At 74.2% G+C, this 112432-nt stretch carries 112 protein-coding genes and 2 pseudogenes (2 of these 114 cut by a window edge); 47 read left to right on the top strand and 67 right to left on the bottom strand.

Annotated elements, in window-relative coordinates; translation table 11 throughout:
- Both ABZ881_RS06770 and ABZ881_RS06765 read left to right on the top strand, forming a co-directional pair.
- Positions 1-82, top strand: the 3' end of a protein-coding gene (locus ABZ881_RS06770; protein WP_344028217.1) for an amino-acid N-acetyltransferase. 452 nt of this gene lie to the left of the window's left edge; only the last 82 of its 534 coding nucleotides appear in the window; its start codon lies off the left edge, out of view; its stop codon occupies positions 80-82.
- Positions 83-113: 31 nt separating this feature from the next.
- Entirely contained in the window at positions 114-944 is an 831-nt protein-coding gene (locus tag ABZ881_RS06765; RefSeq protein ID WP_358482402.1) for a helix-turn-helix transcriptional regulator, read from the top strand.
- On the opposite strand, the gene ABZ881_RS06760 is transcribed toward ABZ881_RS06765, so the two are convergent.
- Positions 931-1806: a YceI family protein gene (locus ABZ881_RS06760; RefSeq protein WP_344028223.1), complete on the bottom strand. Its 876-nt coding sequence runs from the start codon at positions 1804-1806 to the stop codon at positions 931-933. The genes ABZ881_RS06765 and ABZ881_RS06760 overlap by 14 nt on opposite strands.
- A 179-nt stretch (positions 1807-1985) precedes the next feature.
- On the bottom strand, positions 1986-4553 hold the full coding sequence (locus tag ABZ881_RS06755) for a DNA translocase FtsK (protein WP_358482401.1): 2568 nt from the start codon (positions 4551-4553) through the stop codon (positions 1986-1988).
- Positions 4554-5214: 661 nt separating this feature from the next.
- Between ABZ881_RS06755 and ABZ881_RS06750 the strand changes: the two genes are divergently transcribed.
- Complete coding sequence (locus ABZ881_RS06750) at positions 5215-6144, top strand: hypothetical protein (protein WP_358482400.1); 930 nt, start codon at positions 5215-5217, stop codon at positions 6142-6144.
- On the opposite strand, the gene ABZ881_RS06745 is transcribed toward ABZ881_RS06750, so the two are convergent.
- The 4 genes from ABZ881_RS06745 to ABZ881_RS06730 all read right to left on the bottom strand — a co-directional run bounded on the left by ABZ881_RS06745 (position 6130) and on the right by ABZ881_RS06730 (position 10471).
- Positions 6130-6933 (bottom strand): alpha/beta fold hydrolase, encoded by an 804-nt coding sequence (locus ABZ881_RS06745; RefSeq protein WP_358482399.1) that lies wholly within the window; start codon positions 6931-6933, stop codon positions 6130-6132. The genes ABZ881_RS06750 and ABZ881_RS06745 overlap by 15 nt on opposite strands.
- Before the next feature lie 42 nt (positions 6934-6975).
- Positions 6976-8685, bottom strand: a complete 1710-nt coding sequence (locus ABZ881_RS06740; protein ID WP_358482569.1) for a ribonuclease J — start codon at positions 8683-8685, stop codon at positions 6976-6978.
- A 106-nt stretch (positions 8686-8791) separates the two neighbouring features.
- Complete coding sequence (gene dapA / locus ABZ881_RS06735; RefSeq protein ID WP_344028229.1) at positions 8792-9817, bottom strand: 4-hydroxy-tetrahydrodipicolinate synthase; 1026 nt, start codon at positions 9815-9817, stop codon at positions 8792-8794.
- Between the two features lie 27 nt (positions 9818-9844).
- Positions 9845-10471, bottom strand: a complete 627-nt coding sequence (locus ABZ881_RS06730; RefSeq protein ID WP_358482397.1) for a TIGR03085 family metal-binding protein — start codon at positions 10469-10471, stop codon at positions 9845-9847.
- A 226-nt stretch (positions 10472-10697) separates the two neighbouring features.
- Here ABZ881_RS06730 and ABZ881_RS06725 point away from each other — a divergent pair, with 226 nt between their 5' ends.
- Both ABZ881_RS06725 and ABZ881_RS06720 read left to right on the top strand, forming a co-directional pair.
- Positions 10698-12017: an MFS transporter gene (locus ABZ881_RS06725; RefSeq protein WP_358482396.1), complete on the top strand. Its 1320-nt coding sequence runs from the start codon at positions 10698-10700 to the stop codon at positions 12015-12017.
- A 169-nt stretch (positions 12018-12186) separates the two neighbouring features.
- A complete protein-coding gene (locus ABZ881_RS06720) occupies positions 12187-12912 on the top strand; it encodes a Crp/Fnr family transcriptional regulator (RefSeq protein WP_358482394.1) in 726 nt (241 codons plus the stop codon).
- Positions 12913-12921: 9 nt separating this feature from the next.
- Here ABZ881_RS06720 and thyX read toward each other — a convergent pair whose 3' ends face one another.
- Positions 12922-13686 carry an FAD-dependent thymidylate synthase gene (thyX, locus tag ABZ881_RS06715; protein ID WP_358482391.1) on the bottom strand — a complete coding sequence of 255 codons (765 nt, stop codon included), beginning with the start codon at positions 13684-13686 and terminating at the stop codon, positions 12922-12924.
- 89 nt (positions 13687-13775) lie between these two features.
- Between thyX and ABZ881_RS06710 the strand changes: the two genes are divergently transcribed.
- The 3 genes from ABZ881_RS06710 (at position 13776) to ABZ881_RS06700 (ending at position 17030) form a co-directional block, all read left to right on the top strand.
- A complete protein-coding gene (locus ABZ881_RS06710) occupies positions 13776-14306 on the top strand; it encodes a toxin-antitoxin system HicB family antitoxin (protein WP_358482390.1) in 531 nt (176 codons plus the stop codon).
- Entirely contained in the window at positions 14303-15289 is a 987-nt protein-coding gene (locus ABZ881_RS06705; protein WP_358482389.1) for a DUF4097 family beta strand repeat-containing protein, read from the top strand. Before ABZ881_RS06710 ends, ABZ881_RS06705 begins: the two co-directional genes overlap by 4 nt.
- A gap of 139 nt (positions 15290-15428) precedes the next feature.
- Positions 15429-17030: an AbgT family transporter gene (locus ABZ881_RS06700; protein ID WP_358482387.1), complete on the top strand. Its 1602-nt coding sequence runs from the start codon at positions 15429-15431 to the stop codon at positions 17028-17030.
- Here ABZ881_RS06700 and ABZ881_RS06695 read toward each other — a convergent pair whose 3' ends face one another.
- Positions 17031-18278 carry a crosslink repair DNA glycosylase YcaQ family protein gene (locus ABZ881_RS06695; RefSeq protein ID WP_358482386.1) on the bottom strand — a complete coding sequence of 416 codons (1248 nt, stop codon included), beginning with the start codon at positions 18276-18278 and terminating at the stop codon, positions 17031-17033. It lies immediately after the preceding gene.
- 283 nt (positions 18279-18561) lie between these two features.
- Positions 18562-19497 (bottom strand): intradiol ring-cleavage dioxygenase, encoded by a 936-nt coding sequence (locus ABZ881_RS06690; RefSeq protein ID WP_358482384.1) that lies wholly within the window; start codon positions 19495-19497, stop codon positions 18562-18564.
- Between the two features lie 84 nt (positions 19498-19581).
- Here ABZ881_RS06690 and ABZ881_RS06685 point away from each other — a divergent pair, with 84 nt between their 5' ends.
- Positions 19582-20127: a GNAT family N-acetyltransferase gene (locus ABZ881_RS06685; protein ID WP_358482383.1), complete on the top strand. Its 546-nt coding sequence runs from the start codon at positions 19582-19584 to the stop codon at positions 20125-20127.
- A gap of 34 nt (positions 20128-20161) precedes the next feature.
- Here the strand turns inward: ABZ881_RS06685 and dapB are convergent, their stop codons facing one another.
- Both dapB and ABZ881_RS06675 read right to left on the bottom strand, forming a co-directional pair.
- Positions 20162-20911: a 4-hydroxy-tetrahydrodipicolinate reductase gene (gene dapB, locus ABZ881_RS06680; RefSeq protein WP_358482381.1), complete on the bottom strand. Its 750-nt coding sequence runs from the start codon at positions 20909-20911 to the stop codon at positions 20162-20164.
- Between the two features lie 64 nt (positions 20912-20975).
- The gene (locus ABZ881_RS06675; RefSeq protein WP_358482380.1) at positions 20976-21455 is read right to left on the bottom strand and encodes a DUF456 domain-containing protein; all 480 of its coding nucleotides are present in this window, start codon (positions 21453-21455) and stop codon (positions 20976-20978) included.
- 224 nt (positions 21456-21679) lie between these two features.
- Between ABZ881_RS06675 and ABZ881_RS06670 the strand changes: the two genes are divergently transcribed.
- The 5 genes from ABZ881_RS06670 (at position 21680) to ABZ881_RS06650 (ending at position 29109) form a co-directional block, all read left to right on the top strand.
- Positions 21680-23359: an ABC transporter family substrate-binding protein gene (locus ABZ881_RS06670; protein WP_358482379.1), complete on the top strand. Its 1680-nt coding sequence runs from the start codon at positions 21680-21682 to the stop codon at positions 23357-23359.
- Between the two features lie 67 nt (positions 23360-23426).
- Entirely contained in the window at positions 23427-24410 is a 984-nt protein-coding gene (locus tag ABZ881_RS06665; protein WP_358482377.1) for an ABC transporter permease, read from the top strand.
- Between the two features lies 1 nt (position 24411).
- Positions 24412-25308, top strand: a complete 897-nt coding sequence (locus ABZ881_RS06660; RefSeq protein WP_358482375.1) for an ABC transporter permease — start codon at positions 24412-24414, stop codon at positions 25306-25308.
- Positions 25305-27398, top strand: coding sequence for an ABC transporter ATP-binding protein (locus tag ABZ881_RS06655; RefSeq protein ID WP_358482374.1), 2094 nt, complete (start codon positions 25305-25307; stop codon positions 27396-27398). The genes ABZ881_RS06660 and ABZ881_RS06655 overlap by 4 nt, the downstream gene beginning before the upstream one ends.
- Before the next feature lie 16 nt (positions 27399-27414).
- Entirely contained in the window at positions 27415-29109 is a 1695-nt protein-coding gene (locus ABZ881_RS06650) for an ABC transporter family substrate-binding protein (protein ID WP_358482372.1), read from the top strand.
- 34 nt (positions 29110-29143) lie between these two features.
- Here ABZ881_RS06650 and ABZ881_RS06645 read toward each other — a convergent pair whose 3' ends face one another.
- The 4 genes from ABZ881_RS06645 to ABZ881_RS06630 form a co-directional block, all read right to left on the bottom strand.
- Positions 29144-30454 (bottom strand): pitrilysin family protein, encoded by a 1311-nt coding sequence (locus tag ABZ881_RS06645; RefSeq protein WP_358482568.1) that lies wholly within the window; start codon positions 30452-30454, stop codon positions 29144-29146.
- Between the two features lie 70 nt (positions 30455-30524).
- Positions 30525-32834, bottom strand: coding sequence for a polyribonucleotide nucleotidyltransferase (locus ABZ881_RS06640; RefSeq protein ID WP_358482370.1), 2310 nt, complete (start codon positions 32832-32834; stop codon positions 30525-30527).
- A gap of 228 nt (positions 32835-33062) precedes the next feature.
- Positions 33063-33332 (bottom strand): 30S ribosomal protein S15, encoded by a 270-nt coding sequence (rpsO, locus tag ABZ881_RS06635; RefSeq protein WP_093337181.1) that lies wholly within the window; start codon positions 33330-33332, stop codon positions 33063-33065.
- Positions 33333-33489: 157 nt separating this feature from the next.
- On the bottom strand, positions 33490-34086 hold the full coding sequence (locus ABZ881_RS06630; protein ID WP_358482368.1) for a hypothetical protein: 597 nt from the start codon (positions 34084-34086) through the stop codon (positions 33490-33492).
- Between the two features lie 110 nt (positions 34087-34196).
- Between ABZ881_RS06630 and ABZ881_RS06625 the strand changes: the two genes are divergently transcribed.
- Entirely contained in the window at positions 34197-35201 is a 1005-nt protein-coding gene (locus ABZ881_RS06625) for an ABC transporter substrate-binding protein (protein WP_358482365.1), read from the top strand.
- A 3-nt stretch (positions 35202-35204) separates the two neighbouring features.
- On the opposite strand, the gene ABZ881_RS06620 is transcribed toward ABZ881_RS06625, so the two are convergent.
- The 5 genes from ABZ881_RS06620 to ABZ881_RS06600 all read right to left on the bottom strand — a co-directional run bounded on the left by ABZ881_RS06620 (position 35205) and on the right by ABZ881_RS06600 (position 38970).
- The gene (locus tag ABZ881_RS06620; RefSeq protein ID WP_358482363.1) at positions 35205-35726 is read right to left on the bottom strand and encodes a 2'-5' RNA ligase family protein; all 522 of its coding nucleotides are present in this window, start codon (positions 35724-35726) and stop codon (positions 35205-35207) included.
- 39 nt (positions 35727-35765) lie between these two features.
- Positions 35766-36299 (bottom strand): helix-turn-helix domain-containing protein, encoded by a 534-nt coding sequence (locus ABZ881_RS06615; RefSeq protein ID WP_358482361.1) that lies wholly within the window; start codon positions 36297-36299, stop codon positions 35766-35768.
- A gap of 88 nt (positions 36300-36387) precedes the next feature.
- Positions 36388-37350, bottom strand: a complete 963-nt coding sequence (locus ABZ881_RS06610; protein WP_358482360.1) for a bifunctional riboflavin kinase/FAD synthetase — start codon at positions 37348-37350, stop codon at positions 36388-36390.
- A 38-nt stretch (positions 37351-37388) separates the two neighbouring features.
- The gene (gene truB, locus ABZ881_RS06605) at positions 37389-38285 is read right to left on the bottom strand and encodes a tRNA pseudouridine(55) synthase TruB (RefSeq protein WP_358482358.1); all 897 of its coding nucleotides are present in this window, start codon (positions 38283-38285) and stop codon (positions 37389-37391) included.
- Positions 38286-38310: 25 nt separating this feature from the next.
- Entirely contained in the window at positions 38311-38970 is a 660-nt protein-coding gene (locus ABZ881_RS06600; protein ID WP_358482357.1) for a response regulator transcription factor, read from the bottom strand.
- Positions 38971-39086: 116 nt separating this feature from the next.
- On the opposite strand from ABZ881_RS06600, the gene ABZ881_RS06595 reads away from it, so the two are divergent.
- Complete coding sequence (locus ABZ881_RS06595) at positions 39087-40529, top strand: cation:dicarboxylase symporter family transporter (protein WP_358482354.1); 1443 nt, start codon at positions 39087-39089, stop codon at positions 40527-40529.
- Positions 40530-40599: 70 nt separating this feature from the next.
- Positions 40600-42291: an ATP-binding protein gene (locus tag ABZ881_RS06590; RefSeq protein ID WP_358482352.1), complete on the top strand. Its 1692-nt coding sequence runs from the start codon at positions 40600-40602 to the stop codon at positions 42289-42291.
- A 45-nt stretch (positions 42292-42336) separates the two neighbouring features.
- Here the strand turns inward: ABZ881_RS06590 and ABZ881_RS06585 are convergent, their stop codons facing one another.
- The 9 genes from ABZ881_RS06585 to rimP all read right to left on the bottom strand — a co-directional run bounded on the left by ABZ881_RS06585 (position 42337) and on the right by rimP (position 51534).
- A complete protein-coding gene (locus ABZ881_RS06585; RefSeq protein WP_358482350.1) occupies positions 42337-43701 on the bottom strand; it encodes an MATE family efflux transporter in 1365 nt (454 codons plus the stop codon).
- Positions 43702-43704: 3 nt separating this feature from the next.
- Positions 43705-44334: a methyltransferase domain-containing protein gene (locus tag ABZ881_RS06580; RefSeq protein ID WP_344024662.1), complete on the bottom strand. Its 630-nt coding sequence runs from the start codon at positions 44332-44334 to the stop codon at positions 43705-43707.
- A 119-nt stretch (positions 44335-44453) separates the two neighbouring features.
- The gene (locus ABZ881_RS06575; protein ID WP_358482346.1) at positions 44454-45461 is read right to left on the bottom strand and encodes a DHH family phosphoesterase; all 1008 of its coding nucleotides are present in this window, start codon (positions 45459-45461) and stop codon (positions 44454-44456) included.
- A complete protein-coding gene (gene rbfA / locus ABZ881_RS06570) occupies positions 45458-45904 on the bottom strand; it encodes a 30S ribosome-binding factor RbfA (RefSeq protein WP_358482345.1) in 447 nt (148 codons plus the stop codon). The genes ABZ881_RS06575 and rbfA overlap by 4 nt, the downstream gene beginning before the upstream one ends.
- Positions 45905-46019: 115 nt before the next feature.
- Complete coding sequence (locus tag ABZ881_RS06565; protein WP_344024668.1) at positions 46020-46310, bottom strand: DUF503 domain-containing protein; 291 nt, start codon at positions 46308-46310, stop codon at positions 46020-46022.
- A 77-nt stretch (positions 46311-46387) separates the two neighbouring features.
- Positions 46388-49429 (bottom strand): translation initiation factor IF-2, encoded by a 3042-nt coding sequence (gene infB / locus ABZ881_RS06560; RefSeq protein ID WP_358482343.1) that lies wholly within the window; start codon positions 49427-49429, stop codon positions 46388-46390.
- Between the two features lie 97 nt (positions 49430-49526).
- On the bottom strand, positions 49527-49904 hold the full coding sequence (locus ABZ881_RS06555) for a YlxR family protein (protein WP_344024671.1): 378 nt from the start codon (positions 49902-49904) through the stop codon (positions 49527-49529).
- A gap of 29 nt (positions 49905-49933) precedes the next feature.
- Complete coding sequence (nusA, locus tag ABZ881_RS06550) at positions 49934-50974, bottom strand: transcription termination factor NusA (RefSeq protein ID WP_344024673.1); 1041 nt, start codon at positions 50972-50974, stop codon at positions 49934-49936.
- On the bottom strand, positions 50971-51534 hold the full coding sequence (gene rimP / locus ABZ881_RS06545; protein WP_358482340.1) for a ribosome maturation factor RimP: 564 nt from the start codon (positions 51532-51534) through the stop codon (positions 50971-50973). Before rimP ends, nusA begins: the two co-directional genes overlap by 4 nt.
- Before the next feature lie 275 nt (positions 51535-51809).
- Between rimP and ABZ881_RS06540 the strand changes: the two genes are divergently transcribed.
- Both ABZ881_RS06540 and ABZ881_RS06535 read left to right on the top strand, forming a co-directional pair.
- Entirely contained in the window at positions 51810-52292 is a 483-nt protein-coding gene (locus tag ABZ881_RS06540) for a hypothetical protein (protein WP_358482338.1), read from the top strand.
- Between the two features lie 85 nt (positions 52293-52377).
- Positions 52378-52860, top strand: a complete 483-nt coding sequence (locus tag ABZ881_RS06535; RefSeq protein ID WP_344024680.1) for a ferritin-like domain-containing protein — start codon at positions 52378-52380, stop codon at positions 52858-52860.
- Positions 52861-52906: 46 nt separating this feature from the next.
- On the opposite strand, the gene ABZ881_RS06530 is transcribed toward ABZ881_RS06535, so the two are convergent.
- On the bottom strand, positions 52907-53971 hold the full coding sequence (locus ABZ881_RS06530; protein ID WP_358482336.1) for an aminotransferase class V-fold PLP-dependent enzyme: 1065 nt from the start codon (positions 53969-53971) through the stop codon (positions 52907-52909).
- Positions 53972-54008: 37 nt separating this feature from the next.
- Between ABZ881_RS06530 and ABZ881_RS06525 the strand changes: the two genes are divergently transcribed.
- Positions 54009-54419, top strand: a complete 411-nt coding sequence (locus tag ABZ881_RS06525; protein WP_358482334.1) for a secondary thiamine-phosphate synthase enzyme YjbQ — start codon at positions 54009-54011, stop codon at positions 54417-54419.
- A 183-nt stretch (positions 54420-54602) separates the two neighbouring features.
- Positions 54603-55259, top strand: a complete 657-nt coding sequence (locus ABZ881_RS06520) for a hypothetical protein (RefSeq protein WP_358482332.1) — start codon at positions 54603-54605, stop codon at positions 55257-55259.
- 115 nt (positions 55260-55374) lie between these two features.
- Here ABZ881_RS06520 and ABZ881_RS06515 read toward each other — a convergent pair whose 3' ends face one another.
- Positions 55375-57120, bottom strand: a complete 1746-nt coding sequence (locus ABZ881_RS06515) for a proline--tRNA ligase (RefSeq protein WP_358482330.1) — start codon at positions 57118-57120, stop codon at positions 55375-55377.
- Between the two features lie 97 nt (positions 57121-57217).
- Between ABZ881_RS06515 and ABZ881_RS06510 the strand changes: the two genes are divergently transcribed.
- Positions 57218-57637, top strand: a complete 420-nt coding sequence (locus tag ABZ881_RS06510) for a PPOX class F420-dependent oxidoreductase (protein WP_358482329.1) — start codon at positions 57218-57220, stop codon at positions 57635-57637.
- Positions 57638-57651: 14 nt separating this feature from the next.
- Here the strand turns inward: ABZ881_RS06510 and ABZ881_RS06505 are convergent, their stop codons facing one another.
- The gene (locus tag ABZ881_RS06505; protein ID WP_358482327.1) at positions 57652-58782 is read right to left on the bottom strand and encodes a homoserine O-acetyltransferase; all 1131 of its coding nucleotides are present in this window, start codon (positions 58780-58782) and stop codon (positions 57652-57654) included.
- A gap of 13 nt (positions 58783-58795) precedes the next feature.
- The gene (locus tag ABZ881_RS06500; RefSeq protein WP_358482326.1) at positions 58796-60106 is read right to left on the bottom strand and encodes a bifunctional o-acetylhomoserine/o-acetylserine sulfhydrylase; all 1311 of its coding nucleotides are present in this window, start codon (positions 60104-60106) and stop codon (positions 58796-58798) included.
- 349 nt (positions 60107-60455) lie between these two features.
- Between ABZ881_RS06500 and yaaA the strand changes: the two genes are divergently transcribed.
- Complete coding sequence (yaaA, locus tag ABZ881_RS06495) at positions 60456-61205, top strand: peroxide stress protein YaaA (RefSeq protein WP_358482324.1); 750 nt, start codon at positions 60456-60458, stop codon at positions 61203-61205.
- A gap of 12 nt (positions 61206-61217) precedes the next feature.
- Here yaaA and ABZ881_RS06490 read toward each other — a convergent pair whose 3' ends face one another.
- Positions 61218-61688: a hypothetical protein gene (locus ABZ881_RS06490; RefSeq protein WP_344024697.1), complete on the bottom strand. Its 471-nt coding sequence runs from the start codon at positions 61686-61688 to the stop codon at positions 61218-61220.
- Positions 61689-62374: 686 nt separating this feature from the next.
- On the opposite strand from ABZ881_RS06490, the gene ABZ881_RS06485 reads away from it, so the two are divergent.
- Entirely contained in the window at positions 62375-63607 is a 1233-nt protein-coding gene (locus ABZ881_RS06485; RefSeq protein WP_358482566.1) for a DEAD/DEAH box helicase, read from the top strand.
- Positions 63608-63655: 48 nt separating this feature from the next.
- Here ABZ881_RS06485 and ABZ881_RS06480 read toward each other — a convergent pair whose 3' ends face one another.
- The 4 genes from ABZ881_RS06480 to ABZ881_RS06465 all read right to left on the bottom strand — a co-directional run bounded on the left by ABZ881_RS06480 (position 63656) and on the right by ABZ881_RS06465 (position 66561).
- Positions 63656-64099, bottom strand: a complete 444-nt coding sequence (locus ABZ881_RS06480) for a lipopolysaccharide assembly protein LapA domain-containing protein (protein WP_358482321.1) — start codon at positions 64097-64099, stop codon at positions 63656-63658.
- Positions 64100-64209: 110 nt separating this feature from the next.
- On the bottom strand, positions 64210-64914 hold the full coding sequence (locus ABZ881_RS06475; protein ID WP_358482320.1) for a FadR/GntR family transcriptional regulator: 705 nt from the start codon (positions 64912-64914) through the stop codon (positions 64210-64212).
- Between the two features lie 31 nt (positions 64915-64945).
- Positions 64946-65710 carry an SDR family oxidoreductase gene (locus ABZ881_RS06470; RefSeq protein ID WP_358482318.1) on the bottom strand — a complete coding sequence of 255 codons (765 nt, stop codon included), beginning with the start codon at positions 65708-65710 and terminating at the stop codon, positions 64946-64948.
- Positions 65707-66561: a fumarylacetoacetate hydrolase family protein gene (locus ABZ881_RS06465; protein WP_358482317.1), complete on the bottom strand. Its 855-nt coding sequence runs from the start codon at positions 66559-66561 to the stop codon at positions 65707-65709. The genes ABZ881_RS06470 and ABZ881_RS06465 overlap by 4 nt, the downstream gene beginning before the upstream one ends.
- Before the next feature lie 125 nt (positions 66562-66686).
- Here ABZ881_RS06465 and ABZ881_RS06460 point away from each other — a divergent pair.
- The 3 genes and pseudogenes from ABZ881_RS06460 to ABZ881_RS06450 form a co-directional block, all read left to right on the top strand.
- A pseudogene (locus tag ABZ881_RS06460) lies at positions 66687-66859 on the top strand (fuconate dehydratase); the annotation flags it as partial.
- A gap of 71 nt (positions 66860-66930) precedes the next feature.
- A pseudogene (locus tag ABZ881_RS06455) lies at positions 66931-67299 on the top strand (ABC transporter permease); the annotation flags it as partial.
- Positions 67300-67436: 137 nt separating this feature from the next.
- Complete coding sequence (locus tag ABZ881_RS06450; protein WP_358482315.1) at positions 67437-67910, top strand: substrate-binding domain-containing protein; 474 nt, start codon at positions 67437-67439, stop codon at positions 67908-67910.
- 49 nt (positions 67911-67959) lie between these two features.
- Here the strand turns inward: ABZ881_RS06450 and ABZ881_RS06445 are convergent, their stop codons facing one another.
- Entirely contained in the window at positions 67960-68427 is a 468-nt protein-coding gene (locus tag ABZ881_RS06445) for a GNAT family N-acetyltransferase (RefSeq protein WP_358482313.1), read from the bottom strand.
- A 53-nt stretch (positions 68428-68480) separates the two neighbouring features.
- On the opposite strand from ABZ881_RS06445, the gene ABZ881_RS06440 reads away from it, so the two are divergent.
- Positions 68481-69872, top strand: a complete 1392-nt coding sequence (locus ABZ881_RS06440; RefSeq protein ID WP_358482311.1) for a mycothione reductase — start codon at positions 68481-68483, stop codon at positions 69870-69872.
- 1 nt (position 69873) lies between these two features.
- Here ABZ881_RS06440 and ABZ881_RS06435 read toward each other — a convergent pair whose 3' ends face one another.
- Positions 69874-70683 (bottom strand): lysophospholipid acyltransferase family protein, encoded by an 810-nt coding sequence (locus ABZ881_RS06435; protein WP_358482308.1) that lies wholly within the window; start codon positions 70681-70683, stop codon positions 69874-69876.
- 340 nt (positions 70684-71023) lie between these two features.
- Here ABZ881_RS06435 and ABZ881_RS06430 point away from each other — a divergent pair, with 340 nt between their 5' ends.
- The 7 genes from ABZ881_RS06430 to ABZ881_RS06400 all read left to right on the top strand — a co-directional run bounded on the left by ABZ881_RS06430 (position 71024) and on the right by ABZ881_RS06400 (position 77866).
- Positions 71024-71755 (top strand): alpha/beta fold hydrolase, encoded by a 732-nt coding sequence (locus tag ABZ881_RS06430; protein ID WP_358482306.1) that lies wholly within the window; start codon positions 71024-71026, stop codon positions 71753-71755.
- Positions 71756-71789: 34 nt separating this feature from the next.
- A complete protein-coding gene (locus ABZ881_RS06425; RefSeq protein WP_358482305.1) occupies positions 71790-73070 on the top strand; it encodes an FAD-dependent oxidoreductase in 1281 nt (426 codons plus the stop codon).
- Positions 73067-73852 (top strand): DUF1365 domain-containing protein, encoded by a 786-nt coding sequence (locus ABZ881_RS06420; RefSeq protein WP_358482304.1) that lies wholly within the window; start codon positions 73067-73069, stop codon positions 73850-73852. The genes ABZ881_RS06425 and ABZ881_RS06420 overlap by 4 nt, the downstream gene beginning before the upstream one ends.
- A gap of 2 nt (positions 73853-73854) precedes the next feature.
- Positions 73855-75150: a cyclopropane-fatty-acyl-phospholipid synthase family protein gene (locus ABZ881_RS06415; RefSeq protein WP_358482564.1), complete on the top strand. Its 1296-nt coding sequence runs from the start codon at positions 73855-73857 to the stop codon at positions 75148-75150.
- Positions 75147-76508 (top strand): cyclopropane-fatty-acyl-phospholipid synthase family protein, encoded by a 1362-nt coding sequence (locus tag ABZ881_RS06410; RefSeq protein ID WP_358482303.1) that lies wholly within the window; start codon positions 75147-75149, stop codon positions 76506-76508. Before ABZ881_RS06415 ends, ABZ881_RS06410 begins: the two co-directional genes overlap by 4 nt.
- Positions 76505-77323, top strand: a complete 819-nt coding sequence (locus ABZ881_RS06405; protein ID WP_358482301.1) for a DUF1295 domain-containing protein — start codon at positions 76505-76507, stop codon at positions 77321-77323. Before ABZ881_RS06410 ends, ABZ881_RS06405 begins: the two co-directional genes overlap by 4 nt.
- Before the next feature lie 78 nt (positions 77324-77401).
- On the top strand, positions 77402-77866 hold the full coding sequence (locus ABZ881_RS06400) for a peroxiredoxin (RefSeq protein ID WP_344030272.1): 465 nt from the start codon (positions 77402-77404) through the stop codon (positions 77864-77866).
- Positions 77867-77937: 71 nt separating this feature from the next.
- Here ABZ881_RS06400 and map read toward each other — a convergent pair whose 3' ends face one another.
- The 9 genes from map to dxr form a co-directional block, all read right to left on the bottom strand.
- The gene (gene map, locus ABZ881_RS06395) at positions 77938-78795 is read right to left on the bottom strand and encodes a type I methionyl aminopeptidase (protein WP_344030269.1); all 858 of its coding nucleotides are present in this window, start codon (positions 78793-78795) and stop codon (positions 77938-77940) included.
- 75 nt (positions 78796-78870) lie between these two features.
- Entirely contained in the window at positions 78871-79257 is a 387-nt protein-coding gene (locus ABZ881_RS06390) for a DUF3054 domain-containing protein (protein WP_358482299.1), read from the bottom strand.
- A 104-nt stretch (positions 79258-79361) separates the two neighbouring features.
- Complete coding sequence (locus ABZ881_RS06385) at positions 79362-81200, bottom strand: penicillin-binding transpeptidase domain-containing protein (protein ID WP_358482298.1); 1839 nt, start codon at positions 81198-81200, stop codon at positions 79362-79364.
- A gap of 67 nt (positions 81201-81267) precedes the next feature.
- Complete coding sequence (locus ABZ881_RS06380) at positions 81268-82101, bottom strand: GNAT family N-acetyltransferase (protein ID WP_358482296.1); 834 nt, start codon at positions 82099-82101, stop codon at positions 81268-81270.
- Between the two features lie 29 nt (positions 82102-82130).
- Complete coding sequence (ispG, locus tag ABZ881_RS06375) at positions 82131-83288, bottom strand: flavodoxin-dependent (E)-4-hydroxy-3-methylbut-2-enyl-diphosphate synthase (RefSeq protein WP_358482295.1); 1158 nt, start codon at positions 83286-83288, stop codon at positions 82131-82133.
- A 67-nt stretch (positions 83289-83355) separates the two neighbouring features.
- On the bottom strand, positions 83356-84105 hold the full coding sequence (locus ABZ881_RS06370; RefSeq protein ID WP_358482293.1) for a DUF899 family protein: 750 nt from the start codon (positions 84103-84105) through the stop codon (positions 83356-83358).
- Between the two features lie 71 nt (positions 84106-84176).
- Entirely contained in the window at positions 84177-84665 is a 489-nt protein-coding gene (locus ABZ881_RS06365) for a hypothetical protein (protein ID WP_358482290.1), read from the bottom strand.
- Complete coding sequence (locus ABZ881_RS06360; RefSeq protein WP_358482289.1) at positions 84662-85978, bottom strand: site-2 protease family protein; 1317 nt, start codon at positions 85976-85978, stop codon at positions 84662-84664. Before ABZ881_RS06360 ends, ABZ881_RS06365 begins: the two co-directional genes overlap by 4 nt.
- Positions 85975-87120 (bottom strand): 1-deoxy-D-xylulose-5-phosphate reductoisomerase, encoded by a 1146-nt coding sequence (gene dxr / locus ABZ881_RS06355; protein WP_358482288.1) that lies wholly within the window; start codon positions 87118-87120, stop codon positions 85975-85977. The genes ABZ881_RS06360 and dxr overlap by 4 nt, the downstream gene beginning before the upstream one ends.
- 77 nt (positions 87121-87197) lie before the next feature.
- On the opposite strand from dxr, the gene ABZ881_RS06350 reads away from it, so the two are divergent.
- Genes ABZ881_RS06350 through ABZ881_RS06335 form a run of 4 tightly spaced genes read left to right on the top strand, consistent with a single transcriptional unit; the run spans position 87198 to position 88814 of the window.
- On the top strand, positions 87198-87458 hold the full coding sequence (locus tag ABZ881_RS06350) for a DUF2631 domain-containing protein (protein WP_344030240.1): 261 nt from the start codon (positions 87198-87200) through the stop codon (positions 87456-87458).
- Positions 87459-87465: 7 nt separating this feature from the next.
- Positions 87466-88437, top strand: a complete 972-nt coding sequence (gene ligD / locus ABZ881_RS06345; RefSeq protein ID WP_358482286.1) for a non-homologous end-joining DNA ligase — start codon at positions 87466-87468, stop codon at positions 88435-88437.
- A 9-nt stretch (positions 88438-88446) separates the two neighbouring features.
- Positions 88447-88605 (top strand): hypothetical protein, encoded by a 159-nt coding sequence (locus tag ABZ881_RS06340; protein WP_358482285.1) that lies wholly within the window; start codon positions 88447-88449, stop codon positions 88603-88605.
- A 29-nt stretch (positions 88606-88634) separates the two neighbouring features.
- On the top strand, positions 88635-88814 hold the full coding sequence (locus tag ABZ881_RS06335; protein WP_344030231.1) for a hypothetical protein: 180 nt from the start codon (positions 88635-88637) through the stop codon (positions 88812-88814).
- Here the strand turns inward: ABZ881_RS06335 and mug are convergent.
- Positions 88811-89410 (bottom strand): G/U mismatch-specific DNA glycosylase, encoded by a 600-nt coding sequence (gene mug, locus ABZ881_RS06330; RefSeq protein ID WP_358482284.1) that lies wholly within the window; start codon positions 89408-89410, stop codon positions 88811-88813. The genes ABZ881_RS06335 and mug overlap by 4 nt on opposite strands.
- Before the next feature lie 105 nt (positions 89411-89515).
- Between mug and ABZ881_RS06325 the strand changes: the two genes are divergently transcribed.
- Both ABZ881_RS06325 and ABZ881_RS06320 read left to right on the top strand, forming a co-directional pair.
- Positions 89516-90586, top strand: a complete 1071-nt coding sequence (locus ABZ881_RS06325) for an ATP-dependent DNA ligase (RefSeq protein ID WP_358482283.1) — start codon at positions 89516-89518, stop codon at positions 90584-90586.
- Positions 90587-90663: 77 nt separating this feature from the next.
- On the top strand, positions 90664-91533 hold the full coding sequence (locus ABZ881_RS06320; RefSeq protein WP_358482282.1) for a type IV toxin-antitoxin system AbiEi family antitoxin domain-containing protein: 870 nt from the start codon (positions 90664-90666) through the stop codon (positions 91531-91533).
- A 79-nt stretch (positions 91534-91612) separates the two neighbouring features.
- Here the strand turns inward: ABZ881_RS06320 and ABZ881_RS06315 are convergent, their stop codons facing one another.
- Entirely contained in the window at positions 91613-92593 is a 981-nt protein-coding gene (locus tag ABZ881_RS06315; protein WP_344030224.1) for a LacI family DNA-binding transcriptional regulator, read from the bottom strand.
- A 199-nt stretch (positions 92594-92792) separates the two neighbouring features.
- On the opposite strand from ABZ881_RS06315, the gene ABZ881_RS06310 reads away from it, so the two are divergent.
- From ABZ881_RS06310 to ABZ881_RS06295, 4 genes are all read left to right on the top strand, one after another.
- Positions 92793-94205 carry a sugar ABC transporter substrate-binding protein gene (locus ABZ881_RS06310; protein ID WP_358482280.1) on the top strand — a complete coding sequence of 471 codons (1413 nt, stop codon included), beginning with the start codon at positions 92793-92795 and terminating at the stop codon, positions 94203-94205.
- A gap of 110 nt (positions 94206-94315) precedes the next feature.
- Positions 94316-95173 carry a sugar ABC transporter permease gene (locus ABZ881_RS06305; protein ID WP_358482561.1) on the top strand — a complete coding sequence of 286 codons (858 nt, stop codon included), beginning with the start codon at positions 94316-94318 and terminating at the stop codon, positions 95171-95173.
- The gene (locus ABZ881_RS06300) at positions 95173-96054 is read left to right on the top strand and encodes a carbohydrate ABC transporter permease (protein WP_344030219.1); all 882 of its coding nucleotides are present in this window, start codon (positions 95173-95175) and stop codon (positions 96052-96054) included. The genes ABZ881_RS06305 and ABZ881_RS06300 overlap by 1 nt, the downstream gene beginning before the upstream one ends.
- A 30-nt stretch (positions 96055-96084) precedes the next feature.
- Positions 96085-97209, top strand: a complete 1125-nt coding sequence (locus ABZ881_RS06295; protein WP_344030216.1) for an ATP-binding cassette domain-containing protein — start codon at positions 96085-96087, stop codon at positions 97207-97209.
- A gap of 43 nt (positions 97210-97252) precedes the next feature.
- Here ABZ881_RS06295 and ABZ881_RS06290 read toward each other — a convergent pair whose 3' ends face one another.
- The 3 genes from ABZ881_RS06290 to ABZ881_RS06280 all read right to left on the bottom strand — a co-directional run bounded on the left by ABZ881_RS06290 (position 97253) and on the right by ABZ881_RS06280 (position 99667).
- Positions 97253-97876, bottom strand: a complete 624-nt coding sequence (locus tag ABZ881_RS06290; RefSeq protein ID WP_358482278.1) for a DUF1345 domain-containing protein — start codon at positions 97874-97876, stop codon at positions 97253-97255.
- A gap of 67 nt (positions 97877-97943) precedes the next feature.
- Entirely contained in the window at positions 97944-99056 is a 1113-nt protein-coding gene (gene rlmN, locus ABZ881_RS06285) for a 23S rRNA (adenine(2503)-C(2))-methyltransferase RlmN (protein WP_358482275.1), read from the bottom strand.
- A gap of 32 nt (positions 99057-99088) precedes the next feature.
- The gene (locus tag ABZ881_RS06280) at positions 99089-99667 is read right to left on the bottom strand and encodes a hypothetical protein (protein WP_358482273.1); all 579 of its coding nucleotides are present in this window, start codon (positions 99665-99667) and stop codon (positions 99089-99091) included.
- Between the two features lie 188 nt (positions 99668-99855).
- On the opposite strand from ABZ881_RS06280, the gene ABZ881_RS06275 reads away from it, so the two are divergent.
- The gene (locus tag ABZ881_RS06275) at positions 99856-100341 is read left to right on the top strand and encodes a Rieske (2Fe-2S) protein (RefSeq protein ID WP_358482271.1); all 486 of its coding nucleotides are present in this window, start codon (positions 99856-99858) and stop codon (positions 100339-100341) included.
- Positions 100342-100359: 18 nt separating this feature from the next.
- Here ABZ881_RS06275 and ABZ881_RS06270 read toward each other — a convergent pair whose 3' ends face one another.
- The 5 genes from ABZ881_RS06270 to rpsB form a co-directional block, all read right to left on the bottom strand.
- Complete coding sequence (locus tag ABZ881_RS06270) at positions 100360-101121, bottom strand: class I SAM-dependent methyltransferase (protein ID WP_358482270.1); 762 nt, start codon at positions 101119-101121, stop codon at positions 100360-100362.
- A complete protein-coding gene (locus tag ABZ881_RS06265; RefSeq protein ID WP_358482269.1) occupies positions 101118-102053 on the bottom strand; it encodes a phosphatidate cytidylyltransferase in 936 nt (311 codons plus the stop codon). The genes ABZ881_RS06270 and ABZ881_RS06265 overlap by 4 nt, the downstream gene beginning before the upstream one ends.
- Positions 102054-102059: 6 nt before the next feature.
- On the bottom strand, positions 102060-102617 hold the full coding sequence (gene frr / locus ABZ881_RS06260; RefSeq protein ID WP_344030195.1) for a ribosome recycling factor: 558 nt from the start codon (positions 102615-102617) through the stop codon (positions 102060-102062).
- 103 nt (positions 102618-102720) lie between these two features.
- The gene (gene tsf / locus ABZ881_RS06255; protein ID WP_344030193.1) at positions 102721-103536 is read right to left on the bottom strand and encodes a translation elongation factor Ts; all 816 of its coding nucleotides are present in this window, start codon (positions 103534-103536) and stop codon (positions 102721-102723) included.
- A 107-nt stretch (positions 103537-103643) separates the two neighbouring features.
- Complete coding sequence (rpsB, locus tag ABZ881_RS06250; RefSeq protein WP_358482267.1) at positions 103644-104528, bottom strand: 30S ribosomal protein S2; 885 nt, start codon at positions 104526-104528, stop codon at positions 103644-103646.
- An 830-nt stretch (positions 104529-105358) separates the two neighbouring features.
- Here rpsB and ABZ881_RS06245 point away from each other — a divergent pair.
- Positions 105359-105754, top strand: coding sequence for a M23 family metallopeptidase (locus tag ABZ881_RS06245; RefSeq protein WP_358482266.1), 396 nt, complete (start codon positions 105359-105361; stop codon positions 105752-105754).
- Between the two features lie 111 nt (positions 105755-105865).
- Here the strand turns inward: ABZ881_RS06245 and ABZ881_RS06240 are convergent, their stop codons facing one another.
- The 8 genes from ABZ881_RS06240 to lepB all read right to left on the bottom strand — a co-directional run.
- Positions 105866-106822 (bottom strand): FliA/WhiG family RNA polymerase sigma factor, encoded by a 957-nt coding sequence (locus tag ABZ881_RS06240; protein WP_358482264.1) that lies wholly within the window; start codon positions 106820-106822, stop codon positions 105866-105868.
- 142 nt (positions 106823-106964) lie between these two features.
- Positions 106965-107906 (bottom strand): tyrosine-type recombinase/integrase, encoded by a 942-nt coding sequence (locus ABZ881_RS06235; protein ID WP_358482262.1) that lies wholly within the window; start codon positions 107904-107906, stop codon positions 106965-106967.
- Positions 107907-107937: 31 nt separating this feature from the next.
- A complete protein-coding gene (gene dprA, locus ABZ881_RS06230; RefSeq protein WP_358482260.1) occupies positions 107938-109098 on the bottom strand; it encodes a DNA-processing protein DprA in 1161 nt (386 codons plus the stop codon).
- The gene (locus tag ABZ881_RS06225) at positions 109095-110609 is read right to left on the bottom strand and encodes a YifB family Mg chelatase-like AAA ATPase (RefSeq protein WP_358482259.1); all 1515 of its coding nucleotides are present in this window, start codon (positions 110607-110609) and stop codon (positions 109095-109097) included. The genes dprA and ABZ881_RS06225 overlap by 4 nt, the downstream gene beginning before the upstream one ends.
- Positions 110609-110974, bottom strand: a complete 366-nt coding sequence (locus ABZ881_RS06220) for a YraN family protein (protein WP_358482258.1) — start codon at positions 110972-110974, stop codon at positions 110609-110611. The genes ABZ881_RS06225 and ABZ881_RS06220 overlap by 1 nt, the downstream gene beginning before the upstream one ends.
- Positions 110975-111121: 147 nt before the next feature.
- Positions 111122-111445, bottom strand: a complete 324-nt coding sequence (locus tag ABZ881_RS06215) for a DUF2469 domain-containing protein (protein ID WP_085912401.1) — start codon at positions 111443-111445, stop codon at positions 111122-111124.
- Positions 111442-112236 carry a ribonuclease HII gene (locus tag ABZ881_RS06210; protein ID WP_358482559.1) on the bottom strand — a complete coding sequence of 265 codons (795 nt, stop codon included), beginning with the start codon at positions 112234-112236 and terminating at the stop codon, positions 111442-111444. The genes ABZ881_RS06215 and ABZ881_RS06210 overlap by 4 nt, the downstream gene beginning before the upstream one ends.
- Positions 112237-112325: 89 nt before the next feature.
- Positions 112326-112432, bottom strand: the end of a protein-coding gene (gene lepB, locus ABZ881_RS06205; RefSeq protein ID WP_358482256.1) for a signal peptidase I. It continues 2290 nt past the right edge of the window; only the last 107 of its 2397 coding nucleotides appear in the window; its start codon lies beyond the right edge, outside the window; the stop codon is at positions 112326-112328.

The raw sequence follows: 112432 nt of genomic DNA, 5'->3' as shown, positions 1-112432 counted from the left end.
CGCCGGCGTCGCCGAGTTCCTCGATCTCGCGCACGTCAAGCCGAACACCCTGGGCAACGTGCGGATGCTGCTGACCTTGTGAGCCCGCGCCGGCTCCGGCGACACTGGAGTGCATGGCGGAACGGGCCGGGGCCGGGCGGTGGCGCACCTCGGCCGCGTTGCGCCCGCTGGTCACAGAGATCTGGGCGTGGCGCACGGCGGCCGGCCCGCCCGGCACCCACCAGGGCGTCGCCGGCGGGCACCTGACCGTGATCCTCTGCGTCGACGGCGCCGTCGAGCTGCTGCGCAAGCCCGATCCCGGACGCGGGCCGGGCCGGTTCACCGCGTCCGCGGCCGGCCTGCACAGCGTGCCCGCGGTGATCGCCACCGGCGCCCCGCAGGCCGGGCTGCAGCTGGCGCTGACCTGGCGCGGCGCCCGCGCCCTGCTCGGCGTGCCCGCCGCGGAGCTGGCCGGCGACGTCGTGGACCTCGCCGACCTGTGGCCGGGCGTCGGGTCGCTGCTCGACCGGCTGCACGCGGTCCCGACCTGGGCCGGCCGGTGCGCCCTGCTCGACGAGCACCTGTGCCGGATCGCCGACCGGCGGACCGCCGGGTCCGGGCCGCCCGCCGAGATCGGCCGGGCCTGGGACCGGCTGGTCGCCACCGGCGGCACGGCCCGGGTCGCCGAGCTCGCCGCCGACGTCGGCTGGTCGCCCCGGCACCTCGGCGAGCGGCTGCGCCGCGAGACCGGTCTGGGCACCAAGACCGCGGCCCGGGTGATCCGCTTCGAACGGGCCTGCTCGCTGCTGCGCCGGGCCGACCGGCCCGCCCTCGCCGACGTCGCGGCCGTCTGCGGGTTCGCCGACCAGCAGCACCTGGCCCGGGAGTTCCGGGCGTTCGCCGGTACGACCGCCGGTGCCTGGCTGGCGGAGCATCCGGACGGGCTCGCGGTCAGCCCTGCCTGATCGCCTGCACGTCGAGCTCGATCTCGATCGTCGAGCCCACCACCGGCAGTCCCTTCGCGATCATCTGCTGCCAGTTCAGGGTGAAGTGCTCGCGGTGCAGCTGGGTGGTCGCCACCGCGCCGACCCGGTCGCCGTTCCACTCGGCCGAGCCGAGGAACGTGGTGTCCAGCGAGACGTCGCTGGTCAGGCCGTGCAGCGTGAGGTCGCCGTCGACGGTCCAACGGTTCCCGCCCCGCTGCACGAACCGCACGCTGGAGAAGCGCAGCTCCGGGAACCGGTCGACGTCGAGGAAGTCCGGCGAGCGCAGGTGGGTGTCCCGGGCCTCGACGTTGGTGTCCACGCTGGCCGCGTCGATGACGACGTCGACCGAGGACTCCTCGAACGGCTCGGCGATCCGGATCTGGCCGTGGAACCGGTTGAACCGGCCGTACACCTTGGACAGCCCGATGTGCCGGGCCACGAACCGGACCGAGCTGTGGTCGCTGTCGATCAGGAACACGCCGGCCGCCGGCGGGCGCAGCGCCGGATCCTCGCCGAGGACCATCGCGCCCATGTCGGCGTGCGAGCCCCAGGACACCTCGACGACGTCGGTCATCGGCTGGTAGCCGCCCGCCTCGACCCGGACCCGGTACCGGCCGGGCATCAGCGAGGCCGCGTAGCGGCCGAACGGGTCGGTCTCCAGGTGCGCGACGCGGCGGTCGCCGGCGTCGATCACCGAGACCTCGCTGCCGGGCAGCGCGCCGCCCTGGGCGTCCCGGACCTGGCCGGAGAGCACGCCGCCGGTGAGCGGGATCGGGACGAGCGCGTGCCGGTCGGTCGTTCCCCGAGCCGGACGACGACGGTCCTTCTTCCTCCAGAACACCGGAAGACCTCCTCCGCCCGTGCGGGCACCGATGACGTACGGGCCCCCGGAAGGCGGCCCGTCAGCCACTTTGACACGTTCGTGACCGTCCCGTTAACCACCTGCCGCGAAAGAGTGGTTACGCTTGGTATTCGTCACAGCACCGTCCGGCAGAAGATCGCCACGCTGCGTTCAACTCGTCACTCGTCGTCGTTGATCTCGGCACCGTCCGCCGTCCCGCCGCCGCGGATCAGGTACAGCGCGTTCTCCAGCTCGTCCGGCTTCACGAGCACGTCGCGGGCCTTCGACCCCTCGGAGGGGCCGACGATGTTGCGGGTCTCCAGCAGGTCCATCAGCCGGCCCGCCTTGGCGAAACCGACCCGCAGCTTGCGCTGCAGCATCGACGTCGAGCCGAACTGCGAGGTGACGATCAGCTCGGCCGCCTGCAGCAACAGGTCGAGATCGTCGCCGATGTCGGCGTCGATCTCCTTCGCCTCGCCGGCCTTCTGTGCGGTGACGCCCTCGGTGTAGCTCGGCTCCGCCTGCTCCTTGGTGAACGCGACGACCTTGGCGATCTCGTCGTCGTCGACGAAAGCGCCCTGCATCCGGACCGGCTTCCCGGCGCCCATCGGCAGGTAGAGCGAGTCGCCCATGCCGATCAGCTTCTCGGCGCCCGGCTGGTCCAGGATGACCCGCGAGTCGGTCAGCGACGACGTCGCGAACGCCAGCCGGGACGGCACGTTCGTCTTGATCAGGCCGGTGACCACGTCCACCGACGGCCGCTGGGTCGCCAGGATCAGGTGGATGCCGGCGGCGCGGGCCTTCTGGGTGATCCGGACGATCGCGTCCTCGACGTCGCGCGGCGCCGTCATCATGAGGTCGGCGAGCTCGTCGACGATGCACATGATGTAGGGGTAGGGCCGGTACACCCGCTCCGAGCCGGGCGGCGCGGTGATCTCGCCGGAGCGCACCTTGCGGTTGAAGTCGTCGACGTGCCGGACCCGGTTGGCCTGCATGTCCTGGTAGCGCTGCTCCATCTCCTCGACCAGCCAGGCGAGCGCGGCGGCCGCCTTCTTCGGCTGGGTGATGATGGGCGTGATCAGGTGCGGGATGCCCTCGTAGGGGGTCAGCTCGACCATCTTCGGGTCGATCAGGATCATCCGGACCTCGTCCGGCGTGGCCCGGCTGAGCAGCGACACCAGCATCGAGTTGACGAAGCTGGACTTGCCGGAGCCGGTCGAGCCCGCGACCAGCAGGTGCGGCATCTTCGCCAGGTTCGCCACCAGGTAGTGGCCCTCGATGTCCTTGCCGAGGCCGATGCCCATCGGGTGCTGCTCGTTGCGGGCGCTGGTGGACCGGAGCACGTCGCCGAGCCGGACCATCTCCCGGTCGGTGTTGGGCACCTCGATGCCGACCGCGGACTTGCCGGGGATCGGCGCCAGCAGCCGGACGTTGTCGTTGGCGACCGCGTAGGCCAGGTTGCGCTGCAGCTGGGTGATCTTCTCGACCTTCACCGCCGGGCCGAGCTCGATCTCGTAGCGGGTCACCGTCGGGCCGCGGGTGAAGCCGGTGACCTGGGCGTCGATGTTGAACTGGTCCAGCACGCCGGTGATCGCCTCGATCATGGCGTCGTTCGCGGAGCTGCGGGACTTCGGCGGCGGGCCCGCCTCCAGCACGTCCGCGGGCGGCAGCACGTACTCGGACTCGCCGACCGGCTCGCGGATCGCCATCGAGAGCTGCTCGCCCTCGGTCGGCGGCGCCTCCTCGGCGGGCGGGGTCTCCACGACGGGACGGCGCGGCGCCTTCTTCGCGGCCGGTGCCGGCGGGACGTCGGCGGGCGGGCCGGGCACGTCGGCGTCCACCGGGGTGGGTGCGTGCTCGCCGTCCTCGACCCGGAACGCGTCCGCCTCGCTGGCCTGCTGCCTGCGGCGGGCGGGCCGGCGGCGGGCCGGCTTCGCGCCGTCGAGGTCGGCCTCGGCGACGGCGTCGGCGACCGTGCGCGGCCTGCCCGCCCCGCCCTCCGCGGTCTCCCCGTCGGACTCCTCGTCCTCGGGCGGCAGCTGCCCGGTGAGCCTGCGGAACCGGTCGGGCAGCTCGCGGACCGGGATCCCGGTGACCAGCAGCAGCGCGTACAGGGTGAGCAGGACGAGCACCGGCACCGCCGTCCACACGGTCAGCCCGGCCTCCAGCGGGGTGCCCGCGACGTAGCCGATCGCGCCGCCGGCGCCGCGCCAGGCGTCCGGCTCGGCGGGCCCGCCGCGGGCCAGGTGCACCAGGCCGAGCACGCCGAGCGCGAGCAGCATGCTCCCGGCGACGATCCGGGGCCGGGCCTCCGGGTGCGCGGGCGTCGTCACGAGGACCACGCCGACCCCCAGCAGGATCAGCGGGAGCAGCACCGACGTGACACCGATGACGGCCTGCACGACGAAGGTGAACCAGTAGCCGACCGAGCCGCCGGCCTGCCACCACAGCCCGGCGGCGGCGATCACCGCGAGCACCAGCATCGCGAACCCGAGACCGTCCCGGCGGTGCGCCGGATCGATGTCGCGGGTGCGGCCGACGGCCCGCCCGGACGCACGGAAGGTCTTCGCCACGCCCCGGCCGACCGCGTCGATCGACCGGTCGATCAGGTCGGGGCCCTGGCGCCTGGCCGGGGCCCGGCGGGTGGCCGGCTTGCGGCGGGCGGACGAGCGCGAGCCGGACCGCCCCGAGCCACGGCCCGCAGCCGCTGCCGTGCTGGTCCTGCCCGTGCCGGTACGTCCTGCCATGTCACCCACGGTAGCCCGTCACGATGATCGAACCGGGGACCGACGCGGGGGTCCGGGCGTCCCGGCGACCAGGCACCCACCCTCGTGGGCTCCGTCGCCCGGGCGATGCGGCCCGGCTCCCGAGCGGAGTCTCCGGCGTCCGATGCGCGTCCGCGGGACCGGCCGGACGGCCGGCGGGTCGTGGAGCTGTTCCCGGCACCGGCAGCACCGTGGCCGAGGAGCGCACGCCAGGGCCGCCGGTAGCACCGAGCGACCGCACACCGTCCGAACTCCGGACCCTGCCGGCGCGCACCGGTTCCGATCGAGCTCCGCGACGAGGACGAGATGATCGGCGAGGTCGTCTCCGCGCGTCACCCACAGGGCGCCGACCAGCGGGGTGTCCGTCACCGTCCCGGTCCCGTCGCCGCCGGGGTGGTGGAATCGCCGTGCATCGCTGCCCCCTCGGGCACGGATCTCGCAGGCCGAGCTGGCGAACCTCGCCGGGTTCTCCCGTGAGTACGTTTCCCGATCCGAACGCCCCTCAGCCGGGCTGGCCTCGCACGAACTCGTGTCCGCGATCGACGTCGCGCTCGGGTGCGGTGGTGATCTCGTCGCCCTCCGGGCACGGCTGCACGCCGACCGGGTGGCACGCCGCCGCGCCCCGGCCGAGGGTACGGAAGGGGTGGCCGCCGATGTGGCGCCCAGAGGTGACCGGATCACCGACCCGGACACGGTCGAGCCAGGTTCGGCTGGCAGCGAGCTCATCGCGATCCAGCACGCTGCCCGGGTGACCCGGCCGGACCCGGCGTTGTCCGCGACGGTCGCCCTGGTCGGGCGCATCGATGCGGCGCTTGCCCGGTACCGATCGGGCGGCGACCGCCACCGGCTGCTCCGCTCCGGCGCGCTCGCCGCCGAGTACGCCGGTTTCGTGTGTCGAGATGCGGGCCTCGCCACCCGATGTCTCTTCTGGCACGACCGGGCGATGGAGTACGCACTGCGTGCCGGCGACGCGCCGATCCAGGCGTTCGTCCTGCTTCGGAAGTCTCAGGCAGCCTACGACCGGCGCGACGCCCATCGGCTGGCAGACCTCGCCCGTGCGGCAGAACGTATGGCGGGCGCCGCGACACCGTCGCTGAGGGCCGAGATCGTCCAGCAGCGGGCCCGCGGCGAGGCGATGCTGGGTGCCGACATCGACCGGGTCCGCAGCCTGCTCGACCGGGCGGCCCGTCTGCGGACGACCGAGCTGCACGCCCCGGACGTCGCGCCCGGGCAGGCGCTGTTCGACATCCAGGTCGCGCTGTGCTGGAGCGAGTCGGGACGGCCACGGCAGGCCGTACAACGCTTCCGCGAGGTCGACACACACGGCATGAGCACTCGGGACAGGGCCTACGTCTCGATCCTGTCGGCGCGGTCCCTGGCCCTGTCCGGAGAGCCCGACGAGGCGGCGGCGATCACGACGGCTGCGCTTCCGCCCGCTGCTGCAGCCGGCTCGCGCCGCAGCGTGCTCGAGGCGTGCGGTGTACTGACGGCGCTGAAGCCGTGGCGCTCACGGCAACCTGTGAGCGAGCTGGCCCGGGCCGTGCGCTCGGCGCGGGAGCTACTCGACCACTGACCAGGCCGCGATGCGCGCAGTGACCTCGGCCTGCCAGGACCGGGTCCTCGGATCCGCGTAGCCGGGGTCGTCGGGCGCGGCGATGCCGTGCTGGGCGCCGTCCAGCTCCACGAGTTCGTGCAGGCAGGTCAGGGTCCGGACCGCCCGGCGGGAGGACTCGATCAGGATGAACGTGTCGGCGGTGCCGTGCACGATCAGGGTCGGCACGGAGACCCTCGGCAGCTCCGCCCGGACGTCCCACCAGAAGACCTCGTTGAGCAGCGCCGGCCCGAGCCGGAAGGTCGGCGAATGCGCGAGGTAGCCGTTCTCCCGCAGCGACCTGGCGCCGACGTCACCGAGACGATCGGCATGCCACTCCGGCTTCTGGTCGACGAACCGGTCCTTGTAGTCGAGCAGCGGGTTGAGCAGGACCAGCCGGTCGACCCGGTCCGGCCGGCGAGCCGCGAACACGGCGCAGACACCGCCGGAGAAGCTCGCCCCCACCACCCCGACCCGGTCGACGGGCAACCGGCCGGCCAGTTCGTCCGCTGCCGCCGACACGTCGTTGCCCACCCCGGCGAGGGTGAGTTCCTCCGGCCGTCCGTCACTCTCCCCGTGGCCGCGGAGGTCGAACCGGAGCGAGGCCACCCCGGCCTCGCCCAGCCCGTCGGCGAGGCGGTCGAAGAACCCGGCCTCGTGCCGGTCCACCCCGCCGCCGTGCACGAGGACGACTCCCCGGCGCGCACCCGGCGGAGCCACCAGGTCCCCGACCAGCCGGGTCCCGTCGAGCGAACGGAAGGTGCGGTGCACGCCGTGCCGCCCTCCCCGCTCGCCGGACCCGGCCGGAACCACTCAGACCGCGATGACCGTCGGCACGATCATCGGCCGGCGCCGGTAGGTGTCGGCCACCCAGCGCCCGACGACCCGGCGCACACCCTGGGCGATCCGGTGCGGATCGGAGACGCCCTCGTTCTCCAGCCGGGAAAGCTCGTCCTCGACCAGCGGCTGGGCGGCGTCGAGTGCCTTGGGGTCGTCGGAGAACCCGCGGCCGGACAGCGTCGGGCGGGACAGCGCGCGCCCGGTCTTCTGGTCGATCGCGACGGTGATCGCGATGAACCCGCCCTCGCCGAGGGTGAGCCGGTCGCCCAGCGTCGTCTCGCCGATGTCGCCGACGGCGAGACCGTCGACGTAGACCTGGCCGACCTCGACCCGCCCGGTGATCGCCGCGCGGCCGTCCACCAGGTCGACGACGACGCCGTTCTCGGCGATCACCACCGACTCCTCGGGCACGCCGGTCTTCACCGCCAGCGCGGCGTTGGCGCGCAGGTGCCGCCACTCGCCGTGCACCGGCATCACGTTCGACGGGCGCACCGCGTTGTAGAGGAACAGCAGCTCGCCGGCCGGGGCGTGCCCGGAGACGTGCACCTTCGCGTTGCCCTGGTGGACGACGGTCGCGCCGAGCCGGGTCAGGCCGTTGATGACGCCGAACACCGCGGTCTCGTTGCCCGGGATCAGCGAGCTGGCCAGGATGATCGTGTCGTCCGGCCGGATCGTGATGCTGCGGTGGTCGCCGCGGGCCATCCGGGACAGCGCCGCGAGCGGCTCGCCCTGCGATCCGGTGGAGACGAGCACCAGCTTCTCGTCGGGCAGCCGCATGGCCTCGTCGATGTCGACGAGCAGGCCGTCCGGGATGTTGAGCAGCGAGTGCTCGTCGGCCAGCCCCATGTTGCGGACCATCGATCGGCCGGTCAGGCAGACCTTGCGGCCGTGCGCGTGCGCCGCGTCGAGCACCTGCTGGACGCGGTGCACGTGGCTGGCGAAGCAGGCCAGGATGATCCGGGACGGGGCCCGGCGCACCAGGTCGGCGATCACCGGCCCGATCTCGGCCTCCGGCGTCACGAAGCCCGGCACCTCGGCGTTGGTGGAGTCGACCAGGAACAGGTCGACGCCCTCCTCGCCGAGCCGGGAGAACCCGGCCAGGTCGGTCAGCCGCCCGTCCAGCGGGAGCTGGTCGAGCTTGATGTCGCCGGTGTGCAGCAGCAGCCCGGCGGGCGTCCGGATGGCGACCGCGATGGCGTCCGGGATGGAGTGGTTGACCGCGAAGTACTCGCAGTCCCAGTTGCCGTGCCGGATCCGGTCGCCCTCGGAGACCTCCCGCAGGTGCGGGGTCAGGCGGTGCTCCTTGCACTTGGCGGCGACCAGGGCGAGCGTGAACCGGGAGCCGACGACCGGCAGATCGGGCCGCAGCCGGAGCAGCCACGGGACGGCACCGATGTGGTCCTCGTGGCCGTGCGTCAGCACCAGGGCGTCGATGTCGTCGAGGCGGTCCTCGATGGCCCGGAAGTCGGGCAGGATCAGGTCGACGCCGGGCGAGTCGTCGGACGGGAACAGCACCCCGCAGTCGACGACGAGCAGCCGGCCCTCGTACTCGAAGACGGTCATGTTCCGGCCGACCTCGCCGATGCCGCCGAGGGCGAACGTGCGCAGGCCGCCCTTGGCCAGCGCCGGTGGCGCCGCGACCGGCAGCTCGGGCCGGTCGATCTTCTCGGGCGGGGCGCTCAGGGACCGCCCGGGGCGGTTCCGGCGGTCGTTGCGCTGGGGACTCACAGGGTTTCGTGCCTCACAGGATCGGGTGTGTACTCGGGTGACGTCTCGGGTCGGCGCCCACTCAGCGGTGGTACGCGACCTCGGCGCCGATGTCGGTGGCGGTGCGCCCGCCGAGTGCGCCGTGCCCCGGCTGGTAGGCCGTGCTGCCGGGCCGGGACTGCGGGTCGAGGGCGACGCCGGCGACGGCCAGGTCGCCGGCGATCGCGGCGACCTGCTCCTCGGTCGCCGGCGGCAGCGGGAGCCGGGTGTCGCCGACATCGATGCCGCGCAGCCGCAGCGCCGTCTTGGCGAACACCGCGCCGCCGACCCGGCCCATCGCGCGGATCACCGGGAGCATCGCGTAGTGCAGCGCGCGGGCCCGCTGGTGCTCGCCAGCGTGATAGGCGTCGATCATCGCGCGGAGCCGGTCGGCGACGACGTGCCCGATCACGCTGACGAACCCGACGCCGCCGACCGACAGCCACGGCAGGTTCACCGGGTCGTCGCCGGAGTAGTACGCCAGCGTGGTCGTGGCGAGCACCTCGGTGCCGACCCGCAGGTCGTTGCGGGCGTCCTTGACGGCCACGATACGCGGGTGCTGGGCGAGCCGCTGGAAGGTCTCGACGTCGATCCCGATCACGCTGCGCGGCGGGATGTCGTAGAGCATCACCGGCAGCTCGGAGGCGTCGGCGACGGCGGTGAAGTGCGCGAGCAGGCCCTCCTGCGGCGGCCGCGAGTAGTACGGCGTCACCACCAGCAGGCCGTGCGCGCCGGCCCGCTCGGCGCCGCGGGCCAGCTCGATCGAGTGCGCGGTGTCGTAGGTGCCCGCCCCGCTGACGATCGTCGCCCGGTCCCCCACCGCCGCGACGACGGCGCGAATCAGCTCGGACTTCTCCTTGTCCGACGTCGTCGGCCCCTCGCCGGTGGTGCCGTTGACGACCAGCCCATCGTTGCCGAGGTCCACCAGATGGGTGGCCAGCTCCTCGGCCTTCGCCAGGTCGAGCTCCCCGTCGGCGTCGAACGGCGTCACCATCGCGGTGAGGACCTCACCGAACGGGCGACGGGGCGGGTGCTGCCCCGCGGGGGTCGTCTGGGAAGCGGACTCCATGGGGGTTGACGGTACCGGGTTGCGGGCTCACATCCCGCGGGGCGCGGCCCGGTAGCTCTCGACGTCGGCCGGCAGTCCCTCCAACTCGATCCGGGCGGCGTCCCGGCCGAACGCGTGCAGCACCAGCTCGGCGGGCTCGCCGACCACCGTCACCAGGCCGTACCCGGTGGCGACGACCTGCTGGGCGCCCTCGGGACGGCGCAGCACGACGCCGACCGGGCTGCGCCGGAACAGCAGCCTCGACTGCGCGGCGAGCAGCGTCCACAGCTGGCCCTCCAGCTCGGGAGCGGCCGGGCGCGGCTCCCAGCCGGGCTCGCCGCGGCGCAGGTCCTCGTGGTGCACGAAGAACTCGGCGCCGTTGGCGATCTCGTCGACCTTGCCGACCCGGAACGGCGACCAGGCGGGCGGGCCCTTGCGCAGATCGTCGATCATGTTCGGCCAGGCCTCGCCCGCGTAGGCCGCCATCGCCCGGTCGGTGACCGAGGACAGGGCGGGCACCACGATGCCCGCGGCGTTCCACGGCTGCCGCTCCCGGACCAGCAGGTGGGTGAGCAGGTCGCGGGCGTTCCAGCCCTCGCAGAGGGTGGGGCGGTCCGGTCCGGATCGCTCGAACTCGGCGCAGATGGCGGCACGTTCGTCGGTCGCGAGGCTCACCGCACCCACCGTAGTCCGCGCCGGCCCCGGCCGCCGTCCGGCCGGGGCCGCGCGCCGAGCGGCGGACCAACGGCCGAACGGTCGACAGATGGATAGTCTGCCGACATGGTTTTGTAGCCAGTGATACAGATCGCGCCCGGGCAGGTCCGCATACTCCCCGCAACCCGAACGGCGGACGCCCGGCTCGTCCCGTGTCAGCCGGTCCCCAACGGAGAGGACCCCACCCGTGACACACGCTGCCACCTCACAGCCACCACCGAAGTCGATGCGCAAGATCGCGCTGGCCAGCATGACCGGCACGGTCATCGAGTTCTACGACTTCTTCATCTACGGCACGGCCGCGGCGCTGGTGTTCAACCAGGTCTTCTTCCCCGAGCTCGGGGCCGCCGCGGGCACCGCGCTGGCGCTCGCGACGTTCGGCGTCGCGTTCGTCGCCCGCCCGTTCGGCTCGATCCTGTTCGGGCACTTCGGCGACCGGCTCGGCCGCAAGGGCACGCTGGTCACGACGCTGCTGCTGATGGGCTTCTCGACGCTGGCCATCGGCCTGCTGCCGACCACCGGGATGATCGGCGTGCTGGCGCCGATCCTGCTGGTCGTGCTGCGCATCCTGCAGGGTCTGGCGGTCGGCGGCGAGTGGGCCGGGGCGACCCTGCTCACCGCCGAGAACGCGCCCACCAAGGCCCGCGGCAAGTACGCGCTCTACCCGCAGCTCGGCCCGTCGGTGGCGTTCGCGCTGGCGTCGGCCACCTTCCTGATCACCGCACTGACCATGAGCAACGAGTCCTTCGTCGCCTGGGGCTGGCGGATCCCGTTCATCGGGTCGGTGCTGCTGGTCGGCATCGGGCTCTACGTCCGGCTCGCGCTGGAGGAGACCTCCACCTTCAAGGAGTCCAAGTCCGCCACCACCGGCAGCAAGCTGCCGATCACCGAGGTGTTCACCAGCCGTCCGGCCGCGGTGTTCCTCGGCGCCGGCTCGACCACCGCGGTCTTCGCGTTCTTCTACATCGGCGTCACCTACCTGACCAGCTACGGCACCCAGCAGATCGGGCTCGACCGGCCGACCGTGCTGGCCATGGGCATCATCGGCGGCACCGTGTTCGCCCTGACGACGATCACCTCGGCGATCCTGTCCGACCGGGTCGGCAGGCGGAAGATGGTGGTGATCGGCAACGTCGCCTCGGTGGCCGCCGGGCTCATCGTCTTCCCGATCATCGACATCGGGACGGCGTGGTCGTTCGGGGTCGGCATCTCGATCGTGCTGGGCGTGGTCGGCATCGCCTACGGCCCGATCGGCGCCCAGCTGCCGGAGCTGTTCCCGACCCGCTTCCGCTACACCGGCGCCGGGATCGCCTACAACCTCGCCGGGGTGCTCGGCGGCGGCGTGGTGCCGCTGGTCGCGGCGGCCGTCGTGCCGCTCTACGGCAGCCTCGCGATCGGCCTGCTGCTGGCCTCGGTGTCGCTGCTGAGCCTGGGCTGCACGCTCGCACTCCCGCACACCGACGCCGACTCCTTCAGCAACCAGGACGCCAGCCTGACCCCGGCCTGACCCGTACCGGCGCACCCGCACGGCCCGTCACCCACTTCGGTGGGTAGCGGGCTGTGCCTCGGCTTCCCCCGCACTCGGGCACCCGGCTACCGTCCGGGCGATCGCGCGGGAGCGACAGCCGGTCGCACCCCGTCACGGACGGAGGTGGGGACGCGTGGCCGTGGATGCGGTGAGCAGTGCGGAGCCGCGGGCGCTGCCCGTGGATCCCGGCCCCGACGACCCGCCGGTGTCGCCGTTCCTCAGCGCGCCGATGACCGACCTGACCGAGCGGATCGCCGCCCTGGGCACCGCCCGCCGCTACGCCCGCGGCGAGCACGTCTACCGGCAGGGCGAGCTGTCCACCCGGTTCCATCTCGTGCTGTCCGGCCGGGTGCGGATCTACCTGCACCGGCCGGACGGCACCGAGCGCTCGCTGGCCTACGCCGAGACCGGCGCCACCCTCGGCGAGGCCGCCAGCGTCGACGGGCGCCCGCGGCATCTCGCTGCCACCTGCACCCAGCACTCGCAGATCGTCTCGGTCACCCGGGACGCGCTGCTCACCGCCGCCCGCACCGATCCGGAGCTGCTGCTGGAGATCACCCGGCGGATCGCCTACAAGCAGCGGGTGATGCAGCTGCACGTGCTGATCGAGGGGCTACCCGCCCGCGAGCGGGTGATCCTGCTGCTCGGGCACCTGGTCGAGGCCTACGGCGAGGTCGCGCTGGACACCGCCACCCGGCTGTCGATCCGGCCCGCCGTCGACGAGTTGGCCCTGCTGGTCGGGCTGACCAGGGTCACCATGAGCCGGGAGCTGTCCCGGCTGGTCGCCGAGGGGCTGGTCGGCAAGGAGGGCCGCGGGATCATCGTGCGGGACCTGCCGGACCTGCGGCGCCGGGTGCACGCGGTGCTGGCGTGACCGGGCCGGTCAGCCCTCGCTGACCAGCGGGCTGGACGCGATCTCGGTGCCGTCCTCGAGCTTCTGGATCTCGAAGTCGGCGAACACGTTGGCCACCTCGCGCTGCAGCTGGCGCAGGCACTCCACGGCGAGCTGACGGATCTCGACGTCGGCGTGCTCGGAGGCGCGCATCGCGATGAAGTGCCGCCAGGCGCGGTAGTTGCCGGTGACCACGATCCGGGTCTCGGTCGCGTTCGGCAGCACCGAGCGGGCGGCCTGCCGGGCCTGCTTGCGCCGCAGGGTCCCGTTCGGGACGTCGGCGAAGCGCTTCTCCAGGCCCTCCAGGAGCTTCTCGTAGGACTCCAGGGCGTTCGCCGACGCCTGCAGGAACAGCTCGTGCAGCTCCGGGTCGTCGGCGATGACGTCCGGCTCGACCATCGCGGCGTCCCGCTCCGGGACGTAGCGCTGGGACAGCTGCGAGTAGGAGAAGTGCCGGTGCCGGATCAGCTCGTGGGTGAGCGAACGGGAGATCCCGGTCAGGTAGAAGCTGACCGAGCCGTGCTCGAGCACGGAGAGGTGCCCGACCTCGAGGATGTGCCGGATGTAGCCGGCGTTGGTCGCGGTCCTCGGGTTCGGCTTGCTCCAGGACTGGTAGCAGGCCCGGCCGGCGAACTCGGCGAGTGCCTGGCCGCCGTCGGCGTCGGTGGACCACGGCACGTCCGCCGGCGGGAGGAACTCGGTCTTCGCCACCAGCTGCACGCTGAGCGGGACGGTCTGCGGCGCGGTCTCCGACATGTCCTGGAGGGTAACCACCGCCGCCCCGTGACGTCATCGGTGACAGCAACTCCTCGACACGACGTCACCCATGACGCCATAGTGGTGTCATGGACCTCACGCCGTACGTCGCGCAGCTGCGCGACGATCTCGCCGCCGCCGCGGCAGCGGGTGACGAGCAGACCCGCCGCACGGCGGCGCTGCTCGGCTCCGCGATCGAGCCCGCGGCCCGCCTGGCGATCATGAACGCGCTCTCCGACCTCGCCTCGGAGGCGACCGTCGCACTCGGCGACCGCCCCGTGGAGGTCCGGCTGCACGGGCGGGAGGTGCGGGTGTCGGTGTCCGGTGCACCGGACACCGCGCCGGACGCTCCGGCCGGGCCGGGTGCGCCGGGCGGGACCGGCCCGGAGGGCCCGGCCTCCTTCCCGTTCGCCGGCGACGCCGGTGACATCAGCCGGGTCACGCTGCGCATCGTCGAGCAGATCAAGGCGCAGGCCGAGCAGGCCGCGCAGTCGCAGGGCGTCTCGCTCAACACCTGGGTCTCCCAGGCGGTGCAGGGCGCGCTCGCCGGCGCCGAGGGCCGGGCCCGCGGGCGCGACCCGCGGGACGGCCGCAACCTCCGAGGATGGGTGCAGGGATGACCGACGAGCAGAACCTGACGGATCCGGACGCCGGCGACACCCGCCGCGAACGGTGGGACAGCGCGGGCCCGGCCGAGCTGGAGATCGGCATCGGTGGCGGGCGGGTCCGCGTCGACCTGGTCGAGGACGCGTCCGAGGTCACCGTCGAGGTCACCACGGACCGGGGCGCCGCGCCCTGGTCGGGCGGGCTCGGCGGGTTGCTCGACTGGATCGGCTCGTCGATGGGCGGGAACCCCCCGGCGGGCGGTGCCGGCTGGTCCGGCCGCGGGTTCGACCCGATCGTCGGTGCGCCGTGGGAGCGGTCCGGCGATCCGTCCGCCGACGCGCTCGCCGCCGTGACGATCGAGTGGTCCGACGCGGGCCGCCGGCTCGTGGTGCGCGGGCCGGAGGAACCGGCGCTGAGCGCGGTCCCGCTGATCGTGACGGTGTCCGCCCCGGTCGCGTCGCGACCCGCCGTGCGCACGGGCGCCGCGGACGTCGAGATCGACGGGCGGGCGTCCTGGGCAGCGGTGCGCACCGGCTCCGGCACCGCCCGGGTCGCCGAGGTGACCGGCGACACCGACATCACCACCGGCGCCGGCGGGATCGATCTCGGTTCGTGCGGCGGGCGGGCGCAGCTGCGCACCGGCAGCGGCGAGATCGAGGCCGGATCGATCGGCGGGCCGTCCCGGGCGCGCACCGGCAGCGGCGACATCCGGATCGGCGAGCTCACCGGGGACCTGGAGGTGCGCAGCGGCTCCGGCGACGTGGTGATCGCCGACACGGTGTCCGGCGACGTCCGGCTGAGCACCGGTTCGGGCAACGTGCGGGTCGGCGTGCACTCCGGCGTCGCCGCCGAGCTCGACCTGTCCACCGGGTCCGGGCGGGCGCGCAGCGAGCTGGAGGTGCACGACGGCGCGCCGGGCGAGCGGGCGGTCCGGCTCTCCGGGCGCACCGGCAGCGGGGACGTGCTGGTCACCCGGGCCGCGACGATCACCGCCTGATCCGGTGGGCACCTCCGGCACGGCACGATTGCGCGACGACAGATAACCTCCCCCACTCGACCGGACGGCCGACCTGGGGGGCCCGTTGAGCGCAACACAGCAGGAGACTCCGACCCGTCTCGCCCGGGCACTGGGCGTGGTGGAACGGGTCGGAAACCGGTTGCCGGACCCGGTCATCCTGTTCGTGGTGCTGGCCGTGCTGCTCGCCGGGCTGTCCGCGGTGCTGTCCGCGGCCGGGCTCAGCGCGCAGGTCCCCGGCCAGGACGAGATCACCCCGGTCCGCAGCCTGCTCACCGGTGAGGGGCTGCGGTTCGCGCTCACCGAGGCGGTCACCAACTTCGTCGAGTTCCCGCCGCTGGGGACGATCATCGCGGTGCTGCTGGGGATCGCGGTCGCCGACCGCAGCGGGCTGCTGCCGACGCTGCTGCGGGTGACCGTGCTGCGGGCGCCGCGGCGGCTCATCACGCCGGCCCTGATGTTCGCGGGCGTCTGCGGCTCGATCGCCTCCGACGCCGCCTACATCGTGCTGATCCCGCTGGGCGCCATGGTGTTCCGCACGGTCGGCCGCAGCCCCGCGGTCGGCGCGGTCGCGGCCTTCGTGTCGGTCGGGGCGGGCTACGACGCCAGCATCTTCGTCACCGCCACCGACGTCCTGCTCGCCGGGATCACCAACTCGGCGGCGGCGATCGTCGATCCGTCGATCCAGCTCACGGCGCTGTCGAACTACTGGTTCAACGCGGTCAGCGCGGTGCTGATCGCGCTGGCCGCGGCGGTGGTCGTCGACCGGGTCGTGGAGCCGTCGACGCGGCGCGGGAACCCGGCCGCGGCCGCCGACGACCTCTCCGGCTCCGGTACCGGTGCGGCGGGTGATCGCGGCGCGGACACCGGCCCCGGGAACTCCCCCGCCCACTCGTCCGGCCAGGACGGCGAGCCCGGCCGGCCCGTCGATCCCGATCTCGCCGCGCAGGAGGCCGAGGAGGCCCGCGCCGCCGAGGTGACCGCCGAGCAGCTGCGCGGGCTGCGCGACGCCGGCCTGACCCTGCTGGGGCTGCTCGCGTTCTACGCCGCGATCTGGTTCCCGGCCGGTTCGCCGCTGCGCGAGCCGGAGACCGGCACCCTGGTGCCGTCGCCGTTCCTCGACGGCATCGCGGTCGTGCTGCTGCTGACCTTCCTCATCGTCGGCATCGTCTACGGGATCCGGGTCGGGACCATCCGGACACCGGCCGACGTGCCCCGCCTGATGCGCGAGGGACTCACCGACATCGTGCCGATCCTGGTGCTGTTCTTCGTGATCGCCCAGTTCCTCGCCTGGTTCACCTGGAGCGGCATCGGCCAGTGGATCGCCGTGTCCGGGGCCGAGGTGCTCCGGTCGCTGGGCGCGCCGGCGCCGGTGCTGCTGTTCCTGACCGTCGTCATGGTGTTCGTGCTCGGGCTGGTGATCACCTCCGGGTCGGCGCAGTGGTCGCTGCTCGCCCCGGTGCTCGTCCCGATGCTGCTGCTGGTCGGGATCGAGGCCGACCAGACGATGGCGGCGTTCCGGATCGGCGACTCGGTGGCCAACTCGCTGACCCCGATGAGCCCCTACTTCGCCGTCGCGCTCGGCTTCCTGCAGCGCTACCGGCGCGACGCGGGCATCGGCACGCTGATCTCGATGACGCTGCCGATCTGCGCGGCGATGTTCGTCGTGTGGACGGCGCTGTTCCTGGTCTGGATCTCGCTCGGCATCCCGCTCGGGATCTGATCACCCGGCCCGCACGGCACCCCGCAGTGCACCGGCGAGGTTGCCCCGCTCCCCCACCTCGACGCCGTCGAGCCCGAGCCAGCAGGCCATCGCCGCCAGCTCGGCGGCGAGTTCGGCCGCGATCCGGGCCTGCGGGACGCCGGCCTCCGGCTCGGCGAACGCACCGGGCACGCGCAGCACCCCGGCGACCCGGTCGGCCTTGAGATCGACCCGGCCGACCAGCGCGCCGTCGAGCAGGAACGGGAAGACGTAGTAGCCGTACTCCCGCTTCGCCTCGGGCACGTAGATCTCGATCCGGTAGCGGAAGCCGAAGATCCGCTCGGCGCGGCCGCGCTCCCACACCAGCGGGTCGAACGGGCTCAGCAGCGCCCGGCCGGGGACGGTGCGCGGGACCGTCGCCGACGGGCTCCGGTAAGCCGGCTTCGCCCAGCCCCGGACCGCCACCGGCTCCAGCTCCCCCGCATCGACCAGCTCCGCGATCGCGGTGCGGGTGCGCTCCGGGCCCAGCCGGTAGTAGTCGCGCAGGTCGGTCTCGGTGCCGACGCCGAGCGCCGCGGCGGACTTCGCGACCAGCGCGCGGGCCGCATCGGCCGGATCCGGCGGCGGGGCGGCGATCACCTCCGCCGGGAGTACCCGCTCGGGCAGGTCGTAGCGGCGCTCGAAGTGCCGGCGGGTGCCGACGGCCAGCTCGCCGATCGCGAACAGGTACTCGCACACCTGCTTCACCTCGGACCGCTCCCACCAGGTGGCGCCGGGCGGGCGGGGCCGGACGTCACCGGCCCGCCCCTCCGGCGCGAGCGCCTTCTCGATCGCGCCGGCCCCGATCGGCCCGCACCCGGCGACCACGTCCCGGATGTCCGCGGCCAGCGACGGATGCCGCTCCAGCAGCGGCGCGTAGTGCTTCCACCAGCGGCGGGGAAGTGTCCGGTGGCCGAGCAGCGGCCAGTCGGCGACCGGGACCAGGCTCGCCTCGTGCGCCCACGTCTCGGCGAGCAGCCGGGGCCTGCGGGCCGACGGGGACCAGGCCGCGTCGTCGAGCAACGCGGACGGATAGTCGCCGAGCCTGCTGAACAGCGGCATGTAGTGCGAGCGCACCGCCACGTTCACCGAGTCCAGCTGCAGCAGCTTGATCCGCTCCAGCACCCGCTGCAGGTGCCGCCGGGTGACCGGCCCGGACGGCCGTGGGTCGGTGAACCCCTGGGCCGCGAGAAAGGTCCGCCGGGCCACGTCCGCCGAGATCGTCCGCACGGCGCCGATGCTGCCACGGCCCCCCGACAGTTCCGGCGCGGCCGCCGGGCAGGCGGTTCCGGCGCGGCCGCCCGACAATCGATGATCCTCTGTCCGGCACCGAGAGGGTCGCTGGGCGACCGTTCCGGTTCCCGATACGCGATCACCCGCGGGACCGGCCGGGGGCGGGCTCGACGCCGCACCCCGGGAGCGACGCCGCACCAGCTCGAAGTGGTGCGGGGACCGAGCCGGGGTGCGGCGACTGAGCCGGGTGCGGGGAACGCGCCGGAGGGGAGCGGGTGGATCAGTTCCGGGCCGGCGGGCCGCCCTGCCCGCCACCGGGCGGCGCACCACCCCCGCCCCCGCCCCCGCCGCCGGCCGGCGCCGACCCGCCGGACGGCTCGGTGCGGGTGTCCACCGGCGCGGTCAGCGCGACCGTGAAGCCGGTGGTCACGTCGCCGGTGACGGTCGCGAGCTGGGAGACGCCGCCGTCGTCGCCGAAGACGTTGTCGCTGTCCAGGGTGACCTGGGACAGCGTCCGCACGGACGACTCGTAGCCTGCGGTGGCGTAGACCGCGGTGCAGGTGTCCTCGGGCAGTGCGACCTGCGAGGTCGCGATCGCGTTCGCCGAGTCGGTGATCGACGCCTGGTCCGGGTAGACCTCGAAGTGGATGTGCGGCCAGCGCCCGGAGTAGCAGGCCGGGACGATGCTGGTGAACCGGACGAGCCCGTTCGCGTCGGCGATCTGGACGCCGCGCAGGTAGTTCTCGTCCTCCAGGCCGTCGGCGTACATCGAGTAGTTGCCGTCGCGGTCGCAGTGCCACACGTAGGCGGCGGTCCCGGCGAACGGGGTCCCGCCGTTCGCGAGATCGGTGATCGTCAGTTCCAGGGTCATCGGGACGCCCTGCGCGACCGCGCTGCCGGTGCCGAAGCTGGAGCGGATGTCGCTGCGGACGATCCCGCTGTCGGTGAGCGCGTTCGGCCCGTTGGAGCCGTCGCCCGGGTACGGGCCCGCGGTCTCGTCCGGGATCTCCCCCTCCGACGTCGTGGCCGCCGCGCTCGACGTCGTGCCGGACGAGCAGGCGGCCAGCCCGACCGTGACGGCGCCGAGGCCGAGCGCGGTGAGCATCCGGCGGCGGGACAGCAGGGTGCCGAGGTCGAAGCCGAGGCCCTGGTCGACCAGCTCGTCGTCGGGGCGGGGCAGCGGGCGGCCCTGGTAGCGGTTGCGTGGTTCGGTCACGGACACCAGGTTCGTCCGCCCGGCTGGGCGGGACCCCGGAACCCGCTGTGCGTCCGCTGTGTGTCCACAGGGTAGGCATGGACCATGGCCACCGCGACCGTCCGCCCCGCCACCGACGACGACGTCGACGCCATCGTGGGCATCCAGGACCGGACCTGGCGCACCGCGTACGCCGGGCTGCTGCCCGAGGAGGCGTTCGCGAGCCTCACCTCGGACGCGGCGCGGCAGCACTGGACGGACGCGGTGCACGCCGGCGACGACTTCCACCTGCTGGTCGCGCAGGAGGGCGGCGAGATCGTCGGGTTCGCCGCGGCCGCCCGCTATCCGGGCGCCGACGGGCTGTCGATCGCCGAGATCTCGACGTTGCTGGTCGAGCCGCGGTGGGGGCGCCGCGGGCACGGCGGGCGGCTGCTGGCCACCGCGGCGGCAGCACTGCGCGCCGCGGGCGAGGAGACCGGCCGGGCCTGGGTGCCGGAGCCCGATCCGGCCTCGCGCGGGTTCTACGCCCGCGCCGGCTGGCAGCCCGACGGCGCGGTCCGCACCCTGGACACCGGCAGCGGCACCCTGCGGGAGGTCCGCATGTCGGGCTCCCTGGACCTGCGGCTGATCGGCCTCGACGACGACAGCTGAGGACCCCCGGCCGGGCGCGAACGACCCGGGCCGGTCAGGCCAGGCCGAGCAGCGGTTCGAGCCCGATCGTCAGTCCGGGCCGGTCCCGCACCGCGCGCACGGCGAGCAGCACGCCGGGCATGAACGACGCCCGGTTCATCGAGTCGTGCCGCAGCGTCAGCACCTCGCCGTCGGTACCCAGGATGACCTCCTGGTGCGCGATCAGTCCGGGCATCCGGACGGCGTGCACGTGCACCCCGTCGACGACGGCGCCGCGGGCCCCGCCGGGATCGGTGGTGGTGGCGTCGGGGACCGGTCCGAGCCCGGCGTCGGCGCGCGCGGCGGCGACCACGGACGCGGTGCGCGCGGCGGTGCCGGACGGGGCGTCGACCTTGCCCGGGTGGTGCAGCTCGACGATCTCGGCGGAGTCGAAGAACCGCGCGGCCTGCGCGGCGAAGTGCATCATCAGCACCGCGCCGACGCCGAAGTTCGGGGCGACGAGCACGCTGCCCGAGCCGCGCTCGTCGAGCAGCGCGCGGACCTCGTCGAACCGGATCTCGTCGAACCCGCTGGTCCCGACGACGGGGGCGACCCCGCGGCCGAGGCACTCGCGGATGTTGTCCAGCGCCGCACCGGGGTGGGTGAAGTCGACGGCGACGTCGGCGCCGTCCAGCGCGGACAGGTCGTCGCCGGCGTCGAGGGCGGCCACCAGCTCGGTGTCCGGCGCCTGCTCCACCGCCCGGCAGACCTCGCTGCCCATCCGGCCCTTCGCGCCGAGCACCGCCACCCGGATCGTCCCGCTCACCAGCACACCCCGTTCCGCCGTCGTCGTGACCGGGCGAGTCTAGTGCCCGCCCGTCCGGCGCCGGTCAGCCCAGGACCAGGCCGCCGATCCACACGGCGGTCGCGAGCAGACCCGCGGCGACCTCGATCAGGATGCTCCACCCGACGGCGGCGAGCGCCTCGCGGGCCGACCGCCAGGCCGTCGCCGCGTCCGGCAGCCGGACCAGCTCGGCCAGCCACACCCCCAGCACGAAGCCGATGAACAGGCCGATCACCGGGATCGCGAAGAAGCCGACCACGCCGAGCACCAGACCGGCGAGCAGGGTGCGGGTCGGCACGCCGGACGCTTTGAGCCGCCGGCCCGGCAGCAGGTACTTCGCGACCTGCCCGAGCACCGTCACGACGACCGCGATGCCGAGCACCCACCAGCCGACGGCGTCGCCGCGCGGTACCGCCCACACGGCCACCCCGCCGACGATCAGGAGCGGGCCGGGGAGCACCGGGAGCACGATCCCGGCCAGCCCGACGGCGATCATCAACCCGGCCAGTACCGCGAGCCCCGTCATGGGCACAGCCTGCCAGACCAGCAGATCCCGCTCTGCGTGGTCGGCACGTCACGCAAAGATCATCACGACTGTGTAAAACACTGGAACAGCATCTGGCTGCGGGGCGGGCCCGGGTGTCAGCCTCTGGGCTCCCGGCCGATCCACCCCCGTCGTCGTGCCGGGATCGGTTGCGTCGCCGCACCCGGACTCCCCTGCCCTCATCCGGGGCCCCATGAAGGAGCACGATGTACAGATCCGCCCGCAGCGGGGCACTGACCGTGTCCGCCGCGGCCCTCACCCTGGTCCTCGCCGCCTGTGGGAGCGGTCAGGGGCTCGGGATCGGGACCGGTGCCGAGCTGTCCACCCGGCCGTCGTTCAACGAGCAGCCCTACGAGAACCTGCGCGACGGCGGCACCCTGCGCACCGCGGCCGGCGCCCTCAACCCGCAGTTCAACCTCTTCCACGCCAGCGCGACGAGCGAGACCCGGGACCTGTGGGAGTGGTACAACCCGCGGCTGATCACCTTCACCCCGACCGGCGAGGCCGTGGTCAACCCGGACTACCTCACCGACGCCACCGCCGAGCTGGTCGGCGGTTCGACCAGGGTCACCTACACGATCGACCCGCGAGCCGTGTTCAACGACGGCACGCCGATCGACTGGCGGGCGTTCGAGGCCACCTGGCGGGCGAACAACGGCTCCGACCCGGCCCGGACCTCGCGGTCGGTCGCCATCTTCGGCCGGATCGCCTCGATCACCCCCGGCGCCGACGACCGGCAGGCCGTCGTCACCTACGACGGAGTGAACGTGTGGTGGCAGGGCACCTTCACCACCCTGCTGCACCCGTCGGCGGCCGGGGTCGACACCTTCAACACCGGCTATGTGAACGACCCGCACCCGGAGTGGGGGGCGGGCCCCTACACGGTGGGGGCGAGCGACCTGCGGGCCGGGACCATCACCTTCGAGCGCAACCCGGCCTGGTGGGGACGCCCCGGCCGGCTCGACAGCCGCACGTTCACGGTGATGGAGCCCCAGGCGGCGGTGAACGCCTTCCGCAACGGCGAGCTGGACGCGACCCAGGTCGGTAACGCCGAGGCGCTCGCCCAGGCCGGGTCGGTGCCCGACGCCGAGATCCGGATCAGCGGCACGACCGCGGTCTCGCTTGTCACCCTGAACAGCGCTGCCCCGATGTTGAGCGATCCCGCCGTGCGGCGTTCGGTGCTGGAGGGCATCGACCGCGACCAGCTCGTCGAGATCGCCTTCCAGGGCATGGACTACACCGAGGAACTCCCCGGATCTCTGATCCTGCAGCCCTACCAGGCGGGCTACCGGGACAACCTGGCCGAGGTGCTGCAGTTCGACCCGGCGGCCGCCCGCTCCGGGCTGGACGCGGCGGGCTGGGCCCCCGGGCCGGACGGCATCCGAGTCTCCGGCGGGGAGCGCCTGACACTGTCCTTCGTCCAGTTCAGTGACACCCCGACCGGCCGAGCCTTCGGGATGGCGCTGACCGCGATGATGCGCGAGATCGGCGTCGAGCTGCAGGTCCGCCAGGTCCCGCCGACCGAGTACCCCGCCGTCCTCGCCGCACGCGACTTCGACGTCGTGATGAGCGGCCTGGCGGCGGAGAACCCCTACGGCATCGCGACGCTCTGCTCGCTGTACTGCTCGGACAGCTCGCTGAACAAGTCCGGTACCGGCAACTCCGGGCTGGACGCCGAGCTGCAGGCCGTCGGCGGGCTCCCCACCGCCGAGGAGCAGCTGACCGTGGCGAACGAGGTGGAGCGGGTCGCGCTCGCCAACTACGGCGTGCTGCCGCTCGGGTCCGGCCCGACCGCCTGGGCCACCCGGCCCGGCCTGGCCAACGTCGGTGCCTCACTGTTCGCCCGCCCGCTGCCCGAGACGGTCGGCTGGCAGACCGGCAGCTGACGTCACCCGGGCCCCGGCGACCGGCCGGTCGCCGGGGCCCGGGCACCACCACCAGAAAGGGAGCACCGTGCTCCGCTACATCCTGCGCCGGGGCGCGGGCTGGCTGGCGATGATCGTCGTCGCCACCAACCTGACCTACCTCCTGGCGAACGCCTTCCTCGATCCGCGGGCCAACTACCTCCAGCTCCGTCCACCGCGCTCCGACGAGGAGATCGCCCGGGCGCTGGCGCAGTACAACCTCGACCCGGGGACGCCGCTGGTGCAGCGCTGGTGGACCTGGCTCAGCGGGATCGTGACCCGCTGGGACTGGGGCGCCTCCCCGGTCGGCGACAGCGTCAACGAGCAGGTCGCGTTCCGGGTGGCGATGTCGGCACAGCTGGTGGCCGGGGCGCTGGTGCTGTCCATCCTGCTCGGGGTGGCGCTGGGCGTGTACTCGGCGCAGCGGCAGTACCGGGCCGGTGACCGGGTGGCCCAGCTCGTCTCGGTCATCACCCTGAACACCCCGGTCGCGGTGGCCGGCCTCGTCGTGGTCGGCGCCGCCATCTCGGTCAACCAGGCCCTCGGCACGACGCTGTTCTCGGTCGCCGGGGCGCAGACACCGGGGATCACCGGGTTCTGGCCGGTGCTCACCGACCGGATCCAGCACCTGGTGCTGCCGACGATCTCGCTGCTCGTCACCAGCTATGCCGCCTACCACATGCTGCAGCGCGCGATGCTGCTCGACGTCGTCGGCTCCGACTTCGTGCGCACCGCCCGGGCGAAGGGGCTCACCCGCGGGCAGGCGATCCGCCGGCACGGCCTGCGCAGCTCGCTGATCCCGGTCGCCACCCAGGTGGCGTTCGCCATCCCGGCGCTGTTCACCGGGGCGGTGCTCACCGAGAAGATCTTCGCCTGGCAGGGCATGGGCGACTACCTGGTCCGCACCATCGCCGAGAACGACGTGCACGGCGCCGTCGCGACGGCGGCGTTCGCCGCGCTGGCGACCGCGGTCGGCGCGGTGCTGGCCGACGTCGCCGTGGTCGCGCTCGACCCGAGGGTGCGGGTGAGCTGAGATGACCACGGTTCGCCAGGCACCGCGCCGCGGCCGGGCCGGCCTGCTGTGGCGCCGGTACCGGCGCAGCACCTCGGCCGTCACCGGGCTCGCGATCTTCGCGGCGCTCGTGCTGTTCACCCTGGTCGGGGACCTGTTCTCGCCCTACGACCACACCGACGTCGACTTCACCGCACTCACCAGCGGCCCGACCGCCGAGCACCCGTTCGGCACCACCGCGGGCGGGAACGACGTCTACGCCCAGGCCGTGCACGGTCTGCAGCGCTCGCTGCTGATCGCCGTCTCGGTGTCGCTGCTGACCACGGCGATCGCGGCGGTCGTCGGCTGCACGGCCGCCTACCTGGGCGGTGGCGGGACCTGGGGCCGCCGCGGCGAACGCGCCGTGCTCGGCGTCGTGCACTTCCTGATGGTGGTGCCCGCGTTCCTGATCCTGTCGCTGGCCTCGCAGTGGGGCTCCGGCGACTACCGGATCCTGATCCTGGCGCTGTCCGCGCTCGGCTGGATGACCGGCGCCCGGGTGGTGTGGACGGTCGCGACCGCGCTGCGCGAGCGCGAGTACGTGCAGGCCGCGCGGTTCATGGGCGTCGGCGGCCCGGCGATCGTGCTCCGCCATCTGATCCCGAACATCGGCTCGCTGCTGATCGTCAGCTTCACGATCACCGTCGTGACCGTCGTGCAGGCCGAGACGGCGCTGTCGTTCATCGGTTTCGGCGTGCAGGTCCCGGACGTCTCGCTGGGCACGATGCTCGCCGACGGCGCCTCCTCGATGACGACCGCGCCCTGGCTGCTCACCGTCCCCGCGACGCTGCTGGTGCTCACCACCGTCTCGCTGGCGCTGGTCGGCGACGGCCTGCGGGACGCACTCGACCCGACCTCGCAGGCCGGAGGCCGCGCATGAACCCGGTGCTGTCGGTCCGCGGCCTGCACGTCGCCTTCCCTTCCGAGGCCGGCCCGGTGCGGGCGGTCCGCGGCGTCGATCTCGATCTGCTGCCGGGCCGTACGCTCGGCATCGTCGGCGAGTCCGGCTCGGGCAAGTCGGTCACCTCGCTGGCCGTGATGGGCCTGCTGCCGGGCACCGCCACGGTGACCGGCTCGATCCGGCTGGACGGCCACGAGCTCGTCGGGCTCGACGACGACGCCCTGTCCCGGGTCCGCGGGCGCGACGTCGGCATGGTGTTCCAGGATCCGCTGTCCTCGCTCACCCCGATCTACACCGTCGGCGACCAGCTCGTCGAGGCGATGCGGATCCACCGCGACCTGTCCCGGTCGGCGGCCATGACACGGGCCGCCGAGCTGCTCGACCTGGTCGGCATCCCGGACCCGGGTCGGCGGGTCCGCTCCTTCCCGCACGAGTTCTCCGGCGGCATGCGGCAGCGCGTGATGATCGCGATGGCGATCGCGAACGAGCCGAAGCTGATCATCGCGGACGAGCCGACCACCGCGCTGGACGTCACCGTCCAGGCCCAGGTGCTCGACGTCCTCAAGCTCGCCCGGGACGAGACCGGCGCCGCCGTCGTGCTCATCACCCACGACCTGGGGGTGGTCGCCGGCACCGCCGACGACGTGCTGGTCATGTACGCCGGCCGCCCGGTCGAGACGGCGCCGGTGCAGGACCTGTTCGACGCGCCCCGGATGCCCTACACGCTGGGCCTGCTCGGCGCGGTACCGCGGGTCGACTCGGTGGACCGCAGGCCGCTCGTCCCGGTGCCGGGCAGCCCGCCGACCCCGGTGGCGCTGCCCGCCGGCTGCGCGTTCGCGGACCGCTGCCCGGTCGCCGTCGACGCCTGCCGGGGCGCCGAGCCGCCGCTGCTGCCGCTGCCCGGCTCCCCGGCGCACGCCGCCGCCTGCGTCCGCGCCGGCGAGATCGTCGACGGCGCGATCGGCGGTCGACCCGTCTTCGGGGTCCCGAAGACGCCCGCCGCCGGTCCGGACGACCGGGACCGGCGGGAGCCGGTGCTGTCGGTGCAGCACCTGCGCCGCAGCTACCCGCTGATGACCGGCTCGCTGATCCGGCGCCGGACCGGCACCGTGCACGCGGTGTCCGACGTGGACCTCGACATCCGGCGCGGCGAGACGCTCGGGCTGGTCGGCGAGTCCGGCTGTGGCAAGACGACGACGCTGCTGGAGCTGATGAACCTGCGGCCGCCGGAGGGCGGGCGGATCGAGATCGCCGGCACCGACGTCGCCACGGTGCGGCGCAGCGCGGACCGCGCCGCGCTGCGCCGGGAGATCCAGATCGTGTTCCAGGACCCGATGGGCGCGCTGGACCCGCGGATGACCGTCGCCCACATCCTCGCCGAGCCGCTGCGGGCCGCCGGACGGCCGGGCCGGGACCGGATCGCCGCCCGGGTGGACGAGCTGATGGCGATGGTCGGGCTCGATCCGGCGCACGCCGAGCGGTTCCCGGCGGCGTTCTCCGGCGGGCAGCGGCAGCGGATCGGCATCGCCAGGGCGCTGGCCTGCGAGCCGTCGCTGCTGGTGCTCGACGAGCCGGTGTCCGCGCTGGACGTGTCGGTGCAGGCCGGGGTACTGAACCTGCTCGCCGGGCTGCAGCGGGAGCTCGGACTGAGCTACCTGTTCGTCGCGCACGACCTGTCGGTGGTCCGCCACGTCGCCGACCGGGTCGCGGTGATGTACCTGGGCCGGATCGTCGAGTCCGGCTCGGTCGCGGAGGTGTTCGGGAACCCGCGGCACCCGTACACCCAGGCGCTGCTGTCCGCGGTCCCGGTGCCGGACCCGCGGGTCGAGCGCAGCCGCGAGCGGAGCGTACTGTCCGGGGACCTGCCGAGCCCGACCGGGGAGCCGGCCGGGTGCGCGTTCGTCGGCCGGTGCCCGCTGGCCCGCACCCTGTCCGGCGCCGAACTCGACCGCTGCCGGACCGAGATCCCGCTGCTCGCCACGAAGGACGACGCCGGCGGTGATCCCACCGGCGGCGTCCCCGCCGGCGGCGACCACCGCAACGCCTGTCACCACGCCGACGGCTCCTGACCCCCTGAGGAGAACCATGCCCGGACCCCTGCCCGGACCGAGACCCGGACCGATGCTGACCGCGGCGCTGTCCGCGCTCGCCCTGGTGCTGACCGCCTGCGGTGCCGGGGCCGGCACCGGTGAGGTCCGCACCGGGGCGGCGCTGTCGGCCGTCCCCGCGTTCAACGAACAGCCCTACGAGAACGTCCGCGACGGCGGCACGGTCACGCTGCCGCTGCGCTCCGACCTGAACCCGCAGTTCAACCGGCACCAGGGCGACGCGACGCTGGACACGCTGACCGTGTGGCGCTGGTACAACCCGGTGCTGGTCACCTTCACCCCGCAGGGCGAGCCGCGGTTCAATCCCGACTACCTGGTCTCCGCGGTCGACGAGCGGATCGGCGACGACACCCGGATCACCTACACGATCAACCCGCGGGCCGAGTTCAACGACGGCACGCCGATCGACTGGCGGGCCTTCGAGGCGACCTGGCGGGCCCGCAACGGCCGGGACGCCGCCTACATCGCCCAGTCCACCGACGGGTTCGACCGGATCGCCTCGGTCACCCGGGGCGCCGACGACCGGCAGGTCGTCGTCACCTTCGACGGCGTGCACACCTGGTGGCCCGGGCTGTTCACCGAGCTGGTGCATCCGGCGGCGGCCGCCGATCCGGCCGTGTTCAACCAGGGCTACCTGAACGAGCCGCATCCGGAGTGGGGCGCCGGGCCATACACGGTCGCCGCGCACGACCGACAGAACTCGACGATCACCTTCGAGCGCAACCCGGCGTGGTGGGGCCGCCCCGGGAAGCTGGACCGGGTCACCCTGATCCAGATGGAGCCGACGGCGAAGATCAACGCCTTCCGCAACGGCCAGCTCGACGCCACCGAGGCGGAGAGCGCCGACCTGCTCGCCCAGGCCCGGTCCGCGCCCGGCGCCGACGTCCGGATCAGCGCCCGGACGGCGTCGTTCCTGCTCACCGTGAACAGCGCGGCACCGCTGCTGGGCGACCCGGGCGTGCGCCGGGCGATCATGCAGGGCGTCGACCGCGGGCAGCTCGTGGACATCGCCTTCCAGGGGATGAACTACACCGAGGAGCCGCTCGGCTCGCTGATGCTCAAGCCCTACCAGGAGGGGTACCGGGACAACCTGTCCGCCGTCGTCGACGGCGGGCCGGAGGCCGCCGCAGCGGGCCTCGACGCGCTCGGCTGGGTCCCCGGCCCGGACGGGATCCGGGTCCAGGACGGCACCCCGCTGTCGATCACCTTCGTGCAGGTCGGCGACACCCCGGCCACCCGGGCCGCCACGGGGGCGCTGGTCGCCATGATGCGGGCGATCGGCGTCGAGCTGCAGGTCCGCCAGGTGCCGGCCGGGGACTTCCCCGCCGTCCTCGCGAACAAGGAGTTCGACCTGCTCCTGTCCGGGTTCTTCTCGCTGGACCCGTACGGGATCGCCGGCATCTGCCAGCTGTACTGCTCCACCTCGCAGCTCAACAACTCCGGCACCGGGACCCCGGAGCTCGACGCGCAGCTGCAGCGGGTCGCGACCCTGGCCACCCCCGCCGAGCAGTTCGCCGCCGCCAACGCCGCCGAGGAGCAGGCGCTGGCCGGCTACGGGCTGCTGCCGCTCTACGCCGGCCCGGAGACCTGGGTGACCCGGCCCGACCTGGCGAATGTCGGCGCGTCGCTGTTCCAGCGGCCGCTGCCGGAGACCATCGGCTGGACCGGCTGACCCGGTGGGTGGCCGCCGCCGCGGCGGCGGCCACTCACAGGTCGCGCAGCGACGCCGGCAGCGCGTCGACCTCGTCGAACGGCCCGACGACGGCCGCCGTGAGCGGCTGGTCGAGCAGTTCGGCGGCGGCCACGGCCACCTCGTCGGCGGTGACGGCGGCGATCCGGGCGAGGCTGTCCCCGACCGACCGCTGCCTGCCGTGGTCGAGCTCCGCGCGGCCCAGCCGGTTCATCCGGGACGCGGTGTCCTCGCAGCCCAGGACGAGCCCGCCGCGCAGCGAGCCCTTGGCCCGGGCCACCTCGGCGTCGGTCAGGCCGTCGGTGGCGACCTCGCCGAGCACGTCCCGCACCACGGCGACGACCTCGCCCAGCCGCTCGGGGGCGCATCCGGCGTACACCGAGAGGGCGCCCGCGTCGGCGTACCGGACGGTCGACGAGTACACCTGGTAGGCCAGTCCGCGCTGCTCACGCACCTGCTGGAACAGTCGCGAGGACAGTCCGCCGCCGAGCGCGGCGTTCAGCACGGCGAGCACCGGCCGGGTGTGCGCGTGCCGGCCCGCGGTCGGCACGCCGAGCATGACGTGCGCCTGCTCGGACTCGTCGGGCTGCAGACCGAGCGCGCCGGTCCGGGCCGGCCGCACCCCGGTCGAGGTGCGCGGCGGTACCGCGCGGGCGGTCGCCCGAGCCCGGCTCGCCGACGCCAGCGCGTCCCCGACGAGCTCGACGATCCGGTCGTGCTCCAGGTTCCCGGCGGCGGCGACCACCATCCGCGGGGTCGTGTACTCGCCCTGCCAGAACGTGTGCAGGGTGTCCCGGCTCATCGCCCGGATCGACTCCTCGGTGCCGATCACCGGGCGGCCGAGCGGATGGTCCCCGAACAGGGTCTGGTCGAACAGGTCGCCGAGCAGGTCCTCCGGGTCGTCGTCGCGCATCGAGATCTCCTCGAGCACGACGCCCCGTTCCAGCTCGACGTCGGTGTGCGCCAGCTCGGCGTCGGTGACGACGTCGGCCAGCAGGTCCACCGCCAGCGCGACGTCGGTGTCCAGCACGTGCGCGTAGTAGCAGGTGTGCTCCTTGGCGGTGAACGCGTTGAGCTCACCGCCGACCGCGTCCATCTCCTCGGCGATCCCGGCCGCGGTGCGCCGCCGGGTGCCCTTGAAGAGCAGGTGCTCCAGGAAGTGCGCGGCACCGGCCTGGGCCGGTGACTCGTCGACCGAGCCGATGCCGATCCAGATGCCGAGCGCCACCGAGCGGACGCCCGGCACCGACTCGGTCACCAGCCGGACCCCGCCGGGCAGCTCGCTGCGCCGCACGGTGTCCGGCGGCCCGCCGATGTCGGCGGGCACGCGGGCGGCGGCCCGGGAACCCTCGGGTCCCCGGGCCGCCGTCACGTCGCCGTTCGTCTCGGCCAACTGATCAGCTCTGGTCGGCCGTGGCCTCGGCCGGCTCGTCGGCCGGAGCCTCCGCGGGGGCGTCCGCCGCCGCAGCGCCCTCCTCCTGTACCGGCACCAGGCTGATCTTGCCCCGGTTGTCGATGTCGGTGACCTCGACGCGCAGCTTGTCGCCGACCTTGACGACGTCCTCGACCTTGCCGATCCGCTTCCCGTTGCCGAGCTTCGAGATGTGGACCAGGCCGTCCTTGCCGGGGACCAGCGAGACGAAGGCACCGAACGCGGCGGCCTTGACCACCGTGCCCAGGAACCGCTCGCCGACCTTCGGCAGCTGCGGGTTGGCGATCGCGTTGATCATGCCGATCGCCTCCTCCGCGGAGGGGCCGTCGTTCGCGCCGACGTAGATCGTGCCGTCGTCCTCGATCGAGATGTCCGCGCCGGTCTTCTCGGTGATCGAGTTGATCATCTTGCCCTTCGGGCCGATGACCTCGCCGATCTTGTCGACCGGGACCTTCACCGCGGTGACCCGCGGCGCGTACTTACTCATCTCGTCCGGGCCGTCGATGGCCTCGCCGATCACCTCGAGGATGGTCAGGCGGGCGTCGCGGGCCTGGCTCAGCGCGGCGGCCAGCACGGCGGACGGGATGCCGTCCAGCTTGGTGTCCAGCTGCAGCGCGGTGACGAAGTCCTTGGTGCCGGCGACCTTGAAGTCCATGTCGCCGAAGGCGTCCTCGGCACCGAGGATGTCGGTCAGCGCCACGTACTTGGTCTCGGACTGCCCGGCCGCGTTCTCGATCTCGTCGGAGACCAGGCCCATCGCGATGCCCGCGACCGGCGCCTTCAGCGGCACACCGGCGTTGAGCAGCGACATCGTCGACGCACAGACCGAGCCCATCGAGGTCGAGCCGTTCGAGCCGAGCGCCTCGGAGACCTGCCGGATCGCGTACGGGAACTCGTCGCGGTTGGGCAGGACCGGGAGCAGCGCCCGCTCGGCCAGCGCACCGTGGCCGATCTCGCGGCGCTTCGGGGAGCCGACCCGGCCGGTCTCACCGGTCGAGTACGGCGGGAAGTTGTAGTGGTGCAGGTAGCGCTTGCGCGTCTCCGGGCCCAGCTGGTCGATCTGCTGCTCCATCCGGAGCATGTTCAGCGTGGTGACGCCCATGATCTGGGTCTCGCCACGCTCGAACAGCGCCGAGCCGTGCGCCCGCGGGACGACTTCGACCTCGGCCGACAGCGGCCGGATGTCGGTCAGCCCGCGCCCGTCGATCCGGACCTGGTCGGTCAGGATCCGGCGGCGGATCAGCTTCTTGTTCAGCGCCCGGAAGGCGTTGCCCAGCTCGGATTCGCGCCCGGTGAAGCGCTCGCCCAGCTTGTCCAGCACCGACGCCTTGATCTCGTCGGTGCGGGTCTCCCGCTCCTGCTTGCCGGCGATGGTCAGCGCCTGCGCCAGCTCCTGCTCGACGGCCTCGGCGACCGCGTCGAAGGTGTCCGGCTGGTAGGCCGGGAACAGCGGGTAGTCGGCGGTCGGCTTGGCCGCGACGTCGGCCAGCTGCTGCTGGGCCACGCACAGGCTCCGGATGAACGGCTTCGCCGCCTCCAGGCCGTCCGCGACGACCTCCTCGGTCGGTGCGGTGGCACCACCGGCGATCAGCTCGATGGTCTGCTCGGTGGCCTCGGCCTCGACCATCATGATCGCGACGTCGGCCGAGTCACCCTCGCCGACCACGCGGCCGGCGACGACCATGTCGAACGCGGCCCGCTCGAGCTGCTCGTGGGTCGGGAAGGCGACCCACTGGGACGCCGGCGCAGCGTCGGTGCCGTCGCCCGCGATCAGCGCGACCCGCACGCCGCCGACCGGGCCGGAGAACGGCAGGCCGGCCAGCTGGGTGGACGCCGACGCGGCGTTGATCGCCACGACGTCGTAGGGGTCCTTCGGGTCGAGCGACATGACCGTCACGACGACCTGGATCTCGTTGCGCAGGCCGTCCACGAAGGACGGGCGCAGCGGGCGGTCGATCAGCCGGCAGGTCAGGATCGCGTCGGTGCCCGGGCGGCCCTCGCGGCGGAAGAACGAGCCGGGGATCCGGCCCGCGGCGTACATCCGCTCCTCGACGTCCACCGTCAGCGGGAAGAAGTCGAACTGGTCCTTCGGCCGCTTGGAGGCGGTCGTCGCGGACAGCAGCATGGTCTCGTCGTCCAGGTAGGCGACGACGGATCCGGCGGCCTGCCGGGCGAGCCGGCCGGTCTCGAACCGGACGGTGCGGGTGCCGTAGGCACCGTTGTCGATGACGGCGGTGCTCTCGTGCACGCCGTCCTCAGAGATGACGTCAGTCATACGGGGATGTCTCTCCTCGTCGTTGGGAGTGTGTCTCTGCTCCCCACCACCGACGACGCCCGGCTCGATCCCCTGCTGGGCCGGTCTTCGATCGAAGCCCCCGGCAACGCGTGTTCCCGGGAGCCACTACCGAGGACCGGCGGATGTCCGGTCGTCCCGCGGTGGGTGGGGTTTCAGTTGTGGAACGACCCGGCACCGGGGATCCGGTGCCGGGTCGTCGCTGCGGGTCTAGCGGCGCAGACCCAGCTTCTCGATCAGTGCGCGGTAGCGCGCGACGTCGACCGCACGCAGGTACTTGAGCAGCCGGCGACGACGACCGACCAGCAGCAGCAGGCCGCGCCGGCTGTGGTGGTCGTGCTTGTGCTGCTTCAGGTGCTCGGTCAGACCGATGATGCGCTGCGTCAGCAGCGCCACCTGGGCCTCGGGGGACCCGGTGTCGGTGGCGTGGGTGCCGTACTTCTCGAGCGTGCTCTTCTTCTCGGCCGTGGACAGGGCCACTACAACTCCTTCATCGTGTCGACGGTCCGTGTTGCCGTACCACCTCGGAACGGGTGGCAGGTAGTCGGTCGCGGCCGCCACGGACTGCAGCCGGACCCGGGTGAAACGGTACCAGCGCCCCACTTCCGGACCGTCGCCGACCCGCGGGGCGGGCGGCTCAGCGGGACAGCCGGGCGGCCAGGCCGTCCAGCACGATCGCCAGCTTGACCGGGTAGGCGCCGCGCGGCGCGGCGATCAGCCCGCGCATGCCCGGATCGTCCCGCCAGGCCCGGTCCTGCGCGGCCCGGTCGAGCCCCTCCAGCGCGGCCGCGGTGTCCAGCGCCAGGTCGGCCACCATGTCCAGCGCGACCAGCGCGTCCGCCGGGGCGAACCCGTGGCGTTCGAGATCCGCCCTGACCCGCCCGACCTCGGCGACCACCGCGGCCGGCGGCGCCGGCAGGCTCCTGATCAGCTCGGCCGCCCCCGGCCGGCGCCCGGCCAGCTCCCAGAAGGTGTCCCCCCAGGCGGTGAGCAGCTCCCGCCAGCCGATCCCGGCCCGGGGCCAGTCGGCCTCCCGGGCGAGCCGGTCGGCGGCCGCGGCGAGCAGGTCGTCCCGGTCGCGGACGTGCCCGTACAGCGTCGAGTGGTGCACGCCCAGGTGGGCGGCGACGGCGGTGAGCGTGAGCGAACCGGGCCCGACCTCCAGCGCCGCGACGGCGATGCGGTCCCGGTCGACGACCGCCGGCCTGCCGCGGCGACGCCCGGGAGGAGGCATGCCGCCATCGTCGCACGGCGGCCGGTTGACCTTCCGGCACATTTTCCCACAGACTGTGAATTAGCTGAGCCTCACCTCATCACCGGCTCCCCGAACCGAGGATCGGACCCATGCGCCCCCTCCCCCGCGCGGCCGCCGCGCTCGTCCTCCTGCTGCTCGCCGGGTGCTCGGGCGGGACCGTCGCCGCCGCGCCGGAACCCGCCGGCACCCGCACCGTCACCCACGAGCGCGGCACCGTCGAGGTCCCGGCCGACGCCCGGTCGGTCGTCGCGCTCGACGAGTACGCCGGGCTCAACCTGCTCACCGTCGGCGTCCGGCCGGCCGCCGTGTTCGGCGGCCTGTCCTCCGAGCTCGCCGCGACCGTCCTGGGCGACGCCGGGATCGCCGTCACCCCGGCCCCGACGATGATCACCAGCCCGGACCTGGAGGCGATCGCCGCCGCCGCGCCGGACGTCATCGTCCTGACCTCGCCCGGATCGCTGCTCGACACCACCTATCCGCAGCTGTCCGCCGTCGCACCGACCGTCGTGCTGCCGTTCGAGGGCGACTGGCGGGAACCGGTCCGGGTGGCCGGGGCCGCGTTCGGCGCCGAGGACCGGGCCGCGGCCGTGGTCGGCGTCCTGGAGGACCGGCTGGCCGCGCTGCGCGAGGTGACCGCGCGGCAGCCGCTGGAGCTGTCGGTGCTCGGCTCGTTCCAGGACATGCTCTACTCCCCGGCGCCGGCGAACCCGGGCTCCCGGCTGGTCGCCGACGCCGGGATCACCCGGCCGGAACCGGAGCTCGCGGCCGCCGCGGGGGCGTCGGCGTCGACCGTCCCGGTGTCCGCCGAGACCCTCCCCGGGCACGACGCGGACGTCGTCGTCGTGCTCGGCGGATCGATCTACGACGCCGACGCGGTCACCGGGCTGCCCACCTTCGCCGCGCTGACCGCGGCCCGGGCCGGGCGGACCACCATCGCGGTCGGCGAGATGTGGGCGGGCGGCACCGCGCTGGCGACCTGGTGGGTGCTCGACGACCTCACCGCGCTGACCGGCGGTGAGCTCGCGCTGGGCACCGTCGACGACGGCCCGGCCCGGGCGGCCGCGCTGCAGGTCGCGGCGGACACCGCGGGCTGATCCTCACCGGCCCAGCGGGACCCGGTGCACGGCGCGGTACACCGGGGCACCCGCCGGGGCACCGTGCGCCGGATCGCTGCGCACCAGCAGCACCTCGGTGGGTGTCCACCACGGCCCCGGGGCCGGGTCCGGGTCCGTCCGCTCCCCCGGCGGCGCGGCCCGCTCCGCGGTGCGGGAGCGGCGGGCCAGGGTCAGGTGCGCCCGGAACCCGGCCGGCCCGGCCCCGGCCCGGGCCGCCAGGTCGGCCAGGGCGCCTGCGGGCTGCACCCCCGCCCACAGCACGCCGGGGAAGCGGCCGGTCCCGGCGAGCCGCAGCCGCGGCGCCGGGGCGCCGGCCAGTGCCGTGTCGAGCGCACCGGCGAGCCGCGCCGGATCGTCCTCGCCGTGGAAGCAGAGCGTGACATGCCAGTCCTCCGGGGGCACCGGCCGCCATCCGCCCCCCGGCGGCCAGGGCCGCTGCGCCAGGGCCGCCCGGAGGTTCGCCACCACCGGGGCCGGCGGCCACAGCGCCGTGAACAACCGCATCGTCCCTCCAGGGTCGCCGTCCGCTGATCGTCGCACCGCTCAGCGCCGGGACGCGGCCCGGCGCAGCACCTCGGCCAGCTCCGGGAACGAGGTCGCCAGCTCTGCCGCCGCGGCGACCAGCCGGGCCGGGCTGCTCACCCCGCGCAGCGCGTCGTCCGGGTGCGGGGCCGCGTCCCGGCCCGGGGTGCGGGCCCGGGCCGGTGACGGCGACGGATCGGCGCCGCAGCGGCAGCCGGCGTCGGCACCCCACGGGGTGGCCGTGGACAGGACCCGGTCCAGCAGGCCGGCCACCTCGCCGGGCGGCACCGGCCCCCGGGAGACCCGCCGGTCCAGCGCCACCATCCGGCCCAGCACCGCCGGATCGCCGATCTTCACCCGACGCGCGCCGGACAGCTGGCTGAGCATCGCCGGGCTCAGCCCCAGCGCCGTCGCGAGCCGGGCCTGGGTGATCCCCAGTGCGGCCGTGAGCCGGTGCACCCGCTCCCCCAGCGGCTCACCGTAGAGCTCGCGCTGCCGGGCGCGGTTCTCCGCCAGCGGGTCGCGATCGGGCCGGTCGGCTGGCACGTCGTCCATGCCCCGATCCTCGGGCCGGAGCCGCCCCCGGCGGGGCGCTTCGGGCCGGGCAGGGGGTTTCCACTCAACGCACCCCCGGCGCGGTGGATCAGGCCGGTTCGTCGTCCGGGCCGAGCGCGCCGCCGGAGGCGGTGAGGATCGTCCGGGTGTCCGCGACGTCCTTGCCCATCTGCGCGATCAGCGGCTCGACGCCGTCGAATTGCTCCTGCCCGCGCAGCCGCTCGACGAACTCGACGCCGACCTCGTGCCCGTAGAAGTTCTCGTCGACGTCGAGCACGTAGGCCTCGACGGTGCGCACCCGGCCGGAGAACGTCGGGTTGGTGCCGACCGAGATCGCGGTCATCAGCCTGCGCTCGCCGATCCGGAACCAGCCGGCGTAGACGCCGTCCGCGGGGATCGCGGTGTGCGGCGGGCAGGCCACGTTGGCGGTCGGGAAGCCGAGGTCCCGGCCGCGCTTGTGGCCGTGCACGATCACCCCGTCCACCCGGTGCCAGCGGCCCAGCGCGTGCGCGGCGTCCCGGACCTCCCCGGCGTCGATGCAGGAGCGGATGTAGGTGGAGGAGAAGGTCACGTCGTTCTCCGAGATGAGGTCCAGCGCCTCGCAGGAGAAGCCGAACCGGCGGCCCAGCTCGGCCAGTGCCGTCACGTCGCCGGCCGCCCGGTAGCCGAAGGTGAAGTTGCTGCCGACGACGACGACGGCGGTGTGCAGCCGGTCGACCAGGATCTCGTGCACGAACCCGGCGGGCTCGGTCCGGGAGAGCTGCTCGGTGAACGGGATGACGCAGAACACGTCGGCGCCGCGCTCGGCGACCAGCTCCGCGCGCCGGTCCAGGGTGGACAGCCGCGCCGGATGGGTGCCCGGCCGGATCAGCTCCGCCGGGTGCGGGTCGAAGGTCACCACGACGGCCGGCAGGTCGCGCTCGCGGGCCCGCCGCACCGCGCGGTCGATCAGCTCACGGTGCCCGCGGTGCACCCCGTCGAACACGCCGATGGTGACGACGCACCGCCCCCAGCCGGGCGGAACGGCCTCCAGACCACGCCAGCGCTGCACGGCCGCGAGCCTACGGAACGGCTCCCCGGCCCCCGCGGTCAGCCCGCCGGTGCCAGCACCACGACCGGGCGGGCGGAGCTGCCGCGGTCGGCCATCAGGGCGAGCGCGGCGCCGTCCGGGCCGAACACGCCGTAGGTGCCGGGGATCCCGGCGGGCGGCAGCGACCGGCCGATGCGGACGTCGGTGGCGGCGGTGTCGTCGACGTCGACCCGGGGGAACGCCGTCGCGACCGCGGCCGCGAGGTCCAGCGACAGCCCGGGCGCGGCGGCCAGCTCGTCGACGGTGCGGGCGTGCTCCAGGGTGAAGGGCCCGACCCGGGTGCGGCGCAGCGCCGTCAGGTGCCCGCCGGTCCCGAGCGCGGCACCGAGGTCGCGGGCGAGCGCCCGGACGTAGGTGCCCGAGGAGCACTCGACGGCGACGTCGAGGTCCAGGAACGGCCCGTCCCGGCGGAGCGCCAGCAGGTCGAACGCCGACACGGTGACCGGCCGGGCCGGGATCACCACGGTCTCGCCGTCGCGTACCCGCTGGTAGGCCCGCTTGCCGTCGATCTTGACCGCGGACACCGCGCTCGGGACCTGCTCGATGTCCCCGGTCAGCCGCGCCATCCGCGCGCGGACCTCGTCCGCGTCGGCGTCGACCGCCACCGGTTCGCCCAGCGGGTCACCCTCCGCGTCGTCGGTGTCGGTGCCGAGGCCCAGCCGGACCGTCGCGGTGTAGGCCTTGGTGTCCAGCGACAGGTGGCCGAGCAGCTTGGTCGCCCGCTCGATCCCGACGACGAGCACGCCGGTCGCCATCGGGTCCAGGGTGCCGGCGTGCCCGACCTTGCGGGTGCCCATGATCCGGCGCAGCTTCCCGACGACGTCGTGGCTGGTGGGCCCGCGGTCCTTGTCGACGATCACGAGGCCGGGCGGCGGGGGCGGGACGCGGGGTGACACGGGCGACGATCGTAGGAGCAGGCGCTCAGCGCGCCAGCCGGTACCCGACCCCGCGGACGGTCAGCACCACGTCGCGCTCGCCGAGCTTGGACCGCAGCGACGCGACGTGCGCCTCCAGCGTGCGGGCCGCGGAGGCGTCGGCGATCCCCCAGACCTGCTCGAGCAGCTCGGTACGCGGCAGCACCGCGCCCTCCCGGCGGGCGAGCGCGGCGAGCAGGTCGAACTCCTTGCGGGTCAGCGCGATCTCGGCGCCGCCCGCGGTGACCGCGCGCCGGTCCAGGTCGACGATCACGTCGCCGACGGTCACGGTGGCCGCGACCGCCGCACCGGTGGCGCGGCGGAGCACGGCGTCGATCCGGGCCAGCAGCTCCTCGGTGGAGATCGGCTTCACCAGGTAGTCGTCGGCGCCGGAGCGCAGGCCCTGCACCCGGGCCGCGACGTCGCCGCGGCCGGTGATCGCCAGGATCGGCACCCGGGAGCGCTCCCGGATCTCCCGGCAGACGCCGAGACCGTCGCGGTCGGGCAGTCCCATGTCGAGCAGGACCACGTCCGGTTCCCGCTCGGCGACCGCGGCCAGCGCGGCCGTGCCGCTGCCGACCAGCTCGGTCGGGAACCCGTTCCGGACCAGGGTACGCCGCAGCGCATCGCCCAGGATCGGGTCGTCCTCGACCAGGAGCACGCGCACGTCACCAGCCTAACCGTGCTTCCTCAAGGGATCCTCAAACCCGGTACCCGTTCCGTTGCAGCGGCTCACGGTCGGCCCGCAGTGTTCTCGCACCGAACGCGTCGAGGAGGACGGACATGGCCGAGGTTGGCACTGCAGCCGGCTCACCCGGGCAGGGGGGCACCCCTACCCGCCGGAAGAAGAAGGTCTACACCCAGCTCTGGTTCTGGGTGATCATCGGTATCGCCGCGGGCATCGCGCTGGGCCTCGTCGCCCCGGACGCGGCGAAGCAGTTCAAGTGGCTCGCGGACACCTTCATCCAGATGATCAAGGTGATCGTCGGTCCGGTGATCTTCTGCACGGTCGTCGTGGGCATCGCCTCGCTCGGCAACCTGGCCCGGGCCGGCGGGCTGGCGCTGCGGGCGCTGGCCTACTTCCTGCTGATGACGGTGATCGCCCTGTCGATGGGCCTGATCGCCGCGAACCTCTTCCAGCCCGGCGCCGGTTTCGAGGCCGCGCCGACGCCGGAGCAGCTCGAACAGGCATCGGAGCAGTTCCAGACCGGCAGCTCGGAGTCCGGCGTCATCCCCTTCATCCAGGACTCGCTGCTCCCGCAGAGCTTCTTCGGCCCGTTCGTCGACAACTCGGTGCTCCAGGTGCTGGTGCTGGCGATCCTGACCGCCTGCGCCATCTCGTCGCTGAACGACGGCCTGCGCACCCGCCTGGTCGGCGGCATCGAGTCGATCGCCCAGGTCATCTTCGGCATCATCAAGATCATCATGTGGGCGGCGCCGGTCGCCGCGTTCGGCGGCATGGCCTACACGGTCGGCCAGTTCGGTTCGGCGTCGCTGGCCAACCTGGCGCTGCTGATGGCGGTCTTCTGGGGCACCTGCGCGGTGTTCGTCGTGGTGGTGCTGGGGATCGTGTCCCGGATCGCCGGGTTCAGCATCTTCAAGGTCATCCGGCTGGTGAAGGACGAGCTGCTGATCATCGTCGGCACCTCGTCGTCGGAGTCGGTGCTGCCGCGGCTGCTCACCAAGCTGCAGTCGGCGGGCGCGTCCAAGCAGACCGTCGGCATGGTCATCCCGACCGGCTACTCGTTCAACCTCGACGGCACCTGCATCTACCTGACCCTGGGTGCGCTGTTCATCATCCAGGCCGGCGGCGCGTCGCTGCCGATCGGCGTGCAGATCGGCCTGGCCGTGCTGATGGTGCTCACCTCGAAGGGCGCCGCCGGCGTCACCGGTGCCGGCCTGGTCACCCTGGCCGCGTCGCTGCAGGCGTTCGGCGGTGAGTTCTTCACCCCGGAGGCGATCGTCGTCGGGCTGGCCCTGATCGTCGGCATCGACCGCGTGATGTCCGAGGGCCGGGCGCTGACCAACTGCATCGGCAACGTCGTCGCGACCCTGGTCGTCGCCCGCTGGAACGGCGAGCTGGACCGCGAGCGGCTCACCGCGGTGCTCGACGACCCGACGCTGGTCGAGGCCGACATGGAGGCCGCGCACGGCAGCTCCCCGGCGCCGGTGGAGCCCACCGCCGGGGACGAGGAGCCCCGCGAGAAGGTCGGCGCGAACGCCTGACCCGGCGGCCCGCCTCCCCGTGACCGGCTCCCGGACCACCCTGCGACCCCCGCGGTGGCAGGGTGGTCCCGTGCTCCGGCCATCGCGTCCCTCCCTGCGCCGGTCCCGGCTGGTGCGACGGCTGTTCGTGCTGCAGGTGGTGACGGTGCTGCTGACCGTCGGGAGCCTCACCGCGCTCGGCGTCGTCGGGGCCCGGGAGCTGGAGCACGACGCCGCGGCCCGGCTCACCACGGCCACCGCGCTGAGCGTGGCCGCGGACCCGGAGGTCGTCGAGACGCTGCGGGCCGGCGGCGACGTGGACGCGCTGTCCGCGCGGCTGCAGCCGGTCGCCGAGCGGATCCGGATCGCGACCGGCACCAGCTTCATCGTCGTCATGTCCCCGGACGGCGTCCGGTACAGCCACTACGACCCGACCCGGATCGGCGGCCCCTACCAGGGCAACATCGCCCCGGCGCTGGCCGGGCGCACCGACACCGAGATCTACCCGGGCACCCTGGGCCCGTCGGTCCGCACCGTCACACCGGTCGTCATGGACGGACGGATCGCCGCCGTCGTCTCGGTGGGGGTGCTGCAGACCCGGATCTCCGATCTGGCGCTGCGCTGGCTGCCCGCGATCGTCGCCGCCGCCGGGACCGCCCTGCTGCTCGGGCTCGGGCTCGCCGCGCTGCTGGCCCGGCGGCTGCGCCGGCAGACCCTCGGCCTGGAACCCGAGGAGATCACCGCCGCCTACACCCATCACGAGGCGGTGCTGCACGCCGTCGGCGAAGGCCTGCTGGTCGTCGACGGCGACGGCCGGCTGGTCGTGGTGAACGCCGAGGCGCTGCGGCTGCTGGCCCCGGCGGGCCACCGCGACGCCGCCCCGGGGCGGCCGCTGTCCGGGCTCGGGATCGATCCCGCGGTACTGTCCGTGCTCCGGCGCGGGCTGCGGGAGAACCTGCACGACGCGACCGCGCTCGCCGGGGAGCGGATGCTGCTGGTCAACAGCAGGCACGCCGGTCCGGCCGCGGGCCCCGGCACCCGGGTGTTCACCTTGCGCGACCGCACCGAGCTCGCCGGGGTGCTGCGCGAGCGGGATCTCGCCCGGGACAAGGTCGCCGCGCTGTCCGGTCAGGCACACGAGTTCGCGAACCGGCTGCAGACCGTGCTCACCCTGATCGAGCTCGGCGACACCTCGGACGCCGCCGCCGCGGGTTCCGCGGCGCTCGACCGGACCCGCGGCCCCGGGGCACGGGTCACCGCCGAGGTCCACGACCCGGTGCTCGCCGCCCTGCTCGCCGACAAGGCCTGGCAGGCCGCCGAGTACGACGTCGCCTTCGAGGTCACCGACGCCTGCGATCCCGACGTGCTGCCCGACCAGCGGCTCCCGTTCGCCGCCGACGATCTCGTCTCGCTGGTCGGGAACCTCGTCGACAACGCCATCGAGGTGGTCGCCGAGCTCCCCCGCGACACCGAGCGCCGGGTCTCGGTCACCCTCCGCACCACCGGCGACGAGCTGCTCGCCGAGGTCGCCGACAGCGGTCCCGGAGTGCCCGAGGAGACCGCGAGCGAGCTGTTCACCTTCGGGTTCAGCACCCGCGCGACACCGGAGGGCCGGCCACGCGGGATCGGGCTCGCCCTGGTCGACCGGATCACCCGGCGGCTCGGGGGGACGGCCGCCGTCGGGACCCGGGACGACGGCAGCGGCGCCGTCTTCACCGTCCGGCTCCCGCTGGCGGGGCGGGCCTCGGCGCCCGGTCCCACGGGCTCACCCTCCGCGCACTGACCGCCGGGCTGCGCCCCGACCGGCCGCCCCGGGCCTCCGGTTCGCTCAGCCCCGCACCGCGCCCGGCACCGCCCACCGCCCCGACCAGGTCCGCCACCCCACCGCGACCAGCCGGATCACCATGAAGGCGGCGAGCCCGGTCCAGATCCCGACCAGCCCCCAGCCGAGGAGCAGCGACAGCCAGATCAGCGGCAGGAACCCGCCCAGCGCGGCGAGCAGCGTCGTCGTGCGCAGGAAGGCGGCGTCCCCGGCGCCGAGGAGCACGCCGTCGAGGGCGAAGACCACCCCGGCGATCGGCTGCAGCGCGGTGAAGTACCACCATGCCGCCGGGATCGTCGCGAGCACCAGCGGGTCGGTCGTGAACACCCCCGGCAGCACCGGGTAGAGCGCGGCGAACACGACCGCGAAGACACAGCCCAGCAGCAGCCCGTAGCGGGTCACCCGGGCGGCGACGGCGCGGGCCCGCACCGTGTCGGCGGCGGTCCGGGCGGCGCCGAGGGCGGATCCGACGAGCGCCTGGGCGGCGATCGCGACGGCGTCGAGCACCAGCGCCTGGAACACCCACAGCTGCAGCACGATCTGGTGCGCGGCGACCGATCCGGCCCCGAACCGGGCGGCCACCGCGGTCGCGGACAGGAAGCACGCCTGGAAGCCGAGCGAGCGGATCACCAGGTCGCGGCCCATCGTGGCCTGGGCGCGCAGCACCGCGGTGTCCGGGGCGAGCCGGACCGGATCGGACGCAGGCGCCCGGCGCCGCTCGACGGCCAGCGCCCGCAGGAAGAACGACGCCGACACGGTCTGTGCGACGACGTTCGCGACCGCCGAGCCCTCCAGCCCCCAGCCGTCCCAGTCCCCGGCGCCGTGCACCAGGAACGGGCACAGCATCGCGGACAGCGCGTTGCCGGCGATCACGTAGCGCATCGGGCGCACGGTGTCCTGCACACCGCGCATCCAGCCGTTCCCGGCGAGGGTGATCAGCACCATCGGTGCGCCGAACAGCGCGATCCGCAGCCAGCCTGCGGCCCCGTCGGCGATCTCGCCGCTGCCGGCGAGCGCCCGGGTGACCGGCTCGGCGACCAGCTGCCCGATCCCGATCACGAGCAGCCCGACGGCGACCGCCAGCCACGTCGCCTGCATCCCCTCGGTGACGGCGGCGGACCGGCGCCCGGCGCCGTAGAAGCGCGACGCGCGGGCCGTCGTCCCGTAGGACAGGAACGTCAGCTGGGTGGTGACCTGCGCGAACAGCACACCGGCGACGGCCAGGCCGGCCAGCGGGACCGCCCCGAGCCGGCCGACAACGGCGGTGTCGACGAGCAGGTACAGCGGCTCGGCGGCCAGCACCGGCAGCGCCGGGACGGCGAGCCGCAGGATGTCCCGCGCCCCGCCGGGGGTGCGGGTGCGTCCGGGCACCGGTCAGCGTCGGGGACGGCGGCAGAGGAAGCAGAACGCCGGTGGGACGTTGCGCCACACCGTCCGGGTCATCACGACCTCGTCGAACGTCTCGGTCAGGGTCGCCCGGAACCGGCGGGCCGAGGACATCGGCAGGGTGTGCGAGTAGGCGAAGGTGGTGAAGGCGCCGGTGTCGCCGATCACATCGACCACCTGGCCGAGGATCTCCCGCTGGCCCTCCCGGTCGAACAGCGACCAGGGCAGCCCGGAGATCACCGCGTCGACCCGCTCGATGCCGCGCTCGGCCAGCAGCTCCCCCAGCTTGCGGGCGTCACCGTTGATCACCTCGACGTCCGGGTGCCTGCGCTGCAGGTAGCCGGCCATGCCCGGGTCCAGTTCGACGGCCAGGTGCCGCCCCTCCGGGGACAGCCGGCGGGCCACCTCCCCGGTCACCGCCCCGGTGCCGGGACCCAGCTCGACGACGACGGGCCTGCCGTGCCCGGGCGCGACCCGGGCCAGCTTCTCGGACAGACGCCGCGAGCTCGGCCAGACGGCGCCGACGCGCACCGGGTTGCGGACCCATGCACCGAGGAACTCCCGCCACCCGCTGCTGTCTCCGTGGCCGTCCGGGGCCGGAACGGGCTGCGAACTCACACGAACCTCCTGAGGTGATCGGCGGACACGCTACGGCGCGCAGGGACCGCGCGCGGGACCGGCCCGGTTCCTACCGCGCCCGGATGGCGTACCGGTGCACGCCGGTGGGCAGGCGGTGGTCAGCCGGTCGCGCTCGCCAGCTCGGCGCGCAGCAGCGTGAGGAGCTCGTCGCGGGTGCCGCCCCGCTCGAACCCGGCCGCGGCCGGGTGCCCGCCGCCGCCGAGCGCGGTCGCGACCCGGGACAGGTCAGGGGAGCCGGTGCCGCGCAACGACACCGACCACATGTCCGGCTCGCTCTCGGTGAGCAGCGCGGCCACCCCGTCGCCCGCCGTCGCGAGCAGCTGCCCGACGACGGTGAGGGTCTGGTCCCGGAACCGGGTGGCGGTGTCGACGTCGACGGCCGCCCACACCAGCCCGGCACCGCCGGCGGCGGCGGGCTCCCGCCGGGCCCCGGCGAGCACCGCGGCCTGGGCGGCCAGCCAGCCGAAGGGCCGGGTCCCGGTGAGCTCGCGCATCAGCCCGCGCGGTTCGGCGCCGGCGTCGACCAGTTCCGCGCCGAGGCGCAGCGCCGCCGAGCCGCCCCAGCGGAACCCGCCGGTGTCGGTGTAGAGCCCGGCGAACAGCGCGCGGGCCAGCACCGGATCGAGCTCGGCGCCGAGCTCGCCGAGGACGGCCCGGACCAGCAGCACGGTGGCCGGCGCCGCCGGATCGACCAGGTGCCGCGTGGCGAAAGGGGTGAACGACGCGTGATGGTCGACCGCGAGGGACTCCCGGGCGGTGTCCAGCCGGCCGGCCAGGTCACCGAGCCGGTGCGCCGACGACACGTCGCAGGTCACCAGCAGGTCGGGCGCGGCGGGCGCACTCGTCGACGGGACGACCAGGCCGTCCGGGTCGAGGACGGCGAGGCTCGCCGACACCGGATCCGGCCCGCCGAAGGAGACGGTGGCCGGTATGCCCGCCCGGTGCAGCGCGGTGGCGAGCGCGATCGCGCTGCCCGCGGCGTCGGCGTCCGGCCGGACGTGCCCGACGACGAGCACGTCGCGGGCCGCCCGCAGCACCGCCGCGGCCCCGGCCGGGTCGACCGGGCCGGGACCGGGCAGCGACTGGTCCGATCCGGGCCCGTTCACTCCGACTCGGAGTCGCGCGGGGCCCGGTAGGGATCGGCGTCACCGGCCGGCGACGCCGACGCGGCCAGCCGGGCCACCTCGGCGTCCGAGGCGCGGGTGCGGGCCAGCAGCTCCTCCATCCGCCGGGCCTCGTCCGGGACCTGGTCCAGGACGAACGCGAGGCCGGGGGTGTGCCGGATCCCGGTCTGCTGGCCGACCCGGCTGCGCAGCACGCCGGTCGCGCTGTCCAGCGCGACCGCGGCACCCGCGGTGTCCGGTGCCTCGTCCAGCGACGCCCCCATCACGGTGTAGTAGACGGTCGCCTCCCGCAGGTCGCCGGTGACCCGGGTGTCGGTGATCGTGACCATCGACAGCCGCGGGTCCTTGACCTCGTGTTCCAGCGCCTCGGCGACGATCTGCGAGATCCGCTTGGCGAGCTTGCGTGCGCGCGCGTGGTCGACCATGTCGTGCTCCTTCCACCGGCATTTCCGCGGCAGAGTCTATGCGCGGCGGCCGGTCGGGTGGCGCGCGCGCAGCGTCGGTTCAGTCATCGGCCCGGTCGCAGGTTCGGTCATCGGCTCAGTCGTCCGGGCCGATCAGCCGGGTCCGGGCGGACAGCAGTTCGAGTTCGGGACGGCCCGCGACCAGCCGCTCGCAGCGCTCCAGCAGGGCCCGCGCGTGCGCCGGGTCGCCGGACACGCAGCTGACCCCGATCAGCGCCCTGCGGTACAGCTCCTGGTGGCCGGCCTCGGCGGCCGCCACCTCGAACCTGCGCAGCTCGGCCAGCAGCGGGCGCACCACCGACCGCTTCTGCTTCAGCGACCGGACGTCGCCGAGCAGCACGTCGCACTCCAGCGCGCCGACGTACATCGGACCTCCACGACGGGTGAACGGGAAACAGGCGGGGCGGCCGGTGAACACCGACCGCCCCGCCTGGCTGACCTGGGTCAGGCCCGCGGCTTCTCCCGCATCTCGAACGTCTCGATGACGTCGTCGACCTTGATGTCGGAGTAGCTGCCGAGCGTCAGACCGCACTCGTAGCCCTCACGGACCTCGACCACGTCGTCCTTGAACCGGCGCAACGAGGACACCGGGAGGTTCTCGTGGATCACCCGCGAGTCGCGCAGCAGGCGCGCCCGGGCGTTCCGGCGGATCTCCCCGGAGGTGACGAGGCAACCGGCGATCGTGCCGAACTTGGAGGACTTGAAGACCTCGCGGACCTCCGCACGGCCCAGCTCGACCTCCTCGTACTCCGGCTTCAGCATGCCCTTGAGGGCCGCCTCGATCTCGTCGATCGCCTGGTAGATCACCGAGTAGTAGCGGATCTCGACGCCCTCGCGGTTGGCCAGCTCGGTGGCCTTGCCCTCGGCACGGACGTTGAAGCCCATGACGATGACGTTGTCCGCGATGGCGAGGTTGATGTCGCCCTCGGTGATACCGCCGACGCCGCGGTGGATGACCCGCAGCTCGACCTCCTCACCCACGTCCAGCTTCATCAGGGCTTCCTCGAGCGCCTCGACGGTGCCCGAGTTGTCACCCTTGATGATCAGGTTGAGGGTGTTCGTCTCCTTCAGCGCGGCGTCCAGGTCCTCCAGGCTGACGCGCTTGCGACGGGACGCCAGCTCGGCGTTCCGCTCGCGGGCACGCCGCCGGTCGGCGATCTGGCGCGCCACCCGGTCCTCGTCGACGACGAGGAACGTGTCGCCCGCACCCGGGACCGACGTCAGGCCGATGACCTGCACCGGACGCGACGGGAGCGCCTCGGTCACGTCCGCGCCGTGCTCGTCGATCATCCGCCGGACCCGCCCGGAGGCGTCGCCCGCGACGACCGAGTCGCCGACCCGGAGCGTGCCGCGCTGGACCAGCACCGTGGCGACCGGGCCGCGGCCGCGGTCCAGGTGACCCTCGATGGTGACGCCCTGGGCGTCCATGTCGGGATTGGCCCGCAGGTCGAGCGCCGCGTCGGCGGTCAGCAGGATCGCCTCGAGCAGGGCCTCGATGTTGGTGCCCTGCTTCGCGGAGATGTCGACGAACATGGTGTCGCCGCCGTACTCCTCGGCCACCAGGTTGTACTCGGTGAGCTGCTGACGGATCTTGTCCGGGTTGGCGCCCTCGACGTCGATCTTGTTGACCGCGACCACGATCGGCAGGTCCGCCGCCTGGGCGTGGTTGATCGACTCGACGGTCTGCGGCATCACACCGTCGTCCGCCGCCACCACGATCACCGCGATGTCGGTGGACTTCGCACCACGGGCACGCATGGCGGTGAACGCCTCGTGACCCGGGGTGTCGATGAAGGTGATGAGCCGCTCCTCGCCCTCCAGCTCGGCCGGCACCTGGTACGCGCCGATGTGCTGGGTGATGCCGCCGGCCTCGCCCTCGCGGACGTTGGCCTTGCGGACCGTGTCCAGCAGGCGCGTCTTGCCGTGGTCGACGTGACCCATGACGGTGACCACCGGCGGCCGGGCCGCCAGAGCGTCCTCGTCGCCGAGGTCGCCGAACTCGATGTCGAACGACTCGAGCAGCTCGCGGTCCTCCTCCTCGGGGGACACGACCTGGACCCGGTAGTTCATCTCCTGGCCGAGCAGCTCCAGGACCTCGTCCGACACCGACGCCGTGGCGGTGACCATCTCGCCGAGGTGGAACAACACCTGTACCAGCGATGCCGGGTTGGCGTTGATCTTCTCGGCGAAGTCGGTCAGCGACGCACCGCGGGGCAGCCGGATCGTCTCGCCGTTGCCCTTGGGCAGGCGGACGCCGCCCACCGAGGGCGCGGCCATCGAGTCGAACTCCTGGCGCTTCTGCCGCTTCGACTTGCGACCCCGCCGGGCGGGACCGCCTGGACGGCCGAACGCACCCGCGGCACCGCCGCGGCCACGACCGCCGCCACCACCGGGACGGCCACGGAAGCCGCCACCGGGAGGGGGTCCACCGGGACCGCCGCCGCCGGGACGGAAGCCGCCACCGCCGCCGCCACCGGGACCGCCGCGACCGCCACCGGGGCCACCACGACCGCCGCCGGGACCGCCGGGGCCACCACGACCGCCGCCGGGGCCACCACGGCCACCGGCGCCGGGCCGGCCCGCGGCCGGACGCGCGGGCATCATGCCCGGGTTCGGACGGGGCGGCATGCTGTTCGGCGACGGACGCGGGCCGCCGGCACCGGGGGCACCGCCACCGGGACGCGGCGGACGCGGCGGGGCCTCACCGGAGCGTGCGGCCGGCGCGCTCGCGCCACCGCCGCCCTGCTGACCACCCTGCTGCGGCGCGGCCGGACGCGGGCCGGGCTTCGGCGAGCCCTGCCCGACACCGAACGGGTTGTTGCCGACCCGCGGCTGGCGCGGACCGGGCTTCGGCTGGCGGGCTCCGCCGTCGCCACCCTGGCGCGGACCGCCCTGGCCCTCGCCGGGACGACCGCCCTGCGGCGCCTGCCGGGGGCCGGGACGCGGACCCGGCTGACCGGGGCGCGGAGCGGCCGGGGCAGACGCGTCGGCGGCCGGGGCCTGCGGCTGCGGGCCGGGCTTCGGCGCGGCCGGGCCGGGGCGCGGTGCGTCGGTCCGGGCGGCGGGCTGCTCGGGACGGGCCGCCGGAGCGTCCTGGGCCGGGCCGGCCGGCGCTGCCGGGCCGGGGCGCGGGCCGGGCTTCGGCGCCGGACGCGAGGGCGAGGACGCCCCCGGGGTCGGGCCGGGCTTCGGGGCGCTCGGGCGGGACGGCGACGGGGCGCCGGAACCGCCGCGCGGCGCTGCGGTGCCGGGGCCGCCGGCACGCGGGCGACCGGCGCCGGGGGCACCGGAGCCGCGGCGCTGACCGCCACCGGCGTTGCCGCCGCCCGCGGCCATCGCGTCGCGCAGCTTGCGCACGACGGGGGCCTCGACGGTGGATGAGGGGGACTTCACGTACTCCCCGAGGTCCTGCAGCTTGCTGAGGACCTGCTTACTGCTGATTCCGAGCTCTTTCGCGAGCTCGTGCACGCGGGCCTTGCCTGCCACTGCTCTCCTTGTCCTGACCGGAGGCCGGGCGGCAGCATCCCGCTCGACCTCGAACCTAGTGTCGAAGCACGTTCATGGTGCGATCTTCACTGCTGGCTCATGACTGGTCGACCTTGCTTCCTTCCGATGACGGGCCGGGGAGGCTCCCTGACCCCTGCTGATCCTGGATCCGGATCCGTACGGCCGTGGCGTCCAGTGGGGCTCGGACGCGCAACGCCCGGCTGAACGCCGAGCGGCGCTCGGCGCGGTCCAGGCACCCCGTCGCGGGGTGCAACCAGGCACCCCGGCCGGGGAGGCGGCGGCGAGGATCCGGGACGAGATGTCCGTTCTCCGCGACCACCCGCAACAGTGCGTCGGCCCGTTCCCGGGTCCGGCACCCTACACAGGTCCGGATCGGGATCGACCGGGGACGTGCGGGCGACGGACCGCGACCGCGGACCGTCTGTGAGTGTAGCGCAGAGGACGGACCGGGCATTCCCTCGCCCGCCCCTCCCGCACACCCGGCTACGACGACACCTCGACCGGGTCACCGCCCGGGCCGACCGGGTCGCGCGGGTCCGCGTCGCTCCGGATGTCGATCTTCCAGCCGGTCAGCCGGGCGGCCAGGCGGGCGTTCTGCCCCTCCTTGCCGATCGCCAGCGACAGCTGGAAGTCCGGGACGACGACGCGGGCGATCCGGGCACGCTCGTCCAGCACCGTGACCGAGACCACCTTGGACGGTGAGAGCGCGTTGCCGACGAACTCGGCGGGGTCCTCGGACCAGTCGATGATGTCGATCTTCTCGCCGGCCAGCTCGGCCATCACGCCGCGGACCCGGGCGCCCATCGGACCGATGCACGCGCCCTTCGCATTGAGCCCCGGGCGGGTGGAGCGGACCGCGATCTTGGACCGGAAGCCGGCCTCGCGGGCCACCGACACGATCTCGACGGTCCCGTCGACGAGCTCGGGGACCTCCAGCGCGAACAGCTTGCGGACCAGGTTCGGATGGGTGCGCGACAGCGTGATCGAGGTCCCGCGCGGGCCGCGGTTCACGCCGATCACGTAGCAGCGGATCCGGTCCCCGTGCCGGTAGACCTCGCCCGGCACCTGCTCGGCCGCGGGCAGCACCGCCTCCGTACCGCCGGACCCGCCGAGCGCCACGACGACCATGCCGCGGGCGTTCGCCCGGGCGTCGCGCTGCACGACCCCGGCGACGATCTCGCCCTCCTTGGTGGCGAACTCGCCGTAGGTGCGCTCGTGCTCGGCGTCCCGCAGCCGCTGGACGATCACCTGGCGGGCGGTGGTCGCAGCGACCCGGCCGAAGCCGTCCGGGGTGTCGTCGAACTCGGGGCCGGGGGTGCCGTCCTCGGCCCGGTCGGCTGCGTCGCGGGCGAGCACCCGGACGACCCCGGTCTTGCGGTCGATCTCGACCCGGGCGTCCGGATGGTGGCCGTCGGTGTGCTTGTAGGCGGTCAGCAGCGCCGTCTCGATGGCGTCGAGCACCGTCTCGAACGGGATCTCCTTGTCCCGCTCGATGGCCCGCAGCGCAGGGATGTCGACGTTCACCGGTTCTCCTCGTTCGCGCTGTCCGTACTTCCCTCGCCGGCGCCGAGCAGCGCGGCCTCGCCCGCCGGGGCGGGCTTGAACTCGATCTGCACCTGGGCGTGCTCCACGTCGGCGTAGGCGATCTCGCGCAGCTCCGGCTTCCGGCCGGGCACCGCGACCTCGACCCGGTCGTCCCCGGCCCGGCCGATCCTGGCCTCCAGGGTGTCCCCGCCGGTCAGGGTGATCCGCGCCAGGCGCAGGAAGTTCCGCTGCCAGTGTCGGGGACGGGTGAGCGGCCGGTCCACCCCGGGCGAGGTGACCTCGAGGGTGTAGGAGCCCTCGATGAGGTGCTCGTGTGAGTCCAGCTCGGCGGCGGCGGTCCGGCTGAGCCGGGCGATGACGTCCAGGTCGATGCCGGTGGCCGGGGAGCTCTCCGGCAGGTCGACGACGAGCTTCACCGCGTGCCGCCTCCCGGCGGTGCGGACCTCGACGGCGTCGATCTCCAGCCCGGCCTCCAGGACCACCGGCTCGAGCACGCCGCGCAGCTGGTCTGCCAGCGCTGCGGGGTCCGGACTGCGCATCGGGTGACTCTCCTCGTGATCGCGTCGGTCGGCGGCCGTCGGGATGCCGACCCGGCCCGCACCGTCGCGACCGCAGCCGGGCACCCCGCTGCGCGGCGTGTCTCGGGTACGGGCACCGTCCGGCTCGGGCGGACGCGGACGACGGCAGGGGACGGCCGATGAGCCTAGCGCGTTCGATCGGGGCGCCCGCGGTCGCGGTGCGGTCCTCCGATCCCCCGTCCGCACCACCCGGTCGGTGACGGGCGGGCGCACCCCGGCTGGCAGCATGACCGTTCGTGAGGGACCGGAGACGTGCGGTGGCGGGTGCGGCCGGATCGGTGCTCGACCGCCGCCGGGTGCTGGCCTCGGTGGCCGCGGTCGTGGCGCTGCCGCCGGTGCTCGCGGCCTGCTCGCCCGGCACCGACCGGCGGGCCGACGCGAGCGAGGCGCTGCTGGCGATGGCCGATGCCGCCCGGCGGGACGCCGCGCTGGCCGCCGCCGCCGTCACCTCGGACCCGGCGCTGGCCGGCCGGCTGGAGCCGCTGCGCGCGGCCCGGCTGGAGCATGCCGCCGCGCTGGACCAGGCGGGCGGGCGGCCGCCCGGGTCGGCCCCGGTCCCGGCGACCCCGCCGTCCGCGGACGTCGCCGCCGTCCGGGACTCGGTCGACGGCTCCGCCCGCACCGCGGGCGAGGTGGTGATCGAGGCGTCCGCGCTGCAGGCCGGGCTGGTCGCCGAGGTGGCCGCCTGCTGCGCCGCCTACGTGGTGGCCCTGCAGTGAGCCGCACAGCAGTCAGCCGCACAGCACCGGGCCGCACCGAAGTGAGCCGCACGGCGCCGGACCGCACGGGGACAGGAGGAAGCCGGTGAACCGTCATCTCGCGCCCGCCCAGGACGGCGGCGCCGAGCAGCCGTCCGCCCAGGTGGCGAAGGAGGCGCTGCAGCGTTCGCTGGCCGGTGAGCACGCCGCGATCTGGGCGTACTCGACGGCGCTGGCGTTCCTCCCGCCGGATCTCGCGGGCCGGGCCCGCGCCGAGCTGGAGGCGCACCGGACGCTGCGCCGCGAGGTCAGCGAGGCGCTCACCGAACTGGGCGAGCGGCCGGTCTCGGCGCAGCCGGCGTACACCCCGCCGCAGCCGGTGGTCGACGAGCTGTCGGCCAGCGCGCTGCTGGTCACCGCGGAGACCGACACCGCGGCCGCCTGGCGGTCGCTGGTCGAGCGGGCGCCCAGCCGGGAGATGCGCCAGGCCGGGCTCACCCGCATGATCGAGTCGACGGTGCGGTGCGCGTTCTGGCGCGGCGCGACCGAGCAGAGCCCGGCGATCCCGGTGTTCCCCGGCCGGGGCTGACCCGCCGGACGGATCAGGCTCCGACCGGCCGCCGAACGGCCGCGGATCAGCCGCGCAGCGCCGCCGCGGCGAGTTCGACGTCGTCGGTGGTGTTCGTCAGGTGGAACGCGAGCCGGGCCGCGCCGTCCCGCACCGCGGCGGTGATCCCGGCCCGGGCCAGCCGCTCGGCGGCACCCTCGGTACGAACCGCGACGATCGCCGATCCGGCGGGCGGCATGCCCAGCCGCTCGCGCAGCGCGTCGGCCAGCCCGGCGCAGTGCTCGCGCAGCGGCTGCGGATCGAGTGCGGCCAGCCAGGGGACCGTGACGGCGGACCCGACGTGCGCGAACCACACCGGCGCCTCCTCGCCGCCCGCCGGACCGGGCCGGCCCGGCGGATCGGGGGTGTACAGACCGCTTCCCCACCGGTCCCGGGCGCCGTACCAGCCGGCGCCGTGCCGGACGACGTCCGGCCAGCGCCCGCCCGGACCGTCCACCCAGGACGGTCGCTGGGCCAGCCAGGCGGTGCCGCGCGGGCCGAGCAGCCACTTGTACCCGGCGCCGACCACGGCGTCCGCCCGGTGCAGCCGCAGCGGCAGCCAGCCGGCGGCCTGGGTGACGTCGAGCAGCAGCCGGAACCCGGACCGCTCGCGGGCCGCGAACAGCGCGTCCAGGTCGGCGATCCGGCCGTCCGCGGACTGCACCACCGACACCGCGACGAGATCGTGTTCCGGCGCCCGCCCGGCCAGCTCCTCGAGCGGCGCCTCGGTGATCCGGACGCCGCGGTACGTCTGCATTGCGAACGGCCGGGTGACGCTGGCGAACTCGCCTTTCGCCACCAGCACCCGGGCGCCGTCCGGGACGGCGGCGGCGAGCGGCCCGAGCAGCCCGGACACCGTCGCGCCCTGGGCGACGTCGGCGACCGGCACCCCGGTGATCGCGGCGAACCCGGCCCGGGCGGTCTCCACGGTGTCGTCGAAGTCGCGGGGTGCGGACCTGCCCTCGGCCCAGGCCCGGACCGCGTCGGCGACCGCGGCGGACGCGTCCAGCGGTGGGATGCCGATGCTCGCCGTGTTGAGGTAGCCGGGGCGGAGCGGCAGCTCGCGCCCGAACACCGTCGTCGTGCGTTCCACGCTGCCCGACTCTAACGAGGGTCCTAGGGTCCGGAGGGTGCACAGCGAGCTGATCGACATCCGTACCGGTTCCGAGGAAGCCGTGGTCGACCTGACGACCCGGATCGAGCGATTCCTGGCCGACGCCGGCGCCCGTGACGGGCTGCTCAACGTCTTCGTCCCGCACGCCACGGCCGGGATCGCCGTGATCGAGACCGGCGCCGGCAGCGACGCCGACCTGCTCGCCCAGCTGCGCGAGCTGCTGCCGGCCGACGACCGCTGGCGGCACCGGCACGGCAGCGCCGGGCACGGCCGGGACCACGTGCTGCCCGCGTTCGTGCCGCCGTCCACGACGATCCCGGTGATCGGCGGGCGGCCGGCGCTCGGGACCTGGCAGTCGGTCTGCCTGGTCGACACCAACGTCGACAACCCGACCCGGTCGGTGCGCCTGACGCTGCTCCCGGGCTGACGACGACCGCCGGACGACCCGGTGCCGCCGCCCGGCGGTGAGCCGTCGGTCCGCCGCCGCGACCGGTCGTAGGCTGCGCCGGTGAACTCCGGCCGGACGTCGACGACCGGCCGTCCGGGTGTGGCCGCACAGGCCCACCCGGGCGAGCCCACTCCTCCTTCCGGTGTACGCCGGCTCCGTCCGGTGCTCGCCGCGCTGGTCGCGGTGTTGCTCGTCGCGGGCACGGTCGCGGCGCTGACCGGGATCGGCGACGCCCCCGCGGCGCCCCCGGTACCGGCCGCCCCGGCACCGCCGGACACGTTCGCGGTGACACCGCCGGACGGCTGGACGGCCGCCCCGGCGGGTGCGGCGCCGCTGGAGGTGTTCGGGGTGCCGTTCACCCGGCTCGCCGAGGTGCCGCCGTTCGCGGCAGGGCAGTGCCCGGCCGATCCGGCGCCGCGCGGGCTGGCCGCGGCCGCGCTGGTCGCCGTCCCGGCCGGGACGAGCGTCGAGGAGGCGGCCATGGCGTTCGCCCGCGGCGCCGGCGAGGCCGCCTACGCGGGCGCCGCCCCGCAGGTCGCGGTCGGCCCGGCCGGTCCGCGCCCGGGGCCCGACGGCGCCGAGAACGGGGTGTGGGTCGAGGCGACCGTGCGCACCGACGGGACGGCCGCCGGGCAGGCCGGCTGTCGCGCGACCGACGGCACCGCCGGGGTGCTCGCGGTGCCGCGCACCCGGGCCAGGGACGGCTCGACCGGGGTGGCGATGCTGGTCGTCGCCGCCGACGCCGCGGGCGGGCCGGGCGACCCGGTGAGCCGGGCGGCGCCCGGCGAGCTGGCGGCGTCGGCGGTCCGACCGGGCTGAGCCCAGGCCGAGCCCGGGCAGCGGCCCGTCAGCGCGGACCGCATCCGGCCCGCGCCCGCCCGGCGGCCGGACCGGTCCGTTCCGGCGGCCGGCCCGCCGCCGCGTCCGGTGCGGGTCAGGCGCCGCGGACGATCCCGGCGACGTGCTCGGCGACGCCCGCGCGGGCGATCTCGGTGCGCTCGCCGCTCGCCCGGTCCTTCAGCTCGACCTTCCCGTCGGCCAGCCCGCGCCCGACGACCACGATCGTCGGGACACCGACCAGCTCGGCGTCGGCGAACTTCACGCCCGGCGACGCCTTGCGGTCGTCGAGCAGCACGTCCAGGCCCTGCCGCTCCAGCTCGGCGGCGATCTCCTCGCCACCGGCCAGCAGCTCCGCGGACTTGCCCGCGACGACCACGTGCACGTCGTAGGGCGCGACCGTGCGCGGCCAGACCAGGCCGTGCTCGTCGTGGCTCTGCTCGGCGATCACCGCGACCAGCCGGGACACGCCGACGCCGTAGGAGCCCATCGTGATCCGGACCGGCTTCGAGTCCGGGCCGAGCGCGTCCAGCCCGAACGCGTCGGCGTACTTGCGGCCGAGCTGGAAGATGTGCCCGATCTCGATGCCGCGGGCCGCCTCCAGCACGCCCTCGCCGTCCGGCGACGGATCACCGGCGCGCACCTCGGCGGCCTCGATCGTGCCGTCCGGGGTGAAGTCCCGCCCGCACACCAGGTCGACGACGTGGTGGTCGGCCTTGTCGGCGCCGGTCACCCACGCGGTGCCGGTCACGATCCGCGGGTCGACGAGGTAGCGGACGCCGTTCGCGGCCAGCGCGCCCGGCCCGATGTAGCCCTTGACCAGGAAGGCGTTGCGGGCGAAGTCGGCCTCGTCGAGCAGCGCCACCTCGGCGGGCTCCAGCGACGCCCCGAGCCGCTTCAGGTCGACCTCGCGGTCCCCGGGGACGCCGACGCCGAGCAGCTCCCAGTCCTCGGCCCCCGGTGCGCGGGTCTTGACCAGCACGTTCTTCAGGGTGTCCGCGGCGGTGAAGCGGCGCTCCCCGGCGGCGTTGAGGAAGTCGACCAGGGTGTCGATGGTCGGGGTGTCCGGGGTGTGGTGCACCTGCGCGGCGGGCAGCCCGTCGAGCGGGATCGCCGGGGGCGCAGGCGTCGTCACGGCCTCGACGTTCGCCGCGTAACCGCCGGGCCCGCGGACGAAGGTGTCCTCACCGGTGGGCGACTCCGCCAGGAACTCCTCGGAGGCCGAGCCGCCCATCGCGCCGGAGGTGGCCGCGACGATCACGTAGTCCAGCCCGAGCCGGTCGAAGATCCGCACGTAGGTGTCGCGGTGCCGCCGGTAGGACTCGGCCAGGCCGTCGTCGGACAGGTCGAACGAGTAGGAGTCCTTCATCAGGAACTCGCGGCCGCGCAGGATGCCGGCGCGCGGCCGCTCCTCGTCGCGGTACTTGGTCTGGATCTGGTAGAGCACGACCGGGAAGTCCTTGTAGGACGAGTACTCGCCCTTCACCGCGAGCGTGAACAGCTCCTCGTGGGTGGGGCCGAGCAGGTAGTCGCCGCCCTTGCGGTCCTTGAGCCGGAACAGGTTCGGGCCGTACTCGGTCCACCGGTTCGTCGTCTCGTACGGTTCGCGCGGCAGCAGCGCCGGGAACTGGATCTCCTGGGCGCCCATCGCGTCCATCTCCTCGCGCACGACGGCCTCGATGCGGCGGAGCACCTTGAGGCCGAGCGGCAGCCAGGAGTAGACGCCCGGGGCGACGCGACGGACGTAGCCGGCGCGGACCAGCAGCTTGTGGCTGGGAACCTCCGCGTCGGCCGGGTCCTCGCGCAGGGTCCGCAGGAACAGCGACGACATCCGGGTCAACACCCGCAGCAGCGTAGCGACGACCCCGATACCGCTTCACCCCGGTTCTCCCCGGGTCCGTGAGCGGGAACACGCCGGGCCGCCCGCGGGTTGCCCGGACATGGGTGAGGAACAGCACGAGCTGCTCGAGAAGGCGACACAGGGCACGCTGGCGACGATCAAGCGCAGCGGCATGCCGCAGCTGTCCCCGGTCACGCCGCACTACGACCGGGCGGCCGGGACGATCCGGATCTCGATGACCGAGGGCCGCGCGAAGACCGCGAACCTGCGCCGGGACCCGCGCGCGGCGCTGTCCGTGGAGAGCGCCGACGGCCGGGCCTGGGCGACCGCCGAGGGCCCGGTCGAGATCGTCGGCCCGGACGACTCGCCCGGCGGCCCGGCCGTGCAGGCGCTCGTCGACTGGTACCGGGACGCCGCCGGCGAGCACCCGGACTGGGAGGAGTACCGCCAGGTCATGGTCTCCGACCGGCGGGTGCTGGTGACGATCCGGGTGCAGCGCGTCTACGGCGAGCGGGTCTGAGGCGGGCCTGACGCTCAGGAGTCCAGGAGCTCGGCGAGCAGCCGGGCCACCGTCGGGGTCTCGACCAGGAAGCCGTCGTGGCCGTACGGCGAGTCGATCACCTTGAGCGGATCGGAGTTCGGGATCCCGGCGGCGAGCTCCTCCTGCTCGGCGAGCGGGTACAGCCGGTCCGAGGTCACCCCGGCGACGAAGGTCCTGGCCCGCACCCGGGCCAGCGCGGAGGCGACGCCGCCGCGGTCCCGGCCGACGTCGTGGTGGTTCATCAGCTGGGTCAGCCGCACGTAGGACGCGGCGTCGAACCGGTGCACCAGCTTGGCCGCGTGATGGTCCAGGTAGGACTCGATGGCGTAGCGGCCGCCGTCGAACGGGTCCTCGGCGGCCTGCGGGTCGCGGCCGAACCGGGTGGTCAGCTCGTAGCCCGAGCGGTAGCTGAGGTGCGCGATCCGGCGGGCGATCCCGAGCCCGCGCCACGGCCCCTCCGGCAGCTCGTGGTAGTCGCCGCCGTGCCAGTGCGGGTCGGCCCGGATCGCCTCGATCTGCGGGTTCGCCCAGCCGATCTGGTCCGCCGACGACGCGGCGGGCCCGGCCAGCAGGAACAGCCGCGCCACCCGGTCCGGCTCGGTGGCCGCCCACTCCAGCGAGCGCATCGACCCCATCGAGCCGCCGATCACGCAGGCGAACGCGTCGATGCCGAGCGCGTCGGCCAGGTACTGCTCGGCGGCCACCGTGTCCCGCACGGTGACCACCGGGAACCGGCTCCCCCACGGCCGGCCGTCCGGCGCCGTCGACGCCGGCCCGGTGCTGCCCTGGCAGCCGCCGATCGCGTTGGGTGCGACGACGAACCAGCGCGCCGGGTCCAGCGGGCCGCCGGGCTCGATCAGCCCGGGCCACCAGCCCGCCGTCGGGTGCCCGGGGCCGGCCGGTCCCTCCAGGTGGGTGTCCCCGGTCAGCGCGTGCAGCACGAGGACGGCGTTCGACCGGTCCGGGGCGAGCTCGCCCCAGGTCTCGTAGGACAGCCGCACCGCGGGCAGCTCGCCACCCGCCTCCAGCTTCAGCGGGGCGGGCAGGTCCAGGAACCGTCGTCGGCCGGGGTCGTCCCCCTCCCGCCACGCACCGGTGGCGGGAGGGGGCGGTGTGGTTCTCACGTCCAACAGAAGATCAGGCGCCCTTCGACGCCCGGAAACCGGCGTCCAGGTCCGCCTTGATGTCCTCGATGCCCTCCAGGCCGACCGAGAGCCGGACCAGGCCCGGGGTGACGCCGGAGGCCAGCTGCTCCTCGGCGGACAGCTGGCTGTGCGTGGTGGACGCCGGGTGGATCACCAGGCTGCGGACGTCGCCGATGTTGGCAAGGTGGCTGTGCAGCTCCAGCGCGTCGACGAACTTCTTCCCCGCCTCGACGCCGCCCTGCAGCTCGAAGGCCACGATCGCGCCGCCGCCGCGGGGCAGGTACTTCTGCTGCGCGGCGTGCCACGGCGAGGACTCCAGGCCGGCGTAGTGCACCTGCTCGACCTCGTCGCGCGCCTCCAGCCACTCGGCGAGGGCCTGCGCGTTCTGGTTGTGCCGCTCGATCCGCAGGGACAGCGTCTCGATGCCCTGGATGATCAGGAAGGCGTTCTGCGGGGAGATCGCCGGGCCGAGGTCGCGCAGCAGCTGCACCCGGGCCTTGATGATGTAGGCGATCGGCCCGACGGCGTCGGTGAAGACGGCGCCGTGGTAGCTCGGGTCCGGGGTGGTGAGCCCGGGGAACTTGTCGGCGTTGCCGACCCAGTCGAACTTCCCGGAGTCGACGATGATGCCGCCGATCGAGGTGCCGTGGCCGCCGAGGAACTTGGTCAGCGAGTGCACCACGATGTCGGCGCCGTGCTCGATCGGGCGGACCAGGTACGGGGTCGGGACCGTGTTGTCGACGATCAGCGGCAGCCCGGCCGCGTGCGCGACGTCGGCGACGCCGCGGATGTCGAGCACGTTGCCGCGCGGGTTGCCCAGGGTCTCGGCGTAGAGGGCCTTGGTGTTCGGCCGGATCGCGGCCTTCCACTCCTCGAGGTCGTCCGGGTTCTCGACGAAGGTGACCTCGATCCCGAGCTTCGGGAACGTGTAGTGGAACTGGTTGTAGGTGCCGCCGTAGAGCGAGGCGCTGGAGACGATGTGGTCCCCGACCTCGGCGATGTTCTGCACCGCGAGGTGCTGCGCGGCCTGCCCGGAGGCGACGGCGAGCGCGGCGGCGCCGCCCTCCAGCGCGGCGACGCGCTGCTCGAGCACGTCCTGCGTGGGGTTCATGATCCGGGTGTAGATGTTGCCGAACTCGGCGAGCCCGAACAGGTTCGCGGCGTGCTCGGTGTCCCGGAACGCGTACGACGTCGTCTGGTAGATCGGGGTCGCCCGGGCACCCGTCGTGGGGTCCGGGGCGGCGCCGGCGTGCACCTGCTTGGTCTCGAAGGACCAGGATGCGGTCTTGTCGGGGTCGGTCATGAGGAACTCCTCGGTATCGGCCGTCGCCGTCGGCGGTCGGATGCCGGTCCGTGCGGGACCGGCGGGAGGACGCCTGCGGCGTCGGCGGTCGGGTCGGCGGAGGGATGCGGCCGGTGCGGTCGCCGCACCGGCCGGGTCGAGCACGAGGTCAGCGACAGGGGCGACAGGTCGCGCTCGTGATCCGCATGAAGTCGACGTGGAGGCGCGCCACGAGGCAGGTCACGCCCGGAAACCTAGTCCGGTACTCCGTCCGGCACAACGCCCCGGTCGGGCGGGGTGACACGGCCCCGCCGGCGGCGGTGTCCCGTGCGCGCCGGGGCCGTCCGCCGGGCCACTAGGGTGGCGACCCGTGCTCGTGCTGCTTCCGCCCTCGGAGACCAAGCGCCCCGGCGGGGACGGTGGCCCGCTCGATCTGGCCGCGCTGTCCCACGACGCCGAGCTGGGCCCGGCCCGCAAGGAACTGTGCGAAGAGCTGGTCGCGCTGGCCGCGGACGTCCCGGCCGCCCGGGCCGCGCTGGGCGTGTCACAGCGCCAGGACGCCGAGATCGGGCGCAACGCCGCGCTGTGGAGCTCGCCGACGCTGCCCGCGCTGGACCGCTACACCGGCGTGCTCTACGACGCGCTCGACGCCGGCTCGCTGACCCGGGCGGCCCGGGACCGCGCCCGGGCCCGGCTGGCGGTCTGCTCGGCGCTGTTCGGGCTGCTCGGCGCCGACGACCCGATCCCGGCCTACCGGCTCTCGGCGGGCTCGAAGCTGCCCGGTGCGGGGACGCTCGCCGCGCGCTGGCGGCCGGCGCTGGATCCGCTGCTCGGCCGGATCGCGGGCGGTGAGCTGGTGGTCGATCTGCGCTCCGGCGGCTACGCGGCCCTCGGGGCGGTGCCCGGCGCGGTGACGGTGAACGTGCTGGCCGAGCGCCCGGACGGCTCGCGGTCGGTGGTCAGCCACCACAACAAGTCGCACAAGGGCGGGCTGGCGCGGCTGCTGGCGACCTCGCGGGCCGAGCCGGCCGATGCCGGGGCCGTCGCCCGGATCGCCCGCCGGGCCGGGCACGTCGTGGAACGCACCGGCGACCACCTGGACCTGGTGATCCCGGCCTGAGGGCGGCCCCGGTCAGCTGAGCGCGTTGACCGCGCCGAGCGCGAGCGCGCCGAAGGCGATCCCCCAGACGACGACGGTGACCACCTGCCAGATGATCACCTGCTGCCGGTTCAGCCCGGCCGCGACCATCGCGAACGCGGTGATCGAGATGGCCAGCAGGCTCGGGGCGGCGAGCGAGGCGATCGGCACGCCGTAGCGGTCGACGCGGGCGAGCAGCTTGCGGCGCCGCTCGCTCTGCGGCTTCGCCGTGCCGCTCGTCAGGCCCCGCCGGGCCCGGTCCCCCAGCCAGACCGCGACGGCCAGTGCGATCAGGTTGCCGACCACCGCCGCCGTCACCGCGAGCGCCACCGGCATCCCCGCCACGACCCCGATCCCGGCGCCCGCATAGGACTCCAGGAACGGCACGATCCCGATCACCAGCACGGCGAGCACCTGCACCAGCGGGTGCAGGGTGTCGACGAACGCGTTCAGCTGCTCGATCATGACACCATCGTGCCGGGCGTCGCGTTCACCCGGAACGTCCGGTTGTCACCCGTTCACCGCAGCGTTGCACGGGGCAGCCGTGACAGATGTCAGATGTCCTGCGGTACCGCCGGATGCGGCGCGCGCCACGGGGCGTACGCTGAATTCACGAGTGCCCGGCCACCCAGCTGCCGGGCCGAGCCTTCCCATCACGGAGCGCGCGCAGCGAGGACGCCCAGCCGCGCCCGGGCCCGTCGGCCGAGCACCCGCTTCCGAGGTCTCCGCAGGACGTGCCACGTCACGCGAGGAGACCTGTGACCAGGCCCCAGTTCCGCCCGCCGTCGTCCGACGCGGGTCACACCACCGACGCACGGCCGTCCCGCCGCCGGGCCACCCGGCCCGCCGGGGCGACCGCATCGGTGGCCCCGGCCGGCGAGCGGCCCCGTGCCGACCGCGCCGCGACCGGCGGCGAGCGCCCCGGCCGCGGTTCCCGCGGCGGCCGCCGCACCGATGCCGAGCACCCGCGCGCCACGCACGGCCCCCGCACCGAGGGCGACCGCGGCGGCGACGCACCGGCCCGGGCCGGCCGTCCGAACCGGCGGCGCCGCGGCAAGGGCTCTGGCGCGCCGCAGCAGTCCCGCGGGCCGGTCACCCCGGCGAGCACCACCGGCACCGCGGACGTCCAGTGGACGGCCCCCGAGTCGGGCATGCCGTCGTTCGCCGAGCTCGGTCTGCCCGAGTCCCTGGTGAAGGCGCTGGCCGCCGAGGGTTTCACCGCACCGTTCCCGGTGCAGGCGGCCACCCTGCCGGACACCCTGGCCGGGCGCGACCTGCTCGGCCGCGGTCAGACCGGCTCCGGCAAGACCCTGGCGTTCGGGTTGGCGCTGCTCGCCCGGCTGACCGGTGAGCGGGCCCGCTCGCGGGCCCCGCTCGGGCTGGTCCTGGTGCCGACCCGCGAGCTGGCCGCCCAGGTGGTCGACGTCCTGACCCCGCTGGCCGGGCCGGCGAACCTGCGGCTCGCCACGATCGTCGGCGGGCTGTCGATGTCCAAGCAGGTCGCCGAGCTGCGGCGCGGGGTCGATCTGCTGGTCGCCACCCCGGGCCGGCTCACCGACCATCTCCAGCAGGGCACCTGCGACCTGTCCGAGGTCACCGTCACCGCGCTCGACGAGGCGGACCGGATGGCCGACATGGGCTTCCTGCCGCAGGTCCGCTCGATCCTGGACCGGACCCCGTCCGACGGCCAGCGGCTGCTGTTCTCCGCGACCCTGGACGGCGACGTCGACGCGCTCGTCCGCCGCTACCTGACCGACCCGGTGACCCGCTCGGTCGCCCCGGCGACGGCGAGCGTCGACACGATGGAGCACCACGTGCTCGTCGTCGGTCCGGACGACCGGGCCCGGGTGATCGCTGAGATCGCCGCCCGGGAGGGCCGGACGATCCTGTTCGTGCGCACCAAGCACGGCGCCGACCGCATGGTGCGGGTGCTGCGCCGCCAGGGGGTCGCCGCCGGGCCGCTGCACGGCGGGCGCTCGCAGAACCAGCGCAACCGGGCGCTCGACGACTTCCGCTCCGGTGAGGTGCCGGTGCTGGTCGCCACCGACGTCGCCGCCCGCGGCATCCACATCGACGACGTCGGCCTGGTCGTACACGTCGACCCGCCGGCCGACCCGAAGGCGTACCTGCACCGCGCCGGGCGCACCGCGCGGGCCGGTGAGGACGGCGTGGTCGTCACCCTGGCGACGCCGGAGCAGAAGGCCGAGGTCGACACCCTCACCCGGCAGGCCGGGGTGAAGCCCGAGGTGGCCCGGGTCGGGCCGGGGCATCCGGACCTGGTCCGGGTCACCGGGTCGCGGGAGCCGTCCGGCGAGCCGATCCCGACCCCGCGCAGCCAGCAGTCCGCACCGGCCAAGGGCCGCGGGCGCGGCCGTCGGCGCTGACACCCGGCCGGCGGGCGATCGCCGGCGCCGCCGAGGCGGCCCGGGAGCCTAGTGCTTCCGGGCCTCCCGGCGGAGCTGCAGGATCCGCCCGGTCCCCGGGACCGCGACCAGCAGAATCCCGGCGACCGCCGCGAACAGCAGCGCCACCCCGGTCGGCAGGGTGCCGCTCAGCCACAGGAAGTTGATCACCACCGGCGTCGTGTTCTGCACGATGAAGATCAGCAGGAAGATCAGCACGACGGCGGAGAGGATCAGCGCCGCCCAGAGCCCGCCGGTGCGGCTGTGCGGGATGGAGCGGCGCACCGTCGTGCTGTCGTCGCCGGCGGGCTGCGACCCGTCGGTGGGCACCGCGACCGTCGGCTGCTCGGACGGCTCCAGCTCGGTCGACGGCTCCGGGACCCGCAGCGCGGGATGCGTCGCCGGGTCCGCGGTGGGGTCCTCCGGCCCGACCCGGCCCCACGCGGGCCGCTCGCCCCGTCGCTCGTCGCTCATCCGAACTCCGCCCCTCCCGGTCGTGGTCACGCGGGAGTATCGCGCACGACGCACCGGCGCCGGTGCCGACGCGCGAGCATGATCGCGACCCGATCCGGCGGTGCGGCCGTTCAGCCGACCGGCGGGAGCACCGCACCGGGCCCGGCGAGCGCCTCGCACAGCCACTGTTCGACGCCGGCGACGTGCACCGTCGCCCAGGACCGGGCGACCTCGGGCTGGCGGGCCGCGATCGCCCGGTAGATCTGCTCGTGCTGCTCCCGGGTGCGGGCGACGGCCCCCTCCTCGGTCAGCCCGCGCCAGATCCGGGCCCGGTGGGTCGGCCCGGAGATCCCCTCCAGCAGCGAGCACAGCACGGCGTTGCCGGACGCGGCGGCGATCCGGCGGTGGAACTCCAGGTCCCCGGCGACCAGCTCCTCCACCGTCGGGGCGTCGTCGACCGAGTCGAGCAGCGCACGCAGAGCGGCGACGCCCTCGTCGGACATCCGGGTCGCGGCCAGCGCGGTCGCAGCGGGCTCGGTGATCCGCCGGACCTCCAGGAACTCCAGCACGGTGTCGTCGCGGTGGAAGTCCACGACGAACCCGAGCGCGTCCATGAGCAGAGTCGGCTCCAGGCTGGTGACGTAGGTGCCGTCGCCCTGCCGCACGTCCAGCACCCGGATCAGCGACAGCGCCCGCACCGCCTCGCGCAGCGAGCTGCGGGACAGCCCGAGCCGCTGCGCCAGCTCGGCCTCCCTGGGCAGCCTCGATCCGGGTGCCAGCTCCCCGCTGACAATCATGCCCTTGATCTTCTCGATGGCCTCGTCGGTGACCGGCACACCCACCTCCTCGCCGTCGTCGGGCTGATCGTCACGATTGTGCCGGGGCCTGCGGCCGGAGGCGGAGGTCCTGCATCCCGCCGTCGACCGCGAGCGCGATCCCGACCGTCGATCCCGACCGCGGGCTCGCCAGGTAGGCCACCGCGCCCGCCACCTCGTCGGCGGTGACCAGCCTGCCGTGCGGCTGGCGGGCCTCCAGCGCCGCCCGTTCGGCGGCCGGGTCGTCCGCGCCGGCCAGCAGCCGTCCGATCCACGGGGTGTCGGCCGTGCCGGGGTCGACACAGTTCACCCGGATCCCCTCGCGCAGGTGGTCGGCGGCCATCGCCCGGGTCAGGGCCAGCACCGCTCCCTTGCTCGCGCTGTAGAGCGCCCGCTGCGGCAGGCCGGCGGTCGCCGCGATCGAGGAGGTGTTCACCACCGCCGCCGCCGGGGAGCGGCGCAGCGCGGGCAGCGCGGCCCGGGTGGCGCGCACGACACCGAGCAGGTTCACGTCGAGGACGCGCAGCCACTCGTCGTCGGGGTTGTCGGCGACAGTGCCCTGGGCGCCGATGCCCGCGTTGTTCACCAGTAAGTCGAGCCGCCCCCACCGGTCGAGGACGGCGTCGACGGCGCGTCGCACCGAGTCGTCGTCGGTGACGTCGGCGGCGAATCCGTCGCTCCCCGCGGGCACCTCGTCCACGTTCAGGTCCAGCACCGCCACCCGCGCCCCGTCGGCGCTGAGCCGCCGGGCCACCGCCGCCCCGATCCCGGACGCGCCGCCGGTCACCACCGCCACCAGCCCGTCGAACTCGCTCACGCCACACCGCCGACGATCGTGTGCCGGGCCGTCCCGAGCCCGTCGATCTCCACCTCGACGACGTCGCCGGGTGCGAGGTAGGGGTGCCGGCCGGACAGCGCGACACCCTCCGGTGTCCCGGTCAGCACGACGTCGCCGGGTTCGAGCGCGAGGTACCGGCTCAGGTCGTGCACCAGGTACTCGACGCCGAACACCATGTCCTTCGTGGACGAGTCCTGCCGGGGCTCGCCGTTGACCCTGCTGCACAGCCGCAGGTCGCGATGGTCGATCTCGTCCGGGGTGACAAGCCACGGGCCGAGCGGGCCGAACCCGGGTGCGGACTTGCCCTTGCCCCACTGCCCGCCGGACACCTCCAGCTGCAGCGCCCGCTCGGACAGGTCGTCGGCGAGTACGAACCCGGCGACGTGCGCCATCGAGTCGGCCGGCGAGTCCAGCAGGTGCGCCCGACGCCCGATCACGATCCCCAGCTCGACCTCCCAGTCCAACTTGGTGGCGCCCGGCGGGATCGGCACGTCGTCGTCCGGCCCGGCGAGCGCGGACGGGGACTTGAAGAAGACCACCGGATGCTCGGGCGGCTCTGCCCCGGACTCCGCGGCGTGCGCCGCGTAGTTCATCCCGATGCAGACGATCGCCCCCGGACGCGCGACCGGAGCGCCCCACCGCCGGTCCGCCGCACCGGGGAGCGCGGGGAGCAGGCCTGCCCGCAGCGCCTCGGAGACGGCATCGATCCCATTGCCGGACAGGAAGTCCGGATCGATGTCGGGAGTGATCCCGGTCAGGTCGAGCAGCGCGTCGTCGGCGACCAGGACCGGACGTTCGGCACCGCGGGGTCCCACGCGGGCGAGCTTCATGAGCGACTCCAATAGATCGGATGTCTGTTGACTATCTCGGACATGGTCGCTGTTCGACGCGCAAGAATCCACCATTGACGGAACAGACATCGGATCTCTACCGTCTGCCACCCCGAAAAAGGCACAAAGGTGTCGTGCGCATGGCCGTCGGCGCGGTCGTCAACACGCTGTGGGACCTGACGGCCAAGCGGGCCGGTCTGCCGCTGTGGGAGCTGCTCGCCGGGATGCCCCGGAGGCCGCCTACACCACTACGCCGGGCTGGCTCGGCTACGACGACGCGAAGCTGGACCGGCTCTGCCGCTCCCCGGCGGCGGACGCGGCACCGACCTGGCACACGGCTTCGCCGTCCCGGACCGGTACGGCGCCGGGGTGCTGCTCAACCGCACCGTGCTCGGCCGCTACACCTACGCGATCGGCTCCAACGAGGAGGCGACGGCGCTATCCGGCATCGACGTCCGCCGCTGGAAGGTCCTGATCTACGTGATCGGCGGCCTGTTCACCGGCCTGGCCGGGGTGCTCGTCCCGGCCAGGCTCGGGTCGGCCCAGCCGGCCACCGGGATGGGCCACGAGCTGCCGGCGATCGCTGCGGTCGTGATCGGCGGGACGTCGCTGTCCGGCGGCAAAGGTTCCATCCTCGGCACCGTGATCGGCGCGCTGATCATCTCGGTGCTCAACAACGGCCTGCAGATCATGTCGATCCCGCAGGAGTGGCAGAACGTGATCCTCGGCGCGGTCATCCTGCTCGCCGTCTACGCCGACCAGGCCCGCAGCCGGGACATCCCGGTCGTCGCCTTCGACTCCGGGGTGGACAGCGATGTCCCGGTGACGACCGCCGCCACCGACAACCGGGCGGCCGGGGCAAGGTCGCGCTGGTCGTGCAGGACCAGACCAGCCGCTCGGCCACCGACCGGCGGGACGGGTTCACCGACCGGATGCGGGCCAACGCCCCCGACGTCGAACTGCTGGAGCCGCAGTACGGCGGCGGCGACCAGGCACGGTCGGCCGACATCACCAAGGCGATCCTCGCCGCCAACCCGGATCTCGCCGGCATCTACGGGTCCGACGAGGGGTCCGCGTTCGGGGTCGTCCGGGGTGGCCCGGAGAGCGGCCGCGACGACCTGACGATCATCGTGTTCGACTCCGGCGCGGCCCAGATGGAGGCCATCCGGAGCGGGCAGATGCCCGGCGCCGTCACCCAGGACCCGATCGCGACGGGCACCGAGGTCGTCAAGGCGGGGGTGAAGGCGGCCCGCGGCGAGGTGCAGCCACCGGAGGTCGACACCGGCTTCCACTGGTACGACCGGACCAGCATCGACGACCCGGAGATCCAGGCCGTGCTCTACGAGTGAGCCGCGCGCCGGGTGTCGCGGCCGGGCCGCGACATCGGGTCACACCCGGTCACACCCGCGACCGCGACATCGGGACGTGCGGGATCCCGTCCTCGACGAACGGCTCCCCCGCGACCTCGAAACCGTGCCGCCGGTAGAAGGCGGTCTGCGCCTGCTGGGCGTCGAGCACACAGTGCCCGTCGCCGACCTCGGCCAGCGCGGCGTCCATCAGCCGGTGCCCGAGGCCGCGGCCGCGGGCGTCGAGCCGGGTGCAGACCCGCCCGATCCGGTAGCCACCGCCGGGCTCCTTCAGCAGCCGGAGGGTGGCGAGGATCTCGACGTCGTCGCCGCGCTCGGCGGCCAGCCAGTAGTGCCGGGTCCGCGGTTCCAGATCGCGGCCGTCGAGCTCCTGGTAGGGGCATTCCTGCTCGACGACGAACACCTCGGTGCGCAGCGCGAGCAGCGCGTAGAGGGTGCCGGTGTCGAGATCGGGCGCCCAGCTGCGGCGCACCGTGGCGCCCGGGGTGTGCACGGTCACCACCCCTGGGTACCAGACCGCGGAGCCGCCACGGAAGCGGTTAGCCTCGCGGTGTGTCCCACCACGATCTGGTCGTCATCGGCACCGGCTCCGGCAACACCTTCCTGGACGAGCGGTTCGCCGGGCTGGACGTGGCGCTGGTCGAGCACGGGGTGTTCGGCGGCACCTGCCTCAACGTCGGCTGCATCCCGACCAAGATGTACGTCTACGCCGCCGACGTCGCCGAGACCGTCCGGCACGCGCACACCTACGGCGTCGACGCGAGCATCGACAAGATCCGCTGGACCGACATCCGGGACCGGGTGTTCGGCCGGATCGACCCGATCTCCGCCGGCGGCCGCGAGTACCGGGTCGAGCGCAGCCCGAACGTCACCGTGTACTTCGGGCACGCCCGGTTCACCGGGGAGCGCGAGCTCGCCGTCGACCGGACCGACGGCTCGGGCACCGAGGTCGTCACCGCCGACCGGGTGGTGATCGCCGCCGGCTCCCGGCCCAGCATCCCGCCGGTGGTCGCCGCCTCCGGGGTGCCGTTCGAGACCTCGGACACCGTGATGCGGATCGACGCCGTCCCGCGCCGGCTCGCGATCCTGGGCAGCGGCTTCATCGGCAGCGAGTTCGCGCACGTGTTCTCCGCGCTCGGCGCCGAGGTCACCGTGATCGCCCGCGGATCGCGGCTGCTGCGCCATCTCGACGACACGATCTCCGAGCGCTTCACCGAGATCGCAGCCGCCCGATGGGACTGCCGGCTCGGCCGCCAGGTCACCGCGCTGTCCGGCGACGGGACCGGCGGCGGCGGCGAGGTCACGATCACCCTCGACGACGGCTCGCAGGTCGTCGCCGACACCCTGCTGGTCGCCACCGGGCGGATCCCGAACGGGGACCGGATGGACCTGGACCGGGCCGGGATCACCGTGCACGCCGACGGCCGGGTCGCCGTCGACGAGTTCCAGCGCAGCGTCTCCGCCGAGAACGTGTGGGCGCTCGGCGACGTCAGCTCGCCGCACCAGCTCAAGCACGTCGCCAACCACGAGGCGAAGATCGTCGGGCACAACCTGGGCAACCCGGCCGAGCTGCGTGCGACCAACCACGATCTCGTCCCGTCCGCGGTGTTCACCGAGCCGCAGATCGCCGCCGTCGGGCTCACCGAGTCCGAGGCCCGCGAGCAGGGCCTGGACGTCACGGTGAAGGTGCAGAACTACGGCGACGTCGCCTACGGCTGGGCCATGGAGGACCGCACCGGGCTCTGCAAGATCGTCGCGGAGAAGGGCACCGGGCGGCTGCTCGGTGCGCACATCCTGGGACCGCAGGCGTCCACCCTGATCCAGCAGCTGATCCAGGCGATGGTGTTCGGGCAGGACGCGCGGGCGCTGGCGACCCAGCAGTACTGGATCCACCCGGCGCTGCCGGAGGTCGTCGAGAACGCCCTGCTCGGCCTGGAGATCTGAGTCAGCTCGCCGCGCGCTCGGCCGGATCCACCGGCTCCCCCGGGGACCCGTCGCGCCCACCCAGCTCCGGGTCGTACGGGGTGGCCGGGCGGGTCTCGTCGCGCATCTGCTCGAGCAGCGTGGTGACCTCGTCCATGATCTTCCTGGTGGCGGCGTCCAGGGTGCTGCGGGTCAGCGGCTTCCCCGCGAACTCCGACAGGTCGACGGGCGGACCGAGGGCGATGCCGATCCGCTTGCGCGGGCGGAAGCGCGGCCGCCCCTCGGCGGGCAGGAAATCCTGGGTGCCCCAGTTGGCCATCGGGATCACCGGCGCGCCGGAGCGCAGCGCGATCCGGGCGACGCCGTTCTTGGGCTTCATCGGCCAGCCGTCCGGGTCGGCGGTGTAGGTGCCCTCCGGGTAGACGGCGACGATCTCGCCCCGCTCCAGGGCGTCGATCGCGCCGGCGAACGACTCGGCCGCCCGCTTCGACGCCCGGTACACCGGGATGTGCCCGCCCCCGCCGAGCACCCACTTCACCACCGGCACGCTCCACAGCTCCGACTTCGCCATGAACCGCGGCATCCGGCCGTGCGTGGTGCCGAAGGCGATGTCGAAGATCGGGTCGGAGAACGAGACGTGGTTGGCGACCAGCAGCGCGCCGCCGGTCCGCGGCAGGTGCTCGCCGCCCCGCCAGCCCGGCCGGGTGCCCCACAGCACGAACGGCCAGATGACCGCGATCGCCAGGCCGAACCAGAATCCCGACCCGCGCCGCCGGCGGCGCAGCGTCGCCGCGATCCGCTGCCGCACCGTCAGCTCCGGTGGCATGCCCATCGTTGCGCTCCTCGCGTCCGGTGTCCCCGGCCGGGCCGGGGACGCCCCCCATCCTCGTCGCTCCCCGGTCGCCGGATCCACCGGGCCGGGTGATGATTCCGGCGGCGCACCACGCTCGCGGCGCCCCACCGGCGGTGATCCTGCGACCCGTCCGGCCGCGCCGCGTCCGTACTCCCACGGAACCGGTGCGGCCGCCGGGGACCGTGCCTCTCGCATCCCACCGAGTCACCGGGCCGCGGTCCACCGCTGCCGGTGTGATGCCGGTCCCAACCACCGGGCCGTCGGCGGCCCGCCGGACGAACCACCCGTGACATCCGCACCCGGCCCCGAGGGGTGAACCGTGCCCGATCCGACGCCGCAGCTGGACCCGGTGGGCCGGGCCCGCCCGGAACCGGCCGGGGTGCTGCTGGTCACGCACGGCGGGCGGGCGCACTCGACGGCACCGGCCCGCCGACGCGGCCTGGCGTACCGGCGGATGTCGCCGTTCGCCCGCGCCGTGGAGCGCGCCGGGCGGGGGTACCGCACAGCGCTCGGCACCGGGATCGCCACCCATCTGCTCCGCTACCGGGTGCGCGGCTGGAACGGCCCCGCGATGGACGCCCTCCAGGACGTCCGGTGGGCGGTCCGGGAGCTGACCGACCGCCATCCCGGACGCCCGGTCGTCCTGGTCGGGCACTCGATGGGCGGGCGGGCCGTGCTGCGGGCCGCCGGCGCCCCCGGCGTGGTCGCCGTCTGCGCGCTGGCGCCCTGGCTGGACGGCAGCGACCCGGTCGCGCAGCTGGCCGGGCGGGCCGTGCTGATCGCGCACGGCGACCGGGAGCGGATGACCGATCCGGCCGCGTCGTACGCCTACGCGCTGCGGGCCCGCGAGGTCACCGGCCGGGTGGCGCGCTTCGACGTGCACGGCGACGGGCACGCGATGCTCCGCCGGGCCGCGGACTGGACGGCGCTGGTGCGCCGGTTCGTGCTCGGCGAGCTCGGGGCCGAACCCCCGGACCCGGTCGTCTCGAACGCCATGACGGAACCCGCGCCCGCCGGGCTGCGGGTCGCCCTCGGACCGGCGCACCGGTGAGCCGCCGGTGCCCGACACGGACAGGAGCGAGACGATGACCGGTCGCCCGACCGTCGCGGTGGTGGGCAGCGGGGTGTCCGGCCTGACCGCCGCGCACCTGCTCGCGGGAACCCACGACATCACCCTGTACGAGGCCGACGACCGGCCCGGCGGGCACGCGCACACCCACGAGCTCACCACCTCCGACGGCGGGATCACCGCCGTCGACACCGGCTTCATCGTGCACAACGACCGGACCTACCCGAACCTGCTCCGGCTGTTCGGCGAGCTCGGCGTCGCCACCCAGGAGTCCGACATGTCGATGTCGGTCCGGTGCGACGGCTGCGGGCTGGAGTACGCCGGTGCCCGCCGGATCGGCGGGCTGTTCCCGCAGGCGTCGAACCTGGCCCGGCCGCAGTACCTGCGGATGCTCGCCGAGGTGACCCGCTTCCACCGGCACGCCCGGCGGGTGCTGCACGACGAGCTGGCCGGTGACGTCACGCTCGGCGCGTTCCTGGCGATCGGCGGCTACTCCCGCTACTTCGTCGACCACTTCATGATCCCGGTGGTGTCCTGCGTGTGGTCGGCGGGCGCTGCGCTCTCGCTGGACTACCCGGCCCGCTACCTGTTCACCTTCCTCGACCACCACGGGATGCTCGCGATCGGCGGCTCCCCGCGGTGGCGCACCGTGACCGGCGGCTCCCGGTCCTACGTGGACCGGATCGTCAAGCAGCTCCCGGCGGTGCGGACCGGGACCCCGGTGCGCGCCCTGCTGCGAACCCCGGCCGGGGTCGAGGTCACCGACGACGCCGTCGGTGTCGCCGGGTTCGACAAGGTCGTCGTTGCCACCCACCCGGACCAGGCGCTGCGGATCCTCGGCGACGACGCGACCGCGGCCGAGCGGGACGTGCTCGGCGCGTTCACCTACTCGCGCAACGAGACCTGGCTGCACCACGACACCTCGCTGCTGCCCAGGACCGCGGGCGCGCGGGCGTCCTGGAACTACCTCAAACCGGCCTGCTCCCCCGACCCGGACGCCCCGGTGCTGGTCAGCTACGACATGAACCGGCTGATGCGGCTCACCGACCCGGACGACTGGGTCGTCACCCTGGGCGCGGCGGGCCGGGTCGATCCGGCGGCCGTCGTCGCCCGGATGAGCTACCGGCATCCGGTGTACACACCGGACTCGGTCGCCGCGCAGCGCCGGCTGCCGGAGCTGAACACGCCGGTCACCGCATTCGCGGGCGCCTACCACGGCTGGGGCTTCCACGAGGACGGCTGCGCGTCCGGCGTGCGCGCCGCCGCCGCGCTCGGGGCCGGCTGGGACGCCCGGTGACCCCGGCGCCCGCCATCTACGACGCGCAGGTGCGGCACGCCCGGCACCGCGACCTGCGGACCGCGTTCGCGCACCCCACCCAGCTGTGGCTGGTCGATCTGGACGCGCTGCCCGAGCTGCCGTTCTGGCTGCGCCCGTTCGCCCGGTTCCGGGCCGAGGACCATCTCGGCGACCCGGCCCGCAGCATCCGGGAGAACGTCGACGAGTTGCTCGCCGGGCACGGCGTCGACCTGGCGGGCGGCCGGGTGCTGATGCTCGCGCACGCCCGCGAGCTGGGCCACGTGTTCAACCCGATCTCGGTGTTCTGGTGCCATCGCGCCGACGGCAGCCTCGCCTGCGTCGTCGCCGAGGTGCACAACACCTACGGCGGACGGCACTGCTACCTGCTGCGGCCGGACGAGCGGGGCCGGGCCGGCGCCGACAAGGACTTCTACGTCTCGCCGTTCCTGGAGGTGCGCGGCCACTACACGATGTCGCTCCCGCCGCCCGGTGAGCGGCTCGCCGTCGCGGTGACCCTGCACCAGGACGGGCGGCCCGCGCTGGCCGCGACGCTGACCGGCACCCGCCGGCCGGCCACCACCCGGGAGATCGTCCGCAGCGTGCTGCGCAGGCCGCTGGTCACCCGCCGCACCTCGCTGCTGATCCGGCTGCACGGCATCGCGCTGTGGCTGCGCAGGCTGCCGATCGTGCCGCGCCCCACCGGCCCACCGCAGAACCGTCCGGCGCCGCCCGCCGAACACCCTGCACACCAGATCGTCGACGAGGAAGGGATCACCCGATGACCATGCAGCACGACGTGCCGGTGACCGGACCGGCCCGGAACGGGCGGCGCCGCGCGCACGCCGTGCCGCGCCCCAACGAGGGGGTCTGGCCCGGCCTGGCGACACCGCCGTCGGCACCGGTGAAGGCGCGGATCGCCGAGTCGCTGTTCCGCAACGCGGTCCGGAGCCTGCCGGTGCGGGTGGTGCTGCCCGGCGGCGAGCGGCTCGGCGCGGGCGGACCGGACAGCCCGGTCATGCGGATCGAGCGGCCTGCCGCGTTCTTCGCCCGGCTCGGCGCGAACTCCAAGATCGGGTTCGGCGAGTCCTACATGGTCGGCGACTGGACGACCACCGACCTGCCCGGCCTGCTGACGCCGTTCGCGGCCCGGCTGTCCACGCTGGTCCCGCCCGCGCTGCAGCGGCTCGGGCGGCGCTTCGCCGAGGCCCGCCAGCCCCGCGAGGAGCGCAACTCGCTGGAGGGGTCCCGGGAGAACATCCACCGCCACTACGACCTGTCCAACGAGCTGTTCGCGCTGTTCCTCGACGAGACCATGTCGTACTCCTCGGGCTGGTTCGCCGACGGCTCCGACGACCTGGTGCTCGCCCAGCAGCGCAAGATGGACGGCATCCTGGACATGGCGGGCGTCCGGGACGGGATGCACGTGCTGGAGATCGGGACCGGCTGGGGCGGCCTCGCGACGCGCGCCGCGCAGCGCGGCGCCCGGGTGACCACGCTGACCATCTCCCAGGAACAGAAGGACCTCGCCGAGCGGCGGATCGCCGAGGCCGGCGTCGCCGACCGGGTGCAGGTGCTGCTGCGCGACTACCGGGAGGCGCGCGGCAGCTACGACGCCGTCGTCTCGGTGGAGATGGTGGAGGCGGTCGGCGAGGACTACTGGCCCACCTACTTCGCCGCGCTGGACCGGCTGCTCGCCCCGGGCGGCCGGGTCGGCCTGCAGTCGATCACCATGCCGCACGAGCGGATGGTCGTCTCCAAGGACGATTACACCTGGATCCACAAGTACGTCTTCCCCGGCGGCCTGATCCCGTCGGTCACCTCGATCGAGCAGAACCTGGCCGCCGACACCGGCCTGCGGGTCACCGAGCGGCGCAGCCTCGGCTACGACTACGCCCGCACCCTGGCGCACTGGCGGCGGGACTTCCTGGACCGCTGGGAGGACGTCGCCGCGCTCGGCTTCGACGAGACCTTCCGCCGGATGTGGGAGTTCTACCTGGGCTACTGCGAGGCCGGCTTCCGGGTCGGCTACCTCGACGTCGTCCAGTTCTCGCTGCAGCGCCGCCCGGGAGTGTCCTCGTGAGCGCCACCGCCGCCGACCGGCTCGCCGCCCTGCTGGAGGACGTGCTGCGCGCCCCGCTGCCGGTCCGGCTGCGCGCCTGGGACGGCAGCGAGGCGGGCCACCGGGGCACCGCCGAGGACCCGGACCCGCCCACCGTGGTCGTCCACCGGCGGCGCGCGCTGCGCAGGCTGCTGTGGGCGCCCGGCGAGCTCGGCCTGGCCCGCGCCTTCGTCTCCGGCGACCTGTCCGTCGACGGCGACGTCGCGGACGGGCTGTCCCGGTTCTGGGCGCTCGCCCGGCCCGGCTCCGGCGCGGTGCGCCCGTCCGGCCGGCAGAAGCTGGCCGCGGTCCGGACCGCCGCCCGGCTCGGCGCCGTCGGACCGCCGCCGCGGCCGCCCGCCTCGGAGGCGCGGATCGGCGGGCGGCTGCACACCCGCAGCCGGGACCGGGCCGCGATCAGCCACCACTACGACCTGTCCAACGAGTTCTACGCCTTCCTGCTCGACCCGCAGATGGCCTACTCCTGCGGCTACTGGACCCGCGAGGAGGGCCCCGACTACGGCCTCGTCGACGCCCAGCGCGACAAGCTCGACCTGATCTGCCGCAAGCTCGGCCTCGGGCCCGGGATGCGGCTGCTCGACGTCGGCTGCGGCTGGGCGTCGCTGCTGGTGCACGCCGCCGAGCACTACGGCGTGCACGCCACCGGCGTCACGCTGTCCGCGCAGCAGCGCGACTACGGCGTGGAGCGGGTCCGCCGGGCCGGCCTGTCCGAGCAGGTGGAGATCCGGCTGCAGGACTACCGGCAGATCCCGGCCGAGCAGTTCGACGCGGTCGCGTCGATCGAGATGGGCGAGCACGTCGGACAGGACAACTACCCGATCTACGCCGTGCAGCTGCACCGCATGCTGCGCCCGCAGGGACGGCTGCTGCTGCAGCAGATGTCGCGCGGCGCGGACGGCGCGAACACCGCCCCGGGCGGCGGCGCCTTCATGGAGTCCTACGTGGCGCCGGACATGTACATGCGCCCGCTCGGCGAGACGCTCGGCTTCCTGGAGCGGGCCGGGCACGAGATCGTCGACGTGCAGTCGCTGCGTGAGCACTACGTGTGGACCGTCCGGCCGTGGCTGGACACGCTGCAGCGGCACCGGGAGACCGCGACCCGGATGATCGGCGAGGAGCAGTGGCGGATCTGGCTGCTGTACCTGGCCGGGGCGGCGCTGGCGTTCGAGCAGAACCGGATGGGCGTGCACCAGATCCTCGCCGTGCGGCCCGGCCCGGACGGCGCGTCCGGGCTGCCGCGCAGCCGCACCGGCGTGCTCGGGCTCGATCCGGGCCTGGACGGCGCGGCCGCCGCGCCCGGGCAGGTCACCCTCCGGTGACGCCGTTCCCGTGGGCGGCCTGGGGTGCGAACCTGGCGATCACCGCGGTCGCGGTCCTAATGCTCGCCGTGGCCGGGTACGCGATCGGCGTGCGGCGCGGGCGGCACGACGGCGCCGACGTCCTCTGGGGGCTCGGGTTCGTCCTGGTCGCGCTGGTCACCGCGGTGTCGGCGACGGTGCTGGATCCGGCGGGCCCGGCCTGGCGGCGCTGGCTGGTGGTGCTGCTCGTCGCGCTCTGGGGCGGCCGGCTGGCCTGGCACATCGCCCGCCGCAACCGCGGCCGCGGTGAGGACCGGCGCTACGTCGAGCTGCTCGCCCGGTCGCCGGGCACCGCGTTCCGGAAGGTCTACCTGACCCAGTGCGCGGTGATGTGGCTGGTGTCGCTGCCCGTCCAGGTCGCCGCCTACGGCGCCGTCGGCGGCTGGGGGCTGGTCGTGACGGTGGCCGGCGTGCTCGTGTGGGCGGTCGGGTTCGGCTTCGAGACCGTCGGCGACGCCCAGCTCGCCCGGTTCACCGCCGATCCGGCGAACCGCGGCGCCGTGCTCGACACCGGGCTGTGGCGCTTCACCCGGCATCCGAACTACTTCGGCGACGCCTGCGTGTGGTGGGGGCTGGGCATCCTCGCGCTGCACCACCCGGCCGGGCTGGTCGGGCTGGTCGGCGTCGCCGCGATCACGGTGAACCTGGTGCGCGGCACCGGCGCGGCGCTGCTGGAGCGCGACATCGCCGGGCGGCGGCCCGGCTACGCCGACTACGTCCGCCGGACCAGCGGGTTCCTCCCGCTTCCTCCGCGGGCGCCGCACCGTGCGGGATGAGAAACTGATCATCATCGAACCGGAGCCCCGCGCCGGGACGAACACCGGGTGAGTCCCCATCCGCGACGAGGAGAGACCATGGCCGTCGGCGATCTCGCGACCGACTTCGAACTGCAGGACGAGACCGGCACCCCGCGCAGGCTGAGCAGCCTGCTCGCCGCCGGTCCGGTGGTGCTCTTCTTCTACCCCGCCGCGATGACCAGCGGCTGCACCCAGGAGGCGTGCCACTTCCGGGACCTGGCCGCGGAGTTCGCCGAGCTGGGCGCGCAGCCGGTCGGGATCTCCAGCGACCGGGTCGACAAGCAGGGCATGTTCGCCGCCGCCAACGCGCTGTCGTTCCCGCTGCTGTCCGACGCCGAGCACACCGTGGCGAAGTCGTTCGGCGCGTGGCGGGCCTGGCTGCCGGGCAACTTCCACACCCGGCGGCGGACGTTCGTGATCGACACCGACCGCCGGATCCTGGCCGAGATCGGCTCCGAGACGGCGATGACCCGGCACGCCGACGACGCGCTCGCCGTGCTGCGGGAGCGCCGCGCCGCCTGAGGCGTCCGCACCCGCCCGTCCCGGTCCGCACCCCCCGCAGCAGGTGCGGACCGCGGCCGGCGGGTGCGGGCTCAGGGCAGGGTCAGGATCTCCGCGCCGTCGTCGGTGACGACGATGGTGTGCTCGAACTGGGCGACCCAGGACCTGTCCTTGGTGACGACGGTCCAGTCGTCGTCCCAGGTGTCGTGCTCGATCCCGCCGAGGGTGATCATCGGCTCGATGGTGAAGGTCATCCCCGGCTCGAGGACGGTGTGCACGTCGGGCTCGTCGTAGTGCAGCACGACCAGCCCGGAGTGGAACTCGTGGGCGATGCCGTGCCCGGTGAAGTCGCGGACGACGCCGTAGCCGAAGCGCTTGGCGTAGGACTCGATGACCCGGCCGACGACGTTCAGCTCGCGGCCCGGGCGGACCGCCTTGATCGCCCGCATGGTGGCCTCGCGGGTGCGCTCGACCAGCAGCCGCGGCTCCTCGGCGACGTCCCCGGCCAGGAACGTGGCGTTGGTGTCGCCGTGCACGCCGCCGACGAAGGCGGTGACGTCGACGTTCACGATGTCGCCGTCGTTGATCACCGTGGTGTCCGGGATGCCGTGGCAGATGACCTCGTTGAGGCTGGTGCAGCAGGACTTCGGGAAGCCGCGGTAGCCCAGCGTCGACGGGTAGGCGTCGGAGTCGATCAGGAACTCGTGCACCACGCGGTCGATCTCGTCGGTGGTGACGCCGGGGCGCACGGCCTCCCCGGCCAGCCGCAGCGCCTCGGCGGCGACCTTGCCTGCGTGCCGCATGAGCTCGATCGTCTCCGGGGTCTGCACGTCGCCGCGGCGGCTGCGCGCCGGGGACGGCTTGCCGACGTACTCCGGCCGCGGGATGTGGGCCGGCACCTCGCGGATCGGGGTCGGCGTGCCGGGGACGAGCAACGTGCGGGTGGCCATGCGTTCCATGGTATGCCTCGCCGCGCGGTGCCGACCGGGCCGCGGGGTGTGACCCCTGGGACGGGCCCGTCCCGGTCAGCCGTGGGACGGCTCCCGGGGGCCGCGCAGCCGGGCCACCACGCCGGACAGCCCGCGCCAGCCGAGCAGCAGCACCGCCAGCGACACCAGGGCGACGACCGCGAACGACATCGGCAGCCGCCCGAGGAAGCCCAGCCGCAACGCGAACCCGATGCCCGCGGTGCAGGCGAGCACCACGGCCCCGGCCCACAGCGACGCCGGCGAGGCACGCACCCAGGGTGTCGCCCAGGCGACCCCGGCGCCGATCAGGAACGGCAGCGCGGTACCGGCGAGGCCGACGAGACTGTCCGACTCGGCATGGCTGATCCGGCCGACGGCGGCGAACACCACGACCGCGACGAGGTCGGCAGCGAGCGCCAGGGCGGGGATCCGGCTCGGGTGCACGCCGACCAGGGTAGGCGCCGGGGCAAGAGCGCTCCCCCCGGCCGTGATCGCGGATCGGGAACCGGGACGGTCGCCCGGCGACCGTCCCGGTTCCGGATCGGTGATCAGCGGGGGACGTCGGCCAGGAACCGGGACGAGAGCTGGACGGCCGGGCCGGACGAGCCGCCGTCCACGATCAGCGTCGCGAACGCCAGGTCACCGCGATAGCCGGTGAACCAGCCGTGTGCGCGGTTGGTGCCGTCCGGGCCGGCGTACTCGGCGGTGCCGGTCTTGCCGAACACCTCGCCCTGCCCGTTCGCCGCGGCCGCGGTGCCGGAGGTGACGACGGCCCGCATCATCGGCCGGAGCTGGTCGAGCACGGCCGGGTCCGGAGTGCCGGGGGCGATCGTCGCCTCGGTGGGCAGGCCTCGGATCAGCGCCGGGGTGACCGGTGCGCCGTGCGCGATCGTGGCCGACACCAGCGCCATCCCGAACGGGGAGGCCAGCACGTCGCCCTGCCCGATGCCGTCGACGGAACGCTGCAGGTCGTCGGTCGCGGCGTCGACCGAGCCGGTGATCGTCGTCATGCCGGGGATCGTCCAGTCCGCGCCGAAGCCGAGCTCCCGGCCCGCCTCGGGCAGGCCCTCGGGCGGCAGGCCGAGCGCGAGCCGGGAGAACGTCGTGTTGCAGGAGCGGGCGAACGCCTGCTGCAGCGGGACGGTGCCCAGCACGAACGAGTCCTCGTTGGGGATGGTGCGGCCGTCGATCACCGTGGTGCCGGGGCATTCCACCGGCGTCTGCGGGGTCAGGTTCTCGGCCGGCATCGCCGCGTAGGCGGTCACCATCTTGAAGGTGGAGCCCGGCGGGTAGCGGCCGGTCAGCGCGAGCGTGCCGTCCCGGTCGGCAGCGGCGTTCTGGGCGACCGCGAGCACCGCCCCGGTCGACGGCCGGACCGCGACGATCATCGCCTGCCGCGACTCGCCGTCCACGGCGTCCTGCGCGGCGTCCTGCACGGTGCGGTCCAGCTCCAGGGTGACCGGCTGCCCGGGTGCGGGCGGCGCTCCGGTCAGCGACGACGCGGTGGCACCGTCGGCCCCGACCGCGTCGACCGACCAGCCCGGGGTCCCACCGGCGGCCCGGTCGATCTCGGTACGCGCACCCTGGATCACCTGGCCGACGAACCCGGAGTCCGGCGGCAGCAGCCGGGTGGAGCGGACGAACCGCACCCCGGGCAGGTCCTCGATCCGGTCGCGGACCCGGTCGTAGTCGGGTTCGCGCAGCACGACGACGGTGTACGCCTGATCCTCCGGGGTGTTGTTCGCGCCGTCGGTGATGCTGCGCGCGGTGATCGCCGGGTCGACGTCGCCGAGTGCTGCGCCGAGCGTCGACGCCGTCCGCGCGAGATCGCCCTGCCTGCGGTCGAGGGTGACCGACACGACCGGGACGGGCGCCAGCAGGGTCGCCCCGGAGGAGTCGAGCACCGGGGCGGGTTCGGCGTTCACGGTGCGGGCGACCGGGCGCTGCCCGTCGCCGAGGCCCGGCGCGAAGGCGGCGGGCGACCAGTCGACGGCCCAGCCGGTGTCGTTCGCGGCCGTCCCCGGCGCAGCGAGGAGCGGCAGCTCCAGGGTGTACGCCCAGCGGCGGCCCTGCCCCAGGTCCCAGTCGACCTGCACGGTCGAGGTGGCCCGGTCGTCGTCGGTGCGGGTGCCGGTGACCCGGGCCGTCATCGACGTCGCGCCCAGGTCGGTGCGGGCCTGCTCCAGGTAGGCCCCGGCGGCCTCCGGGTCGCTGGTCAGCCCCGCCGCGGCGGGGGCGTCGCCGGCCGCCCACGCGGTGACGTAGCGCTCCGCGGCGGAGCCCGCGCCGTCCCAGGGGCGCCACAGTGCGACGACCACCCCGGCCGTCGCCAGGACGGCGATCACCACGGCGAGCACGACCGGTCGGTTCCGCAGGGAGCGCAGCACGGTCGCCGAGTATGACGGGCCGGGGATCACACCGGCAGGACGGCACCGCTCACCGCGGCGCCGCGGCTCAGAACAGGACGGTGGCGAACTGCGCGACCTGCGTGAACCCCACCCGCTGGTAGGCGGCGCGGGCGGGCGAGTTGAACGCGTTGACGTAGAGGCTGGCGCAGCGCCCCATCGCCCCCAGCGCCACCGCGACCGACGCGGTGCCCGAGGTACCGAACCCGTGCCCGCGCCACGCCGGGTGCACCCAGACCCCCTGGATCTGCCCGACCTGCCGGGACAGCGCGCCGATCTCGGCCTTGAACACGACCTCGCCGTCCTGGAACCGGGCGAACGCCCGGCCTGAGGTGATCAGCTCGGCGACCCGGGCGCGGTAGCCGGCGCCGCCGTCGCCGTCCCGCGGGTCGACGCCGACCTCCTCGGTGAACATCGCGACCGCGGCGGGCAGGTAGCGGTCCAGCTCCTCGATCCGGACCGGCCGCACCTGCGGGTCCGGCGGGACGGCGGGCATGCCGGTCAGCGTCATCAGCGGCTGGTCCGGGCGGACCTCGCGGGCGGGCCCCCAGACCGAGGACAGCTCGTCCCACATCGGCAGCACCAGCTCGGCCCGGCCGACCAGCGACGAGCAGGCCCGGCCGGCGCGCCGGGCACGGTCGGCGAACGCGCGCAGCGCCGAACGCTCGCCGCGCAGCGGCACCAGGTTCGCCCCGGAGAAGCAGAGCCCCTCGGCCGGGCCGCCGTGCGACCACAGCTCCCCGCCCAGCCGCCACGGGTCCAGCCCGACCGCCTCGACCCGCGCCGCGACCATGCAGGAGGCGACGGGGTCGGCGTCCAGCACGTCGTGCACCCCGGAGCGGTGACGATCGTCGAGAAGCCGTGCACCGGCCACCCTCAGCACGTGACTCATGATGCCACGCCGTACAACGATCAGCCGACCGTCACCTGCGGTTCGCCCGGGACGGTCTCGCCCATGTCCTCGGCGAGCCGCATGGCCTCCTCGATCAGGGTCTCCACGATCTTGTGCTCGGGGACGGTCTTGATGACCTCGCCCTTGACGAAGATCTGGCCCTTGCCGTTGCCGGAGGCGACCCCGAGGTCGGCCTCGCGGGCCTCCCCCGGCCCGTTCACGACGCAGCCCATGACGGCCACCCGCAGCGGCACCTCCATGCCGGTCAGACCGGCGGTGACCTCGTCGGCGAGCTTGTAGACGTCGACCTGGGCGCGCCCGCAGGACGGGCAGGACACGATCTCCAGCCGGCGCGGGCGCAGGTTCAGCGACTCCAGGATCTGCTGGCCGACCTTGATCTCCTCGACCGGCGGCGCGGACAGCGAGACCCGGATCGTGTCGCCGATCCCCTGGCGCAGCAGCGCGCCGAACGCGACCGCCGACTTGATGGTGCCCTGGAACGCCGGCCCGGCCTCGGTGACGCCCAGGTGCAGCGGGTAGTCGCACTGCTCGGCGAGCAGCTCGTAGGCGCGCACCATGACGACCGGGTCGTTGTGCTTCACCGAGATCTTGATGTCGTGGAAGTCGTGCTCGGCGAACAGGCCCGCTTCCCACAGCGCGGACTCGGCGAGCGCCTCCGGGGTGGCCTTGCCGTACTTGTCCATCAGCCGCTTGTCCAGCGAGCCGGCGTTGACCCCGATCCGGATCGGGGTGCCGTGGTCCTTGGCCGCCTGGGCGATCTCCTTGACCTGGTCGTCGAACTTGCGGATGTTGCCCGGGTTGACCCGGACGGCCGCGCAGCCCGCCTCGATCGCGGCGAACACGTACTTCGGCTGGAAGTGGATGTCGGCGATCACCGGGATCTGCGACTTCTTCGCGATCGCGGGCAGTGCCTCGGCGTCGTCGGCGGACGGGCAGGCCACCCGCACGATGTCGCAGCCGGACGCGGTCAGCTCGGCGATCTGCTGCAGCGTCGCGTTGATGTCGGAGGTCAGGGTGGTCGTCATCGACTGCACGGAGATCGGGTGCTCTGAGCCGACCCCGACCGGGCCGACCTGGAGCTGACGGGTCCTGCGCCGCGGGGCAAGGGTCGGCGCGGGCTCAGGTGAGACTGCGGGCATTCCGAGGGCGACGCTCACGACCACCACTATCCCATCGCCGCGGGCGGGCCGCCGTTCCCGGTGAGCGGACGCACCCCGGCCGGCGTCAGTGGCGGTCGTCGCGCCGACCGAGGGTGGTCACCGGGGTGGCACCGGGCCGGGCCCACTGCGGCACCGGACGGCTGGTCGGGCCCCAGGTGGGGTTCCCGCCGTCGTCGGTGCGCCAGTACCAGCAGGCGTGCCGGTCGCCGGGACCGTCCTCCCACGCCTCGCCGCGACCGCGCGGCGTCCGGTCCAGCAGTGCGAACGACCCGCTGACCGGCTCGTTGCCGCGGCCGGTCGTGGCGTAGGTGAGGAAGGTCCGTTCGCCGTCGCGCAGGTAGCTGGTGAGGTAGCCCATCTCGCCACCGATCGGCTCGTCCAGCCCGCGCACCGAGTACCAGTGCCGGGGGTAGCCCATGAAGTCGGCGTAGGCGGCGACCTCCGGCCACTCCCCCGTGGTCACCACGGCGACCGACACGCCCCGGGCGTTCGGGTAGACGGTGTCGCGCAGGTGCCAGGCGGTGGTGGTGCAGCCCTCGCACTGGCCCTGGTGCGGGGCGCCGTCGTGCCACATGTGCTTGTAGACGACGAGCTCGTCACGGCCGGCGAACAGGTCCAGGAAGGGGACCGGGCCGTCCGGACCGACGACCTCGACGGACCCGTCGAACTCGACCATCGGCAGCCGCCTGCGGGCGGCGGCGAGCGCGTCGCCATCCCGGGTGTGCGCCTTCTCCCGGACCAGGAGCTCGTCCCGGGCGGCCTGCCAGGTGGCCCGGTCGACGACCGGCCGGAGTTCCGGGGTGGGTGCGGTCACGGTGCCTCCTCGTGGGCGCGGCGGGGCGCCGCTCACGAGTACCGACCCGGTGCCGTCCCGGAAGTCATCGGTCAGGTGCGGCCGTGCTTCTCCTGCGCGTCCTGCAGGGTCGACGAGTGCGGCAGCCAGGTGGCCAGCTCGACCGGCCAGCCGTCGTCGGCCAGCACCCGCACGACGGCCGGGTCGTCATCGATGATCATCGCGATCGCCCGGTCCCGCGCGAGCCTGCGCAGCACCTCGCGCTTGACGTAGCGGGCCGGGCGGTGGTCGTCGTCGGGCCGCATGTACAGCGGCCCGGTGGCCAGGCCGAACCCGGCCAGCCAGTCCTCGGTGAGCCGCCGGTTCCGCTCCGGGCGCCCGGTCAGGTAGACGACGTCGTAGCGCTCCAGCGCCGCCGCCAGCCGCTTGGCACCCTCCTCCAGCAGCGGATCGGCGTGCGCGGCGGCGAAGAACTTCTCCCACCGGTGGACGTCGAGGAAGTGCAGCCGGTGCGAGACGTCGGCCAGCACGCCGTCGATGTCGAACACCGCCAGCGGGCGGAGGTCGTGCTCCGGGCTCATCCGAAGAACCGCACAGGGTTGACGATGTCTGCGATCGCGAGAAGCAGCGAGAAGCCGAGGAAGACGATGACGAAGACGTAGGCCACCGGGAGGAGCCGGGCTGCGTCGACAGGACCCGGGTCCGGCCTCCTGAGCGCACGCGCAGTGTTCCGTTTGATCGACTCCCAGATGGCCGGGACGATCTGCCCTCCGTCCAGAGGCGGGATCGGCAGCAGGTTGAGCAGGAACAGCGAGATGTTCACCGCCGCCAGGAGCCCGAGGAACAGTGATACGTCCTGCTGCCAGGGCACGTTCTCCTGGGCCAGGATCTCACCGCCGATCCGGGAGACCCCGACGACCCCGACCGGGCTGTCCGGCTCACGCTCCTCCCCGAGGAACGCGGCGCCGAATACGGCGGGGATCCGCTCCGGGATCTGGGTGATCGCCTCGCCGCTGCGGACGATCATGGACCCGATCTCGGTTGCCACGGCGCCGGGCCCCTGCCGGACGTAGTCAGGCAGCAGCGACACCCCGATGAAACCCGCGGTCACGGTCCGCGTCGGATCCTGGAAGTCCAGCACCTCGTTGTCGATGATGTCGACCGACGTGGCGACCCGCTCACCGTCGCGGTCGACGACGATCGGCGTCGGCCCCGAGGCGACACGGATCGCCTCACGAAGCTGCTGGCCCTGCGCCTCCTCGACGTCCCGGCCGGCGAAGCTCAGGATCCGGTCGCCGGGGAGCAGGCCCGCAGCGGCCGCGGGGGTGGGCGGCGCGTCCACCGGGCACTGTTCGATCTGCTGCGTCGCGGCGACGCTCGCAGGGACCACACACTCGCTGACGTCCCGGATGCGGGTGCCGTCGGTCGCCTGCCCGACCCCCATCAGCAGGACCGCGAACAGCGCGATCGCCAGGATCAGGTTCATGAACGGCCCGGCGAACATGACGACGATCCGCTTCCACGGCGACCGCGTCCAGAACTGCCGGTCGACGTCCTGGGGCAGCACGTCCATCTGGGACTGGGCCCTGGCGTCGTCCATCAGGCCCTGGAACGGCCCGGTGCGCCGGCTGCGGCCGAGCCGGCCGCGCCCGGGCGCGGGGGGCAGCATCCCGATCATCCGGACGTAGCCGCCGAGCGGGATCGCCTTGATCCCGTACTCGGTCTCCCCCCGCTTCACCGACCAGATCGTCCGGCCGAAACCGACCATGAACTCGGGCACCTTGATGCCGAACCAGCGGGCGGTGGCGAAGTGGCCGAGCTCGTGCCAGGCGATCGAGATGAGCAGCCCGACGAAGAAGATCGCGATCCCGACGATCGTCCAGAGGATGGTCACGAACCCGCCTTCTCCCTCGCATGGGCGCGGGCCCATTCCTCCGCCGCCAGCACGTCCGCAACGGTAGCCGGGTCACCCGTCCAGGCGTCGGCCGCCTCCAGGACCTCGGCGAGCAGGTCGGTGATCCCGAGATAGCCGATCCGGCCGCGCACGAACGCCTCGACGAGCTCCTCGTTCGCGGCGTTCAGCACGGCGGGCAGGCAGCCCCCGGCGCTCCCGGCGGCGCGGGCGAGCCGGACGCCGGGGAACGCGTCGTCGTCGAGCGGCTCGAAGGTCCAGCTCTGCGCCCGGCCGAAGTCGCAGGCGGTGGACGCCCCGGGCAGCCGGTCCGGCCAGCCCAGCGCCAGCGCGATCGGCAGCCGCATGTCCGGCGGGGACGCCTGGGCCATCGTCGAGCCGTCGGCGAAGGTGACCATCGAGTGCACGATCGACTGCGGGTGCACGGTGACGTCGATCCGGTCGTAGCCGATGCCGAACAGCAGGTGCGCCTCGATCAACTCCAGGCCCTTGTTGACCAGGGTCGCCGAGTTGATCGTGATGACCGGGCCCATCGCCCAGGTCGGGTGCTGCAGCGCCTGCTCGACGGTGACGTCGGCGAGCGAGGCCCGGGTGCGGCCGCGGAACGGCCCGCCGGACGCGGTCAGCACCAGCCGGTCCACCTCGGTGGCCCGCTCGCCGCGCAGGCACTGGGCCAGCGCCGAGTGCTCGGAGTCGACCGGCACGATCTGCCCGGGCTGCGCCGCCGCCAGCACCAGCGGCCCGCCGGCGACGAGCGACTCCTTGTTCGCCAGCGCCAGCCGGGCGCCGGTCGCCAGCGCGGCCAGGGTCGGGCCGAGCCCGCGGGAGCCGGTGACCCCGTTCAGCACGACGTCGGCGCCGCAGGCGGTGACCAGCTCGGTGGCGGCCTCCGGGCCGTCGAGCACCTCGACGCCGGGCAGCGCGGCCCGCAGCTGCGCGGCGGCCCCGCGCGAGGACACCGCGACCCGGGGCACGTCGTGCGCACGCACCTGGGCGACCAGCGCGGGCACGTCGGACCCGCCCGCAGCCAGCCCGGAGACGGTGAACCCGCCGGCGCGGGTGATCACATCGAGGGCCTGGGTGCCGATCGAACCGGTGCTGCCCACCACGACGAGTGACTTCATCACTGCCCATCATCCCCGGTGCGGTCGCTGTGCGACGATGGCCCCGGTCTGCGGCGGGACGTAACGGGAGGAAGCACGTGGCGAGCAACACACGCGAGGTCGCGGTCCGGTCGGGCGTCGATCCCGAGGCGGAGCCCTCGGTCGACTGGGGCTGGCACCAGAACTTCACCAAGGGGCTGCCGATCGCGGCCGGTCTCGTCGGGATCACGCTGCTGCTGTTCACGATCGGGCACCCGATCAGCTGGACCGAGTTCCTCTTCATGGGCGTCCCGGCCCTGGTCTGCCTGGTCGGCGCCGTCGCACACCCGATCTACAAGCGGCGCAGCTGGCGCCACTGATCCCGCCGTGGCCACCGACGCGGGTGCGCCGGTCGAGCTGACGATCGGCAACCGCGTAGTGCGGCTGTCCAGTCCGGACCGGGTCTACTTCCCGGCCCGCGGCGAGACGAAGCGGGACCTGGCCGCGTACTACACCGCGGTCGGCGACGGCGTGGTCCGCGCCTTGCGCGACCGGCCGTGCATGCTGCACCGCTTCCCCACCGGCGTCACCGGCGAGAAGGTGCACCAGAAGCGGCTGCCGCGCGGCGCGCCGGACTGGGTGCGCACGGTGCGCGTGCACTTCCCGCGCTACAACCGCACCGCCGACGAGCTGTGCGTCGCGCACCTGGCCGACGTGATCTGGGCGGTCCAGATGTCCACCGTCGAGTTCCACCCGTGGAACTCCCGCGCCGCCGACGTCGAGTCCCCCGACGAGTGGCGGATCGACCTGGACCCGATGCCGTCGTCGTCCTGGACGGACGTCCGGCGGGTCGCCGGTGTGGTGCACGAGGTGCTCGACGAGCTGGGCGCGACCGGCTACCCGAAGACCTCCGGCGGCGCCGGACTGCACGTGTACGTGCGGATCCCGGCCGATCACGGGTTCGCCGACGTCCGCCGGGCCGCGCACGCGTTCGCCCGCGAGGTGGGCCGGCGCTGCGACCGCGTCGACCTGTCCTGGTGGCGCAAGGACCGGGACCCGTCGAAGATCTTCGTCGACTACAACCAGAACGCCCGCGACCACACGATCGCCTGTGCCTACTCGGTGCGCGGCACCCCGGACGCGCGGGTCTCGGCGCCGGTCCGCTGGGACGAGATCGACGCCTGCGAGCCCGGCGACTTCACGATCGCGACGATGCCGGCCCGCTACGCCGAGCTCGGTGACCTGCACTCCGGTATCGACGACTCCGCGTTCCCGATCGACCCGCTGCTGGAGTGGGCCGACCGGGACGCCCGCGACGGCCCGCCCGACCTGCCTGACCTCGACGATCCGGGCACGTAGGGCCGGGCCGTGGAGGAGAATCCGGGGATCGCGTGGGGCATGGCGTTCGGGCTGCTCGCCGGGGGCGCGCTCGCGGTGCTGTCCGACAACTGGTGGCTGTTCCCCGGGCTCGGTCTGCTGGCCGGCCTCCTGATCGGGATGATGGTCGACCGGCGCGGCTCCGCCTGATCCGCACCGCGAACGGGAGGGGACAGCCGATGGACGACGAGCACCGCCGCAACCAGCTGCACCGGCTCGGCTACGGCATCGGCGGCGGGCTGGTGGTCGGCGCCGTCGTCTGGACGCTGACCGACACCTGGTGGTGGGTTCCGGTGTTCCTGGTCGTCGGGTTCGGCGTGGGGCTGTTCCTGCGCGCGACGACGCCGCCGGCCTCCTAGCCGCGCGCGCCGGACCCCGGCTCCCCGGCGCGCCCGCGCAGCCTGCCGAACTCGGCGGCCATCGCCGCGCGGCTCCAGTGCGCGTTCAGCCCGGACGGGTTGGGCAGCACCCACACCCCGGTGCCGCCGAGCCGGTCGGGCTGCTCCCCCACCCGGGCGTCGCGCCGGCCGAACGCGGTCCGGTAGGCGCCGATCCCGACCACCGCGAGCCATCCCGGCCGGTGCCGCGCGACCAGCTCGCGCAGCCGCCTGCCACCGGCGACCAGCTCGTCGTCGGTGAGCTCGTCGGCGCGGGCGGTGGCCCGCGGCGCCATGTTCGTGATCCCCAGGCCGAGCCCGGCCAGCTCGCCCTGCTCGCCGGGACGCAGCAGCCGCGGGGTGAACCCGGACTCGTGCAGCACCGGCCAGAACCGGTTCCCGGGCCGCGCGAAGTGGTGGCCGGTGGCGGCCGAGAGCAGGCCCGGGTTGATCCCGCAGAACAGCACCCGCAGCGGCGGGTCGCCGGGGCCGGGGAGCACGTCGGGGATCGTCCGGTCGCGGGCCCGCTCGAGCTCGGCCCGGGACGGCCCCGGATCGCGACCGTCGGCGCGTCCCATCGGGGCAGTCCAGCACGCCGCCGATCAGTTCGCACCGCCGGGCCGGTCCACCCGGGTGGGTGCGCCGTCGTGCCGTCGCGCCCGACCGAGAGGAGACTGCCCGCCGTGGACCTGCCCGTGATCCCCCCGGTGAAGCCGATGCTGGCCAAGCCCGCGCCGTCGATCCCGGACGGACGGCTCTACGAACCCAAGTGGGACGGCTTCCGCTCGATCGTCTTCCGGGACGGCGACGAGATCGAGATCGGCTCCCGCAACGAGCGCCCGATGACCCGCTACTTCCCCGAGGTCGTCGAGGCGGTGCTGGCGAACTTCCCGCCGCGCGCGGTGATCGACGGGGAGATCGTGGTCGCCGACCGGGCGAACAACACCCTCGACTTCGAGGCGCTGCAGCAGCGGATCCATCCCGCGGCCAGCCGGGTCACGCTGCTCTCGAACGAGACACCGGCGTCGTTCGTCGCGTTCGACCTGCTCGCGCTCGGCGACGAGGACCTCACCGGGCTGCCGTTCGCGCAGCGCCGGGCCCGGCTGGAGGAGGCGCTCGCCGACGCCGCCCCGCCGGTGCACCTCACCCCGATCACCGACGACACCGGCACCGCGCGACGCTGGTTCGAGCGCTTCGAGGGCGCCGGGCTGGACGGGCTGATCGCGAAGGACCCGCAGGGCACCTACCAGCCGGACAAGCGGGCGATGACGAAGGTCAAGCACGAGCGCACCGCGGACTGCGTGCTCGCCGGGTACCGGGTGCACAAGTCCGGGCCGGACGCCGTCGGGTCGCTGCTGCTCGGCCTGTACGACGAGCGCGGCGTGCTGGCGTCGGTCGGCGTGGTCGGCGCGTTCCCCATGGCGCGGCGGCGCGAGCTGATGACCGAGCTGGCGCCGCTGGTCACCGACTTCGACTCGCACCCGTGGGCCTGGGCGAAACAGCTGGAGGGCGAGCGCACGCCGCGCAAGTCGGAGGGCAGCCGGTGGAACGCGGGCAAGGACCTGTCGTTCGTGCCGCTGCGCCCGGAGCGGGTGGTCGAGGTGCGCTACGACTACATGGAGGGGGCCCGGTTCCGGCACACCACCCAGTTCGTGCGGTGGCGCCCGGACCGGGAGCCGGGGTCGTGCACCTACGAGCAGCTGGAACGCCCGGTGCGCTTCGACCTGGGTGAGGTGCTGGCCGGCCGCGGCTGACCCCGGGCCCTTCGCTCCGGCGAACCCGTTCCGCCGATCCCGCCCGCCCGGTGACGCGCGCGGGGAGGCTCCCCCGGATGCGCTTCCAGGACGTCCTGCGCCGGCAGCACGGCGTCATCACCCGCGCCCAGGCCCGGGCCTGCGGCGTGTCCGCGGCCCAGCTGCGGCGCCGGATCGAGCGCGGCGAGCTCGACGAGGTGTACCCCGGGGTGCGGTGCTCGCGGGCGCACCGGGTGACCAGCGCGATGCTGGTCGTCGCTGCCGCGCGGTGGGCGGGCCCGCAGGGCGTGCTCGACGGCGTCGCCGCGGCCGTCGTGCACCGGATGCTGCCGCGGCTTCCGGACCGCTCCCGGCCGGTCGGGGTCACCGTGCCGCGCCGCGTCCGGCGCACCGTGCCCGGCGGGATCCGGCTGCGCCGTCGCGACCTGGCCCCGGCGGACCGGGTCGTGCGCGGCGGTCTCGGCGTCACCTCCCCCGGGCTCACCGCGCTGGAGACGGCCGCGGCGCTCCCGGACGGCGCCGCGTTCCTGGACCGGGTGCTGCAACGCGGGCTGCCGTTCGCCGATCTGCTCGCGGCGCACGACCGCACCATCGGCGCCGCCGGCATCACCCGGGCCCGGTCGTTGCTGGTCGAGGCCGCGGACCGGGCCGACTCGCGGGCCGAGCGACGGCTGATCGGTCACCTGCGCCGGGCCGGGATCACCGGGTTCGAGCGCGGATTCCCCTTCGGTCCGTGGTCCGTGGATCTGGCCTTCCGCCGCGAACGGCTCGCCGTCGAGGTGGACGGCTGGGCGTTCCACTCCGGGCCCGACCGGTTCCGCGCCGACCGGCGCAAGCAGAACGCGCTGGTCGGGGCCGGTTGGACGGTGCTGCGCTTCACCTGGCAGGACATCCGGGACCGCCCCGGGCAGACGGTCGCCCGGATCCGGCGCGCGCTCGGACCATGATCCCTGTTTCGGGAGTGCCGGTGCGCGGGTCACGCTCCAGGACTCCCGAAACAGGGATCATGGTCCGGCCGGGTCCCGCTCAGGACCGGCAGCCGCAGGACTCGCGATGCACGAACCGGGTCGGCAGCCGCACCGACCGCGGCTCGGCGTCGGGCTCGGCCATCCGGCGCAGCAGCAGCCGCACCGCCTCCCGGCCGATCCGGGCGAACGGCTGCGCGACCACGGTCAGCCGCGGGCTGAACGCGTCCGCCCACGGGAAGTCGTCGAACGCGGCGAGCGCGATGTCGCCGGGGATGCGCAGGCCGACGTCGTGCGCCGCCTGCACCGCGCCGATCGTCATCGCGTTGTTCCCGGTGACCAGCGCGGCCGGGCGGTCCGGCCGGTCCAGCAGCCCGCGGACCGCCCGGCGGGCCGGTTCCGCCTCCGAGTGGCCCTCCACGACCAGCGAGTACGTCAGTCCGGCGCGCTGCAGCCCGAGCCGGTACCCGGCCAGCCGCTCGACCGTGGTGGCCAGCCCGGCGTGCCCGGCGACGTAGCCGATCCGGCTGTTGCCGGCCGCCGCGAGGTGCTCCACCAGCCCGGCCACCGGCTCGACGTTCTCGGTGCCGACCTCGTCGTGCCCGCCGCCGAGCATCCGGTCCACGAGTACCGTCGGCACCTTCTGCGCGGCGAGCGCGGCCAGGGTGCCCGCCGAGTCCGCGGACGGCGCGAGCAGCACCCCGTCGACCCGGCTGCGCAGCCGGGCGACGGCGGTCGCCTCGTAGCCGGGGTCGTCGTGCGGGTCGGCGAGCAGCAGCGTGTAGCCGGCGGCGGCGGACTCGTCCTCCACCGCGTGCAGCAGCTCCCCCAGATACGGGTTGGAGATCGCGGACAGCGCGAGCCCGAGCGTGCGGGTGCGGGCGGTGGCCAGCGACCGGGCCGCCGCGTTCGGCGTGTACTGCACCTTCTCCATCGCCGCCAGCACCTGCCTGCGGGTGTCCTCCCGGACCGGGCGGGTGCCGTTCAGGACGTGCGAGACGGTCGCGGTGGACACCCCGGCGAGCCGGGCGACCTCGGCCATGGTCGCGATGGTGCACCTCCGGTCACGGTTCGACCGCCCAATGCAGGCAAGCGCTTGCGCAAGCGGTTACTTCGCGCATACCGTACACGAGCCCGCCGAATGGACGTGTGCAGAATCACAGCGTTTACCAGAAGATCACACCCCTCGACGACGAGGAGAGCGCCGTGAGGAACGGCCGAGCCGAACGGAACCAGTCGCCGTGACCCCCGGGACCACAACCCGCCGCCGCCGACGGCCCGCCGTCGCCGCCGCCCTGCTCGCCGCCCTCTCACTGGTCCTCTCCGCGTGCGCCGGCGCCGGTGCGCTGGGCCTGCCGGAGGGCGCCCGGGTGGTGACCATCGCGATCGTCTCCAACCCGCAGATGGAGGACGCGATCGCGCTCACCCCGCGCTTCGAGGCCGAGAACCCGGACATCCGGCTGCGCTTCGTGAGCCTGTCCGAGAACGAGGCCCGCGCGAAGATCACCGCGTCGGTCGCCACCGGCGGCGACGAGTTCGACGCCGTGATGATCTCGAACTACGAGACCCCGCAGTGGGCCGAGAACGGCTGGCTGGTCGATCTCGACCCGCTGATGGCCGACACCCCGGGCTACGACCAGGACGACTTCACCCCCAGCATCCGGGACGCGCTCTCCGGCCCCGACGGCCACATGTACTCGGTGCCGTTCTACGGCGAGTCGTCGTTCCTGATGTACCGCACGGACCTGTTCGCCGAGGCCGGACTGACCATGCCCGAGCAGCCGACCTGGCCGCAGGTCGCCGAGTTCGCCGACCGGCTCACCGACCGGGACCAGAACCGCTCCGGGATCTGCTTGCGCGGGCTGCCCGGCTGGGGCGAGGTGATGGCCCCGCTGGACACCGTGATCAACGCCTTCGGCGGCCGCTGGTACGACGAGCAGTGGAACGCCCAGCTGACCTCGCCCGAGGTCCGCGAGGCCGTCCAGTTCTACGTCGACATGGTGCGCGAGAACGGCATCCCCGGCTCGGCGCAGGCCGGCTTCTCCGAGTGCGGCACCCAGTTCAGCCAGGGCAACGCCGCGATGTGGTACGACGCCACCGTCGCCGCCGGCCTGGTGGAGAACCCCGAGGAGTCCCAGGTCGTCGGGAACGTCGGCTACGCCCCGGCCCCGGTCGGCGACGACGGCCGCCCGTCCGGCTGGCTGTACTCGTGGGCGCTGGCCATCCCGCAGACCACCGCGGACAAGGGCCCCGAGCAGGTCGACGCGACCTGGAAGTTCCTGTCCTGGATGACCTCGAAGCCCTACCAGCGGCTCGTCGGCGAGGAGTTCGGCTGGACCTCGGTGCCGCCGGGCGCCCGTCGGTCGACCTACGAGATCCCCGAGTACATCGAGGCGTCGGCGGCCTACGCGCCGCAGACCCAGCGGGCGATCACCGACGCCGACCAGGAGAACCCGACCCGGGACCCGGTCCCCTACACCGGCGTGCAGTTCCTCGCGATCCCGGAGTTCCAGGACCTCGGCACCCGGGTCAGCCAGCAGATCTCGGCCGCGATCGCCGGTCAGCAGACCGTCGACGAGGCCCTCGAACAGGCCCAGAACTACGCCGAGACCGTCGGCGAGAGCTACCAGGAGCAGGAGGGGGTGAACCCGTGAGCACCTCGGAGACGAGCACCCCGCGCAGCGGCACGGCCGACGTCGCCGAACCCGCGCCGTCGAAGCCCGGGCGGCCCGCGGCCGGTCCCGGCTCGCGCCGGGACGGCTGGATCCGGCGCGGTCCGCTGCTGCCCGCGCTGATCTTCACGATCGTCGTCACGCAGCTGCCGTTCCTGTTCACGATCTACTACTCGACGCAGTCCTGGAACCTGGTCAACCCGGGCAGCCAGCGATTCGTCGGCATCGACAACTACGTGACGGTGTTCACCGACTCGCAGTTCCGCGGCGTGGCGCTGAACTCGATCGTCCTCACGCTCGGCTCGGTGCTGATCGCGATGGTCCTCGGGCTGGCGATCGCGCTGCTGCTCAACCGGAGCTTCCCGGGGCGCGGCCTGATCCGGACGCTGATCATCACGCCGTTCCTGATCACCCCGGTGGCCGGCGCGCTGATCTGGCAGACGGTCATGTTCGACCCGACCTACGGCCTGGTGAACTTCGTCCTCGGGCCGTTCGGGGCCGGCACCACCGACTGGATCTCCAGCTACCCGCGGGCCGCGGTGATCGTCGCGCTGGTGTGGCAGTGGACGCCGTTCATGATGCTGCTGCTGCTCGCCGGGCTCGGCTCACAGCCGCCCGAGGTGGTCGAGGCGGCCCGGATGGACGGGGCAGGCGGCTTCGCGGTGTTCCGCGAGGTCACCCTGCCGCACCTGCGCCGGTTCATCGAGCTGGGCGTCGTGCTCGGCGCGATCTACCTGGTGAACACGTTCGACACGATCTACATGATGACCCAGGGCGGCCCGGGGACGGCGAGTGCGAACCTGCCGTTCTACATCTACCAGCGCGCCTTCCTGGGCTTCGACATCGGCGAGTCGGCCGCGATGGGCGTGGTGACCGTGGTCGCGACGATCATCGTCGCCACCCTGGCCCTGCGCCTGATCTTCCGTAGCTTCTCCACCGAGGAGGCGTGATGACCGCGGTCTCCGACGACGCCCGGGACACCCGCACGACGCCGGGCGCGGGCACGCCCGCCCGGCCGACCGGCCGCGCCACCGGCACCCTGCTGACGGTGCTGGCCTGGGTCGTCGGTATCGGATTCTTCTTCCCGGTGCTGTGGATGGTGCTCACCGCGTTCAAGCAGGAACGCGACGCCTACACCGACCCGCCGACCCTGTTCTTCACCCCGACGCTGGACCAGTTCGCCGGGGTGTTCGGCGGCGGCGTCACCCCGTACCTGCTGAACTCGCTGTTCGCGACGCTCATGTCGACCGCGCTGGTGCTGCTGCTCGGCACGCCGGCGGCGTTCGCGCTGAGCCTGCGCCGGGTAAAGCGCACCCAGGACGTGCTGTTCTTCTTCATCTCGACGAAGATGCTGCCGATCGTCGCGGCGATCGTGCCGATCTACGTCGCGGTGAACTTCATCGGCGCGCTGGACAACATCTGGACCCTGGTCGTGCTCTACACCGCGATGAACCTGCCGATCGCCGTCTGGATGATGCGCTCGTTCTTCCTGGAGGTCCCCAAGGAGCTCCTGGAGGCCGCCAGCATGGACGGCGCCTCGCTGTGGCGGTCGCTGCGCGAGGTCGTGCTGCCGATCATCTCGCCCGGCATGGCCGCCACCGCGCTGATCTGCATGATCTTCAGCTGGAACGAGTTCTTCTTCGCGGTGAACCTGACCGCGTCCCAGGCCGCGACCGTGCCGGTCTACCTGGTCGGCTTCATCACCTCCGAGGGCCTGTACTTCGCGAGCCTGTGCGCCGCGGCCACGGTGGCCGCGCTGCCGGTCGTCATCATCGGCTGGATCGCGCAGAACAAGCTGGTGCAGGGCCTGTCCTTCGGGGCCGTCAAGTGAGCCCCCGTCCCGTTCAGAGAGGAACCCGCCGTGGCTGACGTGGTGTTCGACCAGGCGAGCCGGATCTACACCCCGGGCGCCAAACCGGCGGTCGACCGGCTGGACCTGACCGTGGAGGACGGCGAGTTCGTCGTCCTGGTGGGGCCGTCCGGCTCCGGCAAGTCGACCGCGCTGCGGATGCTGGCCGGGCTCGAGGAGATCGACGGCGGCGCCATCCGGATCGACGGCGAGAACATGGTCGGCGTGCCGTCGAAGGACCGGGACATCGCGATGGTGTTCCAGAACTACGCGCTCTACCCGAACAAGACGGTCGGCGAGAACATGGCGTTCCCGCTGAAGATGGCCGGCCTGGACAAGGACGCGCGGGCGACGAAGGTCCGCGAGGCGGCCGAGATCCTCGGGCTCACCGACTTCCTCGACCGCAAGCCGCGGGCGCTGTCCGGCGGGCAGCGGCAGCGGGTCGCGATGGGCCGGGCGATCGTCCGCGAGCCGCGGGTCTTCCTGATGGACGAGCCGCTGTCCAACCTGGACGCCAAGATGCGGGTGTCGACGCGCACCGAGATCGCCGCGCTGCAGCGCAGGCTCGGGGTGACCACCGTCTACGTCACGCACGACCAGGTCGAGGCGATGACGATGGGCGACCGGGTCGCGCTGCTCGCGGACGGAAAGCTGCAGCAGTTCGCCACCCCGGCCGATCTCTACGACCGGCCGGACAACGCCTTCGTCGCGGGCTTCATCGGCTCGCCGTCGATGAACCTGTTCACCGTGCCCGTCACCGAGCGCGGCGTGCGGCTGGCCGGGCACGAGATCGGCCTGCCGCAGGACGTGCGGTCGACGATCGGCGCCCAGCAGCTCACCACGGTGACACTCGGCATCCGGCCCGAGCAGTGGAGCGTCGGCTCCGACGGCGGCGAGGGCATCCCGGCCCGGGTGGACGTCGTCGAAGAGCTGGGATCGGACGCCTACCTCTACGGCACCCTCGCCGAGTCTTCCGGGGACCTGTCCGCGACCGCGTCGCTGACCGGCTCGAAAGACGACGCGGTCGTGGTCCGGACCGGCGGCCGGTCCGGGGCGCGCCGCGGGGACCGGGTGGCGCTGACGCCGTCGGTGGAGGGGCTGCACCTGTTCCACCCGGAGACCGGCGCCCGCCTGTGAGCACGCCCGCCCGGCGGCGCGAGGGGGCCGCCGGGCGGTGCCGTCACCGCTCGTTGATCACGCCGATCGCGATCGCCAGGATCGCGGCGTTGTAGAGGAACGCCAGCACGCTGTGCGCCAGCAGCCGGAACCGGACGGCCGATCCGTTGGTCTGCACGTCGGAGACGTTGAACGAGGTGCCGACGCCGAACGAGAAGTAGGCGAAGTCGACGAGCGTCGGCCGGTCGGTGCCGGGGAAGACCAGGATCCGCTCCGGCAGCGCCGCGTAGTAGTCGCGGGCGTACCGCTCGGCGTAGCCGAAGTGCAGGATCGCCCAGGCCAGCAGCACCGCGGGCACGGCGGCGAGCTGACCGGCGAGCTCCAGGTCCGGGTCCGGGTCGCCGATCACGATCATCAGTCCGGCGGTGATGCCGGCCAGGCTGGTGATGGTGGTGAGCAGGAACCCGCTACGTCCGCCGAGCGCGGACCGCAGCCAGCCGCCGTCGGTCCCGCCGCGGTCGCGGGCGCTGCGGACCAGCCGCCGCACCCGGATCGTCAGGTAGAGCACGGCGAGCAGGTCCCAGAGCAGCAGGATCGCCAGGTTCTCGTCGATGAACACGGCGATGCCGAGCAGCACGAGCGCGAACTCGATCACGCGCGAGGTGATCAGGGACAGCCGTGCACTCACGGACCGTTCCTCGTCGGGTGCCGCACCGGACCAACCTAGCCCGGCGACGGCCGCCGGCAGCCGGGGATCACCCGGCCGGGTGCGAGGCGGCGAGCTGGCCGCAGGCGGCGTCGATCTCCTGCCCGCGGGTGTCCCGCACGGTGCAGGCGACGCCGGCGGCCCGCACCCGGCGCACGAACTCCTCCTCGACCGGCTTCGGCGAGGCGTCCCACTCGCTGCCCGGGGTCGGGTTGAGCGGGATCAGGTTGACGTGCACCCGGGAGGTGCCGATCCGCTGCCGGAGCAGCTTCCCGAGCAGGTCGGCGCGCCACGGGTGGTCGTTGACGTCCCGGATGAGCGCGTACTCGATCGAGACGCGGCGGCCGGTGGTGGTGGCGTAGCGGCGGGCGGCGTCGAGCACCTCGCCGACCTTCCACCGGTTGTTGACCGGCACCAGGGTGTCGCGCAGCTCGTCGTCCGGGCAGTGCAGGGAGACCGCCAGGGTGACCGGGATGCCCTCCTCGCGGAGCCGGTCGATCGCCGGGACCAGCCCGACCGTGGAGACGGTGACGCCGCGGGCGGAGATGCCGAACCCGTCCGGGGCAGGCGAGGTGATCCGGCGGACGGCGGCGACCACCCGCTTGTAGTTCGCCAGCGGCTCGCCCATGCCCATGAACACCACGTTCGACAGCCGGGTGTGCTCGTCCAGCACGCCGTCCCGGGCGTCGGCGGCGGCCCGGCGCACCTGGTCGACGATCTCGGCCGTCGACAGGTTGCGCTGCAGACCGCCCTGGCCGGTCGCGCAGAACGGGCAGGCCATCCCGCAGCCGGCCTGGCTGGAGATGCAGACGGTGGCCCGGTCCGGGTAGCGCATCAGCACCATCTCGGCGAGCACGCCGTCGTGGCCGCGCCACAGCGTCTTGCGGGTGGCGCCGCCGTCGCAGGCCTGCTCGGTGAGCGGGGTGACCAGCGGCGGCAGCAGCGCACCGAGCTTGCCTCGGGCGTCGGCGTTGAGATCGGTCATCGCCTCGACGTCGGCGGTCAGCCGGCCGAAGTAGTGCCGGGACAGCTGGTCCAGGCGGAACTTCGGCACCCCGAGGTCGGCGGCGACGGCCGCCTGTTCCGCCGGGTCGAGATCGGCGAGATGGCGGGGCGGCGTGCCGCGGCGGGGGGCGTCGAAGACGAGCGGGAGGCTGGACATGGCACCCACCAGTGTGCCAGCCCGGCGCCGGGCTACCGCAGGCCGGGGATCCGCAGGTTGTAGCGCCGTGCGAGGTCCTCCAGGATCCCGAGCCTGCGCAGCGCCGCCACCCACAGCACGATGCCGGCGCCGAGCCCGATCACCGGCTGCGACGAGCCGGTGCCCTGGCCGGTCCAGGTCAGCGCGAGGAACGCGCCGAACGCGGCGATCAGCAGCACCAGGGCGCCGGTGGCGACCAGGCTGCGCTCCTCCAGCACGGTGGACGCCTGGATGAGCAGCACCCCGACCAGCGCGGCGGACACCGCGATCGAGATCTCCCGGTAGCCGACCAGCCCCAGGATCGCGGGCAGCAGCACGAGGCCGGCCACACCGATCAGGATCAGCCGCTGCATCCGGCGCTTGCGCTCCGGGTGCAGGGTGACGGCCATCGCGGCGTTGCGCCGCCGGACGACCCACATGTAGGCGGAGAGGAACAGGCCGAGCGCGACGAGCACGGTGCCGAACCCGCTGGCCAGACCGCCGGCGCCGACCGTCCAGGCCAGCATGCCGAGGACGATCTCCAGGCTCGGGGCCGGCACACCGAGCGAGGGCTGACGCGTGGTGTACGGCATGGGTCCACGGTAGCGAGACCGGTCGCCCGTTCGCCGCCACTCCCCCGCCGCAGGTGAGCGGTCGGGCTTGACGCCCACCCCACCGGAAATCGGACATCGTGGGACGCTGACCGCTCGGGTGGGCCCCGAACCCCGCCCGGCACACCACCACCGACGCCGGACCGGTCCGGCGCACGTCGAGGAGCACGATGACCCACCCCGAGAAGGCACGGCCGGTGACCGACGACGCCCCCCGGGCGACCCGGCCCGGAGTCGGCAGGCGCACCGTGTTCGCCGGCACCGGCGCGGCGGTCGCGATCGGCGCGGTCGCGGCCTGTGGCGGCGGCACCACGACCACCGACGACGGCAGCGGCCAGCAGCAGACCGGCGACGTCCCCGACGGCGCGCCGGGCACCGAGCTCGGCCCGGCCTCGGAGGTCCCGGTCGGCGGCGGCACCATCTACTCCGACGAGCAGATCGTGGTCACCCAGCCGACCGAGGGCGAGTTCACCGGCCTGTCCGCGGTCTGCCCGCACCAGGGCTGCGCGGTCGGCTCGGTGGCCGGCGGGGTGATCGTGTGCCCGTGCCACGACAGCCGGTTCGGCCTGGACGGTACGGTGCTGCAGGGCCCGGCCCGGCAGCCGCTGGAGTCGCGGCCGGTGACCGTCGCCGACGGAACGATCACCCTCGCCTGAGCCCGCCCGGGCCCAGCGTCAGGGCAGGATCAGCCCGGCCGGGCCGTTCGTGGCCCGGCGCCGGGTGTGCACCCGGTAGCCGACCCGGAGGGTCAGCCCGGCGACGTCGTCGATGGCGTGGCGGGCGGTGCGCTTCGAGAACTCGATGCGCAGCACCTCCTCCAGGTCAGAGCGCTGCTCGAAGCGCCAGGTCGCGACGACCCGGCGCAGCGCGAACCCGTGCCGGGCGAAGAACCGGTCCACCGCGGGCGGGTCGTAGCGGGGTAGCTCGGCCCGCAGCCAGGCGCCGTACGGCCGGGACGTGAAGTCGAGGTCGACGACGGCGAGCACGCCGCCGGGGCGCAGCACCCGCTGCGCCTCGGCCAGGCCCGGCTCGCAGCCCGGCCCGAAGAAGTACGCGGTGCGGGCGTGCACCAGGTCGGCGGAGGTATCCGGCAGCGGCAGCGCCTCCGCCCCGCCCTCGAGCACGGTGATCCGGTCGTCGCCGGCGCACCGGCGGCGGGCCCGCTGCACCAGCGGCGGATGCGGTTCGACGCCGGTGACGGTGGCCGCGTCGTCGGCGAACCGGGGCAGGTGGAACCCGTCGCCGCAGCCGACGTCGACGACGTCCCGCCCGGCCCAGCCGCCGGTCTCCTCGCGCAGGGCGGACCAGAGGGTGCCGTCGGCGTCCTGCGCGCGGTTCTCGATCTCGTAGATCTCGGGCCAGTTCCAGATGTTCGGGCTCGGGATGGCCGGGCCCGGCCGCGGCTGCCCGCCGAAGCCGGCGTAGCTCCGGCTCACGCGACCGGGACGACGAGCCCGAGCACCGCCCAGGCGACGAACGCGGTGGGCAGCAACGAGTCCAGCCGGTCCATCAGGCCGCCGTGGCCCGGCAGCAAGGTGCCCATGTCCTTGATCCCGAGGTCGCGCTTGACCAGCGACTCCACCAGGTCGCCCAGGGTCGCGGTGGCGACCAGCAGGGCGCCGACCAGGATCCCCCAGTACCAGGGGACGCCGAAGAACAGCGCCACGCACAGCGACCCGGCGATGATCCCCGCGACCAGCGAACCTGCGAAGCCCTCCCAGGACTTCTTCGGGCTGATCGTCGGCGCCATCGGGTGCCGGCCGGCGACCACTCCGGCGGCGTACCCGCCGACGTCGGAGGCGATCACGCAGAGCAGGAAGGTCAGCACCCGGCCGACGCCCTGCGGGGCGACCGTCAGCTGGACCGCGAAGGCGACCAGCAGCGGCACGTAGACCGCGACGAACAGCGACGCACCGATGTCCCGGACGAAGTGGGCGGCGCCCTCGCGCATCCGCCAGATCAGGCAGCCGAGGACGGTCGCGGTGAGCGCGATCGCGGCGCCGCGCACACCGAACGGCCAGGACAGCCAGACGACGGCCTGCCCACCGGCCAGCAGCACCGGCAGCGAGACCCGGATCCCGGCGCCGCGGCGCAGCGCGCCGGCCAGTTCCCAGGTGCCGATCGCGGTGACCGCGGCGAGCACGACGACGAAGCCCTCGGGCACGATCAGCAGACTGAGCAGGATGATCGCGCCCAGCCCGACACCGACGGCGATCGCCGCGATCAGGTTGCGGCCCAGCCGGGACCGCTTGTAGCCCTTCATCCCGCGGACCAGCTGGGGCTCGCCGGCCGTGGCCGCGGCGCCCGCCGGTGCCTCACCGGGCAGGTCGGACGTCACGGGGACGGCGGCGTCGGGAGAAGGGGTCACCGGGCGTCAGACCTCGAGGAGCTCGGATTCCTTGTTCTTCACCAGCTCGTCGACCTGGGCGACGTACCGGTCGGTGAGGTTCTGCAGCTCCTTCTCGGCGCGCACGACCTCGTCTTCGCCGGCCTCGCCGTCCCGCTGGATGCGATGCAGCTCGTCCATCGCCTTGCGGCGCAGACCGCGGACGACGACCCGGGCGTCCTCGCCCTTGCCGCGGGCGACCTTGACCATGTCGCGGCGGCGTTCCTCGGACAGCGCGGGGATGATCACCCGGATGATCTGTCCGTCGTTGCTGGGGTTGACGCCGAGATCGGACTCGGCGATCGCCTTCTCCATCGCCTTGAGCTGGCTGGCGTCGTAGGGCTTGATGACGGCCATCCGGGCCTCCGGGATGGAGACCGACGCGAGCTGGTTCAGCGGGGTCGCGGCGCCGTAGTAGTCGACGACGATCCGGGAGAACATGTTCGGCGTCGCCCGGCCGGTGCGTACGGACGTCAGATCGTCCCGCGCGACGGTGACGGCCTTCTCCATCTTCTCCTCGACGTCGAAGAGGGTTTCGTCGATCACGGTTGCTTCACCCCGGCCTGTCGTACTCGCTGTTCCCACACCGATCCTCTCACCCTCCGCCCGGGCGGTGCGTACCGCACCGCCCGGGCTGGGTGAGACCGGATCAGTCCTGGCCGACCTCGAAGCGGACGAAGTCCTTGACCGTCAGGCCGGCCTCGTCGGCGACCGCCTTGACGGACTTCTTCGGGTCGAGCACGGACGCCTGCTCCAGGAGCACGATGTCCTTGAAGAAGCCGTTCACCCGGCCCTCGACGATCCGCGGCAGCACCTGCTCGGGCTTGCCCTCCTCGCGGGCGGTGGCCTCGGCGATGCGCTTCTCGTTCTCGACGAGATCGCCGGGGACCTGCTCGCGGGTGGTGTACTGCGGGCGCGCGGCGGCGACGTGCATCGCCAGGCTGCGGGCCGCCTCGTCGTCGCCGCCCTCGTAGGACAGCACGACGCCGATGCCCGGGGGCAGGTCGGTCGAACGCTTGTGCAGGTAGACGGCGGTCGGACCGTCGACGTTCACGTAGCGCTTGAGCTCGAACTTCTCGCCGATCCGGGCGGACAGCTCCTGGACGGCCTCGCCGACGGTCTTGTCGTCGAGCTTCGCCTCGGCCAGCCCGGCCAGGTCGGCGGGCTTCTGCTCGACGGCGGCCTTCAGGATCTTCTCGGCCAGCACGATGAAGTCGTCGGACTTGGCGACGAAGTCGGTCTCGCAGTCCAGCTCGACCATGATGCCGCCCTCGGCGACGACCAGGCCGTTGGCCGTGGCGCGCTCGGCGCGCTTGCCGACGTCCTTCGCACCCTTGATGCGCAGGAGTTCGACGGCCTTGTCGAAGTCGCCCTCGGACTCCTCCAGGGCCTTCTTGCAGTCCATCATCCCGGAGCCGGTCAGCTCCCGGAGCCGCTTGACGTCGGCGGCGGTGTAGTTCGCCATCAGGTGTCTCTCGTCCTCTGGGTCGTGACGGGAATGGGTCGCCCGGGAATCACCGGCAACGCACCGGGGATCGGGCCCGGTGGTCACCGGTCCCGATCCCCGGACGGTCAGTTCTGGGTGCCGTTGCTGGAGGTGGCGGGCGCGGTCGCGGCGGAGGCGCCGTCGCCGCCGCTCGCGGCGGCACCGTCGCTGCCCGCGGCGGCGATGGCGGCACCGTCGGTGGCGACCTCGGTGCCGGCCAGCACGTCCTGCTCCCACTCGGCCAGCGGCTGCTCGGTGGCGGCCTCGCCCTCGCCGCGGCGGGCACCGCGGGCGACCAGGCCGTCGGCCGCCGCCTTCGCGATCACCTTGGTGAGCAGCGCGGCGGAGCGGATCGCGTCGTCGTTGCCCGGGATCGGGAAGTCGACCTCGTCCGGGTCGCAGTTGGTGTCCAGGATGGAGACGACCGGGATGTTCAGCTTCCGGGCCTCGCCGACGGCGATGTGCTCCTTCTTGGTGTCCACGATCCAGACGGCGGACGGGACCTTGGACATGTCGCGAATACCGCCGAGGGTCTTCTCGAGCTTGTCCTTCTCACGGGTCAGCGTGAGGATCTCGCGCTTGGTGCGACCCTCGAACCCGCCGGTCTGCTCCATCGCCTCGAGCTCCTTGAGGCGCTGCAGCCGCTTGTGCACGGTCTGGAAGTTGGTGAGCATGCCGCCCAGCCAGCGCTGGTTCACGTACGGCATGTTGACCCGGCCGGCCTCGTCGGCGATGGCCTCCTGGGCCTGCTTCTTGGTGCCGACGAACATGATCGTCCCGCCGTGCGCGACGGTCTCGCGCACGAACTCGTAGGCGCGGTCGATGTACGAGAGCGTCTGCTGGAGGTCGATGATGTAGATGCCGTTGCGCTCGGTGAGGATGTAGCGCTTCATCTTCGGGTTCCAGCGACGGGTCTGGTGCCCGAAGTGCACGCCGCTGTCGAGCAGCTGCTTCATGGTGACGACGGCCATGGCCTGCGTTCACCTCTCTTGTCGGGCGCGGCGGACGCCGCGCGTGCGGTTCACTGCGGGACCCCCGGTGGGGTGGACCGCCCTGGCGCCCGCGGCGGGACCGGACCCGGTTCCCCGATCATCGAGACGAGCTCGACGACCGGATCCGCGGGACCGCCCGGCCTCCGCTCCCGGCGCCGTACCCTGCACGGACACTGCAGCGACGGCGACGCGGGCACGCGGGCGCGCGAAGTCACCACACAGAGCGTGGTGCGGGTACCAGTGTACGCCGGGCCCGTCCGGGCGATCGCGGCGGAGCCCGTTCGGCGCCGCGCCGTCCCCGCGGGGGTGTGTCCACAGGTGCGGGATCCGTCCACAACTGCGCGGTCCGCCGGTCGCGCGGGCCGCAGTGGCCGCAGGCTCGTGGGGTGGATCCGGCACCGCTGACCTCGCGTCCTGCGCCCGGCCCGCCGGGGCGGGCGCGGGCGGGCCCGGGTGGGCACGGCGTGCCGTGCGTCCGGGCCGGGTGCGGGAGGAGGGCTGCACGGGTGGTCGCGGTCGGGGTGGCCGTGGTCGTCATGCTGGCAGCCGCGGCGGGGCCGTGGTCCGCGCATGCCGGTTCATGGTCCGCCACCTCGGCTCCCCCGGCTCCCCCGGTCGGCTCCGCCACCTCGGCTCCCCCTGCCGGCTCGGAGCTCCCTGCCGGCCCGGTTCCCCGCCCCGGTCCGGCGCTCCCGGACGCTCCGGGGACGGCGGTCACCTCCGTAGCCCCACCCGCGCCGCCGCGCCCGGCGGGTGCCGGGATCCCGGCTCCCGGCGCGCGGTACGCCTGGCCACTGCATCCGCCCCCGGTGGTGACCGGGGCGTTCCGGGCTCCCACGTTCCGCTACGGGCCGGGGCACCGCGGCGCCGATCTCGCGGGAGGGCCGGGGCAGGCCGTGCTCGCCGCACGGGAGGGGACCGTCGTCTTCGCCGGGCCGGTCGCGGGGCGCGGTGTCGTGTCGGTCGACCATCCGGACGGCCTGCGCAGCACCTACGAGCCCGTGACGGCGACCGTGGCCACGGGCACCGTTGTCGCACCCGGGGATCCGCTCGGGGTGCTGGAGGCCGGCCACCCCGGGTGCCCGGTCGCGGCCTGCCTGCACTGGGGTGTGCGACGCGACCGGCTCGACCACCTGGATCCGCTGGTGCTGCTGCGCCCGCCGCGGGTCCGGCTGCTGCCCTGGGCGGGCGCGGCTCCCGGGTGACGCAGGGCCGGGCAGGTCAGGCGCACGGACAGGGGCGCGGCGCTGCGGCGCGGCCCGGCGCGACCCGGCGCAGCCCGGCGCGGCTCGGCCCGGCACCGTGCCACCGGGCCGTCAGCCGGCGATCGCGTGCACCAACCGGCCGCGCAGTCGCGTGATCATCCGGGCGTGCAGCTGGCAGACCCGCGACTCGGTGACCCCGAGCAGCGCCCCGATCTCGGCCAGCGTCAGGTTCTGCAGGTAGTACAGCTGCAGGACGACCCGGTCCCGCTCGCCGAGTTGCGCGATCGCCGTCCTCAGCTCCTGCGAGGTCTCCCGGCGGACCGTGATGAGGGCGGGATCCCCCGAGTCGTCGCCGACCAGGGCGGACAGGCCGTCGTGGCCTGGCGTCGCGTTCTCCGCCAGGTCCTCGGCGCTGATCAGGTGCCGGGGCCGGACCGCGTGGCGCAGCTCGCGCACGCCGATGCCCAGCTCGGCCGCGAGCTCCCGGTCGGTGGCCGGCCGTCCCGCCCGGGACTGGAGGACGTCGCGCGCCCGCTCGACCTCGCGGATCCGGGCCCGCACGGTGCGCGGGACCCAGTCCTGGGCGCGCAGCTCGTCGAGCATCGCCCCGCGGATCCGCTGGGCCGCATAACCCTCGAAGCGGACCCCGCGGACCGGGTCGAACCGGTCGACCGCCTCCATCAGGCCGAACGTGCCGGACTGCATCAGGTCGGCCAGCTCGATCGAGGTGGGCAGCCGGACGGCGAGCTTCGTCCCGACCCCCCGGACCAACCGGGCGTGGCGCTCCACGAGCCTGCGCCGGACGTCCGGGCACCGGTGCGCGAGAAACGCGCGCCACAACGGCACTTCGCCGGCGTCGACGGTCTCGATCAGGTGATCACGCGCGGCCCCGGGCGTGTCGCCGGTCGCGCCACCCGCCGGGACCAGGGCCATCCGGCCGTGACCGCCGACCCGGACGGGCGCCGGGCCCGGGCGTCCGCCGCGCTGCCCGGCCGGTTTCCGCGGGCCGCCCGCGGGCGGATCGGGGACGGCGGCGAGCGCGGCGTTCGGCACCGGGGAAAGCAGCACGGGGGCGGGTGGCACGGGGGCGGGTGACACGGGGGCAGGTGGCCCAGCCACGGGCGCAGGCGCACCGTCTACGGCCCGGTCGAGGGCGGACGCCAGGGCATCGGGGAACGCAGGAGGCCGGACGGACGCCGGGAGCGGCGCCTCACGCCCGAGGGTGGGCCTGGTCATGAACCACCTTCAGCCGATCAACGGTCACGTGGGTGTAGAGCTGAGTCGTTGACAGCGTAGCGTGACCGAGCAACTCCTGTACGTAACGAAGGTCGGCTCCGCCCTCCAGGAGATGCGTGGCTGCGGCGTGCCTCAGGCCGTGCGGCCCCACGTCGGTGGCGCCCGGGACCGCCCGCATCGCGCGGTGCACGACGGTACGGGCCACCCGCGGATCGAGCCGCCCGCCCCGCACCCCGAGCAGCAGCGCCGCCGGCGAGCGCGGCGTCGCCAGCGCGGGCCGGCCCCGTTCCAGCCAGCGCCGCACCGCCCGTGCGGCCGGGACCCCGAACACGACCGTCCGCTCCCGATCGCCCTTGCCCCGGACCCGCAGCGTGCGACCGGGCTCGTCGACCCGGTCCAGGTCCAGGCCGCAGAGCTCGGCGACGCGGATCCCGGTCCCGTAGAGCAGCTCCAGGACCAGCAGGTCGCGCAGCGCCTCCGGGTCGTCCTCGGTCGCCCCGGAGATCGCGGCGTCCAGCACGGCGGCCGCCTCGTCGGCTGCCGGGACCTCGGGCAGCACTGTGACCGCGCCCGGGGAACCGAGCCGGGCGGCGGGATCGTGGGCGAGCCGCCCGGTCCGGACCGCCCACGCACAGAACGTCCGGGCGGCGGCCGTGCGCCGGGCCACCGTCGCCCGTCCGGCACCGGCGTTGAGCGTCGCCGCCAGCCGCATGCGCAGGTGGTCGAGATCCAGCGCGCCGAGCCCGGGCAGGTCGCGCAGCAGGTCGGTGAGATCGGAGCGGTACCCGCGCACGGTGTGCGGCGAGCGGCCGCGCTCGTGCAGCAGGTGCCCGGCGAACGCCGCCACCGCGGAGGAGACCTCCGGGGCCAGGCCGTCGCCGGGATGATCGGTCGCGCCGGGCCGTGTGCTCGCCATGCACGGACGGTGCGCGCCCCGCGGTGCCCGGTCAAGGACCGTCCCGGCGCGCCGGGCGTTGCCAGAGCCCCCGGTGGTACTCGGCGAGGCCCCGCCCCTCCAGCTCGACCAGCGCGATCCGCACCGCGTCCGGCGCGACGCCCGCGATCTCGCCGAGCCGGCGGGCCGAGCAGGCGGCCCGGGCGGGCAGCGCGTCGTGCACCGCGAGCGTGCCCGGGGCGAGCCCGTCGGTCGGGCGGCGCTCGGCGACCCGCTCCGGGGCGAGATCGACGCCGAGCCTGCCGATGGTCTCCAGCACGTCCTCCGGTCTGCCGACCAGTTCGGCCTGCCCGCTGCGGACCAGCTCGTGGCAGCCGACCGACATCGCCGAGGTCACCGCGCCGGGCAGGGCCATGAGCGGGCGCCCGAGCGCCACCGAGTCCGACGCCGTCCGCCGCGAGCCGCTGCGATGGCCCGCCTCCACCACCAGGCAGCCCGCCCCGAGCGCGGCCAGCAGCCGGTTCCGCACCAGGAAACGGAGCCTGCCCGGGGTGGCGCCGGGCGGGTACTCGGTGAGGACCAGGCCGGTGGCCGCGATCCGCTCGATCAGCCCGGCGTGCGCGGCCGGATAGACCCGGTCCGGGCCGCAGGCCAGCACCGCGACCGTGCGGCCGCCCGCGGCCAGCGCACCGCGGTGCGCCGCGGCGTCGATGCCGAACGCGGCACCGGAGAAGACCGCGACGCCGCTGCGGGCGAGCACCGAGGCGAAGTCGGCGGCCGCGTGCAGGCCGTACCGGGTCGCCCCCCGGGCCCCGACGACGGTGACCGACCGGTCCGCCAGCGCGGACGGGTCCGCCGGGCCACGGGCCCACAGCGCCACCGGCGGGGCGAGATCGGCCCGCCGGGCGGTGCCGAACGCGGCGAACTGCCAGCCGGGCCACTGCGGGTCCTCCGGCACCAGCAGCCGGGCCCCGGCCGCCGCGGCGATCGCGAGATCGGCCTCGGAGGTGTCGGTCCCCCGCCGGGCTGCCGCCCGCTCCAGCAACGCCCCGGGCACCGCGCCCCGGCGCAACCGGTCCGCGGCCTCGACCGGGCCATGCCGCTCGACGAGGTGCACCAGCAGCCGGCTCGGCGGCTCGACCGTGCGCAGCAGGTAGGCGCGCGCCCGGATGATCTCCTCGGGCACCGGCACGGGTGCGGTCGCCGCGGTCATGCGGCACCCCGGTCCCGGAAATAGAGCGCGGCGTCGACATCGGCCGGGCCGGGCCGCGCCGCGCCGGCGAGATCGGCCAGCGTCCATGCCACCCGCATCGCGCGATCCGCTCCGCGCGCACTCAGCTCCCCCGCGTCCAGCCGCGCCTGCAGGGCGGCCAGCACCGCCGGAGGCAGCAGGAAGCGGGATCGGAGCACGGTGCCGGGGACCTCGGCGTTGCACCGCCAGCCGTCGGCCGACCAGCGCTCGACGGCGGCCGCCCGCGCCGCCAGGACCCGGGCCCGGACCGTCGCGGTGTCCTCACCGCGCTCGTCGGCCGCCGCCAGCACCGTCACCGGGGACATCTGCACGCGCAGGTCCACCCGGTCCAGCAGCGGCCCGGACAGCCGGGCCAGGTAGCGGCGGCGGACGTCGGGCCGGCACCGGCAGTCCCGGTCGACCGGCGGCGCGCACGGGCAGGGATTGGCGGCCAGCACGAGCTGGAAGCGCGCCGGGTACCGGACCGTCCCGTCGGCCCGGGACAGCCGTACCTCACCCTCCTCCAGCGGGGTCCGCAGCGAGTCCAGCGCCGTCGCCGGCCAGTGCGGGCACTCGTCGAGGAAGAGCACGCCCCGGTGGGCCAGCGACACCGCCCCGGGGCGCGCCACCCCGCTGCCGCCGCCGAGCAGCGCCGCGATCGACGCCGAGTGGTGCGGCGCCACGAACGGCGCCAGCACGCTCAGCGGCGCGGAGTCCCCGAGCCGCCCGGCGACCGAGCGGATCGCAGCCAGCTGCAGTGCCTCGGAGCGGTCCAGCTCGGGAAGCAGGCCGACGATCCGCTGCGCCAGCATCGTCTTGCCGGTCCCGGGCGGGCCGACCATCAGCAGGTGGTGCCCGCCGGCGGCGGCGATCTCCAGGGCCCGCCGCGCGTCGTCCTGCCCGAGCACGTCGGACAGCTCGGGGACCGCCGGTCCGTGGCCCGCGGTGTCCGGCGGGCCGGCCCGGTCCAGCTCGCGCTCCCCCGCCGCCCACTCCAGCACGTCGGTGAGCCGGTCGGCGCCGCGCGCGTCGAGCCCGTCGACCAACGCCGCCTCGGCGAGCACCGCACGCGGCACGACCGCCCGGACCATCCCCGCCTCCCGGGCGGCGAGCAGGCACGGCAGCACGCCGCGTACCGGGCGCAACCGGCCGTCGAGCGCGAGCTCGCCGAGCAGCGCGGTGCCGCGCAGCCGGTCGGCCGGGATCGCCCCGGTGGCGGCCAGGACGCCGCAGGCCAGTGCCACGTCGAAGCGGGAGCCCGTCTTGCGCAGGGTCGCCGGGGACAGCGCCAGGACGATCCGCTGGTTCGGCCACGCCCGCCCGGAGTGCACCACCGCCGACCGCACCCGGTCCTTGGCCTCCTGCAGCGAGGCGTCGGGCAGCCCGACCAGGTGCACCCCGGGGATCCCGCCCCCGACCACCGTCTCGATCTCGACCGGGACACCGTCGACCCCGTGCAGGGCGACCGACCACACCCGCGCCGGCGGGCCCATCAGAACGCCGCCGGGTAGTGCACCAGCGTCGCCGGCCCGCGCGGTGGCATCAGCACGGCCACGACGTCGAACCGGACCTCCGCCCAGGGCAGACGGTGGGCGGCCATCCACTCCCGGGCGAGCCCCCTGATCCGCCGCACCTTGTACGCGGTGACCGCCTCGGCGGGCTCGCCGAACCGGGTGCCGGAGCGGGTCTTCACCTCGCAGACGACGACGAGCCGGCGATCCCGGTCGGTCGCGACGATGTCGAGCTCGCCGGCCCGGCACCGCCAGTTGCGGGACAGCACGACCATCCCGTGCTCCCGCTGTAGGTACTCGGCGGCGGTGTCCTCACCGCGGCGGCCGAGCTCGTCCTTCGCAGCCATGCGTCCACGATCGGGCCGCGCGGGCGTCCCGCACCCGCCGATCGCGGACCTGTGGACGGATCGGGCACCTGGGGACGGGCACCGGGAACCGCGGCCCCGCGCCGCACCGCGCTGTCGGGGGTGTGCGGCAGGCTCGGCGGGGGCGGCTCAGCCCGGGAACGCCTCGTCGCCCGGTAACCGCAGGTCCGGGGTGTCCAGCTCCTCGATGTTGACGTCCTTGAACGTCACCACCCGCACGTTCTTCACGAACCGCGCCGGCCGGTACATGTCCCAGACCCACGCGTCCGACATGCGCACCTCGAAGTAGACCTCGCCGTCGGCGTTGCGCGGCGCCACGTCCACCGAGTTCGCCAGGTAGAACCTGCGCTCCGTCTCCACCACGTAGGAGAACTGGGCGACGATGTCCCGGTACTCCTTGTAGAGCGTGAGCTCCATCTCGGTCTCGTACTTCTCGAGATCCTCGGCGCTCACCGGCCCGCTCCTCCTGTGACGATCTCCATCGGCTCCCATCGAGTCGGATCCGCCTCCTCGGCGGATCCGTCCGGGTCCTCAGGGACCTCCTCGCTGACATCCTCATTGTGGACCAGCCCGATCGGGACCCCGCGCCCGGCCACCGCGGCGACGTTCGCGAACGAGAACCGGTGCTCCGCGCACGGTCCGTTCTCGTGCAGCGCCGCCTCGTGTTCGGGGGTGTTGTAGCCCTTGTGCACGGCGAAGCCGTACCGGTCGTGCACGGTGTCGAGCTCGGTCATGATGCGGTCCCGGGTGACCTTCGCCAGCACCGACGCCGCCGCGATGCAGGCCGCGACCCGGTCTCCCTTGGGCACCGCGAGGGCGGGGCGGCCGAAACCGCGGACCGCGAAGCCGTCGGTGAGCACGTACCCGGGCGGCGCGCCGGTCAGCGCGGCGACCGCCCGCCGCATCCCCTCGATGTTGGCGACGTGCACCCCGCGGCGGTCGACCTCGGCCGGCGGCACGACGATCACGGCCCGGTCCAGCGCCCGCTGCACGATCCGGCCGAACCAGTACTCCCGCGCCGACGGCGTCAGCAGCTTCGAGTCGGTCAGCCCGTCGAGCGCCTTCGCATCACCCGGCCGGAGCACGCAGGCCGCGATCACCAGCGGTCCGGCGCTCGCCCCGCGACCGGCCTCGTCCACCCCGGCAACCGGGCCGAGGCCGTGCCGGTGCAGCACCGACTGCAGGGTCCAGCTGCCGGCGTCGCGGACGACGGCGCGCGGCGGGCGCAACCCGTCGGGCAGCACCCGGACCGGGCGCCGCCGTGCGGGTCGCGCACGGCGGGTCGCCGCGGCCGGGCGGGCGCGGTGCGGGGGAACCGGCACGGTGCTCCCGGTCAGGATCTCCGGCGCCACCCCGACGGGGGACGCACTGCGGGCAGGAACCGCTCGGCCTCGGCGCGGGCCCGCAGCATGCGACGCCGGCCGAGCGCGAACGGCAGGG

This window comes from Pseudonocardia sp. NPDC046786 (assembly GCF_040645415.1).
Classification (GTDB): domain Bacteria; phylum Actinomycetota; class Actinomycetes; order Mycobacteriales; family Pseudonocardiaceae; genus Pseudonocardia; species Pseudonocardia kongjuensis.
Note: the sequence above shows the minus strand (reverse complement) of the source record. Positions and strands in the feature narration are given on the sequence as shown.

Excerpts from the sequence above, each read along its gene's own strand:
- ABZ881_RS06765 (WP_358482402.1), top strand. The coding sequence starts at position 114 with ATGGCGGAACGGGCCGGGGCCGGGCGGTGGCGCACCTCGGCCGCGTTG.
- ABZ881_RS06755 (WP_358482401.1), bottom strand. The coding sequence starts at position 4,553 with ATGGCAGGACGTACCGGCACGGGCAGGACCAGCACGGCAGCGGCTGCG.
- dapA (WP_344028229.1), bottom strand. The coding sequence starts at position 9,817 with ATGGAGTCCGCTTCCCAGACGACCCCCGCGGGGCAGCACCCGCCCCGT.
- thyX (WP_358482391.1), bottom strand. The coding sequence starts at position 13,686 with ATGTCGGAGACCGCGCCGCAGACCGTCCCGCTCAGCGTGCAGCTGGTG.
- ABZ881_RS06710 (WP_358482390.1), top strand. The coding sequence starts at position 13,776 with ATGGACCTCACGCCGTACGTCGCGCAGCTGCGCGACGATCTCGCCGCC.
- ABZ881_RS06705 (WP_358482389.1), top strand. The coding sequence starts at position 14,303 with ATGACCGACGAGCAGAACCTGACGGATCCGGACGCCGGCGACACCCGC.
- ABZ881_RS06685 (WP_358482383.1), top strand. The coding sequence starts at position 19,582 with ATGGCCACCGCGACCGTCCGCCCCGCCACCGACGACGACGTCGACGCC.
- ABZ881_RS06675 (WP_358482380.1), bottom strand. The coding sequence starts at position 21,455 with ATGACGGGGCTCGCGGTACTGGCCGGGTTGATGATCGCCGTCGGGCTG.
- ABZ881_RS06670 (WP_358482379.1), top strand. The coding sequence starts at position 21,680 with ATGTACAGATCCGCCCGCAGCGGGGCACTGACCGTGTCCGCCGCGGCC.
- ABZ881_RS06660 (WP_358482375.1), top strand. The coding sequence starts at position 24,412 with ATGACCACGGTTCGCCAGGCACCGCGCCGCGGCCGGGCCGGCCTGCTG.
- ABZ881_RS06655 (WP_358482374.1), top strand. The coding sequence starts at position 25,305 with ATGAACCCGGTGCTGTCGGTCCGCGGCCTGCACGTCGCCTTCCCTTCC.
- ABZ881_RS06650 (WP_358482372.1), top strand. The coding sequence starts at position 27,415 with ATGCCCGGACCCCTGCCCGGACCGAGACCCGGACCGATGCTGACCGCG.
- ABZ881_RS06640 (WP_358482370.1), bottom strand. The coding sequence starts at position 32,834 with ATGACTGACGTCATCTCTGAGGACGGCGTGCACGAGAGCACCGCCGTC.
- ABZ881_RS06630 (WP_358482368.1), bottom strand. The coding sequence starts at position 34,086 with ATGCCTCCTCCCGGGCGTCGCCGCGGCAGGCCGGCGGTCGTCGACCGG.
- ABZ881_RS06625 (WP_358482365.1), top strand. The coding sequence starts at position 34,197 with ATGCGCCCCCTCCCCCGCGCGGCCGCCGCGCTCGTCCTCCTGCTGCTC.
- ABZ881_RS06620 (WP_358482363.1), bottom strand. The coding sequence starts at position 35,726 with ATGCGGTTGTTCACGGCGCTGTGGCCGCCGGCCCCGGTGGTGGCGAAC.
- ABZ881_RS06615 (WP_358482361.1), bottom strand. The coding sequence starts at position 36,299 with ATGGACGACGTGCCAGCCGACCGGCCCGATCGCGACCCGCTGGCGGAG.
- ABZ881_RS06595 (WP_358482354.1), top strand. The coding sequence starts at position 39,087 with ATGGCCGAGGTTGGCACTGCAGCCGGCTCACCCGGGCAGGGGGGCACC.
- rbfA (WP_358482345.1), bottom strand. The coding sequence starts at position 45,904 with ATGGTCGACCACGCGCGCGCACGCAAGCTCGCCAAGCGGATCTCGCAG.
- ABZ881_RS06565 (WP_344024668.1), bottom strand. The coding sequence starts at position 46,310 with ATGTACGTCGGCGCGCTGGAGTGCGACGTGCTGCTCGGCGACGTCCGG.
- ABZ881_RS06555 (WP_344024671.1), bottom strand. The coding sequence starts at position 49,904 with ATGCCCGGTCCGTCCTCTGCGCTACACTCACAGACGGTCCGCGGTCGC.
- rimP (WP_358482340.1), bottom strand. The coding sequence starts at position 51,534 with ATGCGCAGTCCGGACCCCGCAGCGCTGGCAGACCAGCTGCGCGGCGTG.
- ABZ881_RS06510 (WP_358482329.1), top strand. The coding sequence starts at position 57,218 with ATGGGTGAGGAACAGCACGAGCTGCTCGAGAAGGCGACACAGGGCACG.
- ABZ881_RS06500 (WP_358482326.1), bottom strand. The coding sequence starts at position 60,106 with ATGACCGACCCCGACAAGACCGCATCCTGGTCCTTCGAGACCAAGCAG.
- ABZ881_RS06490 (WP_344024697.1), bottom strand. The coding sequence starts at position 61,688 with ATGATCGAGCAGCTGAACGCGTTCGTCGACACCCTGCACCCGCTGGTG.
- ABZ881_RS06485 (WP_358482566.1), top strand. The coding sequence starts at position 62,375 with ATGCCGTCGTTCGCCGAGCTCGGTCTGCCCGAGTCCCTGGTGAAGGCG.
- ABZ881_RS06480 (WP_358482321.1), bottom strand. The coding sequence starts at position 64,099 with ATGAGCGACGAGCGACGGGGCGAGCGGCCCGCGTGGGGCCGGGTCGGG.
- ABZ881_RS06465 (WP_358482317.1), bottom strand. The coding sequence starts at position 66,561 with ATGAAGCTCGCCCGCGTGGGACCCCGCGGTGCCGAACGTCCGGTCCTG.
- ABZ881_RS06435 (WP_358482308.1), bottom strand. The coding sequence starts at position 70,683 with ATGGGCATGCCACCGGAGCTGACGGTGCGGCAGCGGATCGCGGCGACG.
- ABZ881_RS06425 (WP_358482305.1), top strand. The coding sequence starts at position 71,790 with ATGACCGGTCGCCCGACCGTCGCGGTGGTGGGCAGCGGGGTGTCCGGC.
- ABZ881_RS06415 (WP_358482564.1), top strand. The coding sequence starts at position 73,855 with ATGCAGCACGACGTGCCGGTGACCGGACCGGCCCGGAACGGGCGGCGC.
- ABZ881_RS06400 (WP_344030272.1), top strand. The coding sequence starts at position 77,402 with ATGGCCGTCGGCGATCTCGCGACCGACTTCGAACTGCAGGACGAGACC.
- map (WP_344030269.1), bottom strand. The coding sequence starts at position 78,795 with ATGGCCACCCGCACGTTGCTCGTCCCCGGCACGCCGACCCCGATCCGC.
- ABZ881_RS06365 (WP_358482290.1), bottom strand. The coding sequence starts at position 84,665 with ATGAGCCCGGAGCACGACCTCCGCCCGCTGGCGGTGTTCGACATCGAC.
- dxr (WP_358482288.1), bottom strand. The coding sequence starts at position 87,120 with ATGAAGTCACTCGTCGTGGTGGGCAGCACCGGTTCGATCGGCACCCAG.
- ABZ881_RS06335 (WP_344030231.1), top strand. The coding sequence starts at position 88,635 with ATGGACGACGAGCACCGCCGCAACCAGCTGCACCGGCTCGGCTACGGC.
- mug (WP_358482284.1), bottom strand. The coding sequence starts at position 89,410 with ATGGGACGCGCCGACGGTCGCGATCCGGGGCCGTCCCGGGCCGAGCTC.
- ABZ881_RS06320 (WP_358482282.1), top strand. The coding sequence starts at position 90,664 with ATGCGCTTCCAGGACGTCCTGCGCCGGCAGCACGGCGTCATCACCCGC.
- ABZ881_RS06315 (WP_344030224.1), bottom strand. The coding sequence starts at position 92,593 with ATGGCCGAGGTCGCCCGGCTCGCCGGGGTGTCCACCGCGACCGTCTCG.
- ABZ881_RS06300 (WP_344030219.1), top strand. The coding sequence starts at position 95,173 with ATGACCGCGGTCTCCGACGACGCCCGGGACACCCGCACGACGCCGGGC.
- rlmN (WP_358482275.1), bottom strand. The coding sequence starts at position 99,056 with ATGTCCAGCCTCCCGCTCGTCTTCGACGCCCCCCGCCGCGGCACGCCG.
- ABZ881_RS06280 (WP_358482273.1), bottom strand. The coding sequence starts at position 99,667 with ATGCCGTACACCACGCGTCAGCCCTCGCTCGGTGTGCCGGCCCCGAGC.
- ABZ881_RS06275 (WP_358482271.1), top strand. The coding sequence starts at position 99,856 with ATGACCCACCCCGAGAAGGCACGGCCGGTGACCGACGACGCCCCCCGG.
- tsf (WP_344030193.1), bottom strand. The coding sequence starts at position 103,536 with ATGGCGAACTACACCGCCGCCGACGTCAAGCGGCTCCGGGAGCTGACC.
- rpsB (WP_358482267.1), bottom strand. The coding sequence starts at position 104,528 with ATGGCCGTCGTCACCATGAAGCAGCTGCTCGACAGCGGCGTGCACTTC.
- ABZ881_RS06235 (WP_358482262.1), bottom strand. The coding sequence starts at position 107,906 with ATGGCGAGCACACGGCCCGGCGCGACCGATCATCCCGGCGACGGCCTG.
- dprA (WP_358482260.1), bottom strand. The coding sequence starts at position 109,098 with ATGACCGCGGCGACCGCACCCGTGCCGGTGCCCGAGGAGATCATCCGG.
- ABZ881_RS06225 (WP_358482259.1), bottom strand. The coding sequence starts at position 110,609 with ATGGGCCCGCCGGCGCGGGTGTGGTCGGTCGCCCTGCACGGGGTCGAC.
- ABZ881_RS06220 (WP_358482258.1), bottom strand. The coding sequence starts at position 110,974 with ATGGCTGCGAAGGACGAGCTCGGCCGCCGCGGTGAGGACACCGCCGCC.